At 63.3% G+C, this 96,500-nt stretch carries 81 protein-coding genes and 1 pseudogene; 43 read left to right on the forward strand and 39 right to left on the reverse strand.

Going from position 1 to position 96,500, the window contains the following annotated elements; genetic code table 11:
- Nucleotides 1-1,992 (reverse strand): annotated as a pseudogene (locus NKJ00_RS24695) (hypothetical protein); the annotation flags it as partial.
- A gap of 324 nt (nt 1,993-2,316) precedes the next feature.
- Between NKJ00_RS24695 and NKJ00_RS24700 the strand changes: the two are divergent.
- A complete protein-coding gene (locus tag NKJ00_RS24700) occupies nt 2,317-3,249 on the forward strand; it encodes a transglutaminase-like cysteine peptidase (RefSeq protein ID WP_352585625.1) in 933 nt (310 codons plus the stop codon).
- Between the two features lie 23 nt (nt 3,250-3,272).
- Here NKJ00_RS24700 and NKJ00_RS24705 read toward each other — a convergent pair whose 3' ends face one another.
- From NKJ00_RS24705 to NKJ00_RS24760, 12 genes are all read right to left on the reverse strand, one after another.
- Nucleotides 3,273-3,911: a ribbon-helix-helix domain-containing protein gene (locus tag NKJ00_RS24705; protein ID WP_128304952.1), complete on the reverse strand. Its 639-nt coding sequence runs from the start codon at nt 3,909-3,911 to the stop codon at nt 3,273-3,275.
- Nucleotides 3,901-5,190, reverse strand: coding sequence for an HlyD family type I secretion periplasmic adaptor subunit (locus tag NKJ00_RS24710; RefSeq protein WP_128304951.1), 1,290 nt, complete (start codon nt 5,188-5,190; stop codon nt 3,901-3,903). Before NKJ00_RS24710 ends, NKJ00_RS24705 begins: the two co-directional genes overlap by 11 nt.
- 42 nt (nt 5,191-5,232) lie before the next feature.
- Entirely contained in the window at nt 5,233-7,365 is a 2,133-nt protein-coding gene (locus NKJ00_RS24715) for a type I secretion system permease/ATPase (protein ID WP_023809953.1), read from the reverse strand.
- Nucleotides 7,366-7,404: 39 nt separating this feature from the next.
- Nucleotides 7,405-8,853, reverse strand: a complete 1,449-nt coding sequence (locus tag NKJ00_RS24720) for a TolC family protein (RefSeq protein ID WP_352441933.1) — start codon at nt 8,851-8,853, stop codon at nt 7,405-7,407.
- 419 nt (nt 8,854-9,272) lie between these two features.
- Nucleotides 9,273-9,809, reverse strand: coding sequence for an invasion associated locus B family protein (locus tag NKJ00_RS24725; protein ID WP_352441932.1), 537 nt, complete (start codon nt 9,807-9,809; stop codon nt 9,273-9,275).
- Complete coding sequence (locus NKJ00_RS24730; RefSeq protein WP_352631606.1) at nt 9,806-10,267, reverse strand: DUF4189 domain-containing protein; 462 nt, start codon at nt 10,265-10,267, stop codon at nt 9,806-9,808. The genes NKJ00_RS24725 and NKJ00_RS24730 overlap by 4 nt, the downstream gene beginning before the upstream one ends.
- 38 nt (nt 10,268-10,305) lie before the next feature.
- Nucleotides 10,306-10,974 carry a hypothetical protein gene (locus NKJ00_RS24735; RefSeq protein ID WP_023809957.1) on the reverse strand — a complete coding sequence of 223 codons (669 nt, stop codon included), beginning with the start codon at nt 10,972-10,974 and terminating at the stop codon, nt 10,306-10,308.
- A 13-nt stretch (nt 10,975-10,987) separates the two neighbouring features.
- Nucleotides 10,988-11,545 carry an invasion associated locus B family protein gene (locus NKJ00_RS24740; protein ID WP_352441930.1) on the reverse strand — a complete coding sequence of 186 codons (558 nt, stop codon included), beginning with the start codon at nt 11,543-11,545 and terminating at the stop codon, nt 10,988-10,990.
- Nucleotides 11,546-11,552: 7 nt separating this feature from the next.
- Complete coding sequence (locus NKJ00_RS24745) at nt 11,553-16,598, reverse strand: beta strand repeat-containing protein (protein ID WP_352631608.1); 5,046 nt, start codon at nt 16,596-16,598, stop codon at nt 11,553-11,555.
- Between the two features lie 196 nt (nt 16,599-16,794).
- Nucleotides 16,795-17,310, reverse strand: a complete 516-nt coding sequence (locus NKJ00_RS24750; RefSeq protein ID WP_352554055.1) for a helix-turn-helix transcriptional regulator — start codon at nt 17,308-17,310, stop codon at nt 16,795-16,797.
- Nucleotides 17,311-17,500: 190 nt separating this feature from the next.
- The gene (locus tag NKJ00_RS24755) at nt 17,501-17,989 is read right to left on the reverse strand and encodes a hypothetical protein (protein ID WP_352631610.1); all 489 of its coding nucleotides are present in this window, start codon (nt 17,987-17,989) and stop codon (nt 17,501-17,503) included.
- Nucleotides 17,990-18,426: 437 nt separating this feature from the next.
- Complete coding sequence (locus NKJ00_RS24760) at nt 18,427-18,630, reverse strand: hypothetical protein (RefSeq protein WP_164779989.1); 204 nt, start codon at nt 18,628-18,630, stop codon at nt 18,427-18,429.
- Nucleotides 18,631-18,935: 305 nt separating this feature from the next.
- On the opposite strand from NKJ00_RS24760, the gene NKJ00_RS24765 reads away from it, so the two are divergent.
- The 3 genes from NKJ00_RS24765 to NKJ00_RS24775 all read left to right on the forward strand — a co-directional run bounded on the left by NKJ00_RS24765 (nt 18,936) and on the right by NKJ00_RS24775 (nt 21,756).
- Entirely contained in the window at nt 18,936-20,399 is a 1,464-nt protein-coding gene (locus NKJ00_RS24765; protein WP_352631612.1) for a phospholipase D-like domain-containing protein, read from the forward strand.
- A gap of 110 nt (nt 20,400-20,509) precedes the next feature.
- Complete coding sequence (locus NKJ00_RS24770; RefSeq protein ID WP_352441925.1) at nt 20,510-21,358, forward strand: endonuclease/exonuclease/phosphatase family protein; 849 nt, start codon at nt 20,510-20,512, stop codon at nt 21,356-21,358.
- Nucleotides 21,359-21,420: 62 nt separating this feature from the next.
- Nucleotides 21,421-21,756, forward strand: a complete 336-nt coding sequence (locus NKJ00_RS24775; RefSeq protein ID WP_352631614.1) for a hypothetical protein — start codon at nt 21,421-21,423, stop codon at nt 21,754-21,756.
- Nucleotides 21,757-21,845: 89 nt separating this feature from the next.
- Here the strand turns inward: NKJ00_RS24775 and NKJ00_RS24780 are convergent, their stop codons facing one another.
- The 3 genes from NKJ00_RS24780 to NKJ00_RS24790 are packed head-to-tail and all read right to left on the reverse strand — an operon-like array spanning nt 21,846 to nt 30,530.
- On the reverse strand, nt 21,846-22,022 hold the full coding sequence (locus NKJ00_RS24780; RefSeq protein WP_352631616.1) for a hypothetical protein: 177 nt from the start codon (nt 22,020-22,022) through the stop codon (nt 21,846-21,848).
- Between the two features lie 26 nt (nt 22,023-22,048).
- A complete protein-coding gene (locus tag NKJ00_RS24785; RefSeq protein WP_352631618.1) occupies nt 22,049-28,729 on the reverse strand; it encodes an MBG domain-containing protein in 6,681 nt (2,226 codons plus the stop codon).
- 10 nt (nt 28,730-28,739) lie between these two features.
- Nucleotides 28,740-30,530, reverse strand: coding sequence for a ShlB/FhaC/HecB family hemolysin secretion/activation protein (locus tag NKJ00_RS24790; RefSeq protein WP_352631620.1), 1,791 nt, complete (start codon nt 30,528-30,530; stop codon nt 28,740-28,742).
- A gap of 367 nt (nt 30,531-30,897) precedes the next feature.
- Here NKJ00_RS24790 and NKJ00_RS24795 point away from each other — a divergent pair, with 367 nt between their 5' ends.
- Both NKJ00_RS24795 and NKJ00_RS24800 read left to right on the forward strand, forming a co-directional pair.
- On the forward strand, nt 30,898-31,761 hold the full coding sequence (locus NKJ00_RS24795) for a hypothetical protein (protein ID WP_164893012.1): 864 nt from the start codon (nt 30,898-30,900) through the stop codon (nt 31,759-31,761).
- A 151-nt stretch (nt 31,762-31,912) separates the two neighbouring features.
- Nucleotides 31,913-32,779: a hypothetical protein gene (locus NKJ00_RS24800; protein WP_352441921.1), complete on the forward strand. Its 867-nt coding sequence runs from the start codon at nt 31,913-31,915 to the stop codon at nt 32,777-32,779.
- Nucleotides 32,780-32,823: 44 nt separating this feature from the next.
- Here the strand turns inward: NKJ00_RS24800 and amaB are convergent, their stop codons facing one another.
- From amaB to NKJ00_RS24845, 9 genes are all read right to left on the reverse strand, one after another.
- Nucleotides 32,824-34,338 carry an L-piperidine-6-carboxylate dehydrogenase gene (gene amaB, locus NKJ00_RS24805; protein WP_502895910.1) on the reverse strand — a complete coding sequence of 505 codons (1,515 nt, stop codon included), beginning with the start codon at nt 34,336-34,338 and terminating at the stop codon, nt 32,824-32,826.
- A gap of 230 nt (nt 34,339-34,568) precedes the next feature.
- Nucleotides 34,569-35,843, reverse strand: a complete 1,275-nt coding sequence (locus NKJ00_RS24810) for an RNA polymerase sigma factor (RefSeq protein ID WP_352631622.1) — start codon at nt 35,841-35,843, stop codon at nt 34,569-34,571.
- Nucleotides 35,840-36,214 carry a YciI family protein gene (locus NKJ00_RS24815; protein WP_023809971.1) on the reverse strand — a complete coding sequence of 125 codons (375 nt, stop codon included), beginning with the start codon at nt 36,212-36,214 and terminating at the stop codon, nt 35,840-35,842. Before NKJ00_RS24815 ends, NKJ00_RS24810 begins: the two co-directional genes overlap by 4 nt.
- 107 nt (nt 36,215-36,321) lie before the next feature.
- Nucleotides 36,322-37,428 carry a DNA topoisomerase IB gene (locus NKJ00_RS24820; protein ID WP_023809972.1) on the reverse strand — a complete coding sequence of 369 codons (1,107 nt, stop codon included), beginning with the start codon at nt 37,426-37,428 and terminating at the stop codon, nt 36,322-36,324.
- A gap of 99 nt (nt 37,429-37,527) precedes the next feature.
- Nucleotides 37,528-38,466 (reverse strand): glycosyltransferase family 2 protein, encoded by a 939-nt coding sequence (locus NKJ00_RS24825; protein WP_023809973.1) that lies wholly within the window; start codon nt 38,464-38,466, stop codon nt 37,528-37,530.
- 141 nt (nt 38,467-38,607) lie between these two features.
- On the reverse strand, nt 38,608-39,492 hold the full coding sequence (locus NKJ00_RS24830) for a transglutaminase family protein (protein WP_128304937.1): 885 nt from the start codon (nt 39,490-39,492) through the stop codon (nt 38,608-38,610).
- 3 nt (nt 39,493-39,495) lie between these two features.
- Entirely contained in the window at nt 39,496-41,907 is a 2,412-nt protein-coding gene (locus NKJ00_RS24835) for a circularly permuted type 2 ATP-grasp protein (RefSeq protein WP_352613208.1), read from the reverse strand.
- Nucleotides 41,908-41,913: 6 nt separating this feature from the next.
- Nucleotides 41,914-45,273 carry a transglutaminase family protein gene (locus NKJ00_RS24840; protein WP_352554048.1) on the reverse strand — a complete coding sequence of 1,120 codons (3,360 nt, stop codon included), beginning with the start codon at nt 45,271-45,273 and terminating at the stop codon, nt 41,914-41,916.
- A gap of 111 nt (nt 45,274-45,384) precedes the next feature.
- Nucleotides 45,385-46,581 carry an acyl-CoA dehydrogenase gene (locus NKJ00_RS24845; RefSeq protein WP_023809977.1) on the reverse strand — a complete coding sequence of 399 codons (1,197 nt, stop codon included), beginning with the start codon at nt 46,579-46,581 and terminating at the stop codon, nt 45,385-45,387.
- 137 nt (nt 46,582-46,718) lie between these two features.
- On the opposite strand from NKJ00_RS24845, the gene NKJ00_RS24850 reads away from it, so the two are divergent.
- Nucleotides 46,719-47,630: a LysR family transcriptional regulator gene (locus NKJ00_RS24850; RefSeq protein ID WP_352554047.1), complete on the forward strand. Its 912-nt coding sequence runs from the start codon at nt 46,719-46,721 to the stop codon at nt 47,628-47,630.
- Here the strand turns inward: NKJ00_RS24850 and NKJ00_RS24855 are convergent, their stop codons facing one another.
- The 8 genes from NKJ00_RS24855 to NKJ00_RS24890 form a co-directional block, all read right to left on the reverse strand.
- Nucleotides 47,631-49,955 carry a Tex family protein gene (locus NKJ00_RS24855; protein ID WP_352554046.1) on the reverse strand — a complete coding sequence of 775 codons (2,325 nt, stop codon included), beginning with the start codon at nt 49,953-49,955 and terminating at the stop codon, nt 47,631-47,633.
- A 129-nt stretch (nt 49,956-50,084) separates the two neighbouring features.
- Nucleotides 50,085-51,266, reverse strand: a complete 1,182-nt coding sequence (locus NKJ00_RS24860) for a serine hydrolase domain-containing protein (protein ID WP_352631625.1) — start codon at nt 51,264-51,266, stop codon at nt 50,085-50,087.
- Between the two features lie 36 nt (nt 51,267-51,302).
- A complete protein-coding gene (locus tag NKJ00_RS24865; protein WP_023809981.1) occupies nt 51,303-52,499 on the reverse strand; it encodes a serine hydrolase domain-containing protein in 1,197 nt (398 codons plus the stop codon).
- Between the two features lie 68 nt (nt 52,500-52,567).
- Nucleotides 52,568-53,602 (reverse strand): ABC transporter substrate-binding protein, encoded by a 1,035-nt coding sequence (locus tag NKJ00_RS24870; RefSeq protein WP_023809982.1) that lies wholly within the window; start codon nt 53,600-53,602, stop codon nt 52,568-52,570.
- A gap of 23 nt (nt 53,603-53,625) precedes the next feature.
- Nucleotides 53,626-54,426 (reverse strand): ABC transporter permease, encoded by an 801-nt coding sequence (locus NKJ00_RS24875; protein WP_023809983.1) that lies wholly within the window; start codon nt 54,424-54,426, stop codon nt 53,626-53,628.
- Nucleotides 54,419-55,339, reverse strand: a complete 921-nt coding sequence (locus tag NKJ00_RS24880; RefSeq protein ID WP_352554044.1) for an ABC transporter permease — start codon at nt 55,337-55,339, stop codon at nt 54,419-54,421. The genes NKJ00_RS24875 and NKJ00_RS24880 overlap by 8 nt, the downstream gene beginning before the upstream one ends.
- A 2-nt stretch (nt 55,340-55,341) precedes the next feature.
- A complete protein-coding gene (locus NKJ00_RS24885) occupies nt 55,342-56,436 on the reverse strand; it encodes an ABC transporter ATP-binding protein (protein WP_352441909.1) in 1,095 nt (364 codons plus the stop codon).
- A gap of 141 nt (nt 56,437-56,577) precedes the next feature.
- Nucleotides 56,578-58,257 (reverse strand): amidohydrolase, encoded by a 1,680-nt coding sequence (locus NKJ00_RS24890; protein ID WP_352631628.1) that lies wholly within the window; start codon nt 58,255-58,257, stop codon nt 56,578-56,580.
- 156 nt (nt 58,258-58,413) lie between these two features.
- Between NKJ00_RS24890 and NKJ00_RS24895 the strand changes: the two genes are divergently transcribed.
- The 5 genes from NKJ00_RS24895 to NKJ00_RS24915 all read left to right on the forward strand — a co-directional run bounded on the left by NKJ00_RS24895 (nt 58,414) and on the right by NKJ00_RS24915 (nt 63,333).
- On the forward strand, nt 58,414-59,175 hold the full coding sequence (locus NKJ00_RS24895; RefSeq protein ID WP_352441907.1) for a TetR/AcrR family transcriptional regulator: 762 nt from the start codon (nt 58,414-58,416) through the stop codon (nt 59,173-59,175).
- 26 nt (nt 59,176-59,201) lie between these two features.
- The gene (locus tag NKJ00_RS24900) at nt 59,202-60,233 is read left to right on the forward strand and encodes a histone deacetylase family protein (protein WP_352613290.1); all 1,032 of its coding nucleotides are present in this window, start codon (nt 59,202-59,204) and stop codon (nt 60,231-60,233) included.
- 107 nt (nt 60,234-60,340) lie between these two features.
- Nucleotides 60,341-61,313 (forward strand): IS630 family transposase gene (locus NKJ00_RS24905; RefSeq protein WP_352631630.1). Its coding sequence is split into 2 segments (ribosomal slippage): nt 60,341-60,660 and nt 60,659-61,313, totalling 975 coding nucleotides; the frame shifts between segments, so codons are not numbered across the junction.
- Between the two features lie 542 nt (nt 61,314-61,855).
- Nucleotides 61,856-62,566 carry a helix-turn-helix transcriptional regulator gene (locus NKJ00_RS24910; protein WP_128304928.1) on the forward strand — a complete coding sequence of 237 codons (711 nt, stop codon included), beginning with the start codon at nt 61,856-61,858 and terminating at the stop codon, nt 62,564-62,566.
- Entirely contained in the window at nt 62,563-63,333 is a 771-nt protein-coding gene (locus tag NKJ00_RS24915) for a helix-turn-helix transcriptional regulator (protein ID WP_128304927.1), read from the forward strand. The genes NKJ00_RS24910 and NKJ00_RS24915 overlap by 4 nt, the downstream gene beginning before the upstream one ends.
- Before the next feature lie 35 nt (nt 63,334-63,368).
- Here the strand turns inward: NKJ00_RS24915 and NKJ00_RS24920 are convergent, their stop codons facing one another.
- The 6 genes from NKJ00_RS24920 to motA are packed head-to-tail and all read right to left on the reverse strand — an operon-like array spanning nt 63,369 to nt 68,207.
- Complete coding sequence (locus NKJ00_RS24920) at nt 63,369-63,806, reverse strand: BspJ family T4SS effector nucleomodulin (protein WP_023809991.1); 438 nt, start codon at nt 63,804-63,806, stop codon at nt 63,369-63,371.
- Entirely contained in the window at nt 63,803-64,885 is a 1,083-nt protein-coding gene (flhB, locus tag NKJ00_RS24925; RefSeq protein WP_352613294.1) for a flagellar biosynthesis protein FlhB, read from the reverse strand. The genes NKJ00_RS24920 and flhB overlap by 4 nt, the downstream gene beginning before the upstream one ends.
- Before the next feature lie 9 nt (nt 64,886-64,894).
- Nucleotides 64,895-65,905, reverse strand: coding sequence for a flagellar motor switch protein FliG (locus tag NKJ00_RS24930; RefSeq protein ID WP_027038262.1), 1,011 nt, complete (start codon nt 65,903-65,905; stop codon nt 64,895-64,897).
- A gap of 43 nt (nt 65,906-65,948) precedes the next feature.
- Nucleotides 65,949-66,335, reverse strand: coding sequence for a flagellar motor switch protein FliN (gene fliN, locus NKJ00_RS24935; RefSeq protein WP_023809994.1), 387 nt, complete (start codon nt 66,333-66,335; stop codon nt 65,949-65,951).
- A gap of 16 nt (nt 66,336-66,351) precedes the next feature.
- Nucleotides 66,352-67,299: a FliM/FliN family flagellar motor switch protein gene (locus NKJ00_RS24940; RefSeq protein WP_352613296.1), complete on the reverse strand. Its 948-nt coding sequence runs from the start codon at nt 67,297-67,299 to the stop codon at nt 66,352-66,354.
- Nucleotides 67,300-67,331: 32 nt separating this feature from the next.
- Nucleotides 67,332-68,207 (reverse strand): flagellar motor stator protein MotA, encoded by an 876-nt coding sequence (gene motA / locus NKJ00_RS24945; RefSeq protein ID WP_352613298.1) that lies wholly within the window; start codon nt 68,205-68,207, stop codon nt 67,332-67,334.
- A gap of 146 nt (nt 68,208-68,353) precedes the next feature.
- Here motA and NKJ00_RS24950 point away from each other — a divergent pair, with 146 nt between their 5' ends.
- From NKJ00_RS24950 to NKJ00_RS25100, 31 genes are all read left to right on the forward strand, one after another.
- Nucleotides 68,354-69,475: a DUF1217 domain-containing protein gene (locus NKJ00_RS24950; protein ID WP_352613300.1), complete on the forward strand. Its 1,122-nt coding sequence runs from the start codon at nt 68,354-68,356 to the stop codon at nt 69,473-69,475.
- Between the two features lie 7 nt (nt 69,476-69,482).
- Nucleotides 69,483-70,205 carry a flagellar basal-body rod protein FlgF gene (gene flgF / locus NKJ00_RS24955; protein WP_352613302.1) on the forward strand — a complete coding sequence of 241 codons (723 nt, stop codon included), beginning with the start codon at nt 69,483-69,485 and terminating at the stop codon, nt 70,203-70,205.
- 3 nt (nt 70,206-70,208) lie between these two features.
- Nucleotides 70,209-71,612: a flagellar protein export ATPase FliI gene (gene fliI, locus NKJ00_RS24960; RefSeq protein ID WP_352613304.1), complete on the forward strand. Its 1,404-nt coding sequence runs from the start codon at nt 70,209-70,211 to the stop codon at nt 71,610-71,612.
- Entirely contained in the window at nt 71,599-72,438 is an 840-nt protein-coding gene (locus tag NKJ00_RS24965; RefSeq protein ID WP_128304922.1) for a hypothetical protein, read from the forward strand. Before fliI ends, NKJ00_RS24965 begins: the two co-directional genes overlap by 14 nt.
- An 80-nt stretch (nt 72,439-72,518) precedes the next feature.
- Nucleotides 72,519-72,899: a flagellar basal body rod protein FlgB gene (gene flgB, locus NKJ00_RS24970; RefSeq protein WP_127257833.1), complete on the forward strand. Its 381-nt coding sequence runs from the start codon at nt 72,519-72,521 to the stop codon at nt 72,897-72,899.
- Nucleotides 72,900-72,901: 2 nt separating this feature from the next.
- A complete protein-coding gene (flgC, locus tag NKJ00_RS24975; RefSeq protein ID WP_013529797.1) occupies nt 72,902-73,318 on the forward strand; it encodes a flagellar basal body rod protein FlgC in 417 nt (138 codons plus the stop codon).
- Nucleotides 73,318-73,644 (forward strand): flagellar hook-basal body complex protein FliE, encoded by a 327-nt coding sequence (fliE, locus tag NKJ00_RS24980; RefSeq protein ID WP_127290400.1) that lies wholly within the window; start codon nt 73,318-73,320, stop codon nt 73,642-73,644. Before flgC ends, fliE begins: the two co-directional genes overlap by 1 nt.
- A gap of 10 nt (nt 73,645-73,654) precedes the next feature.
- Nucleotides 73,655-74,443, forward strand: a complete 789-nt coding sequence (gene flgG, locus NKJ00_RS24985) for a flagellar basal-body rod protein FlgG (RefSeq protein ID WP_013529795.1) — start codon at nt 73,655-73,657, stop codon at nt 74,441-74,443.
- A gap of 3 nt (nt 74,444-74,446) precedes the next feature.
- Entirely contained in the window at nt 74,447-74,974 is a 528-nt protein-coding gene (flgA, locus tag NKJ00_RS24990) for a flagellar basal body P-ring formation chaperone FlgA (protein WP_352613306.1), read from the forward strand.
- On the forward strand, nt 74,971-76,212 hold the full coding sequence (locus tag NKJ00_RS24995) for a flagellar basal body P-ring protein FlgI (RefSeq protein WP_023810004.1): 1,242 nt from the start codon (nt 74,971-74,973) through the stop codon (nt 76,210-76,212). The genes flgA and NKJ00_RS24995 overlap by 4 nt, the downstream gene beginning before the upstream one ends.
- Before the next feature lie 3 nt (nt 76,213-76,215).
- Nucleotides 76,216-76,803: a MotE family protein gene (locus tag NKJ00_RS25000; protein WP_502895909.1), complete on the forward strand. Its 588-nt coding sequence runs from the start codon at nt 76,216-76,218 to the stop codon at nt 76,801-76,803.
- Nucleotides 76,800-77,507 (forward strand): flagellar basal body L-ring protein FlgH, encoded by a 708-nt coding sequence (gene flgH, locus NKJ00_RS25005; RefSeq protein ID WP_127290408.1) that lies wholly within the window; start codon nt 76,800-76,802, stop codon nt 77,505-77,507. Before NKJ00_RS25000 ends, flgH begins: the two co-directional genes overlap by 4 nt.
- 19 nt (nt 77,508-77,526) lie before the next feature.
- A complete protein-coding gene (locus NKJ00_RS25010; RefSeq protein ID WP_352441899.1) occupies nt 77,527-78,021 on the forward strand; it encodes a flagellar basal body-associated FliL family protein in 495 nt (164 codons plus the stop codon).
- Nucleotides 78,018-78,749 carry a flagellar type III secretion system pore protein FliP gene (gene fliP, locus NKJ00_RS25015; RefSeq protein WP_128304917.1) on the forward strand — a complete coding sequence of 244 codons (732 nt, stop codon included), beginning with the start codon at nt 78,018-78,020 and terminating at the stop codon, nt 78,747-78,749. Before NKJ00_RS25010 ends, fliP begins: the two co-directional genes overlap by 4 nt.
- Nucleotides 78,750-78,946: 197 nt before the next feature.
- Nucleotides 78,947-79,933, forward strand: coding sequence for a flagellin N-terminal helical domain-containing protein (locus tag NKJ00_RS25020; protein WP_128304916.1), 987 nt, complete (start codon nt 78,947-78,949; stop codon nt 79,931-79,933).
- A gap of 268 nt (nt 79,934-80,201) precedes the next feature.
- Nucleotides 80,202-81,266, forward strand: a complete 1,065-nt coding sequence (locus NKJ00_RS25025; RefSeq protein ID WP_127290416.1) for a flagellin N-terminal helical domain-containing protein — start codon at nt 80,202-80,204, stop codon at nt 81,264-81,266.
- A 132-nt stretch (nt 81,267-81,398) separates the two neighbouring features.
- Nucleotides 81,399-83,045: a flagellar basal-body MS-ring/collar protein FliF gene (fliF, locus tag NKJ00_RS25030; RefSeq protein WP_352631632.1), complete on the forward strand. Its 1,647-nt coding sequence runs from the start codon at nt 81,399-81,401 to the stop codon at nt 83,043-83,045.
- A gap of 3 nt (nt 83,046-83,048) precedes the next feature.
- Nucleotides 83,049-83,675: a hypothetical protein gene (locus tag NKJ00_RS25035; protein WP_352631634.1), complete on the forward strand. Its 627-nt coding sequence runs from the start codon at nt 83,049-83,051 to the stop codon at nt 83,673-83,675.
- Nucleotides 83,672-85,006, forward strand: a complete 1,335-nt coding sequence (locus NKJ00_RS25040; protein WP_352554033.1) for a MotB family protein — start codon at nt 83,672-83,674, stop codon at nt 85,004-85,006. The genes NKJ00_RS25035 and NKJ00_RS25040 overlap by 4 nt, the downstream gene beginning before the upstream one ends.
- The gene (locus NKJ00_RS25045; RefSeq protein ID WP_352631636.1) at nt 85,003-86,382 is read left to right on the forward strand and encodes a MotC family chemotaxis protein; all 1,380 of its coding nucleotides are present in this window, start codon (nt 85,003-85,005) and stop codon (nt 86,380-86,382) included. Before NKJ00_RS25040 ends, NKJ00_RS25045 begins: the two co-directional genes overlap by 4 nt.
- Nucleotides 86,379-87,755: a flagellar hook-length control protein FliK gene (gene fliK / locus NKJ00_RS25050; protein ID WP_352631638.1), complete on the forward strand. Its 1,377-nt coding sequence runs from the start codon at nt 86,379-86,381 to the stop codon at nt 87,753-87,755. The genes NKJ00_RS25045 and fliK overlap by 4 nt, the downstream gene beginning before the upstream one ends.
- Nucleotides 87,685-88,272 carry a transglycosylase SLT domain-containing protein gene (locus NKJ00_RS25055; protein ID WP_352441895.1) on the forward strand — a complete coding sequence of 196 codons (588 nt, stop codon included), beginning with the start codon at nt 87,685-87,687 and terminating at the stop codon, nt 88,270-88,272. Before fliK ends, NKJ00_RS25055 begins: the two co-directional genes overlap by 71 nt.
- 222 nt (nt 88,273-88,494) lie before the next feature.
- Nucleotides 88,495-89,163, forward strand: coding sequence for a response regulator transcription factor (locus tag NKJ00_RS25060; protein WP_013529780.1), 669 nt, complete (start codon nt 88,495-88,497; stop codon nt 89,161-89,163).
- 79 nt (nt 89,164-89,242) lie between these two features.
- The gene (locus tag NKJ00_RS25065) at nt 89,243-90,499 is read left to right on the forward strand and encodes a flagellar hook protein FlgE (protein WP_256745508.1); all 1,257 of its coding nucleotides are present in this window, start codon (nt 89,243-89,245) and stop codon (nt 90,497-90,499) included.
- A 27-nt stretch (nt 90,500-90,526) separates the two neighbouring features.
- Nucleotides 90,527-91,981: a flagellar hook-associated protein FlgK gene (flgK, locus tag NKJ00_RS25070; protein ID WP_128303090.1), complete on the forward strand. Its 1,455-nt coding sequence runs from the start codon at nt 90,527-90,529 to the stop codon at nt 91,979-91,981.
- Nucleotides 91,982-91,985: 4 nt separating this feature from the next.
- Nucleotides 91,986-93,029, forward strand: a complete 1,044-nt coding sequence (locus NKJ00_RS25075) for a flagellar hook-associated family protein (protein WP_352631641.1) — start codon at nt 91,986-91,988, stop codon at nt 93,027-93,029.
- Between the two features lie 31 nt (nt 93,030-93,060).
- On the forward strand, nt 93,061-93,408 hold the full coding sequence (gene flaF, locus NKJ00_RS25080; protein WP_023810018.1) for a flagellar biosynthesis regulator FlaF: 348 nt from the start codon (nt 93,061-93,063) through the stop codon (nt 93,406-93,408).
- Complete coding sequence (gene flbT, locus NKJ00_RS25085) at nt 93,405-93,848, forward strand: flagellar biosynthesis repressor FlbT (RefSeq protein WP_023810019.1); 444 nt, start codon at nt 93,405-93,407, stop codon at nt 93,846-93,848. Before flaF ends, flbT begins: the two co-directional genes overlap by 4 nt.
- Nucleotides 93,848-94,255, forward strand: coding sequence for a flagellar hook assembly protein FlgD (gene flgD / locus NKJ00_RS25090; protein WP_013529774.1), 408 nt, complete (start codon nt 93,848-93,850; stop codon nt 94,253-94,255). The genes flbT and flgD overlap by 1 nt, the downstream gene beginning before the upstream one ends.
- A 24-nt stretch (nt 94,256-94,279) precedes the next feature.
- Nucleotides 94,280-94,546: a flagellar biosynthesis protein FliQ gene (gene fliQ, locus NKJ00_RS25095; protein WP_013529773.1), complete on the forward strand. Its 267-nt coding sequence runs from the start codon at nt 94,280-94,282 to the stop codon at nt 94,544-94,546.
- A 229-nt stretch (nt 94,547-94,775) separates the two neighbouring features.
- Nucleotides 94,776-96,419 (forward strand): MFS transporter, encoded by a 1,644-nt coding sequence (locus tag NKJ00_RS25100; protein ID WP_128303092.1) that lies wholly within the window; start codon nt 94,776-94,778, stop codon nt 96,417-96,419.
- Nucleotides 96,420-96,500: the final 81 nt, after the last annotated feature.

Below are 96,500 nucleotides of genomic sequence, written 5' to 3' on the forward strand. Positions count from 1 at the left end.
CGGCGTGCCGTTGACATGCGTCACCGTCGCGCCGTCGGCGCCGGCGACGAAGTCCAATGTTCCCGTAAGCGCTGGGGCACCTTCCGCAATCGACTGCGAGGCTTCATCATGCGCCGTCGGCACGTCGTCAACGATCTTGACGGATAGCGTGGCGTTGGCGCTCTGCAGATCCTGGTCGGTCAGCGTGACGGTGAAGTTCTCGAACAGGTTATTGGTGCCCTGAATGGGATCATGCGCCTCGTTGTCGACCAGCGTGTAGGTGTAGCTCACCTGGCCGGTGGCGGCATTGTAACCCGTCACGTTGAGTGTGTTGCCGAGCGCGGTGGTGAACGAGCCCGCGGTGAACACGCCGTCGGTAATGAAGGCGTTGCCCTCGATTGCCAGCGAGTGGATGCCGTCGGGCGAGGAGATGGTGAAGGTGCCGGCGCCGATTTCCGCCGTGCTTGCCGGATCTGAGCCAGGTCCGCCCGGCGTGCCGACATTCAATGCCGCTTCGTTGACGATGACGTCGCCGCCATTGGCCTCCGGCGTCAGGTCGGTGATCACAGGCGTCGAGTTGCCGATCGAGATCGTCAGCGTGGTGTGCGAGGTGTCGCCGTCGCCGTCCTTGATGGTGTAGGTGAAGACGTCGTTGACGCCGCCAGGCGTGCCGGCGTCGCGCACATAGGTATAGCTGCCGTCGCTGAGCAGCGTCAGCTTGCCATATTCACCCTGGAGAGGGTTGTTGAGCGTGGCCGTGCTGTCCAGATCGACATTCGTCGTGCCCTTGGCAACGCCCACCACGGTCGCGCCGTCGGCGCCTTGGGTATCGGCAACGCCGTCTGTCGTGTTGGCGTCGACGACATCGGTGCCGCCAACCAGCACATTGCCCGTCGCGGGGCCGAATTGGCCCGCCGCAATGCTGTCAATATCGGCAACCGCCGTCGGCACGTCGTCGACGATGGCGACGGCAAAGGTGGTGCTGGCCGAATCGCCGTCGACATCCGTGACAGTGATGCTGAAATTGTCAGGAACCGTATCGGTGCTCGGATCATAGCCGGGTGTCTGATCCGTGTGGGAGACCGATTCGGTCACCGTGTAATTGTATTCGATGGCACCGGTGCTCGGATTGAAGGAGACGATCGTCAGGAAGCCGTACTGCCCTTGTATCTGATCGCCGACGGCGGTGACGGTGACGCCATTGATGACAATCGACCCAATTCCATCCGGCGCATCGATGTTGATCGTTCCAGTGCCGGACGTTTCAGCATCGCTTAGCGCGTCACTGCCGGGCGACTGATTCTCATCGCCATCAAGGCCTGTTTCACTGGCCGCTTCGGATGGGGCAAGCAATGACGTGGCCGTCACTGTAACCTGCCTGTCGACGATCGAGGGAAATAGCTCGCGCCGCTCCAGAAGCCCGAACTGCAAGGCCGTCGGGGGCAACAGGGCCGACAGGTCGAACCCGTCGCCGATGCCGCCGGGGGGAACCGAGAAGTCTCCGCCCGCGCTTGAATTCGAACCGCCCGGGCCGGCCGATATGGAACCGTCGGCGCCGAAGGCGACATCGACATGGCTGGCTTCGAGTGCCGCCAGCAAAGCAACGCGCGGCACCTCGACGTCGCCGATGATGAAGGTCGGCACGTTCAGGGCGCCATCCTTGACCACGATCACCGAGCCGTCGGCCTGTTCGAGCAGAAGGTTTTGGCCATCGACCTTGATGTTGTCGATGGAGGCGTTGGCGGGAAGCCTCACCACATGGCTGGCGTCGGCTACGTATTCGTGCGGCGCAGCTGCCGGCGGTGCCTTTGCTTCCGCGGGGGCTTCTGGCTTGACAGGCGCTCCGCCGCCGACATCGACCGGCACCGGTTCGGACGCTGCCGGCGCGGGCTGCGTCGAATTTGCCTGTGCGACCCGGATCTCCGCCGGCGACGCCTGATCGGCGTGTTCATTGGACGCGGAATGCTCGTTCAAGGAAGCCGAAAAGCTGTCCAACTCGATATTGTTCGTCATGGCTGAAACCCCTCCGATATTTACCGGATAGAGACAGCGGCCACTTCTACTTTGCAACTGCCCCCTAATCTATTTCATATATTATGATATGCATTGCCCGGCATTTTTTACACGTGGTAAACCGCAACAATATAACCTGATATATGTTGGTTTCTGGAGGTCTGGTTGACGGATGACTAGTCGGGATCTTTTTGGTGAACCAAAGTATAAATTTGAATAAAATTTTAGACAAACTGGATAAAGACAGTTGCTGGATATTTATCCACCTTCCTTTCCAATAATTTGAGACAAGATTGGTAGCGTCCACAGTCAAAGGTGGGCGTTATGAAAAAGCAAAAACCAGTTCCGGGAAAAACCCGGCTCCAGATGCTCCTGCTGGCAATCGGGCTTGTCGGCCTGGCGGGGCCGTCATTCGCGAGCGATATCGCCGCATCCGGCTGGCCTCAGGAGAAGGTCCAGACGCCGCCCTGTCTCGGCGGTGTTTCGCTGGCGAGGCCCCAGCCCAGGCAGCCTGCGGGCGCTTACCGGATCGGTCAGGTCATCAGCAGCTATGGCCCGGCAGATGCTGACCGCGGGGATGGCTCGTCAACGGCGCGAGATGACGCCGGGATAGATCCGGTGCAGACCGCGTCGATCATTCCGGGGGTCTTCGGATCGGTTGCCTTGTCCATGCGCAATTTTCCCGTCGCGGCGCGCTGGGCGCCCGTGTACCGGGCAATCACCGCTTGTTCGGCGGGCAGCCCCTGCGAGCGCAAGAGCACAGCTTTTGCCGGCATGGTCGCCGCCGCTCAAGGCAAGGGATTCAGCGAGAAGCTGTCCTTCGTCAACAGCAGCGTAAATCGCCTGATCGCCTACAGGAAAGATAGCGTCGTCTACGGCAAGCTCGACTATTGGGCGAAGCCTTCGGAGATTCTCGAGCGGCGAGCCGGCGATTGCGAGGATTTTGCCATACTCAAGATGACGGCCCTGCTGAGGGCCGGCATTCCAACGCAGAGCATGGCGCTGGTTGTTCTCCAGGACCGCAAGCGAGGCTTCTTTCACGCAGTGCTGTCGGTGAGCACAGGCAGCGGCACCTTCATTCTCGACAGCCTCAGCAACACTGTCGTGCGTGACAGCGATCTCCCGGATTACGTTCCGCTCTACTCGTTCAGCACGGACCGGGCCTGGATCCACGGTTCAAGACCGGGCGGAGCCCAGATGGCTGACATCAAAGGCGGTATCGCAACCGTCGCACCTGGCGAAGGTTTTCAGCCGTAAGTTCTCGTTGGATTGGTGGTGATTCAGCCGCCGAAGACGAACGCCATCAGCAGCTCCGGCTCGAGCACCGGAGCCCGCACCGCATTCAATTGCCCCCGGTATCGACGATCACCCGCGCCGATGACAAAACCGGTGGCCACCGGCGATTCGCCATTGGCATCGAGCCGCGCGAAGATGTCGGCCACGTTGAGGTCCAGCGCCAGCTTGAGGTCGTGCCGTGCGTCATCGCTTGGGGCGATCGGCAATTGACGTTTGACCAATTGCTGGAACGGCGCGTTGAACGACAGGATCTTCTTCGACGATGCCAGCGCAAAGGCTGGTGACGGGCAAGCGACCAGTATGGCGTTGATGGTGTTGATCGATGCAAGCCTTCGCAAGGTCAGGTTTTCATCCGCCAACCCACGCATGCAGGCCACCCGGATCGCGGATGTCAAATTGCCTGTCTGTGCCTGGCTTTCGGCGATCTCGTCGATGAGCATGCCGATCGTGCATTTCCTGCGTTCGGCCATCTGCTTCAGCGACAACCAGAATGCCCGCTCCAAGCGGATGCCGCGTCTTATGCCGCCACGCGCCACGACCCGAAATTCAAGCCCAAAATCCTCGGCCGCGACTGGCGGAAGCAGTCGCTCGCCATCAGGATGAGGGCTGGCGCTACCGCTCACTCATTGCCTCCTCGCGCGCCTTGTTGATCGGCTTCAGGAGGTAGTGCAGGATCGTCTTGCGCCCGGTCTTGATGTCGACCGAGCAGATCATGCCGGGAATGATCGAATAGGCCTTGCCGTCTCTTTGAAGGGTCGATTTGTCCGTCGCCACGCGCACCTGATAGTAGGGTTCCCCCGTTTTCTGATCGACCAGGCTGTCGGCTGTGATGTTGGAGACCTTGCCCTCGATGCCGCCGAAGATCGAGAAATCATAGGCGGTGACCTTGATAAGGGCCTCCTGGTCGGGACGGATGAACGCGACATCCCGTGGCGAGACCCGTGCCTCCACCAGCAACGTCTCGGAGGTCGGCACGATGCCGGCGACGACGGCGCCGGGCTGGACGAAGGCCCCGACCGTGTTGAGCTCCAGCGTGTTGACGATGCCATCCACGGGAGACCGGATATCGGTGCGCGCGACCTTGTCGGTGGCCCCCCTTATGGTTTCATCCACCACCGAAAGTTCCGCCAGCGCCTGGGTAAGGTCGTCCAACGCCTCCTGCTGCAGTTGCAGGCCGAGTTCCTCGACCTGCAGCTGGGCTTCCGTGATCGCGGCCTTGGCTTTCTTTATTGTTTCGCCGGCCAGGTTCAGCTGGCCGTTGAGTTCGGTCTGTTCGCGCTCTACCCGGAGCTGCTCGGTCCTTGCCATCAGGCCTTTCTTGACCATCGCGTCGACCAGTTTCGCCTCCTGGTCGCTGACGACCAGGTTCTTGGTCAGACGGTCGGAATTGGCCACCGCCTCGGCCAGTTCCCTCTCGCGCTGATCGAGGCGTGACTTGAGCACGGACAGCTTGTTGTCGAAGTTCCCGCGCCGGGCAATGAGCAGCTTCTGTTCATTGTCGCAGATTTGCGGAGCGACCGACTGGATGTCCTGCGGGCACGGAAATGGGCCCGAGAGATTGCCGGCCTGTTCGTATTTCAGCCTTGCTATGCGCACTTCCAGCGCGCGCGCCTTGGCCTGCTGCTCGCCGAGACTGGACGTATTGAGCGTGTTGTCCAGACGAATGATGAGATCGTTCTTCTTGACGACCTGGCCAATCGTCACGGCGATTTCCTGAACGACACCGGCTTCACTCGCCTGGATGATCTGGGTCTTGGAAGCGGGTATGACCTTGCCGTCGCCGCGTGCGATCTCATCGACTTCGGCAAAGGACGCCCAGGCGACAAAGACCACGAAGAGCGCTCCGATGATGAATATGGACGCCGACGCAAACAGCGGCGGTCGATCTTCCCTGGCAAGCATTTCCCACGCCCCAACGCATTGGATGCAGCAATAATTGTTTTGTCAGGCGCTTGTTTTCTGCAACGCCTGTATGACTTGGTCCTTCGGTCCGTCGGCAACGATCTTGCCCCGTTCGATAACGATCAGGCGGTCGGCCAGCTCAAGCATGCTGAACCGATGTGTGGAGACGATCAGCGTCGTGTCGCGGTCGAAAGCGACTTTGAGCTGCTTGATCAACTGGCGTTCCGAGGCAAGATCCATCGAGCCCGACGGCTCATCCAGAAAGACGATTTTCGGTTTGGTCAAAAGCAGGCGTGCGATCGCCACGGTCTGCCTCTGGCCGCCGGAAAGATTGGTGCCGCGCTCGCCGACATTCATGTCGTAGCCGCGCGGGTGGCGTGAAACGAAATCGTCGACGCCGGCCGCCTTTGCAGCTTCGATGATCTGTTCGTCCGTAGCCTCGGGGCATGCCATCAGGAGGTTTTCCTTGATGGTGCCCGAGAACAGGTCGCCGGCCTGCGCAACGATGCCGACCGCGGCGCGAACCTCGGACGGGTGATACTGGCGAATGTCGATCCCATCCAGCAGCAACTCACCGGACGTCGGCAGGAAGAGCCGGCCGATCAGCCGCCCCATCGTCGTCTTTCCCGATCCTATGCGGCCGATGATGCCGATCCGCTCCCCTGGCTTCACCGAGAAATTCAGGCCGGTCAGAACCTCGTTCTCCGAGCCGGGATAGACGAACCCGACATTCCTGAACACCATCGCCCCCTTGCGAATGGGGCGGTTGACGAAACCCACCGTGTCAGGTCGGTCTTCCGGTTGAGCCATGATCGAATTCACCATTCTCAGCGAGAGCATGGCCTGGCGAAACCGGGACAACGTTATGGCGATCTGGCCGAGCGGCGCCACGGCCCTGCTCGCCAGCATCACCGTTCCTATGATTGCTCCTGTCGAAACATGCCCTTCCGAGAAGGCATAGGCGCCGGCCACGACCAGGGCGACGGTCACCAGCTGTTGTATGGACTGGGTGATGTTGCCCGCCGCCGCCGAAAGCTGCTTGATCTTCTCGGACGTGTTGGCGGCGTTCTTGGAGTGCTCCCCCCATTTTCGCAGCAGATACGCCTCGGCGCGCAGCGACTTGATCGTCTCCAGCGTCGAGATGGATTCGACCAGCAGTGCCTGGCGCTGCGATGCTTCGTTCATCGAGGCGGCGACGCGCTTGCCGATGCGGCGCTGGGTGACCAGGCCGACGATGACGGACATCACGAAGGCCAGCGCCGGTATGATCACCAGCCAGCCGCCAATTGCATAGATCACAAGGAGAAAGACGAAGACGAATGCCGTGTCGATGAACACGCTTATGGTGTTGGAGGTGAAGAACTCCCTGACGAATTCATATTGCGTGACCCTGTTTGCGTATTCACCGGTCGATCCGGGGCGCGCCGACAGCGACGAGTTCAGCACTTTCTCGAACAGCAGATAGGATATTCGGAGATCCGCCTTGCGCCCGGCATAGTCGATGAGGGAGGCCCTGGCCGTCTTCAAAAGCAGGTCGAACAGGATGACCGCACCGATGCCGAGAGCCAGCACCCACAGTGTCGATATTGCCTTGTTCGGCAGGATCCTGTCGTAGACGTTCATGGTGAAGATCGGCGAGGCTATGGCCAGCAGATTGATGAACACCGCCGCCAGGACGACTTTCGAATAGGTGCGCCAGAAAGCGCCCATCGTCCCCGTGAGCCAATGTCTCCGCTCGATCCTGGCCGCCGAGCCGACCGACATGGTCTCGGCGGCATTGGCGTAGGTGATCGAGAAGGAAGCGCCGCCGCTGATGTAGCTGGCGGCCAGTTCCGATCGGCCGATCGCGGTGCGGCCGTCTTCCTGGGGCGCGGTGATATACGCATCGTCTTCGCCTAGAGCGAGCAGGGCAACGGGCAATTGGCTGACGCGAAAGACGATTGCGGGCAGATCGATACGCCCCCTGAGAAAATCCCGGTGGTTGAACTCGGTGACTTCCAGGCCGATGCGTTCGGCAAGGTGCCTGATGTCGTCGACCGCAATTCGCGTGTCCGAGAGCGGCACGCCGGCAAACAGCACGGTCTCCGCGCTCGGCCTGCCGAGATATCCGGCAACGGCTGAGAAACAGGCCTTGAACGCCTCCTTGGGGGAGAGGATGTTGGGTTGCTGGTTCACGATCTGCCCGTCAGGACGCTCGCTGGGCCTTGCGTCGTCTTACTTCTTCCTCACCGGGGCGAGAATATCGAATGGCAGGTCGTTCTTCTGCTCCGATGGCGTCCGCGCATAAGTTTCAGTGTCCGCGGTTTCCGGTGCTGCGAACTCGGTGCGTGCATAGGCTGTCGCTTGCTTTGCCGGCTGAAGGTTCATCGTTTTCAGCAACTGTCCGGTCGCGGCCAGAAGCCGGTACTGGGCAAACAGCGATGCGTAGGACGCGGTATCCGCCAGCGTTGCCGTGTTGAACCGCGTATTCTGCGCATCCAGCACGTCGAGCAGCGAGCGCTGTCCAACCTTGAACTGCTCGCGATAGGAAGCGACCAGCTTCTCATTGGCGGCGGCTTGCTGCCTCAGGGTCTTTGCCAGATCGGCTTGCCGGAAACGGCGATCCCATGACGTGCGAACGGCTTCCTCGATTTCGCGCTGCACCTGATGCAGCGCCAGGCGCTGTTCGCTGGTGCGGCGGATCTGCTCCTGCTCGTTGGCCTTGTCAATACCACCGCGGTAGAGATTCCACCGCAGGACCACGCGCGCCTGAAGGTCGCTGGTGTCGCCATCGTCGCCGTCAATGTCAGTTCCCGCCCGGGCGCGACCTTCAGCGATGATGGAGGGGCCGAATTTTGCCCGTGCGGCATCCACGAGGGAAGCCGCCGCGTCGATGTCGCTGTTGGCCATGTGCACGCGCGGATTGCTTTCGCGCGCCAACCCTATTGCCTCGTCAAGCGATCGCGGGAGCGCAGCCGAGACATCGCCCGGCCTCGATGGGCTGGTCAGTGGCTTTCCGACGGTCTTGAAGAAGCGGATCTTGGCCGCTTCCAGTTCCTCGGTCGCCTCCTGCATGCGCGCCTTGGCGGCAAACAGCCGTTCCTCGGCCTGCTGCCGGTCGGCCTCGTTCAGCGCGCCGCCCGAAATGCCTTGCCGGATGTCGCCGAGAATTCCCTGGTGGAAGCCGAGATTTTTCTTCGCTTCGACAACGATCGAAGCCTGCAGCATGTATTCCAGATAGTCCTGGACAACGGACAGCCCGATGAATTCGGACCGTTCCAGCACCCGGAACGAAGCGCCATCGACGCGCGATGCCTGACGGTTCAATTCGGCCCGCCTTGCGCCGCTGTCATAAAGCGTCTGCGAAACGGTAAGATCCGTTTCAGCCGGATAGAGCGCGTCGTCTTCGATGGAAAGGGAGCGCCGGGATGAATTGTCGAGCCGGCGAACGCCGGCCGATGCCTCGACATCGACACTGGGAAGATAAAGGCCCTTGGCCTGCCGCAACTCGAACTCGATTGCTTCGCGATTTTCGATCGCCTGTCCAATCTCGGGATTGGATTCCACCGCGACAGCCATCGCCTCCTTGAGCGTAAGCGCATGAGCACTCCCGCAGGTCAGCATGGTGGCCGCCATCAAAAGACCAAGGCGCCTGCCTATGGTCGACATGTTTGTCGTATTCATCAATCCCACCCTAACGTTTCCCCAGCGTCCTTTTCAGAGCGCTAACCAAGCCAAGGCCTGCCCGTCGGTGGATTATTCACAAATTCACGAAATATGTGAGCGATTATTGATTTAGAGGTCGCTAAATAGCCTTTTTGGGCAACAAGGCTGCGAGATGTAGCAAAAATAGCACATAACGTCGGCTCGCTCCGGTTGTATCCGGACGCCGCACTCTGCGGGATAGCCCGAAAAACGGCAGGTCAGTGGGCCGATATGGCCAGAATCATGCCATGTGGGTATGGCGGCTGTTGATGACCCAACCTGAAGTTGAGCCATTTTCAGGTACGCCCTCTCGGCAGCCGCCCCAAAATACTCCGTCGCGGCGGCCGGCGTGCGCGTCATGTCGCTGATTGCGGCCAAAAGCTGGGTCAGCGCGCACCCTAATTTGCGCTCAACGCCACCATGCGGTCGAGCGCCGCGGTCAGGCCGCGAAGCGAGACCGGGAAGCTCAGCGGGGTCTCGGCGTCCGTCGTCACATTGAGCTTCAGCACCGAGCCTCCCCTCAGCTTTCCAAGCGTCGGCCGATCGACGGTAAAGACGGAGACGCAACCCGTTGGCAGGCAGGTCCTGAAGCGCTGCGGGGACAGTGGCGGCTGATCGTCGATCTGCAGCGTCACGCCCGGGTCGAGCAGGATGCCGAAGGGCAGAAGCAGGGTAGCCGTCGTCGAGCCGTCCGGTCGTGCCGCGATCTCCACGGCAAGAAGCCTCTGCCCGTTCTGCTGGACCTGATCTTGCGCGAGCGAGCACACTCTCGCCTTCTCTCGAACCGAGCAGGTCACACTCCAGTCCTGATAGACTTCACGCAGCGATGAGGGTCCATCCGGGACAGCCGCCACCTGTTGCTGGGCGGACACCGGCGACATCAACGAGAATAGAATTGCCCCACATGCGGAGACGGCCTTCGGGCCAAGCTTCATGTGCAGACCCACTCGCGGATCTTGCATTTCTCTCCCGCCGCCTCGCAGGCCTGCAAAGCGAGATCCTCCGCTTCGCGACGGGTCTCGGCCGAGTTCACGCCCCAGGGCGTGAAACGGTTCTCCACCTTGTCTGCCACGGCGAGTGCACCGCAGTGCTTGTAGGGAAAGCCGGTCTCGTCGTCATCATTCCAATGGCGGTGGTTGCGGAAGACGGTGACGACGTTGCAGGCCTTTCCGCCCGCGTTCTCGCAATATTTCTGTGCGATGTCCTTCGCTTCCTGCCGCTTGTCGGCGCCCCAGAAGAAGCCGTATTTGGTATCGGCCTGCGAATAGGCAATGGCCGCCCAGATGCCTTTTTCCTCCTGTTGCGGCTCCGGTGGGGCCACAAGGTCGGCCGAGACGACTTGTCCGCTCCACAACAGGGTCAAGCCCAAAACTGCCAAACCCTGCAATCTCATGGTCGGCATCCTTTCCTTAACCTCAATCGCTTCGCGTCCTACTTCGCCGCCGAAGCGAGGGAGATCACCACACAGCTTTTGCCCGTCGGCAGGAGAAGCGCTTCGCCGGCATTGCCGCCGAGCTCGTAGACCTCGACTTGCCCGAGATGGTCGGTAATCTTGCTGCCCTGCGGCAGGATGGATGCGATGTCGGCGCACGGGCTGGCGAATGGCGCCACCCGCACCATCGCCCCTTCGCAACCCGTGGCGGTGGGCGATGCGAAGACGATGCCGGCGGCCGGTCCGCTATAGCGTTCCGACGCATAGTCCATGCCGACAAAGGCCTGAATGGCGTGCTTGTCGGCGGCCTGGTCGTTCCACAGGGATTTGACGCTGTATTTCGTGCCGTTCGTCAGAATCTGTCCGAGCGCCGGATAGACGGTCGAGCAGGCCTGCACACCGGCCTGCTTGACATGCTCGAGGAAGGGCGTGTCCGGAAGTACGGGGGCCGCCGCAGTTTCTGCGGGTGCGGCCGTCGCGCCGCCGACCAGATTGGCGATGGCGGCATAGTTCCCTGCGGCGAAGCCAAGGCCCGCCACGACCAATCCCAGAAGTGAATATCCGGCCACGCGTGGCCAGCGCCGCCTTGGGGACTCGGCCCGCCTCTGCCGATCCGCCTCGACGGTCGCAGTGCGTTTCGCGGACGTGAACTGGTCCTGCTGGCTCATGGTGATGCCCCGGTTATTTGAGTGGTGAAAGGGCCTCTGACAGCCCCTTGAGCGTTGCGGTCACGGTGATCGTCTGACCGTCGACCGTCGAATAGGAGATCGCCGGTGTCGCATTCTGCGATATCTGTCGGCGCATGACGGGGCCTACCGGCAACATGCCGACGCAGACCATTTCGTTGCAGCCGTTCAGGTGCACGTCGATCGGCTGCTTCTGTCCATCGAACCTCAGCGACACCAGACCATCGCTCCTGGCGTTCGGAGCGGTGCGCAGGATCATGTACGGCTTGCCGTCCTGGGTGGCGGCGAGCGACCAGCTGAAAGCCATCTTGCCTGATGCGTCCTCGATGATCTGCGAGACGTTGCAGACCTTCTTGCGAGCCTTGAGGTTCTCGTCGCAGATCAGCGTCCAGTTATCGAACGGGCGGATGGTGCGCTGATAGTCTCCGAGCTTCACCTCGGGCGGCACCACCACGTCCGATGGCTTGATCCTGTAGGTCGACGCGGCCTGCCCGGCGGCCGGCACGAGGCCGCCGCAGAGCGCCAGGCAGGTCAGGGCAACAAGTCCTTTCATTCCTGCCTCAGTTCAAGGTGAAGCTGATGCCGGCGCCGACACCGACATGCCCACCCGCGGCCGTGCCCGACAGATTGCCCCGGATGCGGCCGTCCTCGCTGGTGTAGCCAGCGCCGAAGGCGAACGCGCCTGCGTCCCGCCACAAGCCGCCACCCGCCGCGACGCTCAGCTTTCCGGGCCGGTCGTCATAGCGCAGCGAGGCGGCCGCAAGGCCTATCGCGGCCGCCTGCCGCGCCTCGTCGCGGATGCCGCTGATGTCCGAATTGAGCTGGCTGAGCTTCTGGTCGGTATAGTCGTTGGCCTGCTGCAAGGTCGTGACCGCCACCTTGTCGGTGTAGTCGTTGGACGTATCGATAGCGTAGGCCACGCGGTTGTCCGTATAGCTCTTGCCCGCGGTCAGGCCCTGGTTCATCTGGTCGACGTTGACCGCATCGGTCCCTTTGACGCCGGGGCCGACATTGGAGATGACGACCGGCGCGTTGACGTCGCCACCTTGCAGCGTGATGGTGTTCGTCTTGTTGCCGCCCTGGGTGTCATAGGTCACCGCGTTCTGGGTAAGGTTTCCGACGCCGGCTTTCAGATCCTCGATCGCCGTGTTGGTGGCGTAGAGCTGCGAGCCGTTGATCGCATCGGTGCTGCCGGCATCGACGCGGCCGGCGGCGACATTGGTGATCGTCCGCTCGGCGCCGGCGTCGCCGACGCTGACGGTTCCGGTCGGCGTCGTCCCGGCATAAGTGTAGGTCTTGCCGTTGATGACGGTGCTGGAGGTCCCGACGGCGGTCTGTGTCACCGAACCGGAACCGAGCGCCACATCGTTGGCGTTGTTGGCCTTGGCGCCTTGGCCGAGCGCGACGGCGCCCTGCCCGGTGGCCGTCGAGCCATGTCCCGCAGCCAGGCTGTCGGTGCCGCTCGCCACACTCTCCGGCCCGATCGCCACGGCGTTGGTGCCGCCGGCGATGCTGTCGGCCAGCGTCGAGTTGGCGTGGAAATATTTGATGCCGCCGCCATTGCTGATGCTGGTCAGCGCATTGTCGACGGCCGTGAAGCCGTCATAGACGGTGGAATAATTGTTGCCCTGGATGGTGTAGGTCGGGCCGGTGATGGAGCCGTCGGGATTGACGGTCGTGCCGCCGCCGAACAGGTTGCTGACGTTTTGCGTCACGCCGCGCAATTGCGAGACGTTGACGCCGTCGGTATCGGCCGAGCCCGCCGCGACGTTGGTGAGCTTGCGTTCGGCCCCGGCGGCGCCGATCGACACCTCGCCGACCGAGGTCTGCGGACCGGCGAGCGCAAAGGCCGTGTAGCCCGCCTGCGCGCCGACGCTGGTGATGGACTGCGCGCCGAGCGCAACGCTGTTGATGAAGGTGCTCTGGGCGCCGGCGCCGAGCGCCACCGACTGGATGCCGGACGCCAGCGAATTGGTGCCGAGCGCCAGGCCGTCGGCCAGCACCACGTGGGCGCCTTGGCCGATCGCTGTGCCGCCGGGTGCATCCTGCTCGACGATCGCGCCATTGCCGATGCCGACGCCGTTGTCGCCGTTGACGACAGTGGTCGGACCGACCGCTACCGATTCCGCGCCGACCGCCAGCGAGTCGCCCGCCGTCGAATTGGCATGGAAATACTTGGTCGAGGTGGCCGATACGGCAGCGATGGCGCCGGCGAGCTGGCGCACCGTCACCGCATCCTGATCCTGCGTGCCGTCGGCCACATTGGTGATCTGCCGATACGAGGTAGCATCGCCGACCGAAACGGCGCCGAGCAGCGTCTTGTCGGTCGTGTTGTACTGGATGAAGTTGACTGGGCCGGCCGCGATCTGGCCCGTGGCCGGAGCCAGCGCGCGATCGGAGACCGACCCCGAGCCGAGCGCCACGCCGCCGTCGATGCTGACATTGCTGTCGCGGCCGAGCGCCAGTGCGCTGACGCCGGTGGCGGTCGCCTGGTAGCCGACGGCGGTGGAGCCGACGCCTTGTGCGAAGGAATCGGTTTGCGCCAAGCCTGCCTCGTTGGTGCGGGCGTAGCGGATGCCCATGCCATTGGCGTCGGTATAGGCGGTCGACGTGTCGCCGGCGATGTTGTTGATCGTGTTGCCGAGATCGGTCACCGAACCGCCGATGGTGCTGAGCGTGGTGCCGATGGCGTCGACGGCCTGGTTGGTGGCGGCGAGCTGCGAACCGTTGATCGCGTCGGTCGACGTCGAGCTGATCCGCCCCGCGGCGACGTTGGTGATGGTGCGTTCCGCACCGACCGCGCCAACGCTGACCGTCGAAGTCGGGTTGGTGCCCTGGAAGGCATAGGTAGTGCCGTTGATCACGGTGCTGGGCGTACCGACTGTGACGTCGGTGACACTGCCCGAGCCGAGCGCTACGTCGCCTGCATTGACGGCGCTTGAGAGGGCGCCAAGCGCGAGTGCATTTTCGGCGCCGGCATTCGCCCCCACGCCTAGAGCGGTCGCCTGAAGGGCGGTAGCAAAGGAGTTCTGGCCGATCGCGGTGCTGGAGGTGGCTGTCGCATTGGCATTGGCGCCGACGGCGGTGCTATATTGGCCAGAGGCGTTGGAAATGTATCCAATCGCGGTTGCGTCAAGCGCCGATGCGACGGCACCGCTGCCGAAGGCCGAGGCGTTGGCGTCGGATGCGCTTGAATTGACACCGGCCGCGATGGCGTTCGTCCCGGTCGCCGTCGCGACAGGTCCGATCGCAACGGAGTCCGTACCGGTCGCCGAGGAGTCCGCGGCAGTCGAGTTGGCATGGAAATACTTGATGCCGCCGCCGACATTGATGTTGTTGACGACGGCGCCTATGGCGTCGACGGCCTGGTTGGTAGCGGCGAGTTGCGAACCGTTGATCGCGTCGGTCGACGTCGAGCTGATCCGCCCCGCGGCGACGTTGGTGATGGTGCGTTCCGCACCGACCGCGCCGATGCTGACGGTCGAGAGCGGGTTGGTGCCCTGGAAGGCGTAGGTCGTGCCGTTGACCACGCCGCTCGCCGTGCCGACGGCCGTGGTGGTCACCGAGCCGGAGCCGAGCGCCACGTCGCCGGAGCTCGCCGCCGCTGTCGCGCCATTACCCAGCGCGACATTGCCGGCGAGGCCGGCCGCACCCGCGGTCGAGCCGTTGCCCAGTGCCACCGAGCCCTGCCCGATGGCCTTGTTGTTGTTGCCGATGGCGACGGCGCCGTTGGCCGTATTGGCCGCGGTGGCGCTCGCCGTGCCGTCACTGTTGGCGATGTTGTTGGCGCCACCGGTGAAGGCGCCGGTGCCGCTGGCATAGCTCGGATCGCCTATGGCGACCGCGCCGTCGCCATAGGCAACGTTGCCGTAGCCGATCGCGACCGCCTTGCCGCCATCGGCGGTCGCGCCCGTGCCGATGGCGACGGAGTCGGCGGAGATAGCGCCGGCGGCGGTACCGATGGCAATCGCATTGACGTCTTGTGCCACAGCGCTCGCTCCAACTGCTGTCGAGCTCGCCGCTGTCGCGATGGATGTCGTGCCTATGGCAATGGAGTCGTCGCCTCCCGCAGTGGACGAACGGCCACCGGCGAACGCACGGGCACCGGTGGCCTTGGATGTGGAACCGAGCGAAGTGGCGTACACTCCGCTGGCCGTGGCGCCCAATCCCAGCGCACTGGCATTTGCGGCGGTCGCCGCGGCGTTGTTACCCAAAGCCGTGGTGGAGACGTCCGTGGCCTGGGCTCCAGAGCCCGCCGCGACCGAGCCTACTCCGCTCGATACGGCCGAATTGCCCAGGGCCAGCGCGAATTGGCCCGAAGCCGTGGCAACGTTGCCGAACGCTGCCGAGTTTATCGCCGATGCATTTGCCTGAGGACCAACGGCTGCGGCATTGGTGCCGGCGGCCTGGGCCTGGAAGCCCACGGCTGCCGAACTGGCGCCGCCGGCCGACGTACCTATGCCGAGCGCGGTGCTGCCGACTCCGCCGGCGTTGGCACTGACGCCGGCTGCGAGAGAATTGTCTCCTATCGCATTTGCACCCGTCCCGAATGAGGAGGCGTTTATGCCGCTGGCAGCGGACGCGTTGCCGACCGCGGTGCTGGCAGAGCCGCTCGCAATCGAGGTCGCGCCCATCGCTATGGCGGACGTTCCCGTTGCCTTGCTCGCGCGCCCGATCGCGGTGGAGTCAACCTGGGACGCCGTCACATCCGTACCGATGGCGATGGCACTCTGGGCCAGCGCGCCCCCTCCCGCAACAGTTCGGTTGCCAAGATTGACGGCGTTGATCGCGGTCGCGGTCGCCTGGAATCCGATGGCGATGGCATTCTGGTTGGTTGCGGTGGCGCTGTTACCTTGGGCAAGCGAATCCAGCCCGGATGCAGTTGCCCCGAACCCGAGAGCGGTGGCGCGCAGCCCGGTCGCCCGGGTAACATAGCCGATCGCCGTCGAGTTCAATCCGTCGGCACGCGCGTTCAGGCCAAAGGCGGCCGCGCCTGTGGTTGCAACTGAGTTGACGCCAATGGAGCTTGCTCCGTCCCCGTTGGCCTTGGCGTTACCGCCTACAGCGAGCGCGTTGACGCCGGTTGCGCCCGCGAAGACACCTATGCCTATGGCGTTGAGGCCATTGGCACTCATCGTGTAGCCGATAGCGATCGAAGCGTTGCCCGTTGCCGTGGCACCGGTGCCCAGTGCCACGCCGTCGTCGCCATTCACTTTGGCACCATCGCCGACGGCGGTTGAGGCGGACCCGGTGGCGGTGCTGGCACAACCGATGGCAGTGCTTTGTATCCCTGCGGAGGGAGTCGTGCAGTTCGCGACGTTGGTCACAGTCCCGTTGCCAATGGCGAGCTGCGCGAAAGCCGTTTGCGGGATCATGATCCCCATCACGGCAAGCGCCGCCGCCGACATCCCGCCGACGCCCAGCGTTCCCAGCCCCAGGCGCTTGCGCCCCATGCCCAGCACGCAATGAGCCATGCGCAGCACCGCCATTAGGCGGCGGCGCGTCGAGCGTGAGCCATGATCGGCCCCCGCGATCCAGTGCCCGGCGAAATGCGCCGCGCGACGCTGAACAAGAAGCGAGCCGTTCGAAAACTGGTTGTCGGTCATGGTTCCCTCTCCGCTGGCCGGCACGAAATGTCTGACAATTCCGCTCCACCGCAGGAAGACATGATTCCTGCCTACGGTATTTCACGAAATTGCTGCCTTGTGAGAAAAGAGCGCAGCAAAGCTACAGAGGTTAACGGCTTGTTACCTTAGCCAATGCTTTAAAACCAAGAAACAAAGCAATGAAATAAGCGTCGCCTCACCTAACCTTGGCGTTAAGCTTTCCCACCCGTGCCTGCAACGGCGTCCTCTGCCGGTATTTCTTCATCACGGTGGTAAAATGGCTCTGACTTGAAAACCCGCTGGAGTGGGCGATGTCGGCGATCGTCATGCGGCTGTCTGCAAGCAGTCTTTCAGCGAAATCCAGCCGCAGGTCGAGGACGTACTGGTGCGGCGGCATTCCGAACGTCCTCGAGAAAGCCCGCACAAAATGATAGGGGGAAAGCCCGCAAACCGCGGCCATATCAGCCAGCGCCAGCTTGCGCGTAAAGTTCTCGTCCAGGAATTGCCGCACGCGGCGCGCGGCGCGGACGGAAAGCCCGCCTTTCGCGTTGAGCGTCGGCTGTCGCGAGTTGGTTCCGGAAACCGGTCCGGGGAAACCATCATCGCCCGGCATTTTTCGGCCTCCCGATACGTCCCAGATGAGGTTCAACCCAAGGCTTCCTTCCATGTTCCCCTGAAAAACAATTCGTGATTGATCGAAGCTGACCGGCATCGCCACTCATCGGATCGTTCCGGCCGGACGGCGAACAATGCGCGGACTGCATGACATTCCAGAGGACTCCTGCGGAGCTTGGGGCAGATTTGCAGCGGGACGTATTTTGAAAAACTCAGCAAGCCTTGTAGAAAATTCCGGTCTTGCGTCGCGGGTGAGCAGGCGTTGCCATTTTGCCATGGCCGGGCCCTCAGTTCTTGAGGGAAGCATGCCCGGCCCCGGTCGGCGTTCTCACAGGCAGATGGCTCCGATCCGAAGAACCGGCGAGACAGGCGACTTCGGCAATCGGCAACTCACCGCAATGCGGCGGCACGCCGAACGTTGCTATGATATGGTAGGATGAAACCCCTGCGAAGGATGCCAATTCGGCGATGACTTTTCGCACGACGTTTTCGTCGAGATATTCCCGCACGCGCCGCGCCACGTATTCCGTGATCTTGTCGCTGCCGGGCGAGGCTCTCATTCCGCGTGCGGGCCTCAGCACAATTCCGGTGGAATGCTTCTTGGCCAGGAATTTCTGCGGGATGGGATCGCGGACGGAGTATATGATACTCCTCCGCGTGGTGGCCCTCCTGGGACCTGCGCTTTCAGGAATTATGTCCAGGACATATCGAGCTGTCCGTTCTCGATTGACGCCCCGGGAATCGCCGCTGTCCCGAGCATCGTCCGTATTTTTCATGCCTGGCCTCTGCCGCTTTGTCCGCTGCCTGAAATCCCCCTTAGCCCGACCCGGACCCAGCGTAACGCACATGCCGCGGATAGTGAATAACATCCGTACGCAAAGAAAAAATTTTGTTCGGGATAAGAGGAACCAGTCACAAGGGAGGGACTGGAACATTTTTTGACACCTTCGCCGGCGCATTGGCTGACGGAGCATCAACGAAAAACCCGCCTGCGCGGCGGGTCACTGGCGCAAATCAGCACCATGGGCGAATATGTACTATAGCTGAGGTCACCGAGTCAAGAAAAAATTCCTATCGTGAAAAGCTGCGTGCGCAAAAGTTGCCAACTGCCGCGAGGCCTCTGGTTGACCTGAATTCGGAGCCCTGCTTCAGGGGACAGTTTGGCCATTTCGGCGGCCATTCAACAATGTAGAGCTACCGGATTTGCCGCCGGTCATTGCAGATCGTCGCGACGATTCTCATACAAATCCCATGTAAGTTCCACAAAACCCAGAAGAACGTCTTCCTCGCTCCACCCGGCAGCGACGGCTGCCTGAACTATCTCACGGACGAGAGGCAGCAATTGGCGTTGGCATTCTGCCGACGTGTCGGCAGCTGCGTCATCGCCGGGAGGTCCATCGAAGTTGAATTTCATCATTCGGCGCCCCCCTCGCCGTCAATCAAAGTGTTTATATCACTAAAATCATTCCTCCTGATATACAATAGAGGTGGTACCAAAGCATAAGAGGCTTCGGAGGGCCCGGGCAGAACAGGACGATGCCAGGCTCTATGCTTCCCTTGGGTCAGGTTTGTCCTTCTGAACAGGATCTATCGGGGTGCTTCAACCCATCGATCTCTGCGGCTGGTCGAACTCTTCAGCCAGGGCCGCATGCCACCATCCGGCGAATGCGCGGCACGAGCGGCTGCATTGCCTTCTGCAACCGCTCGCTGGATAGTCTCGGCATGTTGGAGACCCTGGCGACTCACTGGCCGCAAATTCTGGCGATCATCTCCGTGGTGATGGCGACGGTCGGCATCGTCCATGCCGTCATGACCAAGGAAGATGTCCGCGCCGCCACCGGCTGGGTCGGCGTGATGGTGCTGTCCCCCATCCTTGGCGTGCTGATCTATGCCATCGCCGGCATCAACCGCATCCGCCGCGCCACGATCACCGCCCAGCGCCCGTTTGCCGACGGCGCGGTGTCCGCCAAGCACGAGCGCAACGTCGCTGTCGAAGAGGCCCTGATCGTCGAGCGCTACGGGCAACGGTTCACGGGCTTGCGGACACTGGGCGACAGGGTGGCGCGGCGCACGCTCAATCCTGGAAATGCAATCGATGTGCTGGAGACCGGCGACGAGGCCTATGCCGCCATGTGCGCGGCGATCGATGGCGCCGAGCGCAGCGTCCTGCTCGAGACCTATATTTTCGACAATGACGCCGTCGGCCTGCTCTTCGTCGAGGCGCTGGCCGGCGCCGTCCGGCGCGGCGTCACCGTCCGCGTGCTGATCGATGCCGTCGGCGCCCGCTACTCGGTGCCGAGCATCCTGGGGCATTTGCGCGAGGCCAACATCCCCGCCGATGTCTTCAACGGCAACATCGTCATGGGCCTGCGCCTGCCCTACGCCAATCTGAGGACCCACCGGAAGATCCTGGTGGTCGACGGCATCGCCGCCTTCACCGGGGGCATGAACATCCGAAAAGGCTTCTCAGCCGAATTCGCCGGCTCCAACAGCGCCAGGGACACACATTTCCGGGTGACCGGTCCGATCGTCGCCGACCTCTTTTCGGTCGCCGCCGAGGACTGGCGCTTCGCCACCAACGAGGCGCTGAAGGGCGACGCCTGGCGCATCACCCCGCTGTCGCCACCGCCAGGCGCACCGATGATGGTGCGGGCAGTCGCGTCCGGCCCGGATGCCAGCAACGAGACCAACCACAAGCTGCTGATCGGTGCATTCTCGGTCGCCCGCAAGTCCATACGCGTGATGTCGCCCTATTTCCTGCCGGATCGGGAACTGATCAGCGCGCTGATCACCGCCGGCAGGCGCGGGGTCGAAATCGACATCGTGGTGCCGGCGGTGAACAATCTTTTCCTCGTCGACCGCGCGATGATGGCGCAGTTCGATCAGGTGCTCAAACACTATTGCCGTGTCTGGCGAACCGAGGGACCGTTCGACCATTCGAAGCTGCTTTCGATCGACGGCGTGTGGGCCTATGTCGGATCTTCCAATCTTGATGCCCGATCGCTGCGGCTGAATTTCGAGATCGACCTGGAGGTGCTCGATGCCGGCTTTGCCAGCGAGATCGAGACGCGGATCGGGTCGGCGATTGCCTCCGCCGTGCCGGTGACGCTGGAAGCCTTGCGAGCCCGGCCGTTTCTTATCAGGCTGTTCGACCGGGTATTATGGCTCGGTTCACCCTATCTCTAAGGCGGAGGTGTGCTTGAGGAACTCGTCTGTCATGGAACATACGCCGAGATTGCCTATTTTCACTTTATCCCGCTTCTGAATTGAAACCAGCGAGGACGAGCAGCACAGAGATGCACAGAATTGGACGCAGCCTCCCGGCAAGCATGCTTCTGTCCCTTCGTGACCGCCGGATGCAGAAGGCTAACGCCGCAGCACTCAAGACGACAGCCACCACCGGCACGCTGGTTGCCTCCTACAATGTCCACAAATGCATCGGCGTCGACAGGAAATTCGACCCGGAGCGGATCATCCGCGTCATCCGCGAAATCGATCCGGATGTCATTGCGCTGCAGGAAGCCGACAATCGCTTCGGCGACCGTGTCGGGCTTCTCGACCTGGCCCGGCTCGAGCGGGAAACCGGCCTGGTTCCGGTGCCGATTTCGGCCACCGGCAAGGGCCATGGCTGGCATGGCAACGTCCTGCTGTTCAAGAAGGGCGTCGTTCGCGACGTGCACCAGATCAAGCTTCCGGGACTGGAGCCGCGCGGCGCGGTGGTGGCGGAGATCGACCTCGATGGAAGCCGGACGCTGCGCATCATCGCCGCCCATCTTGGCCTGCTGCGCCGCTCGCGCTCCCAGCAGGCGCGCGTCGTGCTCGACCTGATGAACAGCCCGGACGAAAGACCGACCTTGCTGCTCGGCGACCTCAACGAATGGCGGCTCGGCAACCGCTCCGCTCTCAACACGCTGCATGCGACGTTCGGCCCGCAGCCGCCGGCGGTCCCCACCTTCCCGTCGAACCTGCCGCTGCTGGCGCTCGACCGGATCATGGCCAACAGGCACGGCATGATTGCCGCCATCAACGCGCATGACACGCCGCTTTCGCGCGTTGCCTCCGACCACCTGCCGCTGACGGCCTTCGTGCGCCTGGAGCGGGTGGACGATAACGCCTTGATGTCTTCCGCGTCGCAAAGCGTGTAAAATTAGGCGGAACGCCCGGTTCTTCCGCGAGTTAACATGTCTTGAACACGCAGGAGGACGAGATGAAAAAGCTGATTCTGGCTTCCCTGTTGGCATTGGCCGCGACAGCGGCGATCACTGCGCGGACGCAAGCGGCAAGCGTGACCATCCAGTCCGACGACGGCGACCGATATTTGCCGGATGACGATTCCGACAGTGGGATCGTTATTCGCCGTCATCACCGCGATCGCTATTATGACGATCAGTATGATGGCGACCAGAACGTTCAGTATGACAATGGCGAATACCGGTACGGCGAATATCGCCGCCATCACCGGCATCATCGCTGCCATATCGAACTGGTCAAGCATTGGCGCCACCACCACAGGGTGATCGAAGAGGTCCGCGTCTGCGGCTGATCCCGATCGGAGCAACCGGCCGGCGAAAGCCGGCCCTGCATGATCGGCTGACGAAGTAGCGCTGATGTGAGAGGTGATAATTGACCGCGTCAAATCGTGGTCGCCCGCACGCTCACCGGACCGTGGCAACGCGGCAAGGACGGCCGGGTCCCAAGCGGCCATGGCATTAGGTCATAGGTGATATCGCCGTTCGGATTGGCGGCGTTGGTGATGCCGCCCTGGGCGATGGGATAGCTGCCCGACAGTCTCGCCGGCAACGCGGTCAAGGCGCCAACCAGCGCGGCCCCATTTTCTACCGGACCGAGGCAACGCTGCAGACGGAAGCTGCGTCCGCCACGCCCTGGCAGAAGGCGGGACCGTCAAGCCGCGGGTCTTCGACCAGCGTTTGCGCATCGCCATCCACCGGCTGCCCGGTGAAGAAAACCCGAGCCGGCCCGCCGGCAGCATGGGCATCGGCGTTGTACGCGACCGTGCTGGCCGCATCCGGTGCCGGCACCGTGTTGGGCGGCGAGACCACCAGATCGGCACCGACATAGGCCAGCTCATAGTTGGCCGAGAGGGTCAGGCTCCCCTGTTCGATGGCATAGTTGCCAGCAGGGCTAGCAGGTGTCGCCTCAGTCGAGAGCGCGCCAAGGAATGTATCCCCGTTGACCAACCCCAGACCGCCGATCGAATAGGTGAGTGGCGGGTTGGGCATGCCTTGGGGCCGGCTCTGCGCATCCGCCACCACAGTGATCGCCCGCTTGCCGATGCTGAAGTCGGCACCGGCATAGCTGATCTCGTAGTTCGCATTGGCGTTGTCGGTGAGCGTGCCCTGGCCGATCGCGTAGGCTCCGGCGTTCTCTCCCAAGGCGCGATCGAGAGCGCCGACCAACGCCACACCACTGCCCAGATCGGTGCTGGTGTAGCCATAGGAGGACGGGTCGGCATCGCCGTAAATCTTGCCCTGGCCCGAATTGGCCGTGACTGTCACGGCACGCCTGCCGATGCTGAAATCGGCGCCGACATAGCTGATGTCGTAGTTCGAGTTGGCCGCGTTGGCGAGTGTGCCCTGCCCGATCTGATAGGCGCCGACATCTTCGCCGGTCGTGCGGTCGAGAGCGCCAACCAGCGCCGCACCATTGCCGAGATCGGTGAAGGTGTAGCCATAGGACGACGGATCGGCATTGCCGTAGGTCTTGCCCTGACCCGAGCTGGCAGTGACGGTCACGGATCGCTTGCCGATGCTGAAACCGGCACCGACATAGGTGATGTCGTAATTGCCGTTGGCAGCATCGCTGAGGGTGCCGCGGCCAATGTCATAGGTCCCGACATTCTCGCCCTCGGCGCGATCAAGCGTGCCGACCAGCGCCGTCCCGCCGCCAAGACCGGAAACCGCATAGCCGTAGGACAGCGGATCACTGTCCCCATAGATCTTGCTCTGGCCCGCATCGGCCGTGACCGTGATCGCGCGCTGTGTCACCGAAAGATCCGCGCCGATATAGCTGATGGCGTAATTGCCGTTGGCAAGCGTGCCTTGCGTGATGCTGTAGCCGCCGACATCGGATGATGCCGTGGCGGTCGTTGCCAGCGCACCGCTCAGACTGTCGCCATTGGCGAAATCGCCCGAGGTCAGCTGATAGGTCAGCGTTGGATTGTCATCGCCATAGACACGGCTCTTGGCATCGGCCGTCACCGTAATCGCGCGCTGTGCCACTGACAGGTTTCCGCCGACATAGCTGATCGCGTAGTTGCTGTTGGCGAGTGTGCCCTGCGTGATGCCGTAGCTGCCGACACCGGATGCTGTCGTTGCCGAAGTCGCCAGCGCACCGTTCAGGCTGTCGCCATTGACGAAATTGCCTGATGTCAGCTGATAGGTCAGCGCCGGGTTGGCATCGCCATAAATGCGGCTCTTGGCATCGGCCGTCACCGTGATCGCGCGCGGGGTCAACGCGAGATTGCCGCCGACATAGCTGATCGCATAATTGCTGTTGGCGAGTGTGCCTTGCGTGATGCCGTAGCTGCCGACACCGGATGCTGTCGTGGCCGTTGTAGCGAGCGCACCGGCGAGACTGTCGCCATTGACGAAATTGCCCGAGGTCAGCTGATAGGTCAGCGCCGGATTGGCGTCGCCATAGATGCGGCTCTTGGCATCGGCCGTCACCGTGATCGCCCGTTTCGTCACCGACAGATTGGCGCCGGCATAGCTGATCGCATAGTTGCTGTTGGCGAGTGTGCCTTGCGTGATGCCGTAACTGCCGACACCGGATGCTGTCGTGGCCGACGTCGCCAGCGCGCCGCTCAGGCTGTCGCCATTGACGAAATTGCCCGTGGTCAGCTGATAGGTCAGCGTTGGAATGGCATCGCCATAGATGCGGCTCTTGGCATCGGCTGTCACCGTGATGGCGCGCTTCGCCACCGACAGATTGGCGCCGACATAGCTGATCGTATAGTTGCCGTTGGCGAGTGTGCCCTGCGTGATGCCGTAGCTGCCGACACCGGATGCCGTCGTCGCCGTTGTTGCCAGTGCGCCGCTCAGGCTGTCGCCATTGACGAAATTGCCTGATGTCAGCTGATAGGTCAGCGCCGGATTGGCGTCGCCATAGGCACGGCTCTTGGCATTCGCCGTCACCGTGATCGCGCGCGGCGTAACCGACAGATTGGCGCCGACATAGCTGATCGCATAGTTGTTGTTGTTGAGTGTGCCCTGCGCGATGCCGTAGCTGCCGACACCGGATGCCGTCGTCGCCGATGTCGTCAGAGAACCGCCCAAGCTGTCGCCACTGACGAGGTTGCCTGTTGTGAGTTGATAGGTCAGCGTCGGATTGGAGTTGCCATAGGTACGGCTCTTGGCATCGGCCGTTACCGTGATCGCGCGCTTGGCGATGGTGAAATTGGCGTCGACATAGGTGATGTCGTAGTTCGAATTGCTGGTGTTGGTGATGCTGCCCTGGTTGATGGCATAAGTCCCGGCGCTGTTCCCTGCCGTGCGGCTAAGGCTACCGACCAGAGCCGTGCCGGCGCCGAGATCCGAAACGGTGTATGCATAGGATGATGGATTGGCATCGCCATAGATCTTGCCCTGGCCCGGCGTCACCGTCACCGTCACCGCGCGCTTGCCGATGGTAAGCAGGCCCGCGCTGTTGTAGGCGAAGCCATAGCCGCTCAACGCCGCGAGATTGCCGGCGCCGACGGTGATTGCATAGGATCCTGCTCCGACCTGTGTATTGCCCGGCGGGTTGACGGACGTGACGCTTGGGCCACCGCTGAAGGTCGTGGCGGCGGTGTCGCCGAGATAGGCGCCGATCGCGCCCGCCTGGTAGCCCGCCACTGAATAGGTCAGTGCCGGCAGGGCGGTATCGCCATAGGTTTTGGTCGCATTGCTGGACTTGAAGGTCAGTGTCGGCTGATAGGCAAAGACATAGCGGTTGCCTGTCGCACTCACCGGACCATCCGCCGACGTGTTCCAGACGGCCGTGTTGCCACTGTCCAGATTGCCGAATGTATTGCCGGTGGGATTTGCCGCATAGATCAGCCAGCGTCCGCTGGTGGCGGTGACGGCGTCACTGCCCCGGTTGTTGACGAACAGGCCAGCGGCTGAGAGCACCGGATCCGTTCCGCTGATTGTCGCATTTGCCGCAATGGTCAGATCGCCCGCCGTCTGAAGCCTTACCGAACCGGTGGTGTTCACCCCGGTCGCCGTAACCCCGCGGGCGCTGGAAGCACTGGCGATCGTCAGGCTTGCGCCATCGCGCAGATCGACGGAACCGGCGCTGCCGGCGACGTTGCCGATCTGGTTGCCGGCGTTGGTCAGGGTGAAGCTACCCGTGCCACCGAGAACCAGCGACGCCGCCGTTAGGCCACTAGTCTGCGTCACCACGCCATTCGACGACAGCGCCAGCGTGCCGGTGCCGACCGACAGCGCCTGGTTGAGGGCGAAGGTGGCTGCTGCGGTTTCAATCTGGCGATTGGCGAAGGACAGGCTGCCGACAGAGGTTGACCCAATCGCCGCGCTATAGGCGCTGCTCAGCGCCGATAGCGAAGCGATCGAGCCATCCGTCTCGTCGAGCCGCCAGTCGCCATAGACGTTGAGGTTCGAGACATTGCTGCCGGACAGGCCGGTCCGGAAGGTCACGCCATTCCTGGCGCCCGAGTCCGCTTCGGCAACGGTGTAAGCGAGCACCGAGTTCGAGACCGCGCCGGCCGGCAGAGCGAGATAATAGTAGCCGTTGACGCCGGTCGAGACTGTGCCGAGGTTCACGCCGCCGGAGACGACGGACACCAGCCCGGGATTTTTTGTGTAATAGGGTTGGCCGGTACCGGAAATCAGTGGCGTGTTGCCGGCATCCTTGTAAGCAATTCCGGAGATTGCCTGGACGCCATTGGGGTAGAAGCTCTTCAGATAGGGATAGAGGCCGCCAGTCCCGCCGCCAAAGGCGGTACTCAGTCCGTTGGCGCCGCCATTCTGGAAGCTGGGGGTCGACAGGCCGACGACATTGACATTGGGGCCGGTCGTGCCGCCGCCGATCGCAGGCTTGGCGATGGATGTGGTGTTGTAGGGGCCGGATGTCGACGTGTCGTACGCGCCCGTGACCACGCCATCGTAAAGGTTGTTGCCGATGAACGCGCCGACATTCCATCCGCCGCTGACCGCGCCGGTCGAATAGCTGTCGGTTATCCTGCCGCCCTCGCCGACAAACGAATAGCCATAATTCGATCCGACGAGGCCGCCGACGGCCGCGCCGCCGCTGCCGATATCGACAGCGCCCATGGCATAGACGCGATCGATGGTGCCGAAATTGTTGAAGCCTACCGCGCCGCCGGCGGTGTTCGTGTCGCGTGCGTTGATGACCACCGTCGAGAAGCTGTCGGAGAGTGCGCCATCGTTCTCACCGATCAGACCACCTGAGGTGGACCCGTATTGTGTGGTGAACAGCTGACCAGTCGAATAACTCTGGGCCACCGTGCCGGCATTGAACCCGGCGATCCCGCCGAGGGTCCTGAACCCCCGGACCGTCACATTGGTGACGCCGACATTCTGGACCAGGCCGCCCGCGCCGATATAGCCGAATAGGCCGACATATTGGGCGGCGGACTGCGTCACCGACAGGCTGTCGACGGTGTGGCCTAGCCCGTCGAACGATCCGGTGAAGCCGTTGCCGCCATTCTGGACATTGCTGTTGCCGTCGGTGCCCAGCGATATGAAGCCGAGACCGCTGTTCCAACTGGACGTGGAACTGGCCTCGATGTTGTTGGCCAGCGCATAGCGTTCGGTCAGGCCGCTGTTGATCGCCTGCAGGCCGTTGACATCGTAGATCAGCGTGTAGCTCTGGCCGTTGACCGACAGCGCCTGCGCGCCCTGCGTGCCGGTGAAGGTGGCCGATGCGCCCAAGGCATAGGAGATCGTGCCGCCGGTGCCGCCATTGTTGGTGACCAGCATAAGCCCACCGACGCCGCCGATCGTGGCGTTCGCATTGAAGACGATCGAATGAGAGGCGCTGAGCGTCAGCGTGTTGGTGTTCCAGGCGATCGGCGCGGCAATGGTGATGTCGCCGGCCTGCGAACCGCCGCTGCCGGTCGAGATGGTGACGTTTGCCGTTGCAAGAAGGTTCTGCAGCGTGGTGACGTTGATGACGCTGTCATTGGTGTTGGCGGACATGCTGCCGCCGGTGTTGCCGGCAGCGTTCGATATAGTGACGTTGTAGGGATCGAGCAAAAGGTCGCCGGTGTCGCCGAAGCGGGCGCGCAGATCGACCTCACCGGTGAAGTCGAGGCGCTGCTTGCCGGACACTTCCGCGAAGCCGCCATTGCCGCCGTCATCGCCGCCGCGTGCGGAAATTTTGCCGGCGAACTTTGTTTGCTCGTCCGACCAGACGATGACCGTGCCGCCAGTGCCGTTGCCGGTCGCATCGGCACTGATTGTCGTCTTCGCATCGATCTCGGTTGCGACCGCGCGTTGCAAGGTGCCCTTGCCCTGATTGTCACCGCCGATCCTGACCGTGCCGCCGCCATCCTTGCCCGAGGCATCGATCTTGGCGGCCTTGAGCTTCAGTTTGCGGCCGGTCACCGTGACCTTGCCGCCCTGGCCGCCGGTCTTGGCCGAGGCATCGAGCGTGCCGGAGATTTCGACCGAGCCTTCATCGCCGCCGAGCACGATGGCACCGGATTGGCCAGACACCGTGCGTGCCTCGATGACACCGGACATGTTGACGGCTTGGCGTGCGGCATCGCGCACCGCAGCCGCCTTGAGTTCGACCGGCCCGCCATCGGCACTGATCAAGCCGGAATTGCTGACCAGCGCATTGCTGCCGTCAGCCTTGCTCAGCACGGAAACCTGCAGGAAGCCGTCGCCGGACAAATCAAGTGTTGCCTTCTCACCCGATCCGAGCCCGACCTTGCCAAGCGGCACGGTGATCGAGCCGGCATTGTCGACGCTGCCGCCGATCAATGCGGCATAGCCACCACGCCCGATGCTGATCGCACCCTGGTTGGAGACGGCGGCTGAAGCTCCCTTGCCTTCGAATTCCAGCTTTCCGGCCCCAAAATCCTCGTCGCTGATGCCCAGCGAGGACGCGACGAAGCCGGCGGCACTAACCTTGCCGGTCTTGGAGATGGCAATGCCGTTGGGATTGACCAGGAACACCTGGCCATTGGCATTGAGCTGGCCTGCAATGGTCGATTTGGTACCGCCGGTGACGCGGTTCAGCATCGTTGCCGAGGATGATGGCTGGTCGATGTTGACTGTCGCGCCGGCACCGATCGAAAAACTCTGCCAGTTGACGATCGCCGAACTGGTCGACTGCCTGATGTTCAGTTGCGACGACGATGGGTTGGCGATGGTGACGCCGCCGGATGCTACGCTGCCGCCGGTCGGCAGTTCCTGTGCCCGCGCCGACGTGAAGCCGACAAGCGCCGTCGACGTCAAAAGCAGCGCCATCAACGGCGCGCCGGTGCGGTTCAGGTGCCGCCGTGGGAGGTGGGCTTTGCGCTGCATGGTCATCTCTCTAGAATTGGACGGCGCCGCTGAGCGAGAAGCGATCGCTTGTCGGCAGATGGTCGTCACGATGCTGGCGGCCCCATTCCAGCGTCAGGCTGGCGTTGGTCGCGTCGCCCGCCAGCGCGGTGCCGACCTTCAGGCCAAGCCCGTATGACGCGCCGACGATGTTGGCCGTCTCGAGCGCGGTCGGCATTTCGAGATGGACCTGGCCGACAGCGCCGAACACGTAGGGCGACAACGAAACGATGCCGCCAGTGAACGGCACGTACCAGGGTGAGGACAGCTCGCCGCGCAGCACATAGCCGGCATCGCCCTGCAGCGCGCCCGCGTCGAAGCTCGACAGACCGTTCGTCCCGACCAGCCCGATCTGTTCGGACTGCAGCAGCGGCTTGCCAAACGAGGTTTGCGCGCGGGCGTAGAGATCGAGGCCGAGATGGGTGGCCAGCGGCTGGCTGTAGCTGGCCGAGACCTCCAGTTTCTGGAACGCCGCGTTTGCACCCTGGCGCGACAGGGGCAGCAGCGGCGTCGCATCGGCGGCCGAGCGCGCGCCGAGCCCGTCAATACCGAACGAGGCCACGACATTGCCGATGAAGACGCCGCCAAGCGGTGTGAACCAGATGCCGTCGAGACCGAGCCGGGCAATGCGCAGCCGGTCCTCGGCGATCGGCAGCGAAATCGGCGTCACCGCGTCGAGCGTGTCGTTCTGCACGTCGAAGGACAGTTCGGTGCTGATCGTAAGCGCACGGCTGCGGATCCAGGGATAGCGAAGCCGCGCCGAATAACGCTCGAAGGCGCTGCCGAAGCCGAGCGTGCCGGGCTCGGCTGTCGGATTGGCCCGCGTGCGGCTGGCTTCCAGATTGAATGTCAGCCCGTCATGGCCGATCGGCACGACGATGCCCGCGGCATAGTTGCGATTGCGTGGGCCATCCGTGAACAGGCCACTCTCGCCGCCATCGGGGTAGCCGCCTGCCCTGACATAGACGAGTTCGCCGAGGCCGAGCAATGAGTTGGAATCGACGCCGACGCCCGTAGACCAGCGCTGCAACGACGGCGATAGCGAGTTGTCCCCGGTCGCCTGGCCGCCGATCGGGCGATATTTGCCATCGATGACCAGCACGCTGGCGCCTTTGGCTGTTCCGGCCTGCAAGGTTGAGCGCAGCCGGGCCCCGGGCGTATCGCCAGCCAGCAGCAGCTTGCGTTCGATCGCCGACAGCTTGATGCTCTTTTGTCCAACGAGCGGCGCCAGCGTTGCCTCGACCCGCCCGCGTATGAGCTCGGGCAGATTGCTGGTGTCGATCCGTTCGAGAAAGCCGTCGACGACGACCAGCCGGAGCCCTGCGCCGTCGTTGAGCTTCTGCGCCGGCAGCACCACCCGCACCAGCGCATAGCCGGCCCGTCCATATTCGGTTTCGAGTTTTCGCGCCGCGGCAAAGATTTCCGCCGCCGTCACCGTGCGGTGCGCAAGGCCGGCAACGATCTTGCGTGTTGCGTCAGCCATGTCGGGCAAGCCGCCTTCGACCCTGACATCCCCGAGCTTGACCTTGAGCTTCCTGGCGCCCGCCGGCGCCTCGAGGCCCTCACCTTCGGGAATGGAAACACCTGCCGTGTTGGCTGCCGGCGGCGGCCGAAAGCTGGGCGGCGTGATCTGGCTGGCTGTCTGGGCAAACGCGCCGGCTTGAAGCCACAGGCACGCCGAGACGGCAAACAGGATCAACCATCCCTCACGGGCTGCCAGCCCGCCGAAAACTGGGTGACAGTCGTTATCCCTGCCAACCGCGATCTTGCTTGTATACTTCACTCAATCACTCGTCCTTCGAGGTATAATTCGGCAAAGCTTCGCCACCGCGCGAGATTTAATCGCTCGTTAATTGGCTTCTGCTTTCGAACTCACTTCCGGGAAGGCGTGCCCCCGCCGCTCGGATGTCGCGGAAACTATGCCCGGCTCTGGTGAACGTCAATTCAACGGGCGGCCCTCCGGCTGACTATTATTGGGAGGGGTTTTCCAAGCCATAGCAATCGGTTAGCGGATCCCATGAACCGGTCGTGGCCGGCCCATGTTCGGGTTGGGCTTGCTCTTCGCATTTGGTGCCTCTGGACACAGCTATCGAAGGCTGGAAAATGTGGACGCGACTCCGCTGTTGGAGTTAACTCGGAACATGAGGAGGATGGCGCTGAATCTGGAAGACATTGCCGGCCATCCGGCCCTGCATCGCTGTGTCCAGGCACAGTCGTTGGCGCTGATCAACATCTATGAAACGAGCCCGCGACTGGCTTCCATTTTCGCCACGCAGCAGCGTTGGCTGATGGGTCATGTCGGCCTTGCCATGCATTTCAGGCGCGATCCGCACGACCGCCGCAAGGAGCTGACGGTATCGCGTTTCATCGAGTTCGTACACCAGCACGCGGTGGCCAGCCGCAACACGGCGGACGCTTTCATCAAGGAGATGCTGCACTATCATGTCGCCGAGTATGTTTCGGGTGGCGACGGGCGCACGCACCCTTTGCAGCCAACGGCGGCAACCGTGCAGACTTTCACCGGCTGGGTCCTTGCCCATCTGCAGACGCTGGATCATCTCGACGGTGGCAACCGGCTGGCCAGGTTCCTGGAGCGGCCCGACATGGTTGTCAGGCTGCAGCCTCTGGTGGCGGACGGCCTGCTTGCCTCCAAGCCGGTGCGCGAGCCCAACCAGACTTTTTCCCTGTTCATCTGGCTCAACAATGGCGGCATCGTCATGGACTGGCTGATGTCGGGCATCGACCCCGATCATGCCGGCCTGGACCGGATTCCGACCAGCGTGGTTTCGATCGGAGATTTCGCCAGATGGCTCAAGCTGTCGCGGACCCACCTCGCCCGCAAGCTGCGCGCTGCCGAGGAACTCGGCAGCATCGGCTGGCTCGGCCAGCGCGGCCATTCGGTGATGTGGGTATCGAACACTTTCTACCAGGAGTACATGACCGTCCAGGCCGCTAAGCTGGCCATTGTCGATGCGGCCTTCGACGCCTGTTTTCCAGCTCCGGAAGACCGCTGAAGGATCGGCGCGATCGATATCTGCCCGGGCCGTGAACATTGTCTACTGGCGATCATAACCTGTTATAGAGCGGGCGCGTCTGGACACGGGCCTTGAAGGCTGAAAATGTGATCTGCGTCTTCGCGTGGGGGGCTTGACGCACGGGGGGAGAATGGCGCTGACCTTGGACCATATTGCCGGTCACCCGGCATTGCATCGCTGTGTCCGTGCCCAGGCGCAGGCGCTTATCCAGACCTACGAGACGAACCCGAGGCTTGCCTCGATATTTGCCACCCAGCAGCGTTGGCTGATGGCGCATATCGGCCTTGCCCTGCATTTCAGACGGGAGCCCGATGACTACCGCAAGCAGTTGACGGCGGCGCGTTTCATCGACGTCATCCGGGAGAATTCCGTCGCCAGCCGCAACACCGCCGACGCCTTCCTCAAGGAGATGTTGCACTACAATTTCATCGAGCACCTCTCGGCAGCTCAGGATGGCCGCATCCGCCCCATACAGCCTACAGTGAACACGCTGGACACGCTCGCCGGCTGGATGATGGCTCATCTGCACACACTGGACAGTCTCGACGGCGCGAACCGTCTGGCAACGTTTCTGGAGCGGCCCTATGCGCTCGCCAGGGTGCAACCGCTGGTGGCTGACGGGCTGATCTCCTCCAGTCCCGTGCGCGAGCCCAAGCAGACCTTTTCGCTGTTCACCTGGCTTAACAATGGCGGCGTCGTCATGGACTGGCTGATATCGGGCGTCGATCCCGACCATGCCGGCCTCGCTGCAATACCGACTGGCGTCGTCTCGATCGGCGATTTCGCCAAATGGCTCAAGCTGTCGCGAACCCACCTGGCACGCAAACTGCGGGATGCCGAAGACCTCGGCAGCGTTGGCTGGCTTGGCCAGCGCGGCAATTCGGTGATGTGGGTGTCGGGCGATTTCTACCGGGAGTACATGACCGCCCAGGCCGTCAAGCTGGCTATCATCGATGCCGCGTTCGTCAAGGCCTTTGACTCGCCAGCAGGCAGCTGACCGGTGGGCATCCCCCGTGCGGGATGCCCAAGCCGGCGAGCCCTTCAGTCGATGTCGAACGACACGCCCTGGGCGAGCGGCAGCGCCTTGGAATAGTTCACCGTGTTGGTGGCGCGCCGCATATAGGCCTTCCATGCGTCGGAGCCGCTCTCGCGGCCGCCGCCGGTTTCCTTTTCGCCGCCAAAGGCACCGCCGATCTCGGCGCCCGAGGTTCCGATGTTGACATTGGCAATGCCGCAATCCGATCCGTCGACACCCAGGAAACGCTCGGATTCCTGCAGGTCTCGGGTGAAGATCGACGAGGACAGGCCTGCCCCCACGGCATTGTGCTCTTCGAGCACCACGTCGAAATCCGAATATTTCATCACGTAGAGGATCGGCGCGAAGGTCTCTTCCGTCACCGGGGATACCTGGCTTGGCATTTCGACCAGCGCCGGGTGCACGTAGTAGGCATCGGGGTGGCCGTTCTCGACCCGCGTGCCGCCGGTCACCTTGCCGTCATGGGCGGCGGCTTCCTTCAGCGCCTTCTGCATGGCATCGAAGGCCGCCTTGTCGATCAGCGGCCCGACCAGCGAGGAGGTCTCCAGCGGATTGCCGACAGACACACTCTCGTAGGCCTTTTTGAGGCGCGGAACCAAGGCGTCGTAGACGCTGTCATGCACGAACAGGCGCCGCAGCGTCGTGCAGCGCTGGCCGGCCGTGCCCATCGCTCCAAAGGCAATCGCGCGCAGCGCCATGTCGAGATCGGCGGTCGGGCAGACGATGCCTGCATTGTTCCCGCCGAGTTCCAGCACCGCGCGCGCAAAGCGCTTGGCCAGCCGCGGACCGACGTCGCGGCCCATGCGGGTCGAGCCGGTCGCCGAAACCAGCGGCACTCTGGGGTGATCGACCAGGATCTCGCCGACGGCGCGATCGCCGATCAGCACCGGCGCCAGGCCATCAGGTGCGTCCGCGCCGAAGCGCTTGACCGCACGTTTGAAGATGGCTTCGCAAGCAAGTGCGGTCAGCGGCGTCTTTTCCGACGGCTTCCACACCACAGCGTCGCCGCAGACCAGCGCCAGGGCGGCATTCCACGACCACACAGCCACCGGGAAATTGAAGGCGGAAATGACGCCGACGACGCCGAGCGGATGCCAGGTTTCCATCATTCGATGGCCTGGGCGCTCGGTGGCGATGGTCAGGCCGTACAATTGCCGGGAGAGGCCTACGGCGAAATCACAGATGTCGATCATCTCCTGCACTTCGCCGAGCCCCTCGGACGGGATCTTGCCGACCTCGATCGAGACCAGCCGGCCAAGCTCGGCCTTGTGCGTACGCAGCTCCTCGCCGAGCAGCCGCACCAGTTCGCCACGCCGCGGGCCTGGCACCATGCGCCAGGCCTGGAAGGCCTTGTGCGCGGCATCGATCACCTTGGCCGCGTCAGCCGGTGAGATCGTCTTCAGCGCCGCGATCTGCTCGCCCGTCACCGGGCTGCGCACGATCAGGTCGCCGCCGGCCAGCGTCTCCTTGGCCACACCCAGTTTCGCCAGCAGTTCGGTCGTTTCCTTGCCTATCGTCATTCTTGTCCCTTTCAGATCCAGTCGCTCATAATGCATGTCGCCCAAAAGTGCCCAGCGGTTTTGGGACAACGACATGCACAAAAGGCACGCCGGTCAAAGCCTGGCGCCATGCTGCCCGCGTGCACAAAGGCACCTAAGGCACGATCATCGCGTGGCATTACTCGGTTCAAGGGAAAATCACCACCCCGGCATGGTCTAAGCCCAAACTGCACGATTGAGCCAGATGGCGCTCAGTTTGCCTTCTTGGCCGCTGGGCGTACCGCACCGTCCTTGATCAGCCGGTCGATATGCATGCGGATATGGGCAGCTTCCGCCGCCGTGTTCGCAAGCGCTATGGCGCGGTCGAAGGCGACGCGCGCCTCGTCGCCCCGGTCGAGCTGCATCAAGAGGCCGCCCTTGAGGCCGAAAAAATGGAAATAGCCGGAAAGCCGTTCTTCCAGCGGCTCGATCATGGCGAGCGCCTCTACCGGTCCACGCACCTTCGAGACCGCGACGGCCCGGTTGAGCGTGACCACCGGCGACGGCTGCATCTGCTCGAGCAAGCGATAGAGCAGGTCGATCTCGTTCCAGTCGGTGTCCTCGGCCTTTTCGGCCCGCGCATGCAGCGCGGCAATCGCCGCTTGCACCTGGTAAGGACCGGGCTTGCGATGGCGCAGCGCCTTGTCGACCAGCGCCAGCCCCTCATCGATCATCTTGCGGCTCCACAGGCTGCGATCCTGGTCTTCGAGCAGCACGATCTCGCCGCTCCCGTCGAAACGGGCCGGTGCGCGCGCATGCTGCAGAAGCAACAGCGCCGTCAGCCCCATGATCTCCGGCTCGGTCTGAAACAGCCGCAGCAACAGCCGTGCCAGCCGGATCGCCTCCTCGCACAGCGGTGCGCGGGCCGGCGCCTCGCCGCTGTTGGTCGAATAGCCCTCGTTGAAGACCAAGTAGACCATGGCGGCGACGGCGGCGAGCCGTTCCGACCGCTCGACCGCGCCCGGCGTCTCGAACGGCACGCCGGCGTCCGCAATGCGCGCCTTGGCGCGAGTGATGCGCTGCTCCATGGCACTTTCGCCAACCAGGAAGGCGCGCGCGATCTGCTTGACCGTAAGACCGGAGACGATGCGCAGCGCCACCGCGATCTGCTGCGTTGCCGGGAGATCAGGATGGCAGCAGATGAACAGCAGCCGCAATATGTCGTCGCGGTAGTGCGCCCCGTCCAGCCGCTCGGCGATATCGCTCTCGGCGTCTTCCAGATCGGAAACCTGGTCTTCCTCCGGCATCGGCGCCTGCTTGGCGCGCTTGCGCACCGCATCGATGCCGCTGTTGCGACCGACGAAGATCAACCAGGCCGCCGGGTCGCGCGGCGGCCCGTTCTGCGGCCAGTTCTTCAGCGCCCTGAGGCACGCGTCCTGGAAAGCTTCCTCCGCCGTATCGAGATCGCGGAAATAACGCAGCAGCGCACCCATGGCCTGCGGGCGGGCGGCGCTGATCGCGGAGCTTATCCAGGCCATTTCGGTCATGCGGAAACCCTTGTTGGGTTAAAGACCGAAACCGGCCGGATTTCATACGACCCACCGCTCGGGTTGACCTCGGAAAGCTCGCGGGCGAACTCCACCGCCTCGTCGAGATCAGCGCATTCGAGCGTGTAGAAGCCGAGAAACTGTTCCTTGGTCTCGGCGAACGGCCCATCGATGACGACCGATTCACCCTTGACCTTTCTCAGGGTCGTCGCGGCGGTCGTCGGCAGAAGCCGTGCCACCGGGCCAAGCCGGCCGGCCTTGGCATATTTTTCCTGAACGCCGAGGATATTGGCCATGACCTCGTCGTCCTGTGCCTTGCTCCAGGAGCAGACGACATCTTCGGAAGCATAGCAGAGGATTGCGTAGAGCATGGCTGGTCCTTTTCTCTGTCAAAGGACGAAACAGTAAGACCGATCCCGACACCACGTCGATAAAAAAATCCAGATGTGGCGGATTTGGCCACGGCCGGCCGCGCTGGTCAGCTTTCTCGCGGTTTCAGCCATCGCAGCACGAGAGCTTCCTCGTCATCGAGACCATCGATTGAGCGTTTGCGTTTGTTGGCTTGCGCCATTTCATTCAGCAACCGCCCCTCGGACCACGCTTCGAAGACCCGCGGGTGGATATAGCATTTGCGGCAGACGGCACGCGTATTGCCCAGCCGCTCGGCAACCTTGTCGATAACGCTGTTCATCGCCCTATTTCGCTGCGCCCGGCTTTGCGGCAGTTCCGTTTGGGCAAACAGCGACGCGGCGTGAATGGTGCCGCCCCAGGTGCGGAAATGCTTCGAACTGAAGGCGTCACCGACCGCCTCACGGATATAGCGGTTGACGTCCTCGGAGCGGACCGGCCGCCTGTTGCCGTCCTCATCGAGATACTGGAACAGCTTCTGGCCTGGCAGGTCCTGTGCGCCGCGCACAATCCTGGCGATGCGGCGGTCGACCAGCTTCAGCTTCCACTCCTTGCCCGACTTGCCCTTGAAGGCAAAGCGCAGGCTTGAACCGACAATATCCACATGCCGGTCGCGCAACGTGGTCAACCCGAAACTCTTGTTGTCACGGGCGTAGGCGGCATTGCCGACGCGGATCATCGTGTTGTCGAGCAGCCAGACGACCGCGGCGACGACACGCTCGAACGGCAGGCCACGACGGCGCAGATCGCTGTCGATCCTGTGCCGCAGGTCCGGCAGGCTCTCGGCGAAAGCAACCAGGCTCGAATATTTGGCACCATCGCGCTCTTCGGCCCATTGCGGATGATAGCGGTATTGCTTGCGTCCGCGCTGGTCCCTGCCGGTTGCCTGGATATGGCCGTCCGCGTCCGGCGAAATCCACACATCCCTCCAGGCCGGCGGAATGACGATCGCCTCGATGCGGGCCCTGGTAGTGTCCGAAACTGTCCCTCCGTCCGGTCCCTGGTAGGAAAACCCCTTGCCTGTTTTCAGCCGCCGGATACCGGGCTCAGCATCACTGACATAGCTAAGCGACGCATGGTCGGCCGAGCTTTGTGCCCCGTTTTTGGGCGCGCCATCTGGCGACACAGCATCCTGGCCAGCCGGTCGGCTGGGCGACAATCCGGATTTTTGCAACATGTCGGCTCCACGCGAATTCCGTAGATAAGCCACTGGCCGACCGCTGGTTCCACGCGCCGTCCGAAAAGCGTCTCGCGCCGATATCGTGTTGGCTGGCGCCTACAGAGCGCCTTCCAGCTTGATCGGCGGCGCGGACAAACGCCGCCGCGCCGCGAGCTTGAACCTGTAGCGCAGGCAGCGCCAAGCTTCTGAGCGCCGCTTTGGCGCGGCCGCGGCTACCGCCAGGAAGCGCGCCGCGGTGCCCAGATCGCCGCGCGCATAGTGGACCCGGGCGATCTTGAGGGCGACAAGGCCTTCCCTGGCCTTGAGGGCCGACAACGGGATGTTGCAGTCGGTGAGTGTGCGCAGTTCCCGGCGCCAGTCCAGGAAGCGCCGCACCGGGTTGATGGCAAAGCGGTCATCGGAACGTACCGGCGAAACCTCGTAGACCATGACAGGTTGCGAAACCATGGCGAGCGATGCCTTGCTCATCAGCCGTGCCCAGAACAGCGTGTCCTCGTCATAGGCCATTCCGATCGGGAACCGCGTCTCGCCGATCAGGGTCCGCGATGCCAGAACGCTGCCCACGGCGACCGAACGTATGTCGCCTTTGACATAGGCCGAAGCATTTGCCAGGCACGCAGCCTGGTAGCCGTTCGGCATCTTGATCTGCCGGTCCTGGCCGTTCACCCGTCGCCGGTAGGCACCGACGATCATGTCGGCCTCCGGCTGCTCCCGGGCCTTGCGGAGCAGTGCGCGCAACCCGCCCCGCAGATGCAGGTCGTCGGCATCGATCAGGTAGACCCAGGAATAGACCGCTTCGGCCAGCGCCAAATTGCGGGCACCGCCTGCATCGCGGCATTTGGCCGACAGCACGCGCAGCGGCAACGACAGTTGTGCCGCGGCCTCCCGCGCGATGGTTGCCGTCCCATCGGTCGACGCGTCGTCGACCAGCAAGATCTCGCCGATGATCTCGGCCTCGCTGCGTAGCGACGCCAGCGTTGCAGCGATGGTCGCCGCCGCGTTACAGGCAGGAATGACGACGCTGATTGCTCTCAATTACAAAACCTCGCGCCATGCGCTTGAGGATACAACTATCGTCACCCCGAAACGAATACAGACTAGCGGCGGCATCGGTATTTGAGAAGCAGTCTTGTCCATCCCGAATTGCAGCGCAAATACCTGCGTGTACGACCTGCTTCAGGCTCTTTCGAGCACGACCGGAATGACGTCGACAGCTTGCTCGCCAACCTGTCCCCCCGTGGTCTTGAGCACGCCGACGATCGGCGCCACGTCCGAATAGTCGCGGCCGTGGCCGACGGTGATATGGTCGTTGCTGGCCCGCATGCCGTTGGTCGGATCGAATTCCTGCCAGCCTGCATCGCGCCCGCACCAGACCTTGACCCAGGCATGCATGGCATCGGCGCCTTCCAGCCGGGGCTTGCCCTTCGGCGGGATGGTGCGCAAGAAGCCGCTGACATAGCCGGCCGGAATACCGAGCCCGCGCAGGCCGGCGATCATGATGTGCGAAAAGTCCTGGCAGACGCCGCGCTTCAACTTGAAGGCATCACTGGCCCGGGTCCGCACCGTTGTCGCTTCGCCGTCATAGGTGAAATCGCGATAGATGCGATTGCACAGGCTCATGACCGTGCCGGCGGCAGAGCCGGCGATGCTGTCGCGTGCGTAAGCGGTGATCGCATCGTCGATGCCGGCATGGGTGCTGGACGTCAGGAAATGGTGCGGTGCATCAGGTGCCAGAGACCGCACCGCGGCGAGCTCCTGCCTCAGCCGGGCGATATCGGGCGACACGTCGAGCCCGGGCTCGGGCCGAGACACCGACACGCGGGCGCTCATCCTGATGTCGAGCGCGTCATGCGCGTCGCGAAAGGCGATCGAGGTGACGTTGTTGCCGAAGAAATCGGAAAAGTCGGAACGCTCGTTGGGTGCCGGCGCAAAGGACAGGGATGCGGCGATGACACGCTGCACGCCTGACATCGTCGACGGCAGTACGCGCACCTGATGACGACCGCCGCCGGCCGCCGCAGCGTAATCGTAATGCAGATGAAGCCTGATGTCGTAGAGCATGCTTTATCCGAAATAGGCTTTGGCGAGGCTGTTGTAGAGGCCGCCGATTTCATAGGCGAGGTCGTCCAGCGCCTTTGCCGTCATGTCCGAAGGCTCCTTGATGGCAATCTGGGTGTTGAGCTGCAGGATTTCCTTCGCCGCCGGCGACATTTGCCCCTCCCCGCCGAGCGACGGCAACAGGCCGATTTCGGCCTTCAGCCTTTCAAGTTGGAACAGGATGGAGCGCGGGTTAAGCGGATCGAGCGCCAGCAGGTCGATCACCGTGCGCCGACCGGCCTGCACCGGATATTGGCGGCGATGGGTCATCACGCTGTCGCCGATTTCCAGCATCATGTCGAGCGCGCCGTCCGGCGCCTTGGCGCTGGTCAGCCGCGACAGCGTGCGGGAGATCTGGATACCGCGCTCCAGCCGGCGGCCAATCTCGAGGAAGCGCCAGCCGGCGAAGCGGTACATGTTCTCGTGCAGCAGGCCGGAAAAGCCGGCGAGCTTACGCAGGATGACTGTCATCGCCCGGGTCGCGTCGTCGCCGGGCGCGACCGTCGTTGCGAACTGATGGATGGTTTTCGACAGGTCCTTCAGCGCCAGCCAGCCATCGGGCGAGAAGCGGTCGCGGATCTGCCCGGCACTGTAGACCGCGCTATCCAGCGTGCCGATCAGCCCTGACGGGATCGCCGTCTCCACATCGATGCCGAAAGGTTCGAGATAATCCCTGATGTCGGCGAGCAGCGGCATATCCGGGTCGGAGGTTTCGGCCAGCCGCACATGGTAGGCGCGCAGGATGCGCACCGTGTCTTCCGAGCGCTCGATATAGCGGCCGAGCCAGGTCAGGTTTTCCGCCGCGCGACTGGGCAGGCTGCCGGGCCTGGTGCGGCTGAAACTGTCGCCTTCTTGCGGTAGCAGCGTCTCGCGCTCCACCGGTTTGTCGCTGACAACCCAGACATCCGCCGCCTGGCCGCCACGCTGCATGGCGATCGCCGTCGGGTCGAGCGACAGGCCGATACGGGCAAAACCGCCCGGCATCACCGTCCAGCCCTCCGGCGTTCGCGCCAGGTAGACGCGCAGGCTCGCTGGCCGCGGCTCCAGCCAGCCGCCGACATAGACGGGCGTCGTCGAAAGCGTCACCGCTTCCTGGCCGACGAAATCGCCGCCATCACGTTCAATGCGCGCCACCAGTTCCGCCCGCTCCCCGGCCGACAGAGCCGAGCCTAGCTTCGTTGAATCGTCGTCCTCGAAGGCAAGCCTCGTCGACAGCGCCGGCCCGATCACCATGCGATCGATATTGGCCAGCACATGCGCGCGCTCGGTAGCTTGCCCGCACCACCATGTCGCGACACTTGGCAGCAGCAATTCCTCGCCACGCAAGGCCCGTGAAATCTTGGGCAGGAAGGCAAGCAGCGCGCGCGTCTCCATCAGGCCGGAGCCCAGCGCATTGACGGTAGCAACCGCGCCCTGGCGGATCGCCTCGATCAGGCCCGGCGTTCCGATCTGCGAATCCGGGCGCAGTTCGAGCGGGTCGGCGAAAGCGGCGTCGAGCCGCCGCCACAACACGCTGATCGGCATCAGGCCGGAAACCGTGCGCACCATCAGCCGGCTGCCGGAGACGGTCAAATCCTCGCCTTCGAGCAGCATGATGCCGAGGTAGCGGGCGATGTAGGCGTGTTCGTAATAGGTTTCGTTGAGCGGCCCCGGCGTCAGGATGGCGACGCGGCCGTCGGTCTCCTTGGCCATGCCGATCAACGCATCGCGAAAACGGCGGAAAAAGCCGGCAAGGCGGTGCACATGCATCTCGCCATAGATGTCGGACAGCGCGCGTGTGGTGGCGACGCGGTTTTCCAGTGCGAAACCGGCGCCGGACGGCGCCTGCGTGCGATCGCCCAGCACCCACCACTGGCCGTCAGGTCCACGGCCGAGCTCGAAGGCGCAGAAATGCAGGAAGTGGCCGCCGGCCGGCCTGGTGCCGACGACAGGCCGCAAATATTCGGGGCTGGCGGCGATCAATCCCGCCGGCAGGATACCTTTCTCGACCAGCCGGTTCGGCCCGTAGATATCGGCGATGGTTTCCTCGAACAGTTCGGCGCGCTGCACGAGGCCGGCGCTGATCGCCGCCCACTCGCTCTCCTCGATGAGAACCGGGACATGCGCCAGCGGCCATTCGCGCTCATTGGCACCGGCCTTGTCATAGACGCGGTAATAAACGCCGGCATCGCGCAGATACTGGTCGGCGCGGGCAAAGCGCTGGCCGAGCTTTTCAGCGCCAAGTTCCTCGAGCGCCTCGACAAAATGCTTCCAGGCCGGGCGAGGATTGCCTGACGCATCGACCATCTCGTCGACGACGCCGTCGATCGGCTGGTAGTGCTCCAGCAGGCTGTGGGTCCGCGGCTTGCCGTGTCCCCTCTTGTGATTCCCCTTTGCCATCGCTGATCAGAGTCTTGCCGGCCGCCGAAGGTCAAGGGTCATCGGGAAATCTTCCGCTGGTTGTTCTTCACGGATCACATAGGCGGATGGCGTATGGCCGCGCGGTTCGAAGCGGGCGAGCCGCCGAGCTTCCGCCTCGTTGCCATTGACCGGAAAGGTGTCGTAATTGCGCCCGCCGGGATGGGCGACATGGTAGACGCAGCCGCCGACCGCACGTCCCGACCAGCGGTCATAGATGTCGAAGACCAGTGGCGTGTTGACCGGCAGCGCCGGATGCAGGCCCGATGCCGGCTGCCAGGCCTTGAAGCGGACACCCGCCACCGCCACTTCGCGGTTGTCGGTGACCTTCATCGGCACGATGCGGCCGTTGCAGACGACTGCATGGCGCTCCGGGTTCAGCCCTTCGGTCTTGACCTGCAGCCGTTCGACCGAGGAATCGACGAAGCGCACGGTGCCGCCGATCGCGCCTTGCTCGCCCATCACATGCCACGGCTCCAGCGCCTGGCGCAGCTCCAGCTTGATGCCGGCATGCTGAACCTCGCCGCAGAACGGGAAGCGGAATTCGAGCTGGGCGTCGAACCATTCGGGCCTGAATTCGAAACCGTTGAGCTTGAGGTCGTCGAGCACGTCGAGGAAATCGGCCCAGACATGATGCGGCAGCATGAAGCGGTCATGCAGCGATGTGCCCCAGCGCACGAAACGGCCGTCGAGCGGGCTTTTCCACGCGCGGGCAATGATCGCCCTGACAAGCAGTTGCTGCGCGAGGCTCATGCGTGCATTGGGCGGCATCTCGAAGCCGCGGAATTCGACCAGCCCCAGCCGACCGGTCGGTCCGTCCGGCGAAAACAGCTTGTCGATGCAGATTTCCGAACGATGCGTATTGCCGGTGACGTCGGTCAACAAATTGCGGAACAGCCGGTCGACCAGCCATGGCAAGGGTGCGTTGCCCTGGTCCGGATGCGGCACCTGCGCCATCGCGATCTCAAGCTCGTAGAGCGAGTCGTGACGGGCTTCGTCGAAGCGTGGCGCCTGGCTGGTCGGCCCGATGAACAGGCCGGAGAACAGATAGGACAGCGACGGATGGCGCTGCCATTGCAGCACCAGGCTCTTCAACAGGTCCGGCCTTCGCAGGAACGGGCTGTCATTGGGTGTCGCACCGCCGACCACGACATGGTTGCCGCCGCCGGTGCCGGTGTGGCGCCCATCGATCATGAACTTGTCGGCGCCAAGCCGTGTCTGCCGCGCTTCCTCATAGATCGCCGTCGTCGTCGCCACGCAATCCTGCCAGTTGGAAGCAGGATGGATGTTGACCTCGATGACGCCGGGATCAGGCGCAACGCGGATGACGTTGAGGCGCGGATCGTGAGGCGGGCCGTAGCCCTCGATATGCACGGGAAGGCCGATCGCCTTTGCCGCGTTCTCGGCCGCCGCGACCAGTTCGAGATAGTCTTCCAGCGCCTCGACAGGCGGCATGAACACGCACAGCCGCCCGTCGCGCGGTTCGACCGAAAGCGCGGTGCGCACAGCGCCGCCAATCTCGGTGATCTCCTGCTCGACCCGCTCCTGCTGGCCGGCCGCAGCGGTGAACGATGCCGCCTGCTGGCGGCGCGCCATCTCGTCGGCGCCTTCGAGTTCGGCTGGAGTCGGTCCGGCCAGTATGGCTTCACGCGCGGGCAGCGGGCCGCGTGGTAGCGACGGGTCGACCGGCACGATATAGGGGAATTGCTCCGGCGGCACATAGGGCAACGTGCCGAGCGGCAAGCGGTAACCGACCGGTGAATCGCCTGGCACCAGAAACAGCCGGCCGCGCCGCGTCTTCCATTTTTCCGAGCGCCAGCGCGGATCCGATGCCTGGCTGTTCCAGCGCTGCACCGGCAGCACATAGCCGGACGGCTTGGTCAGTCCGCGTTCAAACACTTTCGCCATGCGGCTGCGTTCTTCCGGATCCTCCAGCCTGGAGTTGGACGGATCGACATTGTCGGGCAGCTTGCCTTCCTTGAGCAGCCATTCGGCCGGATCCTCATAGGCTTCGCTGACCATGGCCTTGTCGATGCCGAGTTCGCCGGCAATCGCGGTGAGCAGGCTTTCGGCCTGCTTCGGGCCGATATCGGCCTCGCTCTTTTCGCGTGCGATCAGCGACGGATCGCTCCATACCGGCTGGCCGTCGGCACGCCAGTAGAGCGAAAAGGTCCAGCGCGGCAGGCTTTCGCCCGGATACCATTTGCCCTGGCCGTAATGGAGAAAGCCGCCGGGCGCGAAGCGCTCGCGCAGTTTACGGATCAGTTCGTCCGCCTTTTCACGCTTGGTGGGACCGACGGCGGCGGTGTTCCATTCGGCCGACTCGAAATCGTCGATCGACACGAAAGTCGGCTCGCCGCCCATGGTCAGCCGCACGTCGCCGGCGGCAAGCGCTGCATCAATCTTGTTGCCCAGCGCGTCGAGCGCCTGCCAGCTTTCGTCCGAAAATGGCTTGGTGATGCGCGGATGCTCGGCGATGCGGTCGACCCGCATCTCGAAGCCGAATTCGACATTGGCGAAGCTCGCCATGCCGGAAATCGGGGCCGCGTTGCGGAAATGCGGCGTGGCGGCCAGCGGCACATGGCTCTCGCCGGTGAGCAGGCCCGAGGTCGGATCGAAGCCTATCCAGCCGGCGCCGGGAAGATAGACCTCGCACCACGCATGCAGATCGGTGAAGTCTGTCGCCGTTCCCGGCGGACCGTCCAGCGCCACCAGATCGGGCTTCAACTGGACCAGATAGCCGGAAACGAAGCGTGCCGCGATACCGAGATTGCGTAGGATCTGCACCAGCAGCCAGCTCGAATCCCGGCAAGACCCCTTTTTCGCGGCCAAGGTCTCTTCCGGCGAGAACACCCCGGTTTCCATGCGCACGATATAGGCAATCTCGCGCTGCAGCCGCGCATTGAGGTCGACCAGGAAATTGACGGTGTTGGCTGCGCTGCGATCGATGGTCTTCAGCAGCGCCGACAGCAGCGGTCCCGCCGGTTCCGGGGTGCGATAGATGGCGAGATCGTCGCGGATTTCTTCCGGATACTCGAACGGAAACGCCTCGGCCGACGGCTCGACGAAGAAATCGAACGGATTGTAGACCGTCATGTCGGCGACGAGATCGACCTCGATCTTCAGTTCGGTGACCGGCTCGGGAAAGACGAAGCGGGCAAGAAAGTTGCCGTAGGGATCCTGCTGCAGATTGACGAAATGGTTCGCCGGCTCGACCTTGAGCGAATGACTGAGCACCTTGGTGCGGGAATGCGGCGCCGGCTGCAGCCTGATGATCTGGGGCCCGAGAACCACCGGCCGGTCGTATTTGTAATGGGTCAGGTGATAGACGGCTGCCAGAATTGCCATGAAGCCCCGGAATTCAGCGTTTCAACGATTTCGCCGAACCCTGACACATCAGGCCGCCATTCTCCAAGCAGAGATGTTGCGGTGCACCTAATTTAAGCAACGGTTGCCGGCTCAGAAAAACGCCTGTATCCCCGTCTGCGCCCTTCCCAGGATCAGCGCATGCACGTCATGCGTGCCTTCATAGGTGTTGACCGTCTCCAGGTTCTGCGCGTGGCGCATGACGTGGTAGCCGATCTGGATGCCGTTACCGCCATGCATGTCGCGGGCCTGGCGGGCGATGTCGAGCGCCTTGCCGCAATTGTTGCGCTTGACGATCGAGATCATTTCCGGCGCCATCTTGCCTTCATCGAGCAACCGCCCGACGCGCAACGATGCCTGCAGCCCAAGCGCGATCTCGGTCTGCATATCCGCCAGCTTCTTCTGGTAGAGCTGCGTTCCGGCCAGCGGCTTGCCGAACTGCTTGCGGTCGAGCCCGTATTGGCGGGCGCGGTGCCAGCAATCCTCGGCGGCGCCCATCGAGCCCCAGGAAATGCCGAAGCGAGCCCGGTTGAGGCATCCGAACGGTCCGCCAAGGCCCTTTGCGTTGGGCAGCAGCGCGTCCTCGCCGACCTCCACGCCTTCCATCACCACTTCGCCGGTGATCGACGCCCGCAGCGACAGCTTGCCGCCGATCTTCGGCGCCGAAAGCCCCTCCATGCCCTTTTCCAGCACGAAGCCACGGATCTCGTCCTTGCCGTTCTCGCCCTTCAGCTTCGCCCAGACGACGAACACGTCGGCGACCGGCGCGTTGGAAATCCACATCTTCGAACCGGACAGCTTGTAGCCGTTGGCTGTCCTCTCGGCGCGTGTCTTCATGCCGCCCGGATCGGAGCCGGCATCCGGCTCGGTCAGGCCGAAACAGCCGATCCACTCGCCGCTGGCAAGCTTGGGCAGGTACTTCTTGCGCTGCTCGTCCGAGCCATAGGCGTAGATCGGATACATCACCAGAGACGACTGCACTGACATCATCGAGCGATAACCCGAGTCAACACGTTCGACTTCCCGCGCGACCAGCCCATAGGTGACGTAGTTCGCGCCAAGCCCGCCGAATTCCTCGGGGATGTTGATGCCGAGCAGGCCGGCCTCGCCCATTTCGCGGAAGATCGCGGTGTCGAATGTCTCGTTGAGGTAGGCGTCCTCGATCCGCGGCGCCAGTCTGTCGGCGGCGAAGGCGGCCGCGCCGTCGCGCACCATGCGCTCGTCTTCCGAAAGCTGGCCCTCGATCAGGAACGGGTCTTCCCAGACGAATGCGTTCTTGTCGGCGGCCATCGCGTTTCTCCCAAACAATGCATGTCGCTCAAAATGACGGCATGCATGAAGCAAAATCTTGGCCCGTTCTATCGGCCTGCGCCTCGAAAAAATCAAACGAAATTGATTCACCAATCAATGAGCGTTAGGAATGGATCATGAGTGTCCAGCGCCGCCTTTTGCCCAACATAAGCGCCCTTGCCGCCTTCGAGGCTGTGGCCCGGCTGGGCAGTTTCACCGCTGCCGCCCAGGAGCTCGATCTGACCCAGGGCGCGGTCAGCCGGCAGATCAGATTGCTGGAAGATCAGTTCGGCCGCCGGTTGTTCGAACGCGACAGCCGCAATGTCAGGCTGTCGGCATCGGGCGAAATCTACGCCGAGGCGGTGCGTTCAGCACTTGGCCAGTTGCGTGACGCAGCCCTTGGATTGATGAGCAATCGGCATAGCGGCATCCTGAACCTTGCCATATTGCCGACCTTCGGCACGCGCTGGCTGATGCCGATGATCCCCGATTTCGTCGAAAACAATCCCGATATCACCATCAATTTCGTCACCCGCGTCGGTCGCTTCGACTTCGCCAGGGAGAGGCTGGATGCCGCCATCCACTATGGCCTGCCGGACTGGCCTGAGGCCGACTCCACACTGCTGGTGCGCGAAACCGTGGCGCCGGTCGTGTCGCCCGAATTCCTCACTGGCCGCGCCATCGCCTCACCGGCCGATATCGGCCGCCTGCCGCTGCTGCATATGGCGACGCGTCCTGGCGCCTGGACCGAATGGTTCGAGCATCAGGGCCTGAGCGCGCCGACCGGGCCCGGCATGCAGTTCGAGCAGTTCGGCACCGCCGCCCAGGCCAGCATGGCGGGGCTCGGCGTGGCGCTGCTGCCGCTGATCCTCATTGCAGGCGAATTGCAGCGCGGCCAGCTGGTGCCGGCGCCAGGCCAGCCCATGCAAAGCCGCAGCGCCTACTATCTCGTCGTCCCACATGGCAAGCGCGGCCATCCGCCAGTCGCCAGTTTTCGCGACTGGCTGCTGGGCCAGGTCGAGAAGGAGCCGGCCGTTCTGGCGTGGTAACTACTTCCGCTTCAGCGCATCCGCCAGCGCCGCGCCGAACGCGCCTTGCTGTGCCGGCCGCTCCGGCTGGCGCTGAGGCGCCGGCGAACGCGGTGCCGGCCTGCCGCCTCCGGTATCGCGCGGCCCACCTTTCGACGCGCCCCCTTCGCCACCATCCTTGCGCATGGATAGCGCGATGCGCTTGCGCTTGATGTCGACATCAACGACGCGCACCTTCACCACATCGCCGGCCTTGACCACCTCGTGCGCGTCCTTGATGAACCGGTCGGCCAGCTGAGAGACATGCACCAGCCCGTCCTGATGGACACCGATGTCGACGAAGGCGCCGAAGGCGGCGACATTGGTGACGGTGCCTTCCAGCAGCATGCCGGGCTTCAGATCCTTGATATCGTCGATGCCGTCGGCAAACGTCGCCGTCTTGAAGCCCGGACGTGGGTCGCGGCCCGGCTTTTCCAGCTCTGCCAGGATATCGCGTACCGTTGGCAGGCCGAAACGCTCATCGACGAAAACGCGCGGATCGAGCGCCTTGAGTGCTGCACTGTCGCCCATCAACGACCGCACATCGCGCCCGCAGGCGGCGACGATCTTCTTGGCCACGCCATAGGCCTCCGGATGCACCGACGAGGCATCGAGCGGCTCGCTGCCATTGGCAATGCGCAGGAAGCCGGCGGATTGTTCGAATGCGCGAGGTCCGAGCCGCGGCACCTTGAGCAGGTCTTTGCGGCTGGCGAAGGGCCCGGTCGCATCGCGATGCGCAACGATCGCGTCGGCCAGCGACGCACCCAGACCTGAAACGCGCGCCAGCAATGGCGCCGAAGCTGTGTTGAGATCGACGCCAACGGCGTTGACCGCGTCTTCCACCACCGCTTCCAGCGAGCGGCCGAGACGGTACTGGTCGACATCATGCTGGTACTGGCCGACGCCGATCGATTTGGGCTCGATCTTGACCAGTTCGGCCAGCGGATCCTGCAGCCGCCGGGCGATCGAGACGGCGCCGCGCAACGACACGTCGAGGCCGGGGAATTCCGCCGCCGCCGTCGCCGATGCCGAATAGACAGAGGCGCCGGCCTCGCTGACGATCACTTTCAAGGGCTTCGGCCCGCCATCCGCCGGCATGTCGGACAGCATGTCCGCCACCAGCTTTTCTGTCTCGCGGCTGCCGGTGCCGTTGCCGATCGAAATCAGCTCGACCTTGTGCAAGCGGATGAGCTTGGCGAGTTCCGCCTGCGTGCCACGCACATCGTTCCTGGGCGGAAATGGATAGACCGTCGTTGTTGTCAGCACCTTGCCGGTGCCGTCGACCACCGCCACCTTGACGCCGGTGCGGATGCCGGGGTCGAGCCCCATCGTCGCGCGCGAACCGGCGGGAGCGGCTAGCAGCAAATCCTTGAGGTTTCGGGCAAAGACGTGGATCGCTTCCTCTTCTGCCCGCTCGCGCAGGTCGCGCATCAAATCGAGTGTCAGGTGTAGTGACAGTTTTATGCGCCAGGTCCAGCCGGCGACGTCCATCAGCCAGCGGTCGCCGGGCAGGCTGCCGCCGATGGCATAGGCATTGGCGATCATCCGCTCGACCGGCTTCACCGGCGAGGTGTCATCGGCATCGACCTCGATGTCGAGCGACAGCACTTCCTCGTTGCGGCCGCGCAGCATCGCCAGCGCGCGGTGGCTCGGCACATTTGTCCAGCGCTCGACATGGTCGAAATAATCGGAGAACTTCGCGCCGGCCTCCTGCTTGCCGTCGACCACCCTGGCCCGCATGAAGGCGCGCTCCTTCATGTAGCTGCGCAATTTTCCGACCAGATCGGCATTCTCGGCGAACTGTTCCGACAGGATGTCGCGCGCGCCGTCGAGCGCCGCCTTGGCGTCGACCACCTCTTCGGTCAGATAGGCCAGCGCCAGTTCGGCCGGCACCAGCGCGCGATTCGCCAGGATAGCTTCAGCCAGCGGGCCCAGCCCGCGCTCCCTGGCGATTTCAGCCTTCGTGCGGCGCTTGGGCTTGTAGGGCAGATAGATATCTTCCAATTCCGCCTTGGTGGTTGCGGCAACGATCTTGCCCTCAAGCTCCTCGGTCAGCTTGCCCTGCTCGCGGATCGAGCCAAGGATGGTGTCGCGGCGAGCGTCGAGCTCGCGCAGATAGGCAAGCCGTTCGGCAAGGTCACGCAATTGCGTGTCGTCCAGCCCGCCGGTGACTTCCTTGCGGTAGCGCGCCACGAACGGCACTGTCGCGCCCTCGTCCAGCAGCCCGATCGCCGCGGCCGCCTGTTCTGGCCGCGCGTTGATCTCGGCCGCGATGATGGCTGCGATGCGCTTGATGTCGGATGCCATGTCGTTCCTGCTCTCATCGAAAAGAGCGGCGACCATAGGCGCAGACGTCCGGCCCGCCAACCGCCGCGCTTTGATCAGCCCGGCGGGTCCACAGGAAAGCGTGCGCTAATGTGGCGGCTCGGGCCCAGTCTAGACCATGCGGCTCAGCGCCTCGAAGAAGGCGACGATCTCGACATCGAGCGGATCGTCGACCGGCTCGGGCTGCGACGACATCTTGGCGATCACCACTTCGGTCCTGGGATCGACATACAGCCACTGACCATGGATGCCGATGCCGCAATAGGCGCCGCTCGGCAAACCGGTCTGGTACCATTTGTTGCGGTAACGGCCTTTGGGAAACAGCGGCAGCATCGCGCCGCGCTGCCAGGCGTCCGCACTGCCGCCAGTGCTGGTCGTGTCGCGTACCCACACCTCGGGCACGATGCGGCGGCCATTGGCCACCCCGCCTTGCCGCATCATCTCGCCAACACGCGCCAAGTCGCGCGGCGTCACCGAAATGCCGCCGGCAGTGCGCGCCGTGCCCTCCATGTCGACGCCGATCGAGGCTTCGCTGACAGTGCCGAGCGGCAGCCACAGCTTCTCGCGCATCAGGTCGGTGAACCGCTGGCCCGACGCGCGCTCGAGCAGCAGGCCGAGCAGATCGGAATTCGGCGAGCGGTAGCGGAAGGTCTGGCCATGCGGCTCTGCAAGGCGTTGCAAGGTCAAAATGAATTCGCGCAGGCTCTCCGTGCCGCCGCCCGGATTCCACAGCGTGGCGCGACGATAGCGGGCGAAAGCGCTCTCCGGATCGAGATAGGCCTCCTCGAAATCGAGGCTGACGCTCATGTCGAGCACATGCCGCACGCTCGCATCGCCATAGGCAGAGCCGGCGGCTTCAGGGATGTAGGCCGTCACCGGCGCTTCCGGGTCGAACACCCCCTCGCCTTGCAATATGCCGGCGATGATGGCTGTCACCGACTTGCTGATCGAGAAGATGATGTGGCGGGCGCCGAAATCCATATGCGGGGCGAACCAGTCGCCGACGATCTTGCCGCCTTTCATCACCGTCAGTGCGTCGGTGCTCGAACGTGCGAGAAATTCAGCCACCGTCTCCGGTGTGCCGGCGATCACGACCTTTTCGCCGAGTAGGCCGCCCATATCGCGCACGGGGGTTTCGACAACGCCCGACGCCGCCGCCACGCGGGCGGTCGGCACCAGTTCGCCGAGATTCTGGAACGACCACCGATTGAACGGGTTCTCGCGCCAGTTGGCGAGCACCACCTGGTTGCGCCGGAAGCCATAGCGGGTCTCGAACACGGTCTTGCCGGTCATGGCGTTTCCTTCCGGGTCGTTTCTTCTTTGTGGGGCTCAGCGAAGTGCCGTGGCGATAGCGTGCACGGCCTTCAGCGTCGCTATGGAATAGGCACCATTGGCGAAATCCGGCCAGGTCGAAAGCTTCACCACGACCATTCCGGTGTTCCAGTCGATATGGATCATCTGACCGAACACGCCGCGGCACATCAGTGCGCGCGAGCGCGGGTCCTCGATCCAGAACTGGTTGCGATAGCTGCCCTCCGGCAGACTGGGGCTGAAGTCCGGCCCATGCCTGCCGTTGCGTGTTGCCTCGATCCAGTCGGCCGGCACGACGCTGCCACCATTGTCGAGGATCATCTGGCCGAAGCGGCCATAGTCGCGCAGCGTCGCGTTGAAGCCGCCATCCGCCACCGCATAGCCGGCGCTATCGACCGTGAAGCAGGCGCTTTCATCAGCGCCGAGCTTTTGCCAGAGTTCTTCCGAAACCAGCTGCGGAAGCCGTTTGCCCGTCACCCGTTCCATGATGAAGGCAAGCACGTCGGTCTCGATCGAGCGGTATTCGAATTGGGCACCATGCGGGCGGATCGTTTCCTTCAAGCCCAGGATCAGCTCGAACATGTGCGATGGCCAGCGAAAGGCCGGATCGCTGCCCGGCGGCACCGGCTTCCAGCCGGTGGCGACATCGACCTGCCCAATGTCCGAATAGCGGTCGGTGTATTCCTCGGAGAAGCGGACGCCGCTGGTCATGTCCAGCACATGCTGCACACTGGCGCCGGCCCAGCCGGTAACGCCGAGCTCCGGCAGGTAGTCCGTTACCGGTCTGGCCGGATCGATCAGGCCGCGCCCAACCAGTATGCCGAACACCGAACCGGTAAGGGACTTCGCCATTGACTGCGACAGGTGCAGCGTGCGCTCATCCATGCCGTTGAAGTAGCGCTCATAGGCGACCTTGCCGTCCTTGAGCACCAGGAAGCCGTCCGTATAGGTCTCGTCGAGCAGCCCGGCGAGCGTCGTCGGCGCGCCTGTGCTGTCCTCGACCGTCAGCCCGTCGAGATCGGCCTCGGCGCGTTCGAAGCGGTGGCGATGGCCATTGCCGCGCCAGACTTCGGCGGTCGGCAGAATTTCACGGATGTTCTGGAACGCCCAGCGGTTCCACGGCGGCCGGTCCCAGTCGAGCTTCGGCGGTACCATGGCGGGCGGCGAGCCCTGCATGATCGGCGGCCGCGGATCGGAATTGCGATAGGAGTCCATGACGGCCGAGTCCTTTGAACATGAAAACGGACCCGGCGGCGTGTGCCGCCGGGTCCGTCGAACCCAGTTTATTTCTGCAACTCGGTCCAGATCTTGGTGTAAATTTCCTGGGTCTCCGGCGAGCACATCTGTTGCAGCTCGCCGCGTGGCTTGTCCGCGGCCGGAATGATGACTTCGGGCGCGTCCTTCATGTCGGCCGGCATGTACTTGTCCGAGCCGGTGATGGCATTGGCGTAGCGATGGAAGGCCGAGAGACCTGCCGCGTTTTCCGGATCCATGATGAAGTTCTGGAAAAGCTTGGCGTTCTCGACGTTCTTGGCTTCCTTCAGAACGACGACGTTGTCGCTCCACAGGCCGAAGCCTTCTTTCGGATAGTTGTAGTGGATGGCCGGGTTGGCCAGCCGCTGGCGCAGCGCCGAGCCGTTCCAGTCGCTGGTCGCCTTGAAGTCGCCGGCGCCCATCTTCTCGATGGTGTTGTATTCCATCGCGATCCAGTTCGGCTTGGCCGCCACCAGCAGGTCGCGCACCTTCTTCAGCACCGCCTTGTCGTCGGTGCATTGCTGGCCGCCGACATACTTGATCGCGGCGAACATCACATCGCCCATCTCCGGAACGACATTGACCTTCCCCTTGAGCTCGTCAGGCGTGTTGAAGATGATACCCCAGCTATCGGCCGGCCCCTTGTAGGCATCGGTGTTGACGACCACGCCGATCGTGCCCCACGCCCATGGAACACTGTATTTGCGACCCGGATCGAAATCGGGATTGGCCCATTCCGGCGCCACGTTCTTGAAGTTTTCCATCTTGCCAGGATCGGTCTCCTGGATGAGGCCTTCCTTGATCCAGATCGGCACGTAGGTCTGCGACGGCACCGCAATGTCGAAGCCGGTGCCTCCCTGGCGAACCTTGGCCAGCGCGGTGTCGTTGGAATCGTAGTCGGTGATGGTCACTTTGACGTTGTATTTGGCCTCGAACTTCTTGATCACGTCGGGGCTGGTGTAGTTGCCCCAATTGTAGATGTTGAGCACGCCGTCGGCGCGGGCCAGGCCCGTCGAGGCGAGCAACGCCAACCCCATGGCGGTTGCTGTTGTCTTCCAGTTCATGGTTTTAACTCCCATTTTTCGGTTCAGTCTCGTTTCCTGCTGACGAAGAAAAACAACGTGACGATCGCGACCGAAAGCAGCAGGAAGGCGGTCGATATCGCGTTGATCTCGGGTGTGATGCCGCGGCGGATCTGGCCGAGCATGTAGGTGGGCAGCGTGTCCTGGCCGCCTGATTTGACGAACTCGGTGATGACGACGTCGTCGAGCGAGATGACGAAGGCCAGCATCAGCCCGGCCAGGATGCCGGGCCACAGAAGCGGCAGCGTGATGCGCCGGAAAGCCTTCCAGGGCGTCGCGTAGAGGTCGGCTGCGGCACGCTCCAGCGTCAGGTCCATATTCTCAAGCCGCGCCCGGATCGGCAAATAGGCAAAGGGAATGCAGAACGCCGTGTGCGCGGCGACCAGATAGCCGATGCCGGAATAGCCGGTGAAGATCTTGATGCGCGAGAAGAAGATCAGCAGCGCCACGCCGGTGACGATCTCGGGCACCATCAGCGGCTGGTTGATCGCCGCATATTTGAAGGTGAGGCCGGGATAGGGCGCGGTGCGGGTGGTGGCGAGCGCCGCCATGGTGGCAAAGATCGTGGAGAGCACCGCCGCGATGGAGCCAATCTGGAAGGAACGCAGCGTGGCATCGACGACCTGCGTGTTCTGCCATGCCGACTGGAACCATTTCAGCGAAAAGCCGCCCCATTCGGAGGTCGAGCTCGCCGCGTTGAAGGCATAGATGACCAGCACGATGATCGGCAGATACAGCACGATAAAGCAGGTCGCGGCGATCGCGGTGAATCCTGGCTGGTGCTTGATGGAAAAGTTCTTAGCCATGACGTACCCCCGACTTGCCGGCATTGCGCACATAGGCAAGCAGCGCCACCATGACGATGATCATGACGGCGATCGACAGCGCCGAGCCGAGTGGCCAGTTGCGGCCCTGCCCGAACTGCAATTCGATCAGGTTGGACAGCATCATGTTCTTGCCGCCGCCAAGAACGCTCGGTGTCACATAGGCGCCAAGCGCTGGAATGAAGACCAGTATGGAGCCGGCGATGACGCCCGGCTTGACCAGCGGAAAGATGATCCGCCGCAGCACCTGGAAGCGCGACGCGTAAAGGTCGTACCCCGCCTCGACCAACCGGAAATCGAGCTTTTCCATGCTGGCATAGATCGGCAGCACCATCAGTGGCAGGTAGACATAGGTCATGCCGATCAGGATCGCCGTGTCGGTGTAGAGTATCTGGATGGGCGCCGAGATGATGCCGAGCTTGAGCAGGATCGTGTTGACGATGCCTTCGTTGCGGATGATCTGCAGCACCGCGAAGGTGCGGATCAAAAGGTTGGTCCAGAACGGAATGGTAATCAGGAACAGCCAGAGATCGCGGGTCTTTTCGCTGCGCGTCGCCATGAAATAGGCGGTCGGGAAACCAAGCACCAAAGTGGCGATCGTCGTCACCACCGAGAGCTTGATCGAGCGCAGGAAGATGGTGACGTGGGCGGCGGCGATCGAAAGCGTGTCGTCGAAGATATCGCGTTCCAGAAACACCGATGTCCAGGCTTCCGGCGAGAACTGCCACTTCACGTCGCCATAGGAGCCTGGCGTCAGGAACGAGTAGACGAGCACGATCAGCAAGGGGCCGGTCGCGGCGAGGAAAATGACCAGCAGCGCTGGCGCTGACAAAAGCCAGCGGTCACGGACATCGCGCCGCTCCGCTGCCTTGGCGACTTCTTCCGCGGTCGCCATCGTCAGTCCTTCAGGACCTGAGCGGCATCGCTGCCGATGAGGATGCCGACTGCGTCGCCCTTCTCGAAACCGCAGCCCGCGCTGCGCGTGTTCTGCTGGCGTACGGTGAAGAGTTCGCCACTGTCGAGATGAACATGGATGTGGGTGTCGGTGCCGAAATAGACGATGTTTTCGACCGTCCCCGACAGTTCGCCCTTGGCCTTGGTCAGCTTGGCGTGTTCGGGCCGAACCACCACCGTGGCGTTGGATTTGGGCTGGAAACCCTGGGCCACGGTCGCCTCGATGGTCGCACCGGATTTGAGCGTGGCGCGCGCCTTGCCGTTGGCCATCTCGCTGATGGCGGCGGTGAGGAAGTTGGTTTCACCGATGAAGTCGGCGACGAAGCGCTCCGCCGGCTTGTCGTAGATATCCCAGGGCGAACCGACCTGCAGGATCTTGCCCGATGACATCACCGCGATGCGGTCTGACATGGTCAGCGCTTCTTCCTGGTCGTGGGTGACGAAGATGAAGGTGATACCGGTCTCGTGCTGCAGCCGTTTCAACTCGATCTGCATCTCCTTGCGCAGCTTGTAGTCAAGCGCCGACAGCGGCTCATCGAGCAAAAGCACCTTCGGCTGCGGCGCCAAAGCGCGGGCCAAAGCCACGCGCTGCTGCTGGCCGCCGGAGATCTGGCTGGTGCGACGACCAGCGAGTGCCTCCATCTTGACCAGCTTCAGCATCTCGGCGACGCGCGCCTTGATCTCCGCCTTCGGCTTGCCCAGCATTTCCAGGCCAAAGCCGATATTGTCGGCGACCGTCATGTGCGGGAACAGCGCATAGGACTGGAAAACGGTGTTAACCGGCCGCTTGAAGGGCGGCAGCGGCGCGATGTCCTGGCCGTAGAGCAGGATTTCACCGGCGGTTGGAAAGTCGAAGCCGGCGATCAGCCTGAGCAACGTCGTCTTGCCGCAGCCGGATGGCCCCAGCAACGTGAAGAATTCGTTCTCCCGGATAGATACCGAGACCGTGTCGAGGGCAGCTACCTGCCCCTCACCTGATCCGAAAATTTTGCTGACGTTTACTACTTCAATCGCATTCCGATCCGGTTTGTCCGGCACGATTACGCCTCACTGTTGACCCCGCTCTTGCTGGCGGAGCTCTTCCCCTGTTCGATGTGACCACATGGCCGGTGGGTTGGCAAGCCCGGCATTGGGTCACAGTTCAATCAGTCATTGAGGCCTGCAAGCCCCATGCCATAGTCAGGCCTGATAGGTGACCTTGCCGCCGCAAATCGTCGTCACCGGCCGCACCTTGTGCAGGTCGGCCGGGGCGGTGTTCTCGATGTCCATCGACAAAACCACCAGATCGGCCATGTAGCCTGATTTCAGCGTGCCCTTGCGGTGCTCGGCGAATTCGGCGTAGGCGCCCTCGATCGTGTAACCGGCGATCGCTTCATGCAGTGAGAAACTCTGGTCCGGGTCGCTTTCTGCCCACGGTTTGCGCAACACTGCCGCCTGAATGCCCAGGATCGGATCGATCGGCGACACCGGCCAATCGGATGCGAAGACGACATGCGCGCCGGCATCCTTCAAGGTCCGCCAGGCATAGCTCAGCGGCCAGCGCGCCGGCCCGATGCGAGACACTGTCGGCTCCAACGGAAAATCCATGGCGCCGGGCGGATGCGGCGGTTGCATGGAGGCAATGACGCCGAGTTCGGCGAAACGCGGCACATCAGCCGTGGTGGTGACCTCAATGTGCTCGACACGGTGACGGCTGTCGCGCTTGCCGTTCGCCTTCTGCGCCGCCTCATAACCGTCGAGCACCGCGCGCACCGCGCCGTCGCCGATCGAGTGCACGGCGATCTGCAACCCGCGTCTGTCGACCGCGACGGCCAGATCGATGAATTGTTGCGGCGTGAACAGCGGCTCGCCCACCCAGTCGAGCCGATCGGCGTATGGCTCGACCATGACAGCTGTCCAGGAATCGAGAACGCCGTCGTAGAACACCTTGACCATGCCCGACGACAGCCATTCGCTGTTGTAGCGTTCGGCCATATCGGACGCCTTGTCGAGCATGTCGAGCGTCATGAAATTCTTGTAGTGGAACGGGATCTTGACGCGGCAGGGCAAGCCTTCCTCGGCGTCGATCTCGGCCAGCAGCTCAAGCTGATAGAGATTGCCGTCCATGTTCTGGATCGAGGTGATGCCGTGGCGGGCGCACCAGGCGAGCCCGCGCCGCATGATGTCGCGGTCGGCGTCCCGCTCCGCCGCCGTCGGCATCGGGTCCGGCTCGCCGCCGGTCGACAGCCCCAGCCGAACCCGGCCTTCGCCGGCAAGATCGAGCACCGGACCAAAGGCCTCGCCTTCGCGCAATTCGCCGGCGGCCAGTCCATCGTCACCCATGACGATCTCATTGCCAGGGCCGAGCGTGCACCCCTGCAGGATGCCGGCCATTTCCAGCGCCTTGGTGTTGGCCCACATGGTGTGATGGTCGGGCGCCGCCATGCAGAACGGGCGATCGGGCAAAATGGCGTCGAGGTGATGGCGCGTCACGCGCTCGCTGCCGAGCACGGTGTAGTCGACGCCTTGGCCGACCAGCATCTTCGCGTCGGGCCGGGTCGGCGCATAGTCGCGGATCGCCTTCTGCAGCGCCTCGAGGCCATGAATACCGGTGAGTTGAAGGTGGGCAAGTTCAGCCCCGCCCGAAAACAAATGCATATGGGCTTCGATGAACCCCGGCACGACGGAACCGCCCTTGGCGTCGATCACCTTGGTGGTCGGTCCCTTGAACTCTTCGATGGAGGCGCGGCTGCCGATGGCGATGATGGCGCCGTCCTTGACGGCGACGGCTTCGGCGGCGGGATTGTCGTCGTCCATGGTCCGTACACGACCGTTGGTGACGATCAGATCCGCATTGTGACCCGCACCTGTGACAGACATCGCGACTCCGCGCTTTTGACGACTGACTGGGACCGACAACCCCTCATGTCCAACGACCTGCCCCTCCACCGGAGCGGCGCCATGGGACGAAAAAGAATGCCAGCGCGCTGTCTTGGAAATTCCCCTTGTCATCCCAAGAGGCAGCGTGGATAAAGAATGCGACTGATTATTCGCGTTTGTCAACATACCGAATCTGGAATGTATTGTGGACAGCAAGCTCCCACCATGTTGAGACCAGGCGGGGAACGAGGACATCAAGCCGTGAAGCGCAGTCTCGACCGCAAAACCAGGATAGCGCTCGAACCGCGCAAACAGCCGCGGCAACAACGCTCCAGCAAGGTGGTCGACCGGATTCTCGACGCAGCGCTGGTCTTGACGCGCGAGCAAGGAACCAAGACGCCGACGACGCTCGCCATTGCGCAGCGCGCAGGCTTGTCGGTTGGTTCGATCTACCAATACTTTCCCAACAAGGAAGCCATTCTTCTGGACCTCGCCCGGCGCTGGCTGTCATCCTTTCCCGAGGTGATCGCCAAGCGTATCAAGGTCGCCCCGCCCACCAACCGTGAAGAGTTTCGGCGCGAAGTGCGCAGGCTCTTCACCGACACGTCCAGGCTCTACCTGGAAAACGCCAGCCTGATGCCGGTGATCGAGGCCATTTCAGGCAACGCCGACCTCAGGCCGATCCAGAACGAATATGACGACCAGATCATCGCCCTCTACGCCGCATGGCTGCAGCATGTGAACCCGGCACTTGAAGACAAGATCGCCAGCCGGCTCGGTGTGCTGATGATGGAGGTCGGACACGTTTGCCGGCTTGTGGGGCTGAAAAAGGATCGCAGGACGTTCGACCTCATCGAGGACGATGTGGAAACCATGTGGCTCGCTCTGGTGAGCCCTTATCTCAATCTTGAATCTTGACTGATTTCACACTTCGAGAGGAATTTATGAAGACTGTTTTCTCCCCCCTGCACGCCGGCCATGCCGGCCAAATGGAACTGGTCACATCGGCCATCGTGCCGGGCTTCGAAAAGCCATCGAGGGCCGAATTCATCAAGGCACGGGTCGAAAGCGAGAAACTGGGTCCCATCATCGCGCCGCACGAACATGACCTCGCCGCCGCCAAGCGCATCCACAAATCAGACTATATCGACTTTCTCCCGACGGTCTGGCCGCAATGGCTGGAAGCAGGCCTCACGGGCACGGCGATGCCCTTCACCTGGCCGACGCGCGGGTTGCGCGGCGACGTGCCGCCAAAGCGCGTCGACGCGCTGCTCGGCTATTATTCCTTCGATGCCGGCGCCACCTTCGTCGAAGGTACCTGGACCGCGATCAAGTCTTCGTACGATGTGGCGCTGACCGCCGCCGGCCTGGTCAAGCATGGCGAGGCTTCCGCCTTCGCGCTCTGCCGTCCGCCCGGCCACCATGCCGGGGCTGGCTTCATGGGCGGCTATTGCTACATCAACAACGCCGCCGTCGCCGCGCAATGGTTCCGCGACCGGGGCGCCAAACGCATCTCGATCCTCGATGTCGACTATCACCACGGCAACGGCACGCAGGAAATCTTCTACGACCGTGCTGACGTCCAGGTGCTCAATCTGCATGGCGATCCGATGATCGAGTACCCGTTCTTCCTCGGCCATGCCGACGAACGCGGAGAAGGCGAAGGCGAAGGCTTCAACCTCAACTATCCAATGCCCTTCGGCACCGACTGGGATGCATGGAACGCGTCGCTCGAGGATGCCTGCGCCAGGCTCACCGCTTATGCACCGGATGTCGTCATCGTCTCGCTGGGTGTCGATACGTTCGAGAAGGACCCGATCAGCCAGTTCAAGCTGAAGACATCTGATTATCCCAAGATCGGCCGCCGCATCGCCAGGCTCGGCCTGCCGACGCTGTTCGTCATGGAAGGCGGCTATGCCGTCGAGGAGATCGGCATCAACGCGGTAGGCGTGCTGACCGGGTTCGAGGATCGGTAAATGCCTGTCGTTCAGGAGCATCTAGAGCGTCGGATGTTCAGTTTGAATCGCGAGGGATTCCAGTGAGGCGTGGTTCATGATTCACTTCCTGTAGGAGGTGATTTGCCATGCCCAAGCCCTATTCGCTCGATTTGCGTGAACGTGTTGTGCGGTTTGTCGAGGCTGGCCACTCGCGGCGTGCGGCGGCGGCACATTTTGGGGTGTCGGTTTCGTTTGTCGTGATCCTGATGAGGAACTATCGAAAGACCGATAGCCTAGCGCCCAAGGCCAACGGTGGCCGCCGCCATTCCAAGCTCGACCCGCATCGAGCGTTCTTGCTTGGCCGTGTAGCCGAGAAGGATGACATTACCATGCCGGAGCTTGCCGCCCAACTGGCCGCTGCTACAGACGTCCAGGTCGCTCCTGCCTCGATCTCGCGCTGGCTCATCAGGAATGGCTATCGCTTCAAAAAAAACGCTGCTGGCCAGCGAGCAAGATCGTCCCGACATCAGCAGGGCGCGGCAGGAGTGGCAGACCAGGCGCCAGCCGCGGATGCGGCTTGAGCCACATCGGCTGGTGTTCATCGACGAAACCGGAACCACTACGAAGATGACACGTCTGCGCGGCCGCTGCCTAAAGGGCCAACGGCTGCGCTCAAAGGCACCGTTTGGGCATTGGAAGACGCAGACCTTCATCGCCGGGTTGCGTTGTCATGGGCTCACGGCCCCTTTTGTTATCGACACGCCGATGAACCGGCGCATCTTCGAAACCTATGTCGAAACGCAGCTCGCTCCGACGCTGGCAAAGGGCGATGTCGTCATCCTCGACAATCTCGCTGCCCACAAGAGCCCGACCGCCGAGGCAGCGATCCGGGCCAGAGGCGCATGGCTGCTCTTCCTGCCGCCCTACAGCCCAGATCTCAATCCCATCGAAATGGCATTCGCCAAGCTCAAGGCGCACCTGCGCGCAAAGGCCATCAGAACCATCGACGCCCTGTGGCAGGCCATTGGCGATATCTGCAATCTCTTCTCTCCAACAGAATGCAGATCTCCAACAGAATGCAGAAATTACTTCGCAGCCGCAGGGTATGGACTCACATGAAAGTCCGCCGCTCTAGCGATTTTGGGACAACGACAGGCATAGCAAAGGACCACCGGGACCGGGCGGCAACATCGCCCGGTTCCCACTATCGGGCCAAGGCACCAGCCTTCGGCACAGCAACCGGCGCGCCCATCTGTTCAATGCTCCCGAGCCTGGCGAAATCGACCAGCCGCCGAGAGGGCCGGCGAAGACTTTCGCGTCCCGGTCTTCTGTCCAAGGCGCGAAAACCGACCTCTGAGTCGCACCTGAGTCCATCGGATTCGATTTTGTCAAATCGCGTTTGATGTCAGATTCAACTGCGGGTAGATTAGACCCGAATCAGCCGGTCCTCGGGGGGCGCGGCGACCACCCAAAGTCTCTTGTTCCGGAGCTTTTCCGGCACCAGACGCGGACGGCTTCGCGTTCCCTGAATGGATTCGGGATTTGGTTCGGCGCAGCCCTGCGCCACGCGTGTGTCTTCGTCAAAGTAATGCGTATTCGGGTTCGGCGGCTGGCTTCCAGCATCCGGACAGCAGAAACGATTCCGGCCAAAAGCAACAAGAATGAGCAGTCCCGCCGCACTTCTTCAATCCGACACATTGGGCTCGCGCCTGACGTCGCGCGGCGATCTCACCAGTTTTTTCATGCAACTGACCGCCGAGATCGGCGCCGACAGCTACATGTTGGTCGCCATCGTCCACGACCAGGACCGCAACGATGCGCGCATCGTCTCCTCCAACTGGATTTTCGATGCCATCGAGCTGATCGGCAAGCGGCTGATCGCCGGGCTCGCGCAAGGCGCGCTCACCGTCGCGCCAGGTATCCGTCCACAGCCGCTGGTGGCATCCCGGGCACCAGAAACAGACGGATTGATCACCGGCGAGGAAGCCCGCCTTCTCGACGTGCTCGGCCATGCCGAAATCTATTCGCTGCGCCTCAATGTCGGTCGCCAGCGCCTGTTCGCCCTGTTCTCTGCGGCGACCGCCGGCAGCATCGACCAGCCGGCGTTGATGCGGGCGCAGCTGAAATGCTGCTACGCGCTCTCGCACATTCCGCAACTGATTGCCGCCGCCGCCATGCAGGATCCGTTGTCGGATCGCGAGCGCGAATGCCTGTTCTGGGTTTCCGAAGGCAAGACCACCGACGAGGTCGCCGTCATCCTTGGCGTCTCCTCCAACACCGTCAACAGCTACATCACCCACGCCATCCAGAAATTCGCGGCCAGCAACCGCGCGATGGCCATCGCCACGGCGATCAGGAGCGGCATCATTTGAAACACGCCGATATCAAGGAAACGGCCGAAGCCCTTTTCAACGAGCAGCGCAACCCGTTCGGAGCCTTCACCCTTGGCTCCGAAACCCATCACGCGGTCACCATTCCCGATGCCGTGCGCCGCTGCCGCTGGATCGCCGTTGACATGAATGCCTCGGCTTTCGGCCTCTTCTTCGTAAGCCCCTCGCCCGAGCGGGCGCGGCTAGTCCCATGCTTTGATTCCGACTATCCCGGCATTGCCGTGGCGACCAAGTTCATCTCAGGCGCCAACGGCGAGGAGATCGTGCGCCACACCCGCATCTCGACCGAACCGCGCTGGTGGACGGATGACGGCGTCCCTGCCATGGCGGAGCTGTTTGGCGATCTCACCTGGACCGAGCAGATGGCGGCGCTGGTGCCCGGAACCAGCGGCATCGCTTTTCCCGTTCACGCCGACCGCGGCCAATGCGGCCTTGTCGTGTTCCTCGGCTCGGAGATGACCATGCAGCAGGATGCGCTCTACGAAATACACGCCCGCTGCTTTTCGCTGTTCGCCGCCGTCGCCCGCATCCGTCCGGGCGATACCGGCCGCATGCGCGCAATCTCCAAGCGCGAACTCGAATGCCTGAAGCTGACCGCCAACGGCAACACCAGCGAGGAGATCGCGCGGCTCCTGAAACTGTCGGTGCACACCGCCAACCAGTATCTGACCCAGTCGACCCAGAAGCTCAACGCCGTCAATCGCAACCAGGCCGTGGCCAAGGCGCTGCGGCTGGGCTTGATCGAATAGGGGATTTCGACAGGCGGCTCGATAGCGACCGACGGTCAGCGATAGGCGAGCGGCTCGACCTTGCGGATACGCGCCTCTTCGATCACCGCCTCGAGCAGCGCCGTATTGTGCTCCGGGTCTTCGCCCGGCTTCTCGAACGACACGTAGTTGACCGCCACCGATGCGCCGAGCTCGCTCAGCGTCAGCTGGAAATAGACGGTGACGCCGGGCGGCCTCAGTTCCAGATCGAGCACGATGCGCGGGCTGCCGCTCCAGTCGACATGCGCCTCGCCGCCATGGCCGAGCCGTAGAGTGCCCGGCATGAAGAACAACTCAACCGCTGAATCGACCAGGTCCGACAGGCACGCGAAATGCTCCAGCCGGATAAAGGCGATGTAGTCGGCGACATCGATCAGCCTGAGTTCCCCCACCACCTGCTCGATGGCGCTGGCGACGATGATCTCGCGGGATTTTGCGTGCGGTTGCCGGTTCATGAAATCTGTCTGCGCTCAGCCTTTTTCGAGTAGACGATCCGCACCAGTTCGGCGACGGCCTGGTAGAATTGTGATGGGATTACACTATCGACCGAAACTTGCTTGTACATGGAGCGGGCGAGCGCCACGTCCTCGAAGACCGGGATGTTGTGTTCCCGCGCGATCTCTCGGATTTTCAGCGCCACCAGATCCTGGCCCTTGGCCAGCACCATGGGTGCCGAGTCCTCGTCGCGCACATATTTCAGCGCGATCGAGAAGTGCGTTGGGTTGGCGATGATCAGCGTCGCGCGCGGCACCGCCGTCATCATCCGCTTGCGCGCCCGGTCGCGCGCCAGCGAGCGCAGCCGCGACTTGACGATCGGGTCGCCCTCGGACTGTTTGAACTCGTCCTTGACCTCCTGCTTGCTCATGCGCAGATCCTGCTTCCAGTGGAAGCGCGACCAGACGATGTCGGTTGCCGCGATCAGCCCCATGACGAAGACGATCGCCACCAGGATGTCGACGGCGATGCCGCGGATGACGAGACCGAAGGCGACCGGATTGGTGATCATCCCGCCGAGCAGCTTTCGGTGGTCTTCCGACAGGGTGAAGCTCAGCACGACGATGGCAAACCCGACCTTGCCGAGTGACTTCAGGAACTCGACCCAACCCTGGATGCCGAACAGCCTGTTCCACCCCTTGGCGATCGAAATGCGCGAGAGTTGCGGCCGGACCCGCTCGCCTACGAATTGCGGCATGTTCTGGAACACCGAGGCGCCGACGCCGGCGACGGTCAGCAGCACCATCAGGCTCAGGACGGCGCGGCCAACCTCGAGGAGGACGATCTTGTAGAGCGCGATGACGTCGGTCTCGGTGTCCATCGGCCAGGCTTCCGGCTTCTCCAGGAACATCGACAGGAACATGCCGAGATCGATGATCGCATCCTTGGCGTAGAAGACGGTGAACACCAGTATGGCAACGAACGAGGCAAGGAGCGCTGTCTCCCGCGAATGGGGCAGTTTGCCCTGTTCGATGGTGTCGCGGATCTTCTTTTCCGTCGCCTCTTCGGTTTTCGAATCCTTGTCGACCGCGTCAGCCATGGCGCGGTCTTAGGCGGCGTCTTGGGTCGAGGGTAGTTCGAAGGCACCTTCGCGCGACAGCCGGATCGTCGTCGTAACGATCGTCTTGCGCGCCGCCGTGATGTCGGCGAGAGGGACCCCGTCCGAGCCCTGTCCGAGTTCGGCTTCGATCATGCGCCGCGAGCGGGCGCCGATGGCTGACAGCACCGATTCTGCGAGTGCGGCCGAAGTGCCGCGCAGGGCCAGCGTGACCAACTCCGTCGACAGCCCGTCGAACAGCAGCACCCGCGCTTTCTGGGTGAGCAGCGGCAAATCGTCGAAAGCAAACAGGCGGGCCCTCACACCGTCGAGATCAGGCGTGCCCGCGGCTTCCAGATCCTGCATGACCTCCTCGAGCAGCGGCTTGTCGAGTTCGTTGAGAACGCTGGCGACACGCGCCTGCCCGGCCGAGGTGTCCTTGGTCGAGGTTTCCGCCAGCACGCTGGTACGCAGCCGGTTTTCGACGATCCTGGCGGCAGCGTCGGGAACATTGGCCATCGTCACCATGCGCTTGATGATTTCTCCACGCATCGGCTTGGTCAGTGTCAGCAGCACGTTGGCCGCCACCTGCGGTGCCAGCTTCGACAACACCATGGCCGCCGTCTGCGGATGCTCACCGGCCAGGAAGGCACCAAGCCGCGCCGGCTCGAGCTTTTCGAGCTCGGGCCAGATCGGCGGCGGGCCTTCCGGTGCGACCTCGAATTTCTTGTCGCCCATGATCGCGCTCATCTCTTCGGGCGAGAGCGATTCGTTGAGGATGGTGTCCATCCTGTCGGCGGAATCGAGCAACCCCGCCCCTTCCGTGAACTCGGCTTCGAACTCGGCGACGATGCGCTCAAGATCGCTTTGCGGAATCGTCCGCAGCAGGCGGGCGCCCTCGATCAGGGCCTTCAGTTCTTCCTGCTTGAAGAATTTCAGCAGGCGGCTGGCCGACGGCTTGCCCATCGCCACAAGTATGGCGGCCGCCTTCTGCGCGCGGGTCAAGGTCACCGGCGTCGTCATGCCACTCGCCTCCGCCGCCACCGGCAAGCCCCGCAAACCATGTCTAGGCGCCCTTCGTGCCGGCGATGATTTCGGTCAGCCTGATGCCGAAACGCGACGGATCGCTTTCCAGCACGGTGATCTCGCCGCGCGCGATCTTGCGGCCGTTGACCACGACGTCGACAGGTTCCCCGATGCGGCGATTGAGCGCCACGGTCGACCCTTTTTGCAGCGCCATCAGATCGGAGACCGGCATCTCCGTGCTGCCGAGGATGATCTGGACATCGACGGGGATGTTCATGATCACGCTCGAATTGGCTGATGAGGCCGCCCTGAACGCCGCATCGGGGCGCTGCTCCTCTTCATGCAGGACACCACGCAACTCTTCGATGGCACGGTCGAGTTGCTCGTCCGGCTGGTCGAGGTCGGCTTCCGCCTTGGTTTTGGCCATGATCGTCTCCAAATTCTCAGGCGCGTCCGGCGGCTGCCGGCATCAGCCCGTCGATAAAGTCCTGTCCGGCGTCGTAAGGATGCCTGATCCGGACGGTGTAGTTCTGTCCCAGTTTGCCGAACTCGCATACGAACAGCGTCTTGCCCCGTGCGCTGAGACGCGCCTGGGACTGGGCCGTTTCCTCGAATTCGATGACGTCGCCGATTTGGAAACCGGCGAGCTCGCCGAGCGTCAGCCGCGCCAGCGGCATCGTGGCCTCGAGCGCCACGGTGGAGCGCATCACCTCTTCCGAAAAGCGGGCGCGCCAGCTGGGGCCGTGATCGTCGTCGCTGACAGGCACGGCTCCGTCGCGGCTGGCCAGCACGACGCGCTGCGGCATCGTCACCGTGACGGTGCCACTATCGGCCGGCGTCGAGATGGCAAGCACGATACGGATTGCCGCGCCATCGCGCAGCACATACCGCTTCGCCTCGGTGCCGGACATTGCTCGCGGCGCGGGCAGGCGCAGGTCGAGCGAGCGCTTTCCCGATCCGTTGAGGGCCTGCGCGACCTGCTGGAACACCATGGTCGAAACATCGATTTCGATCTGCGACAGATCGCGTTCGATCGGCGATGCCGGCAGATCCGGGTCGCCGCCGAACAGCGTGCAGACCATGATCGCGATCGCCGGAGCATCGATCACCAGGGTCATCGCATCGGAGGACGCCGACGAGCCGATCACGGTCATGGCAAACGTGTCGCCGGCACGCGAACGCGCCTCGGGAACGCGGCTGACCTCGATCGCTTTGAGTTCGACGACGACCGGAACGCCAAGCTCGCTGGTCAGGCTTTTCTGCAACAGCGGTACGGCGCGTTCGGCCATGGCGCGGCCTGCGTCGATGACCTGCGCGGCCTCGCCGCTGTCACCGACCAGACGCTCGATGATCAGCGAACGCGCTTCCGCTGGACTGCCCAGGCTGGTCATGACAGTGCCGGGACCGATCTGTCGTGCATCGTTCAGGCGGCCTTCTTTTCGACGGCACCGGTGTTCATCGTGCTCTGTTCGACGGCGTCGATCGTCGGCCGTTCATAGGACGAGATGGTCTTGCGGCCGAACTCGATCGCCACCTGCGGCAGCGCACCGTTCATGTAGGCCAGCAGCGTCTGCTTGACGATGATATAGAGGCGGTTCTTCTTCTCGCGCACTGTCTTGATCTTGGTGGCGACCGGCCCGACCACCGAATAGGACAGGAAGATGCCGAGGAACGTTCCGACAAGTGCGGCACCAATCAAACCGCCGAGGATTTCAGGCGACTGGTCGAGCGCGCCCATCGCCTTGACCACGCCGAGCACGGCGGCGACGATGCCGAGCGCCGGCAAGCCGTCGCCCACCGCCACCAGCGCGTGATAGGCCTTCATCTTGTCGGACTTGATGGTCTGGATTTCTTCGTCCATCAGCGCCTCGATCTCGTGCGAGCGGGCATTGCCGATGATGATGATACGGCAGTAGTCGCAGATGAAATGCGTCAGGTCGTGGTTATGCAGCACGGTTGGGAACGCCTGGAAAATCGCCGACTCTTCCGGATTGTCGATATGCGCCTCGACTTCGCTGCGGGATTTCGAGCGCAGCTCGCGCATCAGCGAGTGCAGCACGCCGAGCGTCTCGAGATAGTCCTGTTCCTTCGGCACCGCCTGCTTGAAGGCTTCGAGGATGCCCTTGCCGGTGTCCTTGACCGTCTTCATCGGATTGGCGACGAGGAAGGTGCCAAAAGCCGCACCACAGATGATCACGGCTTCCCATGGCTGAATCAGCACATGAAGATGGCCGCCCATGGCCATGAAGCCGCCAAGGACGCAGCCGAGCGTTACCACCAGTCCAATCAGAATGCCCACGACAGGTCCTTCCGCATTTCACATCAGGAGCTAGGGATAGTCCCCGTGCCTTGTGTGAGGCTTGAATCGAGGGCTTGGAAGCGATTCAGTTTCGCGCAAGGAAGTAGGGGTATTGTGCCGGCATAGCTTCGGCCGGAGGCACGTCTTTGCTCAATACCTTTACCAGCTACCAGCTCATCACCAAGGACATTTCAAAATCGATCGACAGGATCGAGCAGCAGCCCGTGGTTGATCGCGACACCAAATATTATCTCGCGAATATCACCAAGGTGAAATCGATCGACGATTTCGTCAAAAACGACCGTTTGTTCAAGTATGCCATGAAGGCCTACGGGCTGGAGGACATGGACTACGCCAAGGCCTTCATGGTCAAGGCACTCAAGGAAGGCGTCTCCGATCCCGACAGCTTCGCCAACAAGCTGACCGACAAGCGCTACGCCGAATTCGTCAGCGCCTTCAACTTCGCCGCCAACGGCGCCGATGCGACCATCTACAACAAGACACAGCAGTTGGTGACCAAGAACTATGCCACCCAGGCGCAGATCGCCGGCCTCGATCCCAATTCGGCCTATGTGAAGGGCGAGACGACATACTATCTTGCCAACATCACCAAGGTGAAGTCGATCGACGATCTGATGTCGAACAACCGGCTCTACACATACGCGCTGGCGTCATTCGGTCTCGATTCGGCGACGGAAGACAAGGATCTCATCAAGCGGGTTCTGCAGGGCGGCGTCCGCGACCCCGACAGTGTCGCCAACAAGATGACGGACAAGACCTATGCCGCGCTTGCCTCCGCCTTCAACTTCGAAGCCTATGGCGAAAACACCACCACCATCAATCCGGCGCAACAGCCGACCGTCGACAAATACATGCGCCAGACCCTCGAAGAGGATGCCGGCCAGACCAACCAGGGCGTGCGGCTGGCGCTTTATTTCGATCGCAAGGCCCCGACCATCACCAGCTGGTATGACGTGCTGGCCGACACCGCGCTTGCCAGTGTCGTGCGCACCGTGCTCGGCCTGCCTGATTCCTTCGCCACCGCCGACGTCGACAAGCAGGCGCAGCTGTTCGAGCAAAAACTCGACATCTCGGATTTCTCCGACCCCGAAAAACTCGGCAAGTTCCTGACGCGCTTCACCAGCATGTACGAGATCAACCACCTGACTTCATCGGCCGTCGCCTCGGTCAGCGTGCTGTTTGCCCAGCCACTCACCGTCGGCATCTCCACCGACCTGATGATGGCGATGCAGAAACTGAGGTTCTGAGACCATCATGCGGGACAGCCTGTACGTCGCCCTTTCGTCGCAGATCGCGCTTGAGCGGCGCCTCGACACCATCGCCGACAACGTCGCAAACGCCGCGACGATCGGCTTTCGCGCCACCGGCGTGAAGTTCGAGGACGTCGTCTCCGGCACCGGGCAGAAATCGGTATCCTTCGCCTCCCCGGGCAAGACCTACCTTTCCGGCGCTCACGGTGCCTTAAGCGAGACCGGCAATCCCTTCGATTTCGCCGTCCAGGGCGATGCCTGGTTCGCCATAGAGACGCCGGTCGGCACCGTCATGACCCGCGACGGACGCTTTTCAATGAACGAGAACGGCGAACTGATGTCGATCGAGGGCCACCCGGTGCTCGATGCGGGCGGCTCGCCGATCCAGCTTGACCCCCGCAACGGTCCGCCCAAGGCCGGGGCTGATGGTTCGTTGCGCCAGAACGATCAGCTTGTCGGCTCGATCGGTCTCTACAATTTCGATCCGGGCGCGAACTTCGTCCGCTACGGCAATTCCGGCATCGTTCCGGCACGCACCCCAGAGCCTGTCACCGATCGCTCGGATATCGGCGTTGCCCAGGGTTTTCTCGAAGAGTCCAATGTCAATCCGGTGCTGGAGATCACCAGGCTGATCATGGTCCAGCGCGCCTTCGAGAACACCGCCGCCCTGATGCGGCAGACCGACTCATCCACCGACGAGGCGATCAAGACGCTCGGCTCGAAATAATCCATGTCGCTCGACCAGCCATCCCTGCGCGCACTCGAAAGACAACTCCAGCCGGCGCCGGAAGAACGGCTTGCCGCGCTGGAACGGGTCTGGCGGCGTTTCGCCGACGCCGAGGCGCTGCTCAAGCGCGGCGGCCGCGTCATCGAAGTCACGCCCACGCACTACAAGGTGCACGGCCTTTCCGGTTTCGCCAGGCTGGGCGACATCGTCGAGCAGCGCGGCCATGCCGGTGCGCGCCGCGGCGAGATCGTCAAGATCGGCCGCGACGAGGCCGTCGTGGCGCCCTTCGAACGCAGCGCCGATTCCGGCATCGGTGATGCCGTGTTCCGCCGCGGTCCGCTCGTGGTGGCGCCGCATGCCTCGTGGCGCGGCCGCACCATCGACGCACTCACCAGGGTCATCGATGGCGGCCCGCCACTCGCCCGGGGAGACGACACGACGCGCGGCGCCCAGACGACGCCGGGGGCCATGGCGCGGCAACGCGTCGGCACTGCCTTCATGACCGGCGTCAAGGTCATCGATATCTTCACGCCGCTCTGCTTCGGCCAGCGCCTCGGCATCTTTGCCGGCTCCGGCGTCGGCAAGTCGACGCTGCTCGCCATGCTCGCCGGCGCCGACGCATTCGATACCGTCGTGGTGGCGCTCGTCGGCGAACGCGGCCGCGAAGTCCGTGAATTCCTCGAGGACACGATCGGCGACAGCATGGCCAAGACCGTCGCCGTCGTCGCCACCAGCGACGAAAGCGCCATGATGCGCCGGCGTGCGCCAGACACCGCCATGCGCATCGCCGAGCACTTTCGCGACCAGGGGCATCGCGTTTTGCTGGTGCTGGATTCGATCACCCGCTTCGCTCACGCCCTGCGTGAGGTGGCGACGGGAACCGGCGAGCCGCCGGTCGCGCGCGGTTATCCGGCCTCGGTGTTCACCGAACTGCCCAAGCTGCTCGAACGCGCCGGGCCGGGTACGGAAGGCAAAGGGTCGATCACCGCCATCATTTCCGTGCTGGTCGACGGCGACGATCACAACGACCCGGTCGCCGATTGCGTGCGCGGCATCCTCGACGGCCATGTCGTGCTCGATCGCACGATCGCCGAACAGGGTCGCTATCCCCCCGTCAACCCGCTGTCGTCCATATCGCGGTTGGCCGGAAAGGCCTGGAGCGTCGAACAGCGCGCGCTGGTGACAAGGCTGAAGTCGATGATCTCGCGCTTCGAGGACACGCGCGATATCCGGTTGCTTGGGGCCTATCAGGGGGGCGTCGATGCCGAACTCGACATCGCCGTGCGCCAGGTGCCGCTGATCTATGAGGCGCTGACGCAAGCGCCGAAGGATCGCCCGTCGGCCGACCCTTTCTCCGATCTCGCCCGCCACCTCAAGAGCAAGCTGAACGCCGATGCCGGAGACTGAACGCGAATATACCGAGCGCATCCTGCGCGACATGATCGCCGAGGCCAATGCCGTGGAGCAAGCCGAGGCTGACGAAACGAGAACCGCCAAGGCAAAGGCTGCCCGTACCATCGCAGCGAAAGCCGAGGCCGTTCTGGCCAGAGCCGTCAAGCCAATCCTGCCACGGGCTGGCAAAGCCGATCCTGATCTGGCCAGGCCCGTCGAACCCGCTCTGCCCCGGGCTCCCCGGGCGGTGGCTGCCGAGATGACGCAGGCCAGCCGCGACTCGCTGATCGACGGGCTGTTCCCGCGCACCGAATGGCCGCAGCCGCCAAAGGCACCGTTTCCCCGACTGAAGAAGAAGTCCGACCGACGCAGCGATTTCGTCATAGCCGCGCTCGGCATCACGCTCGGCCTGATCTGCGCCCTGTTTCCCTGGTACATCTTCTTCAACCAGGATCAGTTTGGCGTCCAGGCGATGAAGTTCGGCGGCACCGGCTCCAATTCCGGGCGAGCGGGCGGCGGCGTGGTCGCCGAACGCAGCGCGCCGCTGACGGCAAAGGATATTCCCGCGGCCAATCTCGATCTTCTTGCCACGGGGACGGTGCGGGATGATGCCAATCCCGCAGCCGCACCCGACGAGCAACCGTTTCCGGCCGACGCGGCGAAATTCCGCATGGTTCATGTCGCCAACGGCCGTGCCATGATCCAGGACGACGCTGGCCTCTGGATCGTCCAGCGCGGCTCGATACTGCCTGACTCCAGCCAAGTGTCCTCCATCGAGCAGCGCAACGGCAAATGGGTCATGGTCACCAGTGCCGACCGGGTAATCGAACTCTCCAGATAAACGATCTCCGGCTTCCGGCCATCCGCAAGGCCCGCGCAAGACTGGCGGCCTAGTCTCTGGGTACCTGCTCGGAGATTCCCATGGAGCCCGTTTCCCTTTTCGACCTCGCCGCCAAGCAAGCGCAATGGCTGGCCGTGCGCCAGTCGGCAGTCGCCGGCAACATCGCCAATGCCAACACGCCGGGTTATACGGCAAACGACGTCGAGCCATTCGAAAAGGTGCTCGACCGCGCCGCCGTATCGCTGCAGGCCACCCAGGCCGGCCATCTCGGCAATGCAGCGACCAATGCCGGCTTCACCATCAAGCCGCAGGAGGATGACGGCGTCGTCATGCCGTCCAAGAACTCGGTCGTTCTGGAAGACCAGTTGCTGAAAGCCGGCGAGGTGCGCCGCTCCTTCGAACTCAACACGGCGATCGTCAAGGCTTTTCATACGATGATGATGATGGCGGTGAAGAGCTGACCATGGACGCACTGACCGCAGCCCTCAAAGTCGCAGCATCCGGCCTCGGCGCCCAGTCGGAGCGCCTGCGCGTGGTTTCCGAAAACCTCGCCAACGCCCAGTCGACCGGCACCGCGCCCGGCTCCGATCCTTATCGCCGCAAGACCATCAGCTTCGTCTCCGAGCTTGACCGGGCCTCCGGCAGTTCAACTGTTGCAGTGAACTCGATCGATCGAGATCCCAGTGACTTTCCAGTCGAGTTCCAGCCCGGCAACGAGGCCGCCGACGAGAAGGGCTATGTCAAGATGCCCAACGTCAACGTGCTGATCGAAATGGCCGACATGACCGAGGCCAATCGCTCCTACGAGGCCAACCTTCAGGTGGTCAAGCAGGCCCGCGACCTGATTTCCATGACCATCGACCTGATGAGGAACCAGTAATGATCAGCGGTATCGGAGCGCTTCAGTTCAAGCCGTCGATCGGCGGCGACGACGCGGCCACAAGCCTGCTCCAGGGCGGCGCGGCACCCTCGGCCGGCGGCAATGTCGGCACCTCCTTCGCCGAGGCGCTGAGCCAGGCAGCCTCCAAGACCGTCGACACGCTGCAGAATGCCGAGCAGGTATCGTTGCAGGCGCTCAAGGGCGACGCCGACACCCGCCAGGTGGTCGACGCCGTGATGAGCGCGCAGCAGGCGCTTCAGACCGCCGTCGCCATCCGCGACAAGGTGGTTTCCGCCTATCTCGAAGTCAGCCGAATGGGCATCTGAGGATTCCGCCATGAAAGCACTCGCCATCGCCGCCACCGGCATGAATGCCCAGCAGACAAATCTGGAAGTCATCGCCAACAACATCGCCAACATCAACACCACCGGCTACAAGCGCGCCCGTGCCGAATTCTCCGACCTGCTCTATCAGGTCGACCGCACGCAAGGCGTGCCCAACCGCTCCAACGCCTCGCTGGTGCCGGAGGGCGTCTCGATCGGCCTCGGCGTCAAGACGACGGCCGTGCGCAACGTGCACACCCAGGGCGAACTGACCAGCACCGGCAACAGTTTCGACCTGGCGCTGACCGGCAGGGGCTGGTTTCAGATCGAGGGTGCCGACGGCGGCACGCTCTACAGCCGCGCCGGAGCTCTCAACACCAACGCCACCGGCCAGTTGGTGACGGTCGACGGCGCTGCCGTCATTCCGGCAATCAATGTCCCCGTGGATGCCGTCGAGGTCATCGTCAACAAGACCGGCCAGGTCTTCGCCCGCATCGACGGCCAGACCGACCTGCAGAACCTCGGTCAGCTTCAGATCGCCAATTTCGCCAACGAGGCCGGCCTGGCGCCGCTCGGCGACAATCTGTTCCAGGAAACCACGGCTTCGGGGCCAGCCAATGTCGGCGTGCCTGGCGATCCCGGCTTTGCCACCATCCAGCAGGGCTATCTCGAAGCCTCCAACGTCGACCCGGTCAAGGAAATCACCGAGCTGATCTCGGCGCAGCGCGCCTATGAGATGAACTCCAAGGTCATCCAGGCCGCCGACGACATGGCCTCCGTGGTCTCCAAGAACATCAGGTAAAGCATGATGTCGACGCCCGGCCTCCTGTCCGCATTCCGCCGCACCGCGCTCGTCCTTGCGCTGGTGACCGGCGGCCTGCCGGCTTTTGCCCAGGAGTCGGCCAACCAATCGGCCACCCAGATCGCCAGCAATCAAGCTGTCGGCGAGGTGGTGCTTATTCCGAGCCGGGTTATCTATCCCGGCGAGACCATCAACCTGGCTGCCCTGAAACAGGTCACCCTTATCGTCGGCAAGCACAAGCCGGAGGCGGTCGCCACACGGGTCGAGGAACTGGATGGCAAGGTTGCCAAGCGCACGCTGCTGCCCGGCCGCTACATTCCCTCCACCGCGATCCGCGAGGCCTGGCTGGTCGAACAGGGTGCTTCCGTGCAGATCTTCTTCATCGCCGGCGGGCTGACGATCTCGGCCACCGCCGTGACGCTGCAGCCGGGAGCCGCGGGCGACCTCGTCAAGGTTCGCAACATCGACAGCGGCAAAGTCCTGTCCGGCACCGTGATGGCGGATGGAACCATCCAGGTCAGCGCTTCATGATGCGCGGGCTTACCCTGATACTGGCAGCCGTGCTTGGCCTGCAGCCGGCGCTGGCCGACGGCTTGACGCCGAAGGCCAAGCGTGAGCTCGCCGCCAAGAATGGCGGCGTCTACAACGATCCCGAATATGATCCGGCCACCACCAGCCGCATGTTCCGGGTTTCGACCGGGCCGAGTTCGCTGCCGCCGGGCCAGGTCGCCTCGCGCATCAAGGACATCGCCCAGCTGCAGAGTTCGCGCGACAATCAGCTCGTCGGCTACGGCCTGGTCATCGGCCTTGCCGGATCGGGCGACAGCCTGCGCAACTCGCCATTTACCGAACAGTCTATCCGCGCGATGCTCGAAAACCTCGGCATCGCCACCGAAGGCGGCAGTGCACGTGCCAAGAATGTCGCCGCCGTCATCGTCACCGCCAACATGCCGCCCTACGTGCAGTCGGGCGCCCGCATCGACATCGACGTCTCCTCGATGGGCGACGCGACCTCGCTTTCCGGCGGCACGCTGATCATGACGCCGCTGAAGGCGGCGGACGGCGAGATCTATGCCGTCGGCCAGGGCTCGGTCATCGTGTCCGGCTTTACCGCCCAGGGACAGGCCGAGCAACTGACGCAAGGCGTGCCGACCTCCGGCCGCGTGCCGAACGGCGCCATCGTCGAGCGTGCTGTCCAGGCCGAGTTCGACGATCAGGCGATCCTGACGCTGCAACTGCGCAATCCCGATTTCTCGACCGCTATCCGCATCGCGGACGCCATCAACGATTACACCGGCCAACGCTTCGGCATGCGGGTGGCGGCAGAGCGCGATTCGCGCACCGTTCAGATCAGAAGGCCGAAGGGTGTCTCGGCGGCGCGCTTCTATGCCGAAATCGAGAATTTGGTGGTCGAATCCGACACGCCGGCTCGTGTCGTCATCGACGAGCGCACCGGCACCATCGTCATCGGCAATGACGTCAAGATCTCGCGGGTCGCCATCAGCCACGGCACGCTCACCGTGCGCATCACCGAAGCGCCGCGCGTCGTCCAGCCCGAGCCCTTCTCCAAGGGCGAGACCGCCATCGAACCGTTCACCGCCATCGACGCCAGCCGGCCCGACGCCCGCGTTGCCGTGCTTGACGGACCCGATCTCCAGACCCTCGTTTCCGGCCTCAACCGCCTCGGCGTCAAGCCGGACGGCATCATCGCCATTTTGCAGGGCATCAAGTCGGCCGGGGCCCTGCAGGCCGACCTGGTTCTGCAATAGGCGATGCCGATGATCCGCTCCCTCTCACGCCACGAAAGACACCGCCCCGCTGCAATCCTGCTCGCGGCCGCCGTTCTCGCGACTCTGCCCTTTGCCGGCGATACCGCACGTGGCGAGGAGAAGGTCCGCCAGGTCTTGCCGGGAGCACCGGTCGCAGCGGCGGCGCCGCAATTGACGCGGGAAAAGGCGCCGGACCAAAGCGAGATCGAGCGCTTCTGCTCAAACATCGCCGACGCCGCCCGCGACCGCCGCTATGTCCTGCAAGCGGAGGAACTGAAGCAGCTCCAGGCCGGCATTGACGAGCGCATGAAAGCTCTCGATGCAAAGAAAGCTGAATACGAGACCTGGCTGAAGCGGCGCGAGATTTTCCTGGCCCGGGCCGAGGACGGCGTCGTCCAGATCTACGCCGGCATGAAACCCGACGCCGCTGCCGAGCGGCTGGCCATCGTCAACGCCGATCTGGCTGCGGCCATATTGATGAAGCTCGACACACGCAAGGCGAGCGTCATCCTCAACGAAATGGACCAGAAGGCGGCGGCGACGCTCACCGGCATTATGGCCAGCGCAGCCCGAAGGGTAGACCCGTCATGATCCGGAAAATGCTTGTCCTGTGCGCGGTCACCGTGCTGTCGGGTTGCGGAACCAACCTCAAGGAGGTCGGCAGGGAGCCGGCTCTGTCCCCGGTCGGCTCCGGCATCGATGGCGGCAGTACTGGCTCCCTCTATCGCTATCCGCAAACGCCGCCCGCGCCGGTCAAGAAATTCTCGTTGTGGGACGACCGCCAGAGCCGGCTGTTCACCGACCCGCGGGCGCTGTCCCAGGGCGACATCCTGACGGTCAAGATCAAGATCAACGATCGAGCCAACTTCAAGAACCAGAACGACAGGAGCCGCACCGCCAATCGCAAGCTCGGTTACGACCTCAGCGCGCAGTGGGACAAGTGGAGCACCGCCGGCAAGGGCGCTGGGGCGCTCAGCTCCACCACGGACACGACCGCCGACGGCGAGATCAAGCGCTCGGAGACGCTTGAGCTCAATGTCGCGGCGATCGTCACCGATGTGCTGCCCAACGGCAATCTGATGATCACCGGATCGCAGGAAGTGCGCGTCAACGCCGAGCTCAGGGTGCTGACGCTCGCCGGCATCGTGCGGCCGGCCGATATCGGCGCCGAAAACACCATCCCCTACGAACGCATCGCCGAGGCCCGCATCTCCTACGGCGGACGCGGTCGCATCACCGAGGTTCAGCAGCCTGCCTACGGCCAGCAGATTCTCGACCAGGTTCTTCCGTTCTAGGGTTGGGGAACAGAGCACAGTGGCAAATGTCGAACAGGTCCAGCCGCGCAAGGGTCCCTCCCTTGCCATTCAGGCCGGCATGCTGCTGGTTGTGACGGCGGCCGCCATCGGCATGGGCTGGATGTCCGGCGGCTATCTGAAGGGTGTCGACGCACCGTCGTCGGTACCGGCGGCGCCCGAGAATGAAGGCAAGACGGAGCAGCCGGCTTCTGCCGAGCAGCCAGCCGTGGGGCCTACACTGGTCGTGCTGGCGCCGATCACCACCAACATCGCCTCGCCTGCCGGCACCTGGATCAGGATGGAGGTGTCCATCGTCTATGACGCGCCGCAGCCACAGGCAATGTCGGATGACATCCACCAGGACCTTCTGGCCCTGGTGCGCACGTTGAAGATGCATCAGATCGAGGGCGCCAGCGGCTACCAGCACCTGAAGGCCGACCTCGAAGACCGCGCCGCGATCCGCAGCCAGGGTCACGCCAAACAGGTACTCATCAGGACATTGCTGCTCGAATGAGAAAACTCCTTCTCGCCACGGCCATGATCGCCGCCGCCACCTCCATCGCGGCGGCCCAGCAACTCGATCTCGGCGGCATCGGCAAGGCTGACGGCACCACCGTCGGCTACATCATCCAGATGTTCGGCCTGCTGACCGTTCTGTCGGTGGCGCCAGGCCTGCTGATCATGGTGACCAGCTTCACCCGTTTCGTCATCGCCTTCTCGATCCTGCGCGCCGGCATCGGCCTGCAGTCGACACCGGCAAACCTCATCCTGATTTCGCTGTCGCTGTTCATGACCTTCTATGTCATGGCGCCGACCTTCGATCAGGCTTGGAACACCGGCGTCAAGCCGCTGATGGACAACCAGATCACACAGACCGAAGCCTTCGACAAGATTTCGGACCCGTTCCGCACCTTCATGCTGCACAATGTGCGTGACAAGGATTTCGACCTCTTCGCCGACCTCGCCCGCGAGCGCGGCCAGACCGTTTCGCGTGACACCGTCGACCTGCGCATCCTGGTGCCAGCCTTCATGATCTCGGAGATCCGGCGCGGATTCGAGATCGGCTTCCTGATCGTGCTGCCATTCCTGGTCATCGACCTGATCGTCGCCACCATCACCATGGCGATGGGCATGATGATGCTGCCGCCGACAGTGGTGTCGCTGCCGTTCAAGATCCTGTTCTTCGTCCTGATCGACGGCTGGAACCTGCTTGTCGGCAGCCTGGTGCGCTCCTTCAACTGACCCTGCCGCGCCGGCTCGAAATCCCAGCAATATATTTTCGATTAACCGTCCGGTTTAGCCCTTTGGTAGGGACTTGCCCGCATATTCGCTCGCAGATGGCGGGTGATCGATTTGAGAGATCATGGGCATGATGCCGCACCGTCATACCGGTAGAGCCGGTATGTAAAAAATACCTGTAAAATCAAGGTACGAGTACCATGTCCAGCATCATGACGAACAGCGCCGCATTGACGGCTCTGCAGAGCCTCAACGCCACCAACAAATCCCTCACCGACACCCAGGCCCGCATTTCGACCGGCTACAAGGTCTCGCAGGCTTCGGACAACGCCGCCTATTGGTCGATCGCCACCACAATGCGTTCCGACAACCAGGCAATGTCCACCGTTTCGGACGCTCTCGGCCTCGGCGCCTCCAAGGTCGACACAGCCTATACCGGCATGAGTAGCGCGATCGATACCATCAACCAGATCAAGACCAAGCTGGTCGCGTCCTACGGCCAGACGGACGCCTCCAAGGAAAAGACCCAGGTCGAAATCGCCGCCCTTCAGAACCAGTTGAAGGCCTACGCCGATGGCGCCACCTTCTCCGGCACCAACATGCTTTCGGTGTCCACTGCGACAGGCACCGCGGCCGACGTGAAGATTGTTTCGGCCTTCAACCGCGACGCGACCGGCGCGGCTTCGATCTCGACGATCGATGTCAATGTGGAAAGCATCAAGCTGTACGATGCCGGCGCGGCACCAACCGCCAAGGGTATTCTCGACACGGCTCGCCTCGGCACCACGGGCGCTGCTGTTGCCACGGCCTCGAACCCCACCCTGGGTGCTGCAGCAGCGGCAACCGACACCTATTCGGTTGCCTCGCTCACTATCTTTTCGGGTGGCACGGCTGCCAGCGATAGCCAGATCGCGCAGCAGATGAACGTCGTCGACGCCGCGCTCAAGGCCATGACCAACGCCGCCACCACGCTCGGCGCCGCCAAGAGCAGTATCGACCTGCAGAAGACCTTCACCTCGAACCTGATGGACTCCATCGATCGCGGTGTCGGCCAGCTCGTCGATGCGGACATGAACAAGGAATCGACCCGTCTGCAGGCCCTGCAGGTCCAGCAGCAGCTCGGCATCCAGGCGCTGTCGATCGCCAACGGTTCGTCGCAGTCGATCCTGTCGCTCTTCCGCGGCTAATCGCCTTCGCTCAACCACAGTTCGCACAAAAAAATCGGGCCGCGCCAAAAGCGCGGCCCGATTTGCGTTTTGCTCCAGCCCCACGCAACCCTCGATGCTTAACTCTCAAAAGCCAGCTTTTAACAGGCTGTTAACCATGCCGCGCTAGTTATGGTTAACCAATAGCTTACGACAGTTGGCGAATCGGTCCGACCGGCACGATGCCACCCGTTGAACAGGCCCATCCGGCATGTCTGAGCATGTCGGCTTTTGAGAAGGAGCGACTTTCTTGGCGAGCATCATGACCAACGCTTCGGCGTTAACCGCACTTCAAAGCCTCAGCGCCACCAACAAGTCGCTCGAACAGACGCAGGCCCGCATATCGACCGGTTACCGGGTCTCGCAGGCCTCGGACAACGCCGCCTACTGGTCGATCGCCACCACGATGCGCTCCGACAACGCGGCCCTGTCGACCGTGCAGGATGCACTCGGCCTCGGCGCCTCGAAGGTCGACGCCGCTTACACCGGCATGAACAATGTGCTGACAACGATCGGGCAGATCAAGACCAAGGTGCTGTCCATGGTCGGCCAGACGGATGCCGCCAAGGCAAAAACCCAGACCGAGATCAAGGCGCTTCAGACGCAGATGAAGTCGTTCGCCGATGCGGCGACCTTCTCCGGCTCGAATTTCCTGGCGGTGACCTCCAAGCAGACTGCCGCCCCCAATGATGGCGTCCAGCCCGACTCGCAGATCGTGTCCTCATTCAATCGCTCCTCATCCGGCGCAGTGTCGATCGGAACGATCAACATCGATGTTGAGGGCACCAAGCTTTTCGACTACGGCCTCGCCGCCGAGGTGAAGAATTCCGGAACCCTCGATCGCAAAACCTCCATCTATTCCACGGGCGCCGCCCAGACCCTGTACGACAACGCCTATGCGGGCGTGATCGCGGGCGGAGGAACGGATATCGCCGCGAACACAGCCGGCCAGACGGCGGCGGGAGCGGTCGCCAAGGTCGACAATATTTCCGCCTACAACCTCGACATCACGGCCCCAGGGGTAACCGACGACATCATCACGCAGATGGTAACCAGGATGGACAAGGTCATGGCCCAGCTGACCGACTCCGCCACCATCCTCGGCTCGGCCAAGAGCAGCATCGACCTGCAGAAGACCTTCACCCAGAGCTTGATGGACTCCATCGACCGCGGCGTCGGCCAGCTCGTCGATGCCGACATGAACAAGGAATCGACCCGTCTCCAGGCCCTGCAGGTGCAGCAGCAGCTCGGCATCCAGGCGTTGTCGATCGCCAACGCCGCCTCGCAGTCGATCCTGTCTCTGTTCAAGAGCTGATCACGGGCGCCACCGGCGCCCACCTTCCCATCAGATAATCGGGCCGCGCCGCAAGCGCGGCCCGATTTCATTTTCGCACAAGCTTCGAAGACTAGAGTTCCAGCGGACAATCATGCTGGGAGTCGTTGAACCGTGCCGGAACAGATCCAGAGCATCATCTCGAATCTCCGCGGGTTTGGCGTGAAGCGCCTCGCCATGCTGGCGGGCATCGCCGTTCTGGTGATGGGCGTCATCGGCATCGCCTCGGTCTATCTCAACCGCCCCGCCTACGACACGCTCTATGTGGGACTAGACCGTGCCGACGTGAACCAGATCGGCCTGGTGCTGGGCGAAGCCGGTATCGGCTTCGATGTCGGCGCCGATGGAACCTCGGTTCTGGTGCCGGCCGGCACCACCGCTCAGGCCCGCATGCTGCTCGCCGAAAAGGGCCTGCCGACCAGCGCCAATGCCGGCTACGAATTGTTCGACAATGTCGGCTCGCTCGGCCTCACCTCCTTCATGCAGCAGATCACCCGCGTGCGCGCGCTGGAAGGCGAGATCGCCCGCACCATCCAGTCGATATCGGGCATCAAGGCTGCGCGGGTCCACATCGTCATGTCCGAACGCGCCAATTTTCGCCGCGACGAGCAGCAGCCCTCCGCTTCCGTGGTCATCCGCTACGCCGGCATCGACGCCGAGAAGAGCGCCATGTCGATCCGCCATCTCGTCGCCGCCGCCGTTCCCGGCCTGTCGGCCGACAAGGTGACCGTTCTCGATTCCAGCGGCAATCTGCTGGCCGCGGGCGACGACCCTTCCAACACCAGCGCCGCCCGCGAACTCGGCGTCGAGCAGACCGTCGAGGCGCAGATCGGAGACAACATCCGCCGTGCGCTGACGGCCTATCTCGGCCCCGACAATTTCCGCGCCAGCGTCAAGGCCGAGGTCAACACCGACACCCGCCAGACGGAAGAGACCATCTTCGATCCGAATTCCCGCGTCGAACGCTCGGTGCAGTCGGTGCGGGCCAACGAGAACAACAACCAGAAGCAGGCTTCCACTCCGGCCAGCGTCGAGCAGAACCTGCCCGAGACCCAGGCAACCGCCACCGATGGTCCGCAATCCTCCTCGCAAAACGACCGCAGGGAAGAGATCACCAACTACGAGATCAATTCCAAGAAGATCGCCACGGTCTCCAGCGGTTACACCGTCACCAAGATGTCGATTGCCGTGGTCGTCAACCAGCAGCGGCTGACGGCCATTCTCGGCAAGGACGCCACGCCGGAGCAGATCGCCAAGCGCGTCGCCGAGATCCAGAAGATGGTCGCGTCCGCCACCGGCCTGGACGAAAAGCGCGGCGACATCATCGACGTCTCGGCGGTCGAGTTCATCGACGGCCTGGATGGCGAGGCGATCCCGCAGGCGGGAATGCTCGATTCTATCGGCCAGCATGCCGGCACGATGATCAATGCCGGTGCCTTCATCGTCGTGGTGTTCCTGGTCGCCTTCTTCGGCCTGAGGCCGATGGCCGCGGCGCTGACGGCAAAGGCTACTCCGGCCCTGGCAGGTCCCAGCTTCGACGACGTCCAGCGCTCGCTGCCGACGCCGGAGGCAATGGCGGCCACCGACAGTGCCGCGATCGGGACCTTGCCAGGCACACGCCCAGGCCCCACGCCGCTCGACGATCTTCGCCAGAAGATCCGGCCGGCGCCGCAGGACAGGCTTGCCAGGATGGTCGATCTCAACGAGGAGCGCACCGCGCAGATCCTGCGCAAATGGGCTGCCCAGGAAGTGGCGGTGTAAACCATGCCCTCCGTAGCCCTCTTCGACCTTCTGCCCGATTTCGGGACGCGCGCGCAACGCGCCGGCCAGCCCCGGGCAGCAGTCGATCCCGACCACAAGCCCGAGACGCCGGCGCCACAAGCCGATATCGGCACGCTGATCGCCGAGGCGGTTGCCCAGGCGGAGGCAGCGCTGGAGGTCCGCCTGTCGGCTGCGCATGACGCCGCGCTCGAAGCCGAACGCCAGGCCAGTGCCGAGGAAGCAAGGATATTTCTCGAAAGCCACGGCGACGATGTCGGCAAGGCTGTCTCGTTGCGCATCGATGCGATGGAGGCGCGCGTGACCGGACTTGTCGCCGCCACGGTCGCCCGCATCATCGGCGGCATCGTCAGCGACGATCTGCAGAAACGTTCGATCGATGCGTTGGCCGGCGCCGTTCGCGAAGCGGTTGGCGATGCCGAAGCGGTGCGCATCGTCGTGCGCGGCCCGCTCTCGATGTTCGAAACACTGAAGGCGTCGCTCGGACCCCGCGCCGCCAATCTCGATTTTGTCGAGGCGCCAGGCTTCGACCTGACCGTCGCCATCGACGAGGCGGTGTTCGAGACGCGCATGGCCGAATGGTCGACGACCCTCTCGGAGGTCCTGGCATGAGCGTCGCCGACGCCGATCACGGCCGCCACGAGATCATCATCGTGCGGCGCAGTCATGACGACCATGACGAAGCCCACCATGGCGGCGTCTGGAAGATCGCCTTCGCCGACTTCATGACGGCCATGATGTGCTTCTTCCTAGTCATGTGGCTGATCAACGCCGCCAACGAGCAGACCAAGGCAGCCGTCGCCAGCTACTTCAACCCGGTCAAGCTGGTCGACCGAAATTCGAGCCGCAAGGGCCTGGAGGATCTCGGTGACGGCCCGCGCGCGATGGGGCTGACGGCAGACGATCCGCAAGAGGCGACCAGCAAAGCCGGACAGAACGGCAATGCCGGCGCGGGCGCGTCGGACCGCAAGCAGGACAAGCAGGAGCCGCAGCAGCCGGAACGCACCGACGATCATCTCTTCGCCGACCCCTACGCGGTGCTTTCGGAAATCGCTACCGACACCGGCGTCATGCAGAATGTCAGCCAGAAAGGCGACGGCGGCGTGCAGGCTGCCGGACCGGCTACCGGCGCCTCCGGTGGCGCCTCCTACCGCGATCCCTTCGAGCCGGATTTCTGGTCGCAGCAGGTCGCGGCGCCCGGCGCCGAGGCCAGCGCCGAGCGCACCAAGATCGAGGGCGATCCGGCCAAGCCCGGCGACAAGACCGCCGAAACGCAAGTGCTCAAAGTCAAAGCCGTGCCGCCTGTCGCGGCACCGCTCGAGCCGCTGGCTAAGGACGCGACCGGCAAGCAGGCCGCGAACCCTGCCACGGCAATGGCCGGCGAGACCAAACCGGACGGCACCACGGTCGCGGGCGGAGCGAAAGCCGCGACGCAAAACGCCACCAAGCCTGACGTCGGCGAGAAGGCGCCAACCGCGGCTGCCGTCAAGGCAGCGGCCGACGTCAAGCGGCAACTGGCCGATGCCTTCAAGCCCGGCGACAAGCTGCACGACGGCGTCTCGGTCGAAGCCACCGACAAGGGGGTCGTCATCTCGATCACCGACCAGCTCGACTTCGGCATGTTCGAGGTCGGCTCGGCATTGCCGAGACGCGAACTGGTGCTGGCGATGGAGAAGATCGGCCGCATCGTCAACAGCCAGAAGGGCACCATCAGCATCAACGGCCACACCGACGCCCGGCCGTTCCGCGGCGACAGCTACGACAATTGGCGCCTGTCGACGGCGCGCGCGCATTCCGCCTACTACATGCTGGTGCGCGGCGGCGTCGACGAACGCCGCATCACCGAGGTCGCCGGCTTCGCCGACCGCCAGCCGAAAATAGCAGCCGATCCATTGGCGGCCGCGAACCGCCGCATCGAGATCCTGATGGCGACCGGCGGATGAAGCGAGCGGCCGTCACCCGCCGGTTGATTGGCCTGTTGCTGCTGGCCGGCGGACACCCGTCGACCGGTTTCGCCCAGGATACGCTGCAGCCGTATCAGTTGGTGCGCTCGCTGCAACTCATCCAGGACCGCATAGCCGCCGGCGATCATGCCGCCCTGCCGATGCAAGCCAAGCTGCTGGAGATGGCAGATGCGCGCCTGCGGGCGGCGAATGCCGAGGACTACAAGGATCCCAAGAACTTTCGAGCTCTGCTTGTCTACGGCATGAGCGGCGGCAACCCGGTGACCGTCGAAGCGGCCACGTCGCGCGCTATGACGGACCCGCAAAGCCTTGCCATCGCCAAAGGCGTGATTGATTACCTCAACGGCCGGCCCGGCGAGGCTATCGAAGCCTTGAGGCCGATCGATCCCATGGCGCTGCCTCCGGATCTCGGCGCCTTCCTCGCCCTGGTCAAAGGCTCACTGCTTGCCGGCGATCAACCGGCGACCGCACTCCGTCTGCTCGACGAGGCAAGATTGCTCAGCCCCGGCACGCTGGTCGAGGAAGCGGCACTTCGCCGTTCGGTTGGCCTTGCAGTCGCGCAAGGCGACGCGGCACGCTTCGCCCTTGCTTCCACCCAATATGTCGAGCGCTATCTCTATTCGCCCTATGCCAGCCAGTTCGCCGACTCCTTCGTCTCCGGCGTCATCGCGCTGCACATGTCGATCAGCCAGGACAAGCTGGGCGACATCACCTCGATGATGGATCCCGAGCGCGAGAAGGTGATCTATCTGCGCATCGCCCGCCGGGCCGCGATAGACGGCCTGAACGACTTGTCGGCCTTCGCTTCGGCGCGGGCGGAACAGGGCCGCGACGGCAACACCAATCAGGACGATCCACGCGCCCTGCTCTATGCCAGCCTTTCCACCGTCACCTCGGGTACAATCGAGGACGTTCGCGCCAAGCTCGGCAAGATCGACCGCAGCCGGCTGTCGGAGGGCGACCGCGCTTTGCTCGACGCCGCGCAGGCCATTGCCGGCGAGGTCGTCGCGCCGCCCACCGCCCTTCCGGCGGAAAAGCCTGCCCCAGTTCCTGCCGCCGCGGCGCAGCCGGTGCCCGAGATCGCCACGGCGCAAGGCGCCGATGACAGTGGCCTGCCACCGGTCGAAGGCGCCATCTCGGAGCAACCCGCCGTCACCGCGGCCTCCGGCGGACCAGCCGCCAATGCGCCGGACATGGCAGCAGCGGCATCCGCCGACCCTGCGACTGTCATGCCGGCGTCGGCACCGTCACCCGCAGCCGGTCCAGAGCCCGCCGATCCGACCGACGCCGCCATGACCAGAACACGTCGACAGCTCGACCTGATCGACCAGATGCTTGGAGCCGCCCCAAAATGACCACCAGCCTCGGCTCGGCCTTGCCAGGATTTGCCTCCACGCGCGCGACGTCGGAGCAGCCTGCCGCGAACGGCAGGAACGATGACGCCGGCTTCGGCAAGATGCTGCGCGACGATGCCCGCCCGGAACGGCAGCCGTCGACAGAGGCGGGATCGCGCGACCAGCGCTGGAGCAAGCTCGCTGCCGGCCTTGCCGGGCATGACGCCAAGGCCGAACCGGCATCGGCCGAGCCCGGAAGGACCACCTCGGCCAAAGTGGCAAGCGTGAAAGCCGGCAAGGACGAATTGGAAGCAAAGGTGCACAAGGCCGACGCCGGAGAGACGGCGCCGGATGCCGGGCCGCTTCAGGACGACCTGCCGCTGCTGATCGCGTTTCATGACCTGCGGCATTTCGCGACAACGGCCAAGGCAGCCGGGGGCAATACGGCCACCGGCGAGAATCCGTCGGACCCGGCGCTCGATGGGCAGGCTTCACTGCCAAAGACCTACCGGCCAAAAGCCGCGGGCGGACGCGAAGCACTCGAAACCATGTCGAAGCCGGAGCAGGCGTCGATCGTCGACGGACCTTTGACGGCGCTTGACGGTCAGTCGCCGAGCGCTGCCTCCAGCGCGCCAAAACGCGACGCCGCAGCGGCGGCCCAGAAGCTGTCGGACGCACCGGCCGCCGATGTGCCCGGCGTGCGGTCGAAGCACACCGCGAATGCGATGAAGAGCATCGAGGATGTCCAGTCCTCGATGCGTCTAGAAGCGGGAAAACAGTCCCTGTCCACTGCGCGCATCGACGTGGTGTCGGAACGGAGTTTCCCCGCACCGCCGCAAAGTCCCATCAGCCAGGCAGCCCTCAATGTGATCAACGCCATAGCCGCCGACGCCGGGCCGCAAAAGGCGCTTTCAGCCTCACCCACGACCACCCATCTGGCCAGCTCTGTTGCCGTTCCGACACATGTGTTGAAGATCGAACTCCACCCCGCCGAACTCGGCATGGTGACGGCCAATCTTCGCCTCTCCGGGGAACAACTTTCGATTGAGCTGAAGCCTGAAACGCATGACGCTTATCGTCGGCTGTCGGCCGACAGCGAGGCCATCGTCAAGTCACTGCGGGGGCTCGGCTTCGAGGTTGACAAGGTCACGATACTGCAACCTTCGGTAGCAGCTCCCGCTACAACCCGGACGGATGCAACCGCTCCTATGGCGGCGGCGACAGGCCGCGATCCAGCATCCTTTCAACCGGGGAATTCGGGCAGCGGTAATGGTGGAGCCGGCGGCCAGCAACCGGGCCAGCAATCCTCAGGGAAACGCAACGATGACGCGCAGGACTACGGCCGCGGCACTTCGCCTGCTCGCGAGCGCGCTGGCGGCGATATCTTTATCTAGCGCGGCAAGCGCTGCCGCAGCTACGGCCAACCCTTGCGAGCCGGAAATCCTGCGCGCTGCCGATCGTTATGGCGTGCCCGCCGGCATCCTCTATGCGGTTGGCCTGACGGAGACTGGAAACAAGGGCAGTCTTCAGCCCAACGCCTTGAATATAGAAGGAAAAGCAGTCTTTCCAAGGAGCCGTACCGAGGCCCTTGCCGCCTTCGCCAATGCCCGGCGCGAGGGCAAGACGCTGATCGATCTGGGCTGCATGCAGATCAACCACCACTACCACGCTTCGCATTTTCGCAGCGTCGAGGACATGCTCGACCCACGCCAGAACGTCGACTATGCGGCGCGCTTCCTGGCCAGCCTCCATGCCCGCCACGAGACCTGGTCGATGGCTGTCGCCCGCTATCATGCCGGCCCTGACAATGATCCGGCGCAGAAGATCTATGTCTGTCGCGTCATCGCCAACATGGTCGCCACCGGGTTTGGAAAATGGACTGCGAACGCCCGCGGCTTCTGCAACCCATAAGCGTATTTCCGCTTCTAATAAAGCAACAGCACAACCCGGAATTGTCGGCTTCACTTGCCCAAGATTTGCCGCCGAAAGCACATCTGGCCGCCCGCTAATGCAACCGATACGATTCCAGACTCCCAAGAAACTAGCTACAAGAAATGACGGTTGTTCAGGATTCCCGCCAGCGGATACGCCTCTCTTCACGGGGCAAATGATTTGATTCGGAAGGCGGGGCCGATGATTGTGATCGTTGACGAGCGCGAGCTCGTAACAGAGGGATACAATTCACTTTTCGATCGTGAGGGCATCGCCTGTGCAGGCTTTGCATCCGGCGAATTCGGTGAGTGGGTGAATTCGGCCGCCGACACCGATCTGCGCTCGGTCAGGGCCTTCCTCATCGGCGATTGTCGCGAGGGTTCCATCTCTCCGCGCCAGATCCGCGACCGCACCGGCGCCCCGGTGATTGCGCTTAGCGAACAGCATTCGCTGGAGAACACGCTGCGGTTGTTCGAGAGCGGCGTCGACGACGTCATTCGCAAGCCCGTCCATATCCGCGAGATCCTGGCCCGCATCACCGCCATCCGCCGCCGCGCCCAGGAAGACGTCGCCTACACCGAGATCGGCGCCATGCGCATCTTCATGGACGGCCGCGACCCCGAGATCGACGGTCAGCCCCTCCCCCTGCCGCGCCGTGAACGCCGCATCCTCGAATATCTGGCGAGCAATCGCGGGCGCCGCGTCACCAAGACCCAGGTTTTCAACGCCATCTACGGCATCTTCGACGAAGAGGTCGAAGAGAACGTGGTGGAAAGCCACATCAGCAAACTGCGCAAGAAGCTGCGCGAGAAGCTGGGCACCGACCCGATCGATTCCAAGCGTTTCCTCGGCTACCGGCTCGTCTTCTGATGCAGCGCCGCGCCAGCCTCGCGCAAGAAAACATGCGTAGCCTCGTAGCCAGCAGCATGGACACAGCGGAGACGTTTCGATGAGCCTCTACGGAATGATGCGGACCGGCGTTTCCGGCATGAACGCCCAGGCAAACCGCCTATCGACGGTGGCCGACAACATCGCCAATTCCGACACCACCGGCTACAAGCGCTCCTCCGCCGAATTCTCGACGCTGGTCATGCCGTCGACCGGCGGTGCCTACAATTCCGGCGGCGTCACCACGACGATCCGCCAGGCGGTCAGCGATCCGGGTGTGCTTCAATACACGACCTCGGTTTCCGACCTTGCCGTCAGCGGCGATGGCTTCTTTGTCGTTCAGGATCCGAGCGGCACCCCTTACCTGACCCGGGCCGGCGCTTTCGTTCCCGACGGTCAAGGCAGACTGGTCAACTCGGCCGGCTTCCAGTTGATGGCGTACAGCTACGACAACGGCGTACCGGCAGCGACGGTCAATGGCTTCGAGGGGTTGGTCCCGGTTGTCATCTCAGACCAGGGAATGACTGCAACACCGAGCACTGAGGGCAGCTATGCCGGCAACCTGCCGGCCGGCGCGACCCCGATCGCCGCCGGCAATCTGCCCACCACCAATGCTGTCGGCGCGCAGTACACCTCAAAATCCTCCATGGTTGCCTACGACAATCTCGGCAACAAGAAGCTGCTCGACGTCTATTTCACCAACACCGGCGCCGGCACCTGGCAGGTCTCGGTCTTCGATCAGTCTCAGGCCACGGCCGGGACAGCATTCCCCTATACCGGTGGCGCGCTGGGCTCGGCCAACCTGACGTTCGACGCCACCACTGGCAAGCTCACCGGCGCCGTCGACAGCGTCTCCCTCACCGTGCCCAACGGCGCCGCCTTTTCGCTCGATCTGTCTGCGCTGACCCAGCTTGGCGCCGGCTTCACGGTTTCCGACGCCCAGGTCAACGGCAACGCGCCGAGCACCATCGACAAGGTTCAGATCAGCAAGGACGGCACCATCTACGCGCAGTACAAGGACGGCTCCACCAAGCCGCTCTACAAGATCCCGCTGGCTGACGTACAGAGCCCGGATCAGCTCACCGCGCTGCCTGGCAACGTCTATTCGCAGGGCACCGAGTCCGGCGCGGTTCGTGTCGGCTTTGCCAATGAAGGCAAGCTCGGCTCCATCATCTCCGGCGCGCTCGAGAATTCCAACGTCGACATCGCCGAAGAGCTGACCAACATGATCGCGGCGCAGCGCAGCTACACCGCCAATTCGAAAGTCTTCCAGACCGGTTCCGATCTGATGGACGTCCTTGTCAACCTGAAGAGATAAGACGGGCGTCGCCCGCGAAAGACCCGCATGTCACTGTCTACCGCATTGAGTATCGCCCAGTCGGCGCTTATGAACACCGCGCGACAGACCAGCGTTGTCTCGCGCAACGTGGCCGACGCCTCCAACCCGGACTATTCACGGCGTCAGGCCGTCGTCACCAGCACGGCGCCGGGCGCGCGTTCGGTCGATATCCAGCGCGCAGCCAACGAGCTTTTGTTTCGCCAGAATCTCGGCGCGCTGTCGGCCTGGAGCGGGCAGAACGCGCTCTACAGCGGCATGGATCAGCTGGGCGTTGCGGTCAATGGCGTCGACAATGCGTCCTCGCCCTCGACCGCGATCGCCAACCTGCAGCAGGCGCTGCAGCTCTACGCCACCTCGCCGTCGAACCAGAACCTCGGCGCCTCGGTCATCGACGCCGCCAAGCAGGTCGTGCGCTCGCTCAATGAGGGCTCCAAGGCAGTCCAGGATTTCCGCACCCAGACCGACGGCCAGATCGCCACCGCCGTCGATGACCTGAACTCGCTGCTCAGCCAGTTCCAGGATGCCAACACGGCGGTCATGTCCGGAACCCGTTCCGGCACCGACGTTTCCGATGCGCTCGACCAGCGCGACGCGCTTTTGAAGAAGATTTCGAACTATGTCCCGGTGTCGACCTTCACGCGAGGCGACAATGACATGGTCATCACCACCGGTGACGGCACGACTTTGTTCGAGACGATACCGCGCACGGTCACCTTCGCGGCGTCGGCAGGCTATACCGCGGGTGCCGCCGGCAATGCCGTTTACATCGACAACGTGCCGATCTCGGCGGGAGCCGGCGGCAACACCAGCGCCAGCGGCACGCTTGCCGGCCTGCTGCAATTGCGCGACGGCGTCGCCTCGACCATGCAGAGCCAGCTCGATGAGACCGCGCGTGGCCTGATCACCGCTTTTGCCGAGACCGCACCCTCGATGGCCAATGCCGCCGGCCTGTTCACCTGGTCGGGAGCGCCGGCCGTGCCGGCCGCCGGCACGCTGGTCACCGGCCTTGCCGCGTCCATCAGCGTCAATGCAGCGATGGACCCGAGCACCGGCGGCAACCCGACGCTGCTGCGCGACGGCGGTGCCAACGGTGCGGCCTATGTCGCCAACACGGGCGGCGGCGCGTCCTATTCCACCCTTCTGGTTGCCTATGGCGACCGGCTCGACCAGCCGATGACTTTCGACCCCGCCGCCGGCGTTTCGGCAACCTCCAGCGTATCCGACTACGCCGCCAGTTCGATCGGTTGGTTCGAGAGCGTGCGCCAGCAGGCTTCGACCGCCTCCGACGCCAAGGAAGCACTGGCATCGCGCAGCGCCGAGGCGCTGTCCAACGCGACCGGGGTCAATGTCGACCAGGAAATGTCGCTGCTGCTCGACCTCGAACACACCTACCAGGCATCAGCCCGGATGATGAAAACCGTCGACGACATGTTGACGGCCTTGCTCAACGCGGTGGGATAATTCCATGACTTCAGTCTCCTCGGCCGCAATCTCCAATGCCATGCGCTCCCAGCAGATGCGCATGCAGGCCGAACTCGTCAAAGCCACCAAAGAATCCTCGACGGGCCGGGTCGCTGACGTCGGCCTGGCTCTCGGTGGGCGCACCACCCAGGCCGTCACCTTCCAGCGCGATCTTGACCGGCTCAACGTCATCATCGATTCCAACGGCCTGGTCGGCGTCCGGCTTTCCTCGACGCAGACCTCGCTTGGTCAGCTCTCCACCGCCGCGCAGACCTTCCTGTCCGCCCTGACCACCGCTTCCTCGAGCGACTCGTCCAACAGCCTCACCCGGGACTCCGGCAAGGCGACCATCCAGCAGCTGACCTCGATCCTCAACACCAGCGTTAATGGTGAATATCTGTTTGCCGGCACCAACACAGACGTCAAGCCGATCAACGATTTCACCGCTGCCGGCTCTCCTGCCAAGGCTGCATTCGATACCGCTTTCCTCACCAATTTCGGTTTCACCCAGGACGACCCGGCAGCGGCCAACATCACGGCTGCCCAGATGGACGATTTCATCACCAATGATGTCGTGCCGCAGTTCACGGGCGCGGGTTGGCAAGGCAACTGGTCGAACGCCACCGACCAGCAGATCGTCAGCCGCATCGCACTCAACGAAACCACACCGACTTCGACCAGCGCCAACAGCGATGGCATTCAGAAACTCGCCATGGCGGCAGCCATGGTCAGCAGCCTGATGTCCAGCAACATCAGCCAGGCGGCGAAGAATACGGTTGTCAGCCGCTCGACCACATTGGTTGGCGAAGCGCTGAGCGGCATTGGCCAGCTTCAATCCGAGACCGGCATCGTCCAGAAGCGGGTTTCCGATGCCAACGATCGGATGAAAACGCAGGTCGACCTTTTCGAACGGCACATTCTCGATCTGGAAGCCGTCGATCCGGCGGCAGCCGCGACACGGGTCGCGGACCTGACACAGCACATCGAAACGTCTTTCGCGTTGACCGCACGCCTGCAGCAGCTCAGCCTGTTGAATTACCTGACCTGACAACGCTTAACGGAACGGTAGAGCCCCAACGATGTACCAATTCTCCTACGCCGACATCCAGAGCAACTCCGTTGCCGACGCGAAGGACCGCGAGCGGGAGCTTCTGACCCGCTCGATCGACATGCTGGCGGCGGCAGCAGCGGCCGGCCACGATTCGATGGAGGCGATCGAGGCGCTTCACTTCACCAACCGCGTCTGGACCGCCTTCGTCGAGGATCTTGGCTCCAGCGACAACGCCCTGCCCAAGGAACTGCGCGCCAACCTCATTTCCATCGGCCTGTGGCTGCTGCGCGAGGCGGAGGACATCCGTCAGGGCCGCACCAACAATTTCGAAGGGTTGATCGAGGTGTCCCAGATCATCAGGGACGGCATTCAATGACCAACACGCTGAAGATATCGCTGAAGCCGAACGAAAAGATCTACATCAACGGCGCCGTCATCCGGGTCGACCGCAAGGTCACCGTCGAATTGATGAACGACGTCCAGTTCCTGCTCGAAAGCCACGTGATTCAGGCCGACGATGCCTCGACGCCGCTCAAGCAGCTTTATTTCATCCTGCAGGTCATGCTGATGAACCCGGCCGGCGCCGCCGCCGCACGCGACATGTTCCGCCGTTCGCTGCCGCTGCTTCTGGCAAGCTTCGAGGACACCCAGATCTGCAGCGCGCTGAAACAGATCGACCGCATGGTCGGCGAGGATCATATCTACGAGGCGCTGAAGGCGATCCGCGCGCTTTATCCGCTCGAACGCCGCGCGCTGGGTGGTAATGACGATGTTTCGGGTGCCGAGCGCCCGTTGGCTGTGGGAGCACGATACTGATGAACGTGGACATGACGACGACGATTCCGACCGGCGCCAATCAGGCCACGGCGTCGACCTCGAAGACAGCGGTCGACTACCAGTCGTTCCTGAAGCTTCTGATCGCCGAGATGAAGAACCAGGATCCAACCAAGCCGATGGATTCGACGCAATATGTCGCCCAGCTCGCCACCTTCTCTCAGGTCGAGCAATCGGTGCAGACCAACACCAAGCTCAATCAGATCATGCAGTCCTCGGCGCTGTCGCAGGCCGACGCACTGATCGGGCGCTCGATAACCTCCGCCGACGGCCTGACGACAGGCACCGTGGCTTCGGTGCGCCTCGCCAGCAACGGTCTCATCGCCGTGCTGCAGAACGGCACCGAAGTCGCGGTCGGTCCGGGAGTTTCGGTCAAGGCAGCAAGCTGACGCTTTCGGCAGAGAGCCAGTCCCATGAATGAGGCCGACGCTCTCGACATCGTCCAGTATGCGGTGTGGACGGTGCTCGTCGCGTCGGCTCCGGTGGTGCTGGTCGCCATGGTGGTCGGCATCGGCATCGCCCTCATCCAGGCGCTGACGCAGGTGCAGGAGATCACCTTGACCTTTGTGCCGAAAATCGTCGCCATCATGCTGGTGGTGGCGCTGACCGGCCCCTTCATCGGCAGCCAGATATCGGCCTTCACCAACGTCATCTTCGAGCGCATCCAGAACGGATTCTGAATCTGTTCCAGGATGGTGTGCCGCGGCATGCCGTTCGCAATTGTCTGAAGACAGAGCCGCCGATCCCCGCGGCACCTCCGGACCCACGGCGGACAAGGCCTGGACCGCCTCTATCCCATTGTTGGACCATGAGCTTTTTTGCCCTTTGCGGCGCCATGCCCTACTTTCGGCAAACGGTCTGCGCAAACGGATTGTCTGACGAGCAGGCACGACATGGCAGGAACCCCAAATGATTGACGAAAAGCCGGACAGCGAGAGCGTCTCGGCGCTGGCGCCCTTCCGTCACGGCATTTTCCGCGCCGTATGGGGCGCAAGTCTCGTCTCGAATTTCGGTGGCCTGATCCAGGGTGTCGGCGCCGCCTGGATGATGACCACGATCGCCACCTCGCCCTATCAGGTGGCCCTGGTCCAGGCTTCGACCACCTTGCCGATCATGCTGTTTGCACTCGTAGCCGGCGCCATCGCCGACAGTTTCGACCGGCGCAAGGTGATGCTGGTCGCCCAGACCTTCATGCTGGTGGTGTCGGTGCTCCTGACCGTGTTCACTTATTCCGGCCTGATCACGCCATGGACGCTGCTTGCCTTCACCTTCCTGATCGACAGCGGCACCGCGCTCAACAGCCCGTCATGGCAAGCCTCCGTCGGCGATATCGTACCCCGCAACAAGGTGCCGGCGGCCGTCGCCCTCAATTCGATGGGCTTTAACCTGACGCGCAGCGTCGGTCCGGCGATCGGCGGCATCATTGTCGCCGCGGCCGGTGCGGCGGCCGCCTTCGCGGCGAACGCGGTGAGCTATATCGGCCTGATCGTCGTGCTGGCGCGCTGGAAGCCGGACGTGCCCATGTCGACCTTGCCGCGCGAGTCGCTGGGGGCCGCCATGGGCGCCGGCCTGCGCTATGTCGCCATGTCGCCCAACATCGGCAAGGTGCTGGTCAGGGGAGCTGCGTTCGGCTTCAGTGCAGGCGCTGTGCTTGCGTTGCTGCCTCTGGTGGCGCGCGATGTCGTCAAGGGCGATGCGCTGACCTATGGCATCATGCTCGGCGCCTTCGGCATCGGCGCGGTCGGCGGCGCCTTGATCAGCGTCAGGCTGCGGCAGTTGCTGTCTAGCGAGACGATGGTGCGCTGTGCTTTTGCCGGCTTCGCTGTCTGCGCCTTCAATGCCGCCGTCAGCCAGCATGCCTGGCAGACGTCGCTCGGCCTGCTTGTCGGCGGCGCCTGCTGGGTGATCGCGCTTTCGCATTTCAACGTCACGGTGCAGATGGCGACGCCGCGCTGGGTGGTCGGCCGGGTGCTGTCGGTCTACCAGACCGCGACTTTCGGCGGCATCGCGCTCGGCAGCTGGATCTGGGGTGTCGTCGCCGATGCGCACGGCGCCGAAACCGCGCTGATCGCAGCCAGCGTCGCCATGCTGGCCGGCGGCGCCATCGGCCTTTTGCTCCCGCTGCCGCAACAGCAGGTGCTCAACCTCGACCCGCTCAATCGCTTCAAGGAACCGCACCTTGCGCTTGACCTGAAGCCGCGCAGTGGTCCCATCGCCATCATGATCGAGTATGTGATCCGGCACGAGGACGAACCGGAGTTCCTCGCCATCATGGCCGAACGCGGCCGCATCCGCCGTCGTGACGGCGCCCGCAACTGGACGCTGGCACGCGATCTCGAGAATCCCACCGTATGGATCGAGCATTATCACACGCCGACCTGGATCGAATATATCAGGCACAATGGACGCATCACCCATGCCGACGCCGTCATCGGCGAACGCGTGCGGGCCCTGCACAGCGGCGACGAACCGCCGCGCGTGCGGCGTATGATCGAGCGTCCGACCACCGCCGGCACGGCGCTTGTGATGGCCAAGGGACCGATCGAGCACTAGAGCGATTCCTATTTTGAGAGAATCGTAGGATTCCCAAAGCCGGATGTTTGTGATTCAAGATGCTGGCTGGATTGGAGGCCA

Source organism: Mesorhizobium sp. M0227, from assembly GCF_040321855.1.
GTDB lineage: Bacteria > Pseudomonadota > Alphaproteobacteria > Rhizobiales > Rhizobiaceae > Mesorhizobium.

What these genes read in the sequence shown, in the direction of transcription:
- NKJ00_RS24750 (WP_352554055.1), bottom strand. Translation starts at nt 17,310, where the DNA reads ATGCCGGTCAGCTTCGATCAATCACGAATTGTTTTTCAGGGGAACATG.
- NKJ00_RS24865 (WP_023809981.1), bottom strand. Translation starts at nt 52,499, where the DNA reads ATGGACTCCTATCGCAATTCCGATCCGCGGCCGCCGATCATGCAGGGC.
- NKJ00_RS24815 (WP_023809971.1), bottom strand. Translation starts at nt 36,214, where the DNA reads ATGCTCTACGCAATCCTCTGCTATGCTTCCGAAGATGTCGTCTGCTCC.
- flgG (WP_013529795.1), top strand. Translation starts at nt 73,655, where the DNA reads ATGAAAGCACTCGCCATCGCCGCCACCGGCATGAATGCCCAGCAGACA.
- fliP (WP_128304917.1), top strand. Translation starts at nt 78,018, where the DNA reads ATGAGAAAACTCCTTCTCGCCACGGCCATGATCGCCGCCGCCACCTCC.
- NKJ00_RS25075 (WP_352631641.1), top strand. Translation starts at nt 91,986, where the DNA reads ATGACTTCAGTCTCCTCGGCCGCAATCTCCAATGCCATGCGCTCCCAG.
- NKJ00_RS25065 (WP_256745508.1), top strand. Translation starts at nt 89,243, where the DNA reads ATGAGCCTCTACGGAATGATGCGGACCGGCGTTTCCGGCATGAACGCC.
- fliQ (WP_013529773.1), top strand. Translation starts at nt 94,280, where the DNA reads ATGAATGAGGCCGACGCTCTCGACATCGTCCAGTATGCGGTGTGGACG.
- NKJ00_RS24700 (WP_352585625.1), top strand. Translation starts at nt 2,317, where the DNA reads ATGAAAAAGCAAAAACCAGTTCCGGGAAAAACCCGGCTCCAGATGCTC.
- NKJ00_RS25060 (WP_013529780.1), top strand. Translation starts at nt 88,495, where the DNA reads ATGATTGTGATCGTTGACGAGCGCGAGCTCGTAACAGAGGGATACAAT.
- NKJ00_RS25045 (WP_352631636.1), top strand. Translation starts at nt 85,003, where the DNA reads ATGAAGCGAGCGGCCGTCACCCGCCGGTTGATTGGCCTGTTGCTGCTG.
- flgB (WP_127257833.1), top strand. Translation starts at nt 72,519, where the DNA reads ATGGAGCCCGTTTCCCTTTTCGACCTCGCCGCCAAGCAAGCGCAATGG.
- NKJ00_RS24725 (WP_352441932.1), bottom strand. Translation starts at nt 9,809, where the DNA reads ATGAAGCTTGGCCCGAAGGCCGTCTCCGCATGTGGGGCAATTCTATTC.
- flgD (WP_013529774.1), top strand. Translation starts at nt 93,848, where the DNA reads ATGAACGTGGACATGACGACGACGATTCCGACCGGCGCCAATCAGGCC.
- NKJ00_RS24845 (WP_023809977.1), bottom strand. Translation starts at nt 46,581, where the DNA reads ATGGCCGCCGACAAGAACGCATTCGTCTGGGAAGACCCGTTCCTGATC.
- NKJ00_RS25020 (WP_128304916.1), top strand. Translation starts at nt 78,947, where the DNA reads ATGTCCAGCATCATGACGAACAGCGCCGCATTGACGGCTCTGCAGAGC.
- NKJ00_RS24940 (WP_352613296.1), bottom strand. Translation starts at nt 67,299, where the DNA reads ATGACCAGCCTGGGCAGTCCAGCGGAAGCGCGTTCGCTGATCATCGAG.
- NKJ00_RS24880 (WP_352554044.1), bottom strand. Translation starts at nt 55,339, where the DNA reads ATGGCGACCGCGGAAGAAGTCGCCAAGGCAGCGGAGCGGCGCGATGTC.
- fliE (WP_127290400.1), top strand. Translation starts at nt 73,318, where the DNA reads ATGATCAGCGGTATCGGAGCGCTTCAGTTCAAGCCGTCGATCGGCGGC.
- NKJ00_RS24730 (WP_352631606.1), bottom strand. Translation starts at nt 10,267, where the DNA reads ATGAGATTGCAGGGTTTGGCAGTTTTGGGCTTGACCCTGTTGTGGAGC.
- NKJ00_RS24965 (WP_128304922.1), top strand. Translation starts at nt 71,599, where the DNA reads ATGCCGGAGACTGAACGCGAATATACCGAGCGCATCCTGCGCGACATG.
- NKJ00_RS24890 (WP_352631628.1), bottom strand. Translation starts at nt 58,257, where the DNA reads ATGTCTGTCACAGGTGCGGGTCACAATGCGGATCTGATCGTCACCAAC.
- NKJ00_RS24740 (WP_352441930.1), bottom strand. Translation starts at nt 11,545, where the DNA reads ATGAAAGGACTTGTTGCCCTGACCTGCCTGGCGCTCTGCGGCGGCCTC.
- NKJ00_RS24900 (WP_352613290.1), top strand. Translation starts at nt 59,202, where the DNA reads ATGAAGACTGTTTTCTCCCCCCTGCACGCCGGCCATGCCGGCCAAATG.
- NKJ00_RS24870 (WP_023809982.1), bottom strand. Translation starts at nt 53,602, where the DNA reads ATGAACTGGAAGACAACAGCAACCGCCATGGGGTTGGCGTTGCTCGCC.
- flhB (WP_352613294.1), bottom strand. Translation starts at nt 64,885, where the DNA reads ATGGCTGACGCGGTCGACAAGGATTCGAAAACCGAAGAGGCGACGGAA.
- flaF (WP_023810018.1), top strand. Translation starts at nt 93,061, where the DNA reads ATGTACCAATTCTCCTACGCCGACATCCAGAGCAACTCCGTTGCCGAC.
- NKJ00_RS25000 (WP_502895909.1), top strand. Translation starts at nt 76,216, where the DNA reads ATGCCGATGATCCGCTCCCTCTCACGCCACGAAAGACACCGCCCCGCT.
- flbT (WP_023810019.1), top strand. Translation starts at nt 93,405, where the DNA reads ATGACCAACACGCTGAAGATATCGCTGAAGCCGAACGAAAAGATCTAC.
- flgC (WP_013529797.1), top strand. Translation starts at nt 72,902, where the DNA reads ATGGACGCACTGACCGCAGCCCTCAAAGTCGCAGCATCCGGCCTCGGC.
- NKJ00_RS24810 (WP_352631622.1), bottom strand. Translation starts at nt 35,843, where the DNA reads ATGACCGAAATGGCCTGGATAAGCTCCGCGATCAGCGCCGCCCGCCCG.
- NKJ00_RS24910 (WP_128304928.1), top strand. Translation starts at nt 61,856, where the DNA reads ATGAGCAGTCCCGCCGCACTTCTTCAATCCGACACATTGGGCTCGCGC.
- NKJ00_RS24920 (WP_023809991.1), bottom strand. Translation starts at nt 63,806, where the DNA reads ATGAACCGGCAACCGCACGCAAAATCCCGCGAGATCATCGTCGCCAGC.
- NKJ00_RS24930 (WP_027038262.1), bottom strand. Translation starts at nt 65,905, where the DNA reads ATGACGACGCCGGTGACCTTGACCCGCGCGCAGAAGGCGGCCGCCATA.
- NKJ00_RS24895 (WP_352441907.1), top strand. Translation starts at nt 58,414, where the DNA reads ATGCGACTGATTATTCGCGTTTGTCAACATACCGAATCTGGAATGTAT.
- NKJ00_RS24855 (WP_352554046.1), bottom strand. Translation starts at nt 49,955, where the DNA reads ATGGCATCCGACATCAAGCGCATCGCAGCCATCATCGCGGCCGAGATC.
- fliI (WP_352613304.1), top strand. Translation starts at nt 70,209, where the DNA reads ATGTCGCTCGACCAGCCATCCCTGCGCGCACTCGAAAGACAACTCCAG.
- NKJ00_RS24795 (WP_164893012.1), top strand. Translation starts at nt 30,898, where the DNA reads ATGGCGCTGAATCTGGAAGACATTGCCGGCCATCCGGCCCTGCATCGC.
- NKJ00_RS24850 (WP_352554047.1), top strand. Translation starts at nt 46,719, where the DNA reads ATGAGTGTCCAGCGCCGCCTTTTGCCCAACATAAGCGCCCTTGCCGCC.
- NKJ00_RS24745 (WP_352631608.1), bottom strand. Translation starts at nt 16,598, where the DNA reads ATGACCGACAACCAGTTTTCGAACGGCTCGCTTCTTGTTCAGCGTCGC.
- amaB (WP_502895910.1), bottom strand. Translation starts at nt 34,338, where the DNA reads ATGACGATAGGCAAGGAAACGACCGAACTGCTGGCGAAACTGGGTGTG.
- fliN (WP_023809994.1), bottom strand. Translation starts at nt 66,335, where the DNA reads ATGGCCAAAACCAAGGCGGAAGCCGACCTCGACCAGCCGGACGAGCAA.
- NKJ00_RS24735 (WP_023809957.1), bottom strand. Translation starts at nt 10,974, where the DNA reads ATGAGCCAGCAGGACCAGTTCACGTCCGCGAAACGCACTGCGACCGTC.
- NKJ00_RS24995 (WP_023810004.1), top strand. Translation starts at nt 74,971, where the DNA reads ATGATGCGCGGGCTTACCCTGATACTGGCAGCCGTGCTTGGCCTGCAG.
- NKJ00_RS24820 (WP_023809972.1), bottom strand. Translation starts at nt 37,428, where the DNA reads ATGTTGCAAAAATCCGGATTGTCGCCCAGCCGACCGGCTGGCCAGGAT.
- flgK (WP_128303090.1), top strand. Translation starts at nt 90,527, where the DNA reads ATGTCACTGTCTACCGCATTGAGTATCGCCCAGTCGGCGCTTATGAAC.
- NKJ00_RS25055 (WP_352441895.1), top strand. Translation starts at nt 87,685, where the DNA reads ATGACGCGCAGGACTACGGCCGCGGCACTTCGCCTGCTCGCGAGCGCG.
- NKJ00_RS24760 (WP_164779989.1), bottom strand. Translation starts at nt 18,630, where the DNA reads ATGATGAAATTCAACTTCGATGGACCTCCCGGCGATGACGCAGCTGCC.
- NKJ00_RS24755 (WP_352631610.1), bottom strand. Translation starts at nt 17,989, where the DNA reads ATGAAAAATACGGACGATGCTCGGGACAGCGGCGATTCCCGGGGCGTC.
- flgA (WP_352613306.1), top strand. Translation starts at nt 74,447, where the DNA reads ATGATGTCGACGCCCGGCCTCCTGTCCGCATTCCGCCGCACCGCGCTC.
- NKJ00_RS24800 (WP_352441921.1), top strand. Translation starts at nt 31,913, where the DNA reads ATGGCGCTGACCTTGGACCATATTGCCGGTCACCCGGCATTGCATCGC.
- NKJ00_RS24835 (WP_352613208.1), bottom strand. Translation starts at nt 41,907, where the DNA reads ATGGCAAAGGGGAATCACAAGAGGGGACACGGCAAGCCGCGGACCCAC.
- NKJ00_RS24765 (WP_352631612.1), top strand. Translation starts at nt 18,936, where the DNA reads ATGTTGGAGACCCTGGCGACTCACTGGCCGCAAATTCTGGCGATCATC.
- NKJ00_RS24830 (WP_128304937.1), bottom strand. Translation starts at nt 39,492, where the DNA reads ATGCTCTACGACATCAGGCTTCATCTGCATTACGATTACGCTGCGGCG.
- NKJ00_RS24840 (WP_352554048.1), bottom strand. Translation starts at nt 45,273, where the DNA reads ATGGCAATTCTGGCAGCCGTCTATCACCTGACCCATTACAAATACGAC.
- NKJ00_RS24720 (WP_352441933.1), bottom strand. Translation starts at nt 8,853, where the DNA reads ATGAATACGACAAACATGTCGACCATAGGCAGGCGCCTTGGTCTTTTG.
- NKJ00_RS24775 (WP_352631614.1), top strand. Translation starts at nt 21,421, where the DNA reads ATGAAAAAGCTGATTCTGGCTTCCCTGTTGGCATTGGCCGCGACAGCG.
- NKJ00_RS24785 (WP_352631618.1), bottom strand. Translation starts at nt 28,729, where the DNA reads ATGCAGCGCAAAGCCCACCTCCCACGGCGGCACCTGAACCGCACCGGC.
- flgF (WP_352613302.1), top strand. Translation starts at nt 69,483, where the DNA reads ATGCGGGACAGCCTGTACGTCGCCCTTTCGTCGCAGATCGCGCTTGAG.
- NKJ00_RS24860 (WP_352631625.1), bottom strand. Translation starts at nt 51,266, where the DNA reads ATGACCGGCAAGACCGTGTTCGAGACCCGCTATGGCTTCCGGCGCAAC.
- flgH (WP_127290408.1), top strand. Translation starts at nt 76,800, where the DNA reads ATGATCCGGAAAATGCTTGTCCTGTGCGCGGTCACCGTGCTGTCGGGT.
- NKJ00_RS25035 (WP_352631634.1), top strand. Translation starts at nt 83,049, where the DNA reads ATGCCCTCCGTAGCCCTCTTCGACCTTCTGCCCGATTTCGGGACGCGC.
- fliK (WP_352631638.1), top strand. Translation starts at nt 86,379, where the DNA reads ATGACCACCAGCCTCGGCTCGGCCTTGCCAGGATTTGCCTCCACGCGC.
- NKJ00_RS25100 (WP_128303092.1), top strand. Translation starts at nt 94,776, where the DNA reads ATGATTGACGAAAAGCCGGACAGCGAGAGCGTCTCGGCGCTGGCGCCC.
- NKJ00_RS24770 (WP_352441925.1), top strand. Translation starts at nt 20,510, where the DNA reads ATGCACAGAATTGGACGCAGCCTCCCGGCAAGCATGCTTCTGTCCCTT.
- NKJ00_RS25040 (WP_352554033.1), top strand. Translation starts at nt 83,672, where the DNA reads ATGAGCGTCGCCGACGCCGATCACGGCCGCCACGAGATCATCATCGTG.
- NKJ00_RS24875 (WP_023809983.1), bottom strand. Translation starts at nt 54,426, where the DNA reads ATGGCTAAGAACTTTTCCATCAAGCACCAGCCAGGATTCACCGCGATC.
- NKJ00_RS24710 (WP_128304951.1), bottom strand. Translation starts at nt 5,190, where the DNA reads ATGCTTGCCAGGGAAGATCGACCGCCGCTGTTTGCGTCGGCGTCCATA.